The organism is Asticcacaulis benevestitus DSM 16100 = ATCC BAA-896 (assembly GCF_000376105.1).
Classification (GTDB): Bacteria; Pseudomonadota; Alphaproteobacteria; order Caulobacterales; family Caulobacteraceae; genus Asticcacaulis; species Asticcacaulis benevestitus.
This window is the reverse complement of the sequence record NZ_AQWM01000001.1, coordinates 343,275-458,617: the sequence shown is the minus strand read 5'-3', so window position 1 is coordinate 458,617 and position 115,343 is coordinate 343,275. Positions and strand designations below refer to the sequence as shown.

Below are 115,343 nucleotides of genomic sequence, written 5' to 3'. Positions count from 1 at the left end.
GCCCATGCCCATGCTCCCATTGCTTCTTGCCGTGGAAGGTCATGGCGATGAGACGCCAGCTATAGAAGGAGGTCAGCAGCGCGGCCGAAATGCCCATGATGAAGGCGAACATGCCTTGCGGCGTGTTGTGGCCCGCCCAGGCGGATTCGATGATGGCGTCCTTCGAGAAGAAGCCGGCAAAACCGATTTCGGTGAAAGGGATACCAAGGCCGGTGATGGCGATGGTGCCGATGGTCATGACGCCGTAGGTGATCGGCAGATACTTCCACAGACCGCCCATTTTGCGCATGTCCTGCTCATGGTGCATGCCGTGAATGACCGAACCGGCCCCCAGGAAAAGCAGCGCCTTGAAGAAGGCGTGTGTGAACAGGTGGAACATGGCGGCCTGATAGGCGCCCACGCCGGCGGCGAAGAACATGTAACCGAGTTGCGAACAGGTCGAATAGGCGATGACGCGCTTGATGTCGTTTTGCGTGAAGCCGATCGAGGCCGCGAAGATGGCGGTGATGGCGCCGATATAGGCGACGATCATCTTGGCCACAGGGGCGTATTCGAACAGCGGCGACAACAGACACACCATATAGACACCGGCGGTGACCATGGTGGCGGCGTGGATCAGGGCCGACACAGGCGTCGGGCCTTCCATAGCGTCGGGCAGCCAGGTGTGCAGGAAGAACTGCGCCGACTTACCCATGGCGCCGATGAACAGCAGGAAGGCGGCGAGATCGAGCGCCGAGAAGGTCTGACCGAGGAATTCCCAGGTCTGTCCCTGATGCGACGCAATCAGCGGGAAAAACTCATGGAAGTTGATCGTGCCGAACTGCCAGTAGACCGTCATGATACCGAGGGCAAAACCAAAGTCGCCGATGCGGTTGACGACGAAGGCCTTGATGGCGGCCGAAGACGCGCTGTCCTTGTGATACCAGAAGCCGATGAGCAGGTAGGACGCCAGCCCCACCCCTTCCCAGCCGAAGAACAACTGCATGAAGTCGGCGGCGGTCACCAGCATCAGCATGGCGAAGGTGAAAAGCGACAGATAGGCGAAGAAGCGCGGACGCGACGGGTCTTCGCTCATATAACCCCAGCTATAGAGGTGGACGAGCGACGACACCGAGGTCACCACGATCAGCATGGTGGCCGAGAGCGCATCAACGCGGATCGACCACGCGGAGTGGAAGGTATCGATATTGATGAACGGCAGGACGTTGACGGTAAAGTCCGCCATCCCGCCCCAGGTGTGCTGGATAAAGGTGTACCAGCCGAGCGCACAGGCCAGAAACAACAGGCCGGTGGTGATGGTTTGCGAGACGATATTGCCAAGGAAGCGTCCGAAAGCGCCGACAATCATGGCGCCTACGATCGGCGCGAACACGCAAAGGGTTACGATAGTGGCCATGCCACCCGACAGCGGACCGACAACGGCGTCGTGAGCGGCTGGTGCGAGGCTGTGGGAGATTTCGGCGGCGGCGTGAGCAGTTAGCACGATGCTTATCCTTTCATCATGCTGGCGTCATCGACGGCGATGTCGCCGCGATTACGGAAGAAGGTCACGAGGATGGCGAGGCCGACGGCGGCTTCAGCGGCCGCGACCGTCAGCACGAACATGGCCATGATCTGCCCCTGCACGTCGTGCAGGTAAGCTGAGAAGGCCACGAAATTGATATTGACCGCCAGCAGGATCAGTTCGATCGACATCAGGATGATGATGACGTTGCGGCGGTTGAGGAAGATTCCGAGCACACCGATGGTGAACAGGATGGCGGAAACCGTGAGATAGTGGACAAGATCTATAGTCATTCCGAAATACCTTCTCCGGTTTTGACAGGCACGATTTCGACCGCATCCTTGCGACGACGCGTGACCTGGCTATGGATGTCCTGACGCTTCACATTAGGACGTGTGCGCAGGGTAAGAACGATGGCGCCGATCATGGCCACCAGAAGCACGAAGCCGGCGGCTTCGAACAGATAGACATAGGTCGAATAGAGCGCGTGGCCGATCATCTTGATGTTCGACTCACTGGCCGAAGCGACCAGAGGCTGATTGCCGGCGGCGGCACCCTTTTCGGCAACGGCGATGCTGATCATGATCAGTTCAAACATCAGCACGGCGCCGACGACAATGCCGATCGGCAGATAGTTGGCGAAGCCCTGGCGGAGTTTGACGAAATCGACATCCAGCATCATGACGACGAACAGGAAGAGGACGGCCACGGCGCCGACATAAACGACAACCAGAAGCATGGCGAGGAACTCGGCGCCGAGAAGTACGAACAAACCTGCCGCCGAGAAGAAGGCGAGGATGAGGTACAGCACGCTGTGCACCGGGTTCTTGGCGGTGATGACCATAAGTCCGGAGACCAGGGTCACGGCCGCCATAAGATAAAAGGCGATGGCGATAAGGTTCATATCATTATGCTCTTTTCTGCCTGTTACCGGTAAGGCGCGTCAAGTTCGAGCGACTTGGCGATTTCGCGTTCCCAGCGATCGCCATTGGCCAGAAGTCGTTGCTTGTCATAGAGAAGTTCTTCACGGGTATCGGTCGCAAATTCAAAGTTTGGGCCCTCGACGATGGCGTCAACCGGGCAGGCTTCCTGACAGAGACCGCAATAGATGCACTTCACCATGTCGATGTCGTAGCGCGTGGTGCGGCGGCTGCCGTCGGCACGCGGTTCGGCCTCGATGGTGATGGCCTGCGCCGGGCATATGGCTTCGCACAGCTTGCAGGCGATGCAGCGCTCTTCGCCGTTTTCGTACCGGCGCAGGGCGTGCTCACCACGGAAGCGCGGGCTAAGCGGTCCCTTCTCAAAAGGATAGTTGATCGTGGCCTTGGGCTTCAGCATGTACTTGAGCGCCAGGAAGGTTGCCCCGACGAAATCAAGCAGCAGCGCGCCCTTGAGACCTGAGATAATGCGCGAAATCATAGGGCGCCTCCATAAACGCGGTAAGCGGCGACGATAAGAACGGCGAACAGCGACACCGGCAGGAAGACCTTCCAGCCCAGGCGCATCAACTGATCGTAGCGATAGCGCGGAACGATAGCCTTGGCGATGGCGAACATGATGAACCAGAACACCACCTTGGCGATGAAGGTAAACAGGCTGATCAGGACATACCAGATGCTGTCATGCGCCATCGGCAATGGGAACGGGAACTCCCACCCGCCGAAGAACAGGATCGAGATCATGGCACACATCAGCACGATGTTGGCGTATTCACCGATCATGAACAAAAGGTACGGCGTCGAGGAATATTCGACCTGATAGCCAGCGACCAGTTCGGATTCCGCGTCGGGCAGATCGAAAGGCGGGCGATTGGTTTCGGCCAAAGCCGAAATATAGAACATCACCATCATCGGGAACATGACGACCAGCAGGATGGGATGTCCGCCGCCGAAGACATTCCAGTTCCAGAAACCGCCGCCCTGCGCCGTGACGATATCGGACAGGTTCATCGACCCCGCCAGCAGAATGACCGTGACGATGATGAAGCCGATCGAGACTTCATAGGACACCATCTGAGCCGCCGAACGCAGACCGCCGAGGAAGGGATATTTCGAGTTGGATGCCCAGCCGCCCATGATGATGCCGTAGACACCGAGCGACGAAATGGCGAGCAGGTAGAGAATGCCGACATTGATATTTACGACGACCCAGCCCGGCGCGAACGGGATAACCGCCCAGGCCGTGAAGGCGATAACAAAAGTCAGAAGCGGCGCCAGCAGGAAGACGGCCTTATCGGCGCCCGCAGGAATAACCACTTCCTTGACGAAGAACTTGAGAAAGTCCGCGAAGGACTGCATCAGACCGAACGGCCCGACGACGTTGGGGCCCTTGCGCAACTGCACGCCGGCCCAGATCTTGCGGTCGCCCCACAGCAGGAAGGCCAGCGACACCATCACGCCCACGATGACGGCCAGCGCCTCACCGATCGTAATGAGTGCCCAGCCCCAGCCTGATGCCCAGAATGTATTCATCGTCAAACTTCCTTACTCAGCCGCCACGCTCAGCGGCGCCTTGCGGGCCGCAGAACATTCCGCCATTGCCGTTGAGGCGCGGGCGATGGGGTTGGTCAGATAAAAATCGGTAATGTGCGAAACGAAAAGCTTGTCCGTGACCTCACCCTTTGTGCCGATCGCTTTCACATCGAAAGCTTTCGCGGTTGGCTTCACATCGATACGGCCAAAGACCGGGTGATCGGTGATCAGCTTTTCGCGCAGCGCGTTCAGCGAGTCATACGGCAGGGTGTGGCCAACATAGCCCGAAAGTGCGCGGATAATGGCCCAGTCTTCCTTGGCCTCCCCCTTCGGGAAGACGCAACGTTCGGCGATCTGCACGCGACCTTCGAGGTTGGTATAGATGCCGGACTTTTCCGTATAGGCGGCGCCCGGCAGGATGACGTCGGCCGCAGCCGCACCGGCATCGCCATGCGAACCGATATAGACAACGAAGGTGTTGTCGAGGCCAGAGGTGTTGATTTCGTCAGCGCCCAGCAGAACCAGCAGTTCGACACCGCCCGTCAGCATGGCGGCGGCGTCCTTCGCCTCACCGACCGGCACGAAACCGAGATCGAGACCGGCGACACGCGATGCGGCGGTATGGACGATGTTGAAGCCGTTCCAGCCCTCTCTGACGACATCATAATCATCAGAGATCAGAGCGATTTCCTTGAGAACAGCCGCGCCGTCAGCCCCGGAAATGGCATTGCTGCCCACCAGGATCGCCGGCTTTTTGGCGTTTTTCAGAACGTCGCGGAACGCGTGCTTCTTGAGATCTTTCAGCGCCTTGGTGCCGACGCCGACATGGGCATAATCATACGTCAGGTCATTGGCCTCACCGATCACCGCCACCTGAACCGCGCCCTTGAGCCAGCTCTTGCGGATACGGGCATTGATCAAGGACGCTTCGTGACGCAGGTCGGTGCCAATCAGCAGGATGGCATCGGCCTCTTCCAGACCGGCAATGCCCGTGTTGAACAGCCAGGCTTCGCGCGGCGTCGATTGCGTGACGGGGCCAACCTTGGCGCCTTCCTGGCGACAATCAAGATTGGTGACGCCCATGCTGTAGAACAGGTCCTTGGTCGCCTTCATGGCCTCAGCATCGACCAGATCACCCGCGATGGCGCCGATCTTAGACGCATCGGTCGCTTTTATTTTGCCAGCGACCGTGCCCAAGGCCTCATCCCACGACACGGCGACCAGCTTGCCCGCCTTGCGGACATAGGGTTTATCGAGGCGCTGGCGTGAGAGACCATCAACCGCATAACGGCTCTTGTCGGTCAGCCACTCTTCGTTGATCTCTTCCTTGAGACGCGGCAAGGCGCGCAGCACGGCCGGACCTCGATTATCAATACGGATATGCGCGCCAACAGCGTCATGCACATCGATCGTTTCGGTCTTGGTCAGTTCCCACGGGCGATAGTTGAACGACCACGGACGGTGCGTGAGTGCGCCAACCGGGCACAGATCGTTGACATTGCCGGACAGTTCCGACGACACCGACTGTTCGAGATAGGAGGTGATTTCGGCGTTCTCGCCGCGCGAGATCATGCCCATTTCAGTGACGCCGGCCACTTCCGTGGTGAAACGGACGCAGCGCGTGCACTGGATGCAACGGGTCATGAAGGTCTTGATCGTTGGCCCGAGGTTCTTTTCCTCGACGGCGCGCTTGTTCTCGTCATAACGCGAGGCGCCCTTGCCGTAAGCGACCGACTGATCCTGCAGGTCGCACTCGCCGCCCTGGTCGCAGATCGGGCAATCCAGCGGGTGATTGATCAGCAGGAACTCCATCACGCCTTCGCGGGCCTTTTTGACCATCGGCGTGTTGGTGAAGATTTCCTGGCCCTCGGCAGCCGGCAGAGCGCACGAAGCTTGCGGCTTCGGCGGTCCGGGCTTTACCTCAACGAGGCACATACGGCAGTTGCCGGCGATCGACAGGCGCTCATGATAGCAGAAACGAGGGATTTCCTCGCCTGCCAACTCCGCCACCTGCAGCACGGTCATGCCGGGGTCGAACTCGACCTCCACACCATTGACTTTTGCCTTAGCCATGCTCTGTCACATCCTCAACAATAATAAATAAGCCACGACAATAATTCAAAATTCTGCACATCAGTTGATGTTTTAGAACCACGATTTATTACCCTGAACATAGTCCTCGTAGAAACTCTGATCGGTCTTGACCAAATAGATAATCGTCTCGATAAAGGCGATCATCCCGATAATCAGCGGCGGTATACACAGGAATATCCAGCCAATCGTGCCACACAAAAGCATGATGATGCCGGCCGTATTCTTGCCGAGATAAAACTTGTGAACGCCCCACATGCCGAGAAAAAAGGCCAGCAGTGCGGCGATATACTTGTTCTTCTCACCCATGGCCGTAGCGATGACGTAGACGCTGACCGCCGTATCACCCGCCACTTCGAAATCAATGGTCGAACCAGCCGGCACGTAAACGGTGTCTCCCATCAGATCGCTGACGCTAAAGGTATAGCGCTTGCCGTCATCACCACTGATGAGGCCGGTCGATCCGTTGAATGAGAGAACCTTGCCGCGCATGTGCCCCTACTCCGCCGCCACTGAGTGACCGGCAAAATTGCTCTTGCTCGAACGGTATAGCGTGATCCGGTCTTCAATTTCATGACGGAAGTGACGGATCAGACCCTGAATCGGCCAGGCCGCCGCGTCGCCAAGGGCGCAGATGGTGTGGCCCTCGACCTGAGTCGTCACTTCGAGCAGGGTGTCGATTTCCGCCGGATCGGCGTCGCCCTTCACCATGCGTTCCATGACACGCCACATCCAGCCGGTGCCTTCACGGCACGGCGTACATTGGCCGCAGCTCTCGTGCTTGTAGAAGTAGCTCAGCCGGGCAATGGCTCGGATCAGGTCGGTCGACTTGTCCATGACGATGACCGCCGCCGTCCCTAAGCCCGACTTGAGGTTACGAAGCGAGTCGAAGTCCATCGGCAGGTCTTCGCATTGCTCAGCCGTGATCATCGGCACCGAGGAACCGCCAGGGATGACGGCTTTCAGATTGCCCCAGCCGCCGCGAATGCCACCGCAGTGGGCTTCGATCAGTTGGCGGAACGGGATCGACATGGCCTCTTCGATGTTACACGGACGCTCGACGTGGCCCGAAATGCAGAACAGCTTGGTGCCGGCATTGTTGGGCGCGCCAAACGAGGTGAACCACTCGGCGCCACGGCGCAGGATAGTGCCGACAGCGGCGATCGATTCGACGTTATTGACGGTCGTCGGGCAGCCATAAAGACCAGAACCAGCCGGGAATGGCGGCTTCAGGCGCGGCTGGCCCTTCTTGCCTTCCAGCGATTCCAGCAACGCGGTTTCTTCGCCGCAGATATAGGCGCCGGCGCCATGGTGGATATAGACGTCAAAGTCCCAGCCATGGATGTTGTTCTTGCCGATCAGCTTGGCTTCATAAGCCTGCTTGACAGCGGCTTCCATGCGCTCACGCTCCTGCACGTACTCGCCGCGCAGATAGATGTAACAGGCGTGAGCCTGCATGGCGAAGGAAGCGATAAGGCAGCCTTCGATCAGCAATTGCGGATCGTGGCGCATGATTTCGCGGTCTTTACAGGTGCCGGGCTCGGATTCATCGGCATTGACCACGAGGTAATGCGGGCGATCCTTGACTTCCTTTGGCATGAAGGACCACTTCAGGCCGGTATTGAACCCTGCCCCGCCACGGCCGCGCATGCCGGAATTCTTCATGTTGGTGATGATCCAGTCGCGTCCGCACGACAGGATATCCTTGGTAGAATTCCATGCGCCGCGCTTCTTCGCACCCTCAAGGCCCCAATCCTGGAGACCATAGAGGTTGGTGAAGATACGGTCCTTATCCTGCAAGATACCAGTCTGGGCCATTACGCTTTTACCTCAGGGGCGGGAAAGTTGGGGATCTTGACCGGTTTGGCGGCCGAGCCGTCATAGAGCGCAGGATCGGTCAGCGACGTCACGCCACCGAGTGGCTCCGACGTATGGCGACCGTTGTAAGGGCCAGGCTTCGGTGACTTGCCAGCGGCAAAATCATCGATGATCTGGGCCAGATTTTCCGGCGTCAGGTCTTCGTAATAATAGTCGTTGATCTGGGCCATCGGCGCATTGGTGCAAGCACCAAGACACTCGACTTCCTGCCAGGTGAACTTGCCGTCAGCCGACAGCTTATCCTTTGCGCCGATTTTCGACTTACAGACGTGCATCAGGGCGTCAGAACCGCGCAACATGCAAGGCGTCGTGCCGCACACCTGGATCAAGGCCGCAGAGCCGACCGGCTCCAGCATGAACATGGTGTAGAAGGTGGCGACTTCAAAAACGCGAATCTGCGGCATGGCCAGCAGCTTGGCGATGGCCGTGATGGCAGGTTCGGAAACCCAGCCCTCCTGCTTCTGCACCAGCCACAGAATAGGGATCACCGCGCTCTGGCGGCGGCTTTCAGGATATTTGGCAATCCACCAGTTGGCCTTTTCCAGCGTTTCCGCGGAGAAGGTGAAACTGGCCGGTTGCTCCTTGGCGAGACGACGAACGGACATCAGGCCCCTCTACACATAATAACAGGCTGGGCTTTACACCCACAGCCAACGAAAGACAGTCGAAATATACGGCGCTTAACAGAAATCATCGTGTGGCCTCGTAACGGGCATTGCGCGCGACCCGCACGCGCTCCTGCGCAGCCGCCACGAAAGGCAGCCTGCGGGTGCCCAGCAGACCAACAAGCGCGACACCCAGCAGAACCATGCGGGCGGTCTCGTTCTCGAAATCAGGCCGAATCGTTGTCAGCACGCTGAAACCACCGACGCAGATCAGCATCGGCACCACAGGCAGGAAGAAATAGACCAGCATATCCGTGACATAGCCTTTGGAGCCGGCCGCATGATAGGGCCAGTTCGGGCGTGACAGATAAAGGCTAAGCCCCAGCATCGCGATCAGCAGGCCGCAAGCGATTAGGACACCGATCATCGATCGACCTCCCCGAACACGATATCGATCGAGCCCAGGATGGCCGACACGTCGGCCAGCAGGTGACCGCGGTTCATCCAATCCATGGCTTGCAGGTGCGCAAAGCCCGGCGCGCGGATTTTGCAGCGGTAAGGCTTATTGGTGCCGTCGGAGACCAGATAGACGCCGAACTCCCCCTTGGGAGCCTCGACGCAGGCATAGACCTCGCCTTCGGGCGTCTTGAAGCCTTCCGTGTAGAGCTTAAAGTGATGGATGAGCGCTTCCATCGAATTCTTCATTTCGGCGCGGCGCGGCGGCGTCACCTTGTGATCGGTCGAGAGGACCGGACCAGGCGTTACCTTAAGCTTATCAATACATTGCTGCATGATCTTCACCGATTCACGCATCTCTTCGACCCGGCACAGGTAACGATCCCAGCAGTCACCATTCTTACCAAGCGGAATGTCGAACTCCAGTTCAGCATAGCATTCATAGGGCTGCGACTTGCGCAGATCCCACTTCACGCCAGAGCCACGGATCATGACGCCGGTAAAGCCCCAGTCGAACGCCTGCTCCTTGGTGACCAGACCTATATCGACGTTGCGCTGCTTGAAGATACGGTTTTCGGTGATGAGCGACTCGATATCGTCAAGTGCCGGCAAATATTCCTTGCACCACAGAGCGATGTCTTCGATCAGTTCCAGCGGCAGGTCTTGGTGGACGCCACCGGGGCGGAAATAGTTGGCGTGGAGACGGGCGCCACAGGCGCGCTCATAAAACACCATCAGCTTTTCGCGCTGCTCGAAACCCCAGATCGGCGGCGTCAGGGCGCCCACGTCCATGGCCTGAGTCGTGGTATTCAGGATGTGCGACAGGATACGGCCGATTTCCGAGAACAGGACCCGGATCAATTGGGCGCGCTTGGGCACTTCAAGGCCGAGCAGCTTTTCGATGGCCAGCACAAAGGCGTGCTCCTGATTCATCGGCGCCACATAGTCGAGGCGGTCGAAGTAAGGCACGTTTTGCAGGTAGGTGCGCGATTCCATCAGCTTCTCGGTGCCACGGTGCAGCAGACCGATGTGCGGATCCACACGCTCCACCATTTCACCGTCGAGGTCGAGCACAAGGCGCAGAACGCCGTGGGCCGCCGGGTGCTGCGGGCCGAAATTGATCGTAAACTTGCGATCGTCATCGCCCTTTTCGACCGGAACAGGCGTCATACCATCTGCCATGAAATCAAACCCTTATCGATAACTCTTTACCCAGACCCAAAGGTCTAGACCTTTGCCTTCTCATCGCCCGGAAGCACGTATTGCGCGCCTTCCCATGGCGACAGGAAGTCGAACCTGCGGTATTCCTGTGTGAGCTTGACCGGCTCATAGACCACGCGCTTCTGCTCTTCATCATAACGCACCTCGACATGCCCGGTCATCGGGAAGTCCTTGCGCAGCGGATGGCCTTCGAAGCCATAGTCCGTCAGCAAACGACGCAGGTCGGGATGGTTGGAGAACAGCATGCCGTACATGTCGAAAGCTTCACGCTCGTACCAGTCGGCGTTCGGATAGACCGAACGAATCGACGGCACCGGCACGACCTCATCGGTCTGCACCTTGATGCGCAAACGAATATTCTGCGTCAGGCTCAGCAGGTGATAGACGACATCGAAACGACGCGCGCGTTTCGGATAATCAACGCCGCAGACATCGATCAACTGATGGAAGCGGTAAGGCTCGGCCCTCAGCTTCGCCATGACCTCAACAATACGCTCACGATCGACGGTTACGGTCAGCTCACCAAAGGCAAGCACCACTTCGTGAACGGCTTCCTTCAGATCGGCGTGAAGGCGCTCGGCGACGGCCTGTAATTTTTCAAGTGACATCAGCGTTCCCCTTAGCGACGGATGCTGCCGGTACGGCGAATCTTCTTCTGCAATTGCAGAAGGCCGTACAGGAGAGCCTCAGCGGAAGGCGGACAACCGGGGACATAAACATCCACCGGCACGATGCGGTCACAACCGCGCACGACACTGTAGCTATAGTGATAATAGCCGCCGCCATTGGCGCAGGACCCCATGGAGAGCACATAGCGCGGATCAGGCATCTGGTCGTAGACCTTGCGCAAGGCAGGTGCCATCTTGTTGGTCAGCGTGCCGGCGACGATCATCAGGTCAGACTGGCGCGGCGACGCGCGCGGCGCCATGCCAAAGCGCTCCATGTCATAACGCGGCATCGAGGCCTGCATCATTTCGACAGCGCAACAGGCGAGACCAAAGGTCATCCACATCAGCGAACCGGTGCGCGCCCAGGTGATGACGTCATCGGCGGAGGCGACAAGAAAGCCCTTTGTGTCAAGCTCGGCAGATACCTGCTCGAAGAACTTGTCGTGGACCGCGGGATCGTAACCTTCTACCGAAGAACGCCCGGCAGATCCGGCTGGCAGGATTATTCCCATTCCAGGGCTCCTTTTTTCCACACATAGATATAGCCGAGAAACAGTTCGACCAGGAAAGTAACCATCGACCAGAAAGCGACATGCATGCCGCCATTGGGCATATCGAACAGCGACACGGCCCACGGAAACAGGAAAGACGCTTCAAGATCGAAGATAATGAAGAGGATCGAGACGAGATAGAAGCGCACGTCGAATTTCTGGCGGGCGGAATCGAAGGCGTTGAAACCGCATTCATAGGCCGACAGCTTCTCACTGTCCGGCGCCTGCGGGGCTACGATCAATGCGCCAATCATAAAGACAAGGCCAAGAACCGTAGCGATGCCTATAAAGATGATGACGGGGAGATATTGCAGAAGGAATGCATTCATTAGGTCACCTCAACCCCTCAACTCACGGGAACAGACTCTATCACCCACCGCCCCGGGTAACCGTGGAGATGGACTCAATGTGTAGGCTATTAGACCAGTCTGTTCAAAGCTTCAAACCATTGCAGCGCAAAAAAACCTTCTTTCTCCCACTTTATTTCACTTTTTCGCCTAGGTTTTGAGATAATGCAAGTCACTCTCAATTAGAACCGTGTGCGCTCAACTTATCCAAAGATTTTGCCCCGCCAGCTGTCATTTTCTATTTTATGCGCTTGACACTTACCCGCCTGCCGAACTACTAAGCGCACCTTCCCTGAAGACAGCGGCAACGCAGACGGTTCTTGGGGAAAAGGGAATGCGGGTGTAGCTCAGTTGGTTAGAGTGTCGGCCTGTCACGCCGAAGGTCGCGGGTTCGAGTCCCGTCACTCGCGCCACCCTTGCTGAAGCAGCAACGGTGGCACCGCATTTCCCCATCTCATCTCCTTCATATGATTTAGCAGAGACCAAACACGCTTGTAGGGCGGCTCTATGCATCTCTACGCCCGAGATACGCAGACGGCGCTTCCCGTGTATAAGCCATTTTATTGGCTTGACACCCCTATTGCCCCGAACTACTAAGCGCACCTCTCCAATGACGAGCGGCAACGCTAACCGTCTGCGGATAAGGGAATGCGGGTGTAGCTCAGTTGGTTAGAGTGTCGGCCTGTCACGCCGAAGGTCGCGGGTTCGAGTCCCGTCACTCGCGCCACCCTTGCTGAATACAGCAACGGTGGCACCGCATTTCCCCCTCCGCCCGCATAGAGCTCTTCACCTGTCCGATCTCAAGTCTATCTGTAGGCTTTGATTCCTGTGCTCAGGGTTGAAACTCATGATGCCTGTGACGCTCTGCGGACATAATTAAGCCCTCTTTATTTTTGACTTTGTGGCACATTTTAGAGGCTAATTCCGTTCAAAGCCTTGCATGGCGCGCCAAAACGGCGTTTGCCATCTTTTACGCTGCTGAAATAAAGGTTAAAGGTGACCTCTCAGACTTCGCCGGCCGACATAATCGACACAGACCATGAGGGCCACAAGGCCTCACCTCCATCTCATCGTAATACAAAGCACCCCAGGGAAGCTTACCACATGCGCAAACACAAACTTCTGACCGCGACAGCCCTTAACCTCACCATGGGCCTGTTGGCCGTGGCCGGTATGAGCGGTCAGGCCCTGGCTGCCACCACGATTAATACGGCGACCATCGCGCCTGTCAAAACCTCGGTCGCGGGCGACCTGTCGGTTGATACAGCAGGCTCGATCACGGTGACCAGCGGGAACGCCATCACGGTTGATTCGAACAATTCGGTCACGCTCAAGGGCAAGATCGACATGCTGAAATCGGCCGCGGGCTCGACCGGCATCCTAATCGACGGCGGCCGCACCGGCAACCTGACGGTTTCAGCCAATATAACCGTCACCGACGATTACACGCGGGTTGATACAACGAAGGCTGCCGACGGCACCGCTGCGCCTGACGGTATTGTTGAAGCACCGTTCGCTGATTCGGTGACGCGCTACGGCATCCATTCAACCGGTACGACGCCGTTTATTGGTAATGTCATTGTCAACAGCGGCAACACCATCGCCGTAGATGGCAAAAATGCCTACGGCATTCGCTTTGAAAACAACATCCAGGGCAATTTCACCATGGATGGCACCATCACGATGAATGGTGACAACAATACCGCCGTCTCGCTTGAAAACGGCGCCACCGGCAATGTCTATCTCAGCGGAACGATCAACAGCTTTGGCAAGGATTCCAAGGGTGTCAATCTGGCCGGTGATTTCGGCGGCAGCGTCATTATTGACGGCGCCTATACCGGCACCGGTTACGCGACAACATCCGCCCTCTCCGCCGCCGGCCTGAAAACGGTTCTCGCGACACCGGAAGATCTTTACCAATCCGGCCCGCTGGTCGATATTTCTGGCAATCTGGCCAAGGGACTGCTGATCGGTTCAGCCGTGAAGCGCGATGAATCAACGAAAGTTCTTACAGATAATCCCGATCAGGATGGCGACGGCAATGCCGATTCGACTCAAACGACCGCAACATTGACCAATTATGGTTCTGCCCCCACCTTGCGCATCGCTTCTGGCGCGGCGGACATCACGCTTGGCGGCATTGTCTACGGTGCAACAGCGCTTAAGCCACCGGCCGTCAACTATGGCCTGCTTGTGCGCGGAACGATTAACGGCTCCGGTCTCTATCAGAAAGTCGATAATGTCGCCGTTCAATTGGGTGGACTCGGCCATGCCGTAACCATCGCCAATGGCATTGGTATCAACGGTATCGTATCCTCAACGGCCTACGGCGGCGATGCCACGGCGCTGTCTGTCCAGAGCGGCACGGCAACGCCGCTTCTCGATGTTCAGGGCACAATTCGTGGTACGGCGGCGTCTGCGACAACCGCCACCTCGACGACCACGAATGGCACCACGACCACGACCTATGCAACGGTTGGCAACACCACGGCCCGCGCCATCGATATTTGGTCGGACGCTAACCTGCCCAAGATCAATGTCGCTGTCGGTGGCGGCATCTATGCCGTCGCTACAGGCTCGACCGAACAGGCCGTGGCCATACGCGACCGGTCGAACAAGCTGACGAACATCACCAACAACAGCATCATCAGCGCCGCCATCACGGCCTCCGATGATAATGGCGACGGAAAGGCCGACGCCCTCATCAATAGCCCAATTGCCATCGACACCCGCGGCAATACGGCCGGACTAACCCTGACGCAAATCGACACCAACCCCACCGACAGCGACGCGGACAAGGCGATTGCCGCGCCCTATATCCGTGGCGACATCCTGCTCGGCTCGGGCAACGATTCGATTACGTCAAACGGCGGGCTGATTTCTGGCAATATTGACTTCGGTAACGGCGCCAATAGCTTTACGCTGTCAGGCGGCGCCGTTTATCTGGGCAAGGCGAGCAATGGCGCGACCGGGACGGTGGCGTTCGATCTGGCCAAGGGCACCGCTGGCTTCCTGGCCGGCACGTCGCTCAACCTGACCAGCTTCCACATCGGCGCGGAGAGCACGCTGTCGCTCTCGCTGGATACGACAAAGCCGACAACGCCGATTTTCACCAACACTGGCACGGCCGTATTCGATACCGGCGCAACGCTTAACGTAACCCTGAACAATCTGATCGTGACCCAGACGAAGTTCACGCTCATGACGGCGTCAAGCTTCTCATTGGGCAACGTGGTCACGACGGGGCTCGATGGTCACATCCCCTATCTTTACCACGCCGTCCTGACAACAAACGCCGGCAACACCGAGCTCTATGCCGACTTCCGACTGAAGAACAAGGAAGAGAGCAAGTTCTCCGACAACCAGTACTCGGCCCTGGCGCCGATCCTGTCTGTGGCCGCAAAAGATGCGGGCGCCACTAGCTCGCTGATGAGCCAGGTTACCAAGGCTGGCTTCGATCAGATATATAACCAGTATCTGCCTGACTATTCCGGCGAAAACCTGCTCAACCTGTCGCTTGGCGCCTCTTCGCTCAACCGGACTCTCGGGGCGCTCACCCTTGTGCCTGACAATAATGAAGGACAGTGGTGGCTGCAGGAGTATGGCTATCACACCAAAAGAGATTATGGGGATACGGCCGGCTTCAAGGCCACTGGCTTCAGCTTCGCCGGCGGTCGCGAACGCGAGGTCTACGGCAACCAGATGGTAGGCCTCTACATGTCTTACACCTCCGCCTCCCCGCTCGATACCTTTGCCATCGCCGCGGAAAAGACGGTCAATTCGGATGTCACGGTCGGTGGTTACTGGCGTTTGCGCACCGGCGCCCTCAAGTCATGGGCCCACGCCGGCGCGGGCTTTACGTCTTTTGAGACCACACGCAACATCCTGACCGATTCGGTCAACCATGTCGCTCACGCCAAATGGGACGGCTATTCCTACAGTGGCGGTCTTGGGGCTTCCTATGAGATCAAAGCTGGCCCCTTCAGCGTGACGCCGCAGGTTCTGGCCGATTATTACGCTCTCAGTGAAAAGAACCACAGTGAATCCGGTGGTGGCGATTACTTCGACCTTACGGTCGGCGAACGCAACAGCCACCTGCTCACCTCAACCGCCCTGCTGAACTTTAGCTACACCAAGCTCTTCGTGAAGCCTGAAATCTGGTTCGGTTATAAGCAGAACGTTTCGGCTGAACTGGCCGATACAGTCGCGGCCTTTACGCTTGCGGGCTCCACGCCCTTTACCCTTTCGGGCGGCGATATCGAGGGCGGCGGTCCTGTGGCAGGCTTCCGCATTTCGGCGGACAACCAGTACAGCTACTTCTCTCTGGAAGGCGAATACGAAAAGCAGGATACCTATTCCAACTACTCCATCGCCCTGCGGACACGCTTCCAGTTCTAGGAAACGTCACGACTTGCAAATTGAAAGCCGTCGTCTCATTATGGGACGGCGGCTTTTTCATGGGGGATATGATGCGCAACAGGGTTCGGCTGTGACTGAGCATCGGCTTGGCAGGTATTGCGCTCGTGGGCATTGCTGGCCTGTTTGCGCCCGTCCTGTGGCAAGGCGAAATGATCAATCCTTTCCGACCTCAAATTCTCGTGGCGACGCTTACGGCGCTGGCCGCATCCATTCTGCTGCGTGATAAGCTCCTCGTAAACCTGGCGATTGTTGTTATGACGCTGAACGCACTTCCAATGGGCGGACGCTTCATAACCATGCAGCGCCTTCCAGCGCCTGCTGGTGAGGCACATAATCGGATAAGCATCGTCTCAGCGAATGTGCTGTGCGATAATCGCGAGTTTGAGCGCGTTATGACCATGGTCCGACGAGAAAATCCGGACATTTTCGTCGCTGTGGAAACCTCTCCGCCATGGCTCGATGGTTTGAAACCCTTGAAACCACTCTATCCTTAACGCATGACACCGGATCTGGGCATCTTCGGATTGAGTGTGTATGCCAAAAGGCCTTTCACGGCGCATATCGAACATATTGGCCGGTCAGATATGCCTTTGGCAAAATTGCATTTTGATGACCTGATACTGTTCGTGGCGCATCCCATGCCACCAGCCACAAAAAGACTGACACAGGAGAATACTCACTATCTGGAAATCTTGGCCGAGCGCGTAAAAGCAACGTCCGGAAACGTCATCATCGCCGGTGACCTGAACACCACGCTATGGTCGCGCAATATGGCGCCGCTACTGGTCGAAAAAGTACAGTGGCCACATGGGTCCGGTCTAACGCATACCTGGCCGTCAGACGGGCTCTGGCTCGCCATACAGATTGATCACATCTTTGCCAAGAGTGCCGCGGCCGGGAGTTACAAGGTTCTGGAATCCGTGGGCTCTGATCATTATCCGGTGCGGGCGGATCTGAGCTTCTGACGAAAAAAGAATAATGGCCCGGAGCGGGTGCTCAGAGCCATTTAAAATCTGTGGTGGGCGATGACGGGTTCGAACCGCCGACCTACTCGGTGTAAACGAGCCGCTCTGCCAGCTGAGCTAATCGCCCCTTTCCACAGGGAGGCTCGGTTTGCCAATCTCGCTCACATAAGTCAAGAGGCGTTTCGTATCCAGTGATGAAACCGGTACGAAAACGCCTCTTGCAGAACATATAGCTCCGGGCTCGCCAGGCGAAACCGAAAACCTTAGCCGTTCAAGGCACCCTTGAGGCCTTCGCCGACGCGGAAGCGTGCGGTGACCGAGGCCGGGCGCTGCACGGTTTCGCCGGTGCGCGGGTTGCGGGCGGTGCCGGCTTCGCGCTTAACCGCGAGGAAGGTGCCGAAGCCCACGAGGCGTACATCATCACCCTTTTTCAGGGCGCCAACAACGCTATCGGTGAAAGCGTCGAGCGCCTTCTTGGCTTGATCTTTCGTCAGGCCAGCCTGATCGGCGATGGCGGCTACGAGTTCAGCTTTCGTCATTAATCTCTCTCCCTTACCCGTCTTGGGGTCAGTTGCTAAGCTTACCCTTAAGGACCTGGCTCTAAGCCGTGAGTCGTTAACGGGTGAAGCCGATAGAGACTACAATTTTCAGCGCCCGTCAAAGCAATAAATGCCGTTTATTGCACTGCAAACCGTGTTTTTTAAAGGGTTTGCGCGTTTTCACGTCCTTTTGACTGGTTATGTGACTCCTAAGGCATAAATTTCAGCGACAAAGACGTCACTTAAGCGCAAATCCCTTGTGGATAAGGGGAAGTGATTCTCTCGCTGCGAAACGTGCGAAGAACGTCGCAAAGACACAAAGCCCCGTCGGGCATACAGTCGCTATTGCCAAGTCAAGAGGACGTGGACGCGCACAAGCAAAAGGGGCCTGACGACATTGCCGCCAAACCCCACATTTTGATTAGCCGCTATAATCAGTGCGCCGTGGCCGCATCCGCATCATCAACCGGCGTCACCGCCGTGGCCACGATGACCGGCTCAATCCATTCTACCGGAACCAGCGGCTTGGTCAGGGCGTGCTTTAGCGCCTCTTCCACAAGTGACACAGGGATGATCTCAAGGCCGGATTTTACATTGGCCGGCAGATCGATCAGATCCTTCTCATTTTCCTTCGGTATTAGCACGGTCTTGATGCCAGAGCGCAGAGCCGCCAGCAGCTTTTCCTTGAGGCCACCGATCGGCAGGACACGGCCACGCAGGGTGATTTCCCCCGTCATGGCCAGATCCTTGCGGACCGGAATACCGGTCAGCACCGAGACCATGGCGACCGCCATGGCGACGCCGGCCGAAGGACCATCCTTAGGCGTGGCGCCTTCGGGCACGTGGACGTGGACGTCGGTCTTATCGAACACCGGCGGCAGGATGCCGAACTTCGGTCCCAGCGCCTTGACGTAGGAATTGGCCGCCGAAACGGACTCCTTCATAACGTCTTTCAAATTGCCAGTGACCTTCATCAGGCCCTTGCCCGGCATACGAATGGCTTCGATGGTGAGTATATCCCCGCCAAACTCTGTCCAGGCCAGACCTGTGACGATGCCGACCTGATCGACTTCATCCGTGGCGCCGTAGTGATACTTCTTCACGCCGGCATATTTGGCTAGACGCTCATCATCGATGGTGATCGACGGGACGTTTTCACGCGCCAGATCACGGATCGTCTTGCGCGCCAGATTGCCAAGTTCGCGTTCCAGCGAACGCACGCCCGCTTCGCGGGTATAATAGCGAATGAGATCGCGGATCGCCTCTTCTGGCACAACAAACTCTTCGCCGGACAGACCGTGTTCCTTCATCAGGTTCGGCAGGACGTGGCGCTTGGCGATCTCGACCTTTTCATCCTCGGTATAGCCGGGTATACGGATAATCTCCATGCGGTCGAGCAGCGGCTGCGACATGTTCAGGCTGTTGGCCGTGGTGACGAACATGATCTTCGACAGGTCGTAATCGACTTCGAGATAGTGATCGGCGAAGGTCGAGTTCTGCGCCGGATCGAGCACTTCAAGCAGGGCCGAAGCCGGATCGCCGCGCCAGTCATTGCCCATCTTGTCGATTTCATCGAGCAGGAAGAAAGCATTGGTCGTTTTGACCTTCTTCATGTTCTGGATGATCTTGCCCGGCATGGAGCCAATATAGGTGCGGCGGTGACCACGGATTTCCGATTCATCGCGCACGCCGCCCAGCGAAATGCGGACAAACTCACGATTGGTCGCCTTCGCGATCGACTTGCCGAGCGAGGTCTTGCCAACGCCGGGAGGGCCGACGAGACACAGGATAGGGCCCTTCAGCGTACCCATGCGGGCCTGGACAGCTAGATGCTCAAGGATGCGTTCCTTGACCTTTTCCAGACCGTAGTGATCGGCTTCCAGAATATCCTCGGCCTTCTTGAGGTCGATCGCCTTCGGCTTGGCGGCGCCCCAGGGTATGCTGAGCAGCCAGTCGAGATAGTTGCGCACAACCGTGCTTTCGGCCGACATGGGCGACATGTGGCGCAGCTTGTTGAGTTCGGCCATCGCCTTGGTGCGGGCTTCCTTCGAGAGCTTGGTGGCCTTGATCTTCTTTTCGAGATCAGCCAGTTCGTCCTTGCCTTCGTCCTGTTCGCCGAGTTCGCGCTGAATGGCCTTCATCTGCTCATTCAGATAATATTCGCGCTGGGTTTTCTCCATCTGGCGCTTGACGCGCGAGCGGATCTTCTTCTCGACCTGCAGGACAGAGATTTCGCCTTCCATCAGGGCGTAGATCTTCTCCAGGCGCTTGCTGACCGATAATTGCTCCAGCAAGGCCTGCTTGTCAGCGATCTTGACAACCAGGTGCGCGGCTATGGAATCGGCCAGCACGTCCGCGTCGGTGATCTCCGCGATGGCGTTGAGGCTTTCCGGCGGGATCTTCTTGTTGAGCTTGATATAGTTCTCGAACTGCTCGGCCACGGCGCGTTGCAGCGCTTCAGCGTCCGGACCTTCGGCCATCTGCGCATCAAGCGGATAGGCTTCTGCCTCATAATAGGTTTCGGTCGAGACGAAGCGCTTGATGCGCGCACGGCTCTTGCCTTCCACCAACACCTTGACGGTGCCGTCGGGCAGTTTCAGCAATTGCAGCACATTGGCCAGCACGCCGATTTCATAGATGGCGTCGGCTTCGGGATCATCATCGCCGGAATTCTTTTGAGTGGCGAGCAGAATTTGCTTGTCGCCCTTCATGACCTCATCGAGCGCCTGCACGGATTTCTCACGGCCAACGAACAACGGCACGACCATATGCGGAAAGACAACGATATCGCGCAGCGGCAGAACAGGAATGGTCAATACGTCTAACATGGGAACTCCTTCACAGACTCAGCCGCCGGTAGCTCTAAGTGTAAACCCTAGGCCCTCTCGCTCAACCGAGTCTTAAAATAAATCGCGCCGTTTGGGGGAATATACAGGGGATAAGTCCGCATCGTTCCATTTAAGCGCCTTGGACTGCATGTGGGATAGATTGAAAGAGTTTCAAGTTCTCAAGCAAAAACGCGGCCCTGTTTCCAGAGCCGCGCTTTACTTGCAATTAAAAATCAGGTCTTACGCCGCCCCGCCGCTACGCTTTTCAGCATAGATCAGCAGAGGCTGCGCGCGCTCTTCAATGACTTCGCCATTGATGACCACTTCCTCAACGCCCTGCATGGTCGGCAGTTCGTACATGGTCTCCAGCAGGATGCCTTCGAGGATCGACCGCAGGCCACGGGCGCCGGTCTTGCGCTGAATGGCGCGCTTGGCGACACCCATCAGGGCCTCGTCAGTGAAGTTGAGCGAGACGTTTTCCATCTCGAACAGGCGCTGATACTGCTTGATCAAGGCGTTCTTCGGCTCGGTCAGGATCTTGACCAGCGTCACTTCGTCGAGATCTTCCAGCGTCGCCAGAACCGGCAGACGGCCGATGAATTCCGGGATCAGGCCAAACTTCATCAGATCGTCCGGCTCGACATTGCGCAGGATTTCCCCGGTGCGGCGATCTTCCGGATCCTTAACCGTAGCGCCGAAACCAATCGACGTGCCCTTGCCACGGCCCGAAATGATCTTTTCCAGGCCGGCGAAGGCGCCGCCGCAGATGAACAGGATGTTGGTCGTATCCACCTGCAGGAACTCCTGCTGGGGATGCTTGCGGCCACCTTGCGGCGGCACGGAAGCGACCGTGCCTTCCATGATCTTCAGAAGCGCCTGCTGAACGCCTTCGCCCGACACGTCGCGGGTGATCGAAGGGTTATCGGACTTGCGGGAAATTTTGTCGACTTCGTCGATATAGACGATGCCGCGCTGGGCGCGTTCAACATTGTAATCAGCCGCTTGCAGCAGCTTCAGAATGATGTTCTCAACGTCTTCACCGACATAACCGGCTTCGGTCAGGGTGGTGGCGTCGGCCATGGTGAACGGTACATCGATGATGCGGGCAAGCGTCTGGGCCAGAAGGGTCTTGCCAGAGCCCGTCGGGCCGATCAGCATGATGTTCGACTTGGCCAGTTCGACGTCATTGCCTTTCTGGGCGTGGTTGAGGCGCTTGTAGTGGTTGTGGACGGCCACCGAGAGAACCTTCTTCGCCTGCCCCTGACCGATGACGTAATCATCGAGGACTTCGCGGATTTCCTTCGGGGTCGGCACGCCATCCTTGGACTTCACGAAGGCGATCTTGTGCTCTTCGCGGATGATGTCCATGCACAGCTCGACGCATTCATCGCAGATAAACACGGTCGGCCCGGCGATAAGTTTGCGCACCTCATGCTGGCTCTTTCCGCAGAAAGAACAATAGAGTGTGCTTTTGCTGTCGCCTGTCGCGGCTTTGGTCATATGCTTCTTCACCTCAAGTGGCGCAACGAACGACTCATATCATGTGAATCGCGCGTTCACCTTTACATGGCATCTTAGAACCTCAAGCCTTAACAAAGGCTAATTTTGGCACAGATACCCCCTATATAGGACCTATCCGGACGTATCTATGCACAGTTTAGACCACGTCTCAACCACGCAACGCCATCAACGGGTCGCTTAACTCTCTTTATATGGGATAAGAGACATAGATTGGAAGCCGCCCTTTTGCATTTGGGAATTTTTGCCGCATCATGATGAGAAAAAGCACCAAAACACCGGCCGATGCCAAGAAGGTCATCGCCTTCGATTTCGACGGCACCCTGACCTATACGGACAGCTTCATCGCCTTCCTCATGTCGAGCAAGGGTAACTTGCAAATCGCAAGCGCCCTCACCTTCCAACCCCGAATGTTGCTTGACTACCTTAAAACCAAGGATCGCGGCGCGCTGAAAGCCCGCTTACTTTACAAGCTGTTAGGCGATATTTCACAAGGCGATCTGGAAACCCTGGTCAAGGCCTTCGTCACCAAGACCGGCATGAGCCTGTTCCGGCCCGATGCGCTCAAGGCCTGGGAGCATCACGACCTGCCGGACCGCACGCGCGTCATCGTCACCGCCTCGCCCGACATCCTGGTGCGCCCTTTCGGCAAACTGATCGGCGCTGATCGCGTGATCGGTACGCGCCTCAAGTTTTCCGCCGCCGGAACATTATTACCCGAACTCGATGGCCTGAATTGCCGCGGCGAAGAAAAGATGTGCCGCCTACGCGCCACCTTCGGTGAGTCGTTCGATCTCGATTCGGCTTATGGCGACACCGCCGGCGATACCGAAATGCTGGCCGCCGCCACCCAAGGCCACTATCGCGTCTTCACGCAGAAGCCATAAAAAAGAGCGGCGCAGTCACCCGCGCCGCTCTGATTTTAATTGGGATTGAAAGCTTAGGAAGCTTCCTTGCCGCTCTCGGCATCGGAACGCTTTTCGTAAACGTGGTCGATCAGACCAAATTCTTTGGCTTCCGCCGCCGTCAGGTAACGGTCGCGGTCCAGGGTCTTTTCGATGGTTTCGTAGGTCTGACCGGTGTGCTTGACGTAGATTTCGTTGAGCAGCTTCTTGGTCTTGCGCATATCCTCAGCCTGGATCTCGATATCCGAGGCCATACCACGCGCGCCACCCGAGGGCTGGTGCACCATGATCTTGGAATTCGGCAGAGAGATACGCTGACCGGCCTCACCGGCTTGCAGGATAAGCGAACCAGCCGAAGCGGCCATGCCCATGCAAACGGTCGAAACGGGCGATTTGATGTATTGCATCGTATCGTAGATCGCCAGGGCGGAGGTCACCTGACCGCCGGGCGAATTGATGTACATCGAGATTTCCTTCTTCGGGTTTTCCGACTCAAGGAACAGAAGCTGGGCGCAAATCAGGCTGGCCATACCGTCTTCAAACGGACCGGTCAGGAAGATGATGCGTTCTTTCAGCATACGGGAGAAGATGTCGTATGAGCGTTCTCCGCGGCTGGATTGCTCCACAACCATGGGCACGAGGTTCATGGTCAGATGGTCTATAGGGTCGCGCATCACGAATCCTTATCTGGAAAAAATATCAAAGCCTGGCCGCAGATATAGGGCTAAATATCTTAACCGTAAGTGGATGCGTCCCAGCCTTGTCTTATGTATTCACCATTGTCATCAAAACAATAGCGGCAACGCGCTCAACTTGGCAAGTTACCCACAGGATTTCAAGTGGCGATTAGATTGCGCCGGATTAGCCCAAACTATTTAGAAACGTGCGGCGCCTTCGAATCACGGCCGGTTTCGTCAACGCCCTTGCCGTGGGTGTCGCCGCTGCCGGTCTGACCTTTCGGCAGACGCCCCTCCTGAACATTATTACCTTCGGACGAGTCTTCGCGTTGCGAAGGATGGGCCGTATCCGTCGGCGCACTGCGATGCGCCGACGGGTTCTTCCCGGAAACCTGCTTGGATGTCGACATGGTGAGTTCCTCTTTGCTTGTCAGGCAAGGAGGCACCGTCATCGTGTCAAAATGAAATACGGAATGCTATTTTGCCTGACCGGTACTGCAGTCGATCTTATTGCACATCTTCGTCTGCATCCGGTTCTGGATCTCTGGCATCAATTCCATCATGACTTGCGTCGTCTTCGGAATGAGTAAGGGAGTCTTTTTGGTGATCGACTGCCCGACCGGGCTTTCATAGAAAGCGACCATCTGGATCAGCTCATCCTCGGTAAAGGCGTCGGCATAGATCACAGAGAGTTTGTCGATATAGATAGGCGTAATTTCCGCCATCGTCTCGACAGCGGCATCCGTCGCCATCTTACTTTGTTCAGAGGTCAGGCCCGAGTTTGCGCGTTGTTGCTCGGCAAGCGCCGGCAGCATCGACTGCATCATGCTGCCGATCAGCTTATCCATCTCGATGGATTTGAAATAGCGCTTGATCAGCACAACCTTGCGGGCCGTCACCGCGTCTTCCACGGCGGGCGTGGCAGGATTTTGCGCCATGGCGGCGACAGGCATAACCGCCAGAAAAGACACGCTTGCCAGACAAATCACGAATTTACGCATTAGGTTTCCCCCTCTTGATGAACGCCACCTGTGGTAGCTCGATCCACTTAAGGTGGCAATAAAAAAAGAGGCCCCTTTCGGAGCCTCTTTCATGTAACTTTTGATTCGAAAGCTTACGCTTCTTCCTCTTCTTTAAGCAGGTCTTCCTTGCTGATCGGCTCTTCCTTCACGGTAGCGAGCGAGAAGATCAGATCGCAGACCTTTTCTTCGTAGATCGGCGCGCGGATCTGAGCGGCGGCGCCGGGGTTCTTCGTATAGAATTCAAAGACCTGACGCTCCTGGCCCGGATAGTTGCGGGCTTCCTGCATGATGGCCTGATTGACTTCCTGATCGGTGACCTGGACGTTCTGGCGGGTGCCGATTTCGGCGAGCACCAGACCGAGGCGCACGCGGCGCTCAGCGATCTTCATGTACTCGTCCTTCAGTTCGGCTTCCGACTTGCTGGCGTCTTCTTCGGCAAGCTGGCCATTGGCCTTGTCCTGCTCAACCTGTTGCCAGATGCCCTGGAACTCAGCTTCCAGCATACGCTTGGGCAGTTCGAAGCTGTGCTTCTCGTCAAGGATATCCAGAAGGGCGCGCTTCATCTTGAAACGCGAAGCCTGACCGAACTGCTGTTGCAGTTGCGTCTTCAGGATGTCCTTCAGGGCTTGCAGGCTTTCCAGACCAAGGCTCTTGGCGAGTTCGTCATCGGCTTCGCCTTCCTTCGGCGAAAGGATGTCCTGAACGGTCGTCTCGAAGGTCGCGGCCTTGCCTGCCAAGTTGGCGGCGCCGTAGTTTTCCGGGAAGGTGACGTTGAGCGTCTTCACTTCGCCCTTCTTGGCGCCGATCAGTTGTTCTTCAAAACCCGGGATAAACTGGCCCGAACCGATGATCAGCTCGGCGCCTTCGGCCGAACCACCTTCAAACAGTTCGTCGCCCAGCTTGCCAACGAAATCGATGATCAGCTTGTCGCCATCTTCCGCTTTCGGGGCGGCCTTGCCCTTGCCCGTCTTGGCTTCGAATTGCTTCGATTGCGCGGTGACGGTCTTGAGGGCTTCGTCGATATCGGCTTCGGTCGGCTCGTAGACCGGACGGGTCAGTTCGAGCGAGGCAGGCTCAACCGGCGTGAAGATCGGCATCATTTCGACAGCGATTTCATAGGCCAGGTCAGCCTTGCCTTCGATCACGCCTTCGATGTCGCCGATCGGCTTCAGTTCGGGCTGGCTGGCGGGACGGATGTTGGCATCCTTCATCGCCTGCTCGGTCGTGGCATTCAGCGTTTCCTGAATGATTTCGCCCATCAGTTCCTTGCCGTACAGCTTGCGAACGTGATTTTGCGGCACCTTGCCAGGGCGGAAGCCCTTGATGTTCATCTTGGGCGCGATTTCCGCGATCTTGGCGTCCAGTTTTTGGGTCAACTCGCCCTTGGCGATGGTGACTTCGAGGACGCGGCTCAGGCCTTCATTCAGTTTTTCAACGACTTGCATCGATCAGTTACCTTATGCCGATTGGTCCCTGACCTTGCGTCAGGCCCGCACGGGCGGTTAAAAATAGAAACAAGCGCCCCTGCGGAGGCACGGGCGCCAAAAGATGAGCCCTTATGGCATGATTGCGGGTCAGGTCAACGGTTATGTAAGGCGTTCAGGTGGGTTTGTCGGAAATTTCATGCTTGCAAGCCCATACTCACTGAGCCTCAGTGAATTTTTACAAGTTCGCGGATAGCTTGGCTGACTGACCTTCGGAGATCTGCACGTGCGTAACACCCTGATCCTGTTTTTCGCCCTAGCTTCCTGCAGTCTGGCCGGATGTGAGAAAGCAGCGCCCAAGCGCCAGGAAGGCATAGATCCGACCTTTGAAGGCTCGGACAACGAGAAGCGCACCATGGCGGTCGAAGCGGCCCTGATCGCCGCCAATCCCGGCCTCGCCGTGCGCAAGGATCGTGAACTAATCATCATGCACAAGGAAGAGGCGGTCACCAGCTACATCAACGATCCCAAGGGCTGCGAGCGCTATTTCCTGACTGGCGTGCTCAAGCTGCGCGGCAAGGATGGCGAGCTTTATCCGGTCGCCGGCGTGACCTGCCATTTCGCCAATGCCGAAAATACCTACCTCGTCTTACCCAACAGCGATAAATATCTGGTGCGCGAAGAGGCTTCGGTCTCGCCAGATGGCCGCATCCTTGCTTCCGGCTTTGACCGCGCCGACGAGACGCAAGGCTCGCTCGCCCTGGCCAACTGGCCCAAAATCCGGGACGTGGTGATCTTCCCAGCGCACTGCAAAGGCATGGCCTGGCAGGACGACACCCACTTTACCGCGACCTGCTGGCACAATGAAGGGCCTAACAGCTCAAACCCTTACGACAGCTTCGCCTATTATTTCACCGCGCGTATCGAAAAGGACGCCACGGGGAAATGGCAAATGCGGGCGACGCAATGGGTGGACCGCGATACCCTGGCGCCCAAGGCCGTCAACAAACCGAATTACCACTTCACGGCGGAGCCCCCGCCGGCACCACATTTCGAAAAAGAAAGCTAGAGCTTTACCGGCTCTTCCACGTCAAGCTGGCCTTCCCACTTGGCGATGACGGCCGATGCGACGCTGTTGCCAAGCACGTTGGTAGCCGAGCGTCCCATGTCGAGCAGGTGATCGACACCCAGCACAAGGGCGATCCATTCCGCCGGCAGGCCAAAATAGGCCAGGGTCGCCATGATAACGACCAGCGAGGCGCGCGGCACACCGGCGATGCCCTTGGAAGTGATCAAAAGAAGGAACAGCATCATGATGATCTGAGCGGTGGTGAACACCACGCCATAGGCCTGCGCGATAAACAAAGTTGCGAAGGTGCAGTAGATCATCGAACCATCGAGATTGAACGAATAGCCTAGCGGCAGCACGAACGACACGATCTTGCGCGAAATGCCGACGGTCGGCAGACCTGCCAGCAGCTTAGGGTAAGCCGCTTCCGAACTGGCGGTCGAGAAAGCCAGCAGGGTCGGCTCGCGGATAACGCCCAGCACCCGCAGCATACGGCCGCCGAGGAACAGGAAGCCCAGCACGATCAGCAGCGCCCACAGAACACCCATGGCGCCATAGAAGCCCGCCATGAATTTGGCGTAGGTGACCAGAATAGGCAGCCCCTGTTCGCTGACTGTCTTGGCCAGTGCACCGAAAATAGCGAACGGTGCAAATTTCATCACCACTTCGGTGACCTTGAGCATGATGGCCGAAGCCTCTTCCGCCAGTTCCATAACCCGCGGGGATTTCTTTTCCAGCATCGAGATCGCCGTACCGACGAAGACCGCGAAGACCACAATCTGCAGGATTTCGTTGTCGGCCATAGCCTTGATGATCGAGGACGGGATCAGGTGCTCAACGAATTTCTCCAGCGTGAAGCCTTCGGTCGACGGCACCTTAATCGCTTCGCCCACGACCTGAAGATTCATGCCGACGCCGGGCTTGAGCCATTCGACCATCATAATACCAATCCCGAGCGACACCAACGACATGAGCAGAAACCAGCCCAAAGACTTCAGACCGACGCGGCCGACCGAGGCGGCGTCTTCCATGTGGCCGATGCCGGCGATCAGTGTGAAAAGCACCAGAGGTGCAATGATCATCTTGATCAGGGTGATGAAAATCTTGGTCAACAAACCATAGATCATGGTCGCGGTCTTGAGGTTTTCCGGGCTCAGATATTCGTTGCTGGCCCAGCCCGCTGCGACGCCCGCAACCATGGCGAAGAGAATGAATAACGCAAACTTAGACTTCATGACGGCAGGCCCCATAGCAGATTCAGGCCGCGACTATTGAACGCCCGCCGTCAGATACGCAACACCTAAAGCGCGGCGACTTCAGCCAGGGCGCCATCAATCAACGCTTGTTTCTGGTCAGGACCGAGCAGCAGGCCATCGGCGCTACAAGAAAATCCATCACCGCATTGATGGCATTTCGCAACGCATGCTGACCTTGACTCTGAAATCGCTGCAAGCCGCTGGACGGCTGACACGAATCGTTTTCCGACGATCCCGCCGCGCGTCGACTATGAACGGATGTCGCTCGGCGAGAGTCTGTGCCCCGCCCTCATTGTTCGATTGGGTCATGCAAAACCAGGCCGCTATCGAAGCCACAGCGCCGCATATTCGATAAAATCATGAGAAATAGCTGGTGCGGATGAGAGGACTCGAACCTCCACGCCTTGCAGCGCTGGAACCTAAACCCAGTGCGTCTACCAGTTCCGCCACATCCGCATATCAGCTTCTATTGGTCAGGCACCTGAGGACGCAGGCCTGAGGGGGCGCTGTCTGAAGCAAAGATCGGGCGGCGTCAAGCACGGTGATGGCGGAAGGTGTGAAAAAGTCCGAGATCAGGGTCATACGATTGTCATGAACCGTACCTAATGCTGCACGGCAACAAGCATGCATATTTTTCGCGCACTTTCGCGCGATGGACGGCCATTTAATTGCAAATGTAACGGCATTTCGCGCTTTGAGATAGCTCTCCTGCCGAGTCGGGTAAATTTTCTCTTTATATGTGGCCAAATCGCGCTAAAACACATTTTCTTTTTGAATTTGCCGCAGCCAAGCGCTAAAGGCGCAATACCTGACGTTCACGCATCGTAATCAAATTTTACAGCCATGTGAGATCACGCGCTGGAAATGAGCTTGCATTCTTGCGCAATGCAAACAAGTTACGGGACTGAACGGTCTGCTAGTTTTATGGATAGCTCATGAAAAAGATAGAAGCCGTCATCAAGCCCTTTAAGCTCGACGAAGTGAAGGAAGCCCTTCAGGAAATCGGCGTACAAGGCATGACCGTCCTGGAAGCCAAGGGATATGGCCGCCAGAAAGGACATTCCGAACTCTACCGGGGTGCGGAATACGTTGTTGATTTTCTGCCGAAAATCAAAATTGAACTGGTTGTTGCTGATGACCTTGCACCGGCTGCCCTGGAAGCCATCCAGACGGCTGCCCGCACAGGCAAAATTGGCGATGGCAAGATTTTTGTGAGCGATGTCCTTGACGTCGTTCGCATCAGAACCGGGGAATCCGGACCGCAGGCGGTCTAATCGACCACCGGCGTTTCGCCTCTCCCATACTTTTTAATCTACAGGCTTAAATGGGGCGTCAAATATGACCGCAGCAGACATTCTCAAGCTCATCAAGGAAAAGGACGTCAAGTATGTTGACGTTCGCTTCTCCGACGTTAAGGGCAAACTCCAGCACGTGACCTTCGACATCGACTTGGTCGATGAAGAATTTCTCGATGACGGCACCATGTTCGATGGTTCGTCGATCGCCGGCTGGAAGGCCATCAACGAATCCGACATGAAGCTTCGCCCTGATCTGAAGACGGCCTATATCGACCCCTTCTATCAGCAAACCACGCTGTTCATGTTCTGCGATGTCGTGAACCCCGACACCAACGAGCCTTACAACCGCGACCCGCGTTCGATCGCCAAGAAGGCCCTCGCCTATACGCAATCGGCCGGTGTGGGCGATACGGTTTACTTCGGTCCCGAAGCTGAATTCTTCATGTTTGACGACGTGCGCTGGTCGATCTCGCCGGACAACACCGGCTACGCCTTCGACTCGGTCGAACTGCCGCACAACTCCGCCAAGGTTTACGCCGAAGGCAATATGGGCCACCGCCCTGGTCCTAAAGGCGGCTACTTCCCCGTCAACCCGATCGACTCGGCGCAAGACATCCGTGGCGAAATGCTCTCCGTCATGGGCGAACTGGGCATGGAACCCGAAAAGCACCACCACGAAGTGGCGCCGGCCCAACACGAACTGGGCCTGAAGTTCTCGGACATGCTGACCATGGCCGACCGCACGCAGCTCTACAAGTACGTCGTTCAGAACGTGGCTCACGCCTACGGCAAGACCGTGACCTTCATGGCGAAGCCGATGTTCGGCGACAACGGTTCGGGCATGCACGTTCACCAGTCGATCTGGAAGGACGGCAAGCCGCTCTTCGCCGGCGACAAGTACGCCGGTCTGTCGGACCTCTGCCTGTGGTACATTGGCGGTATTATCAAGCACGCCAAGGCCATCAACGCCTTCTCGAACTCGACGACCAACAGCTACAAGCGCTTGGTTCCGGGTTATGAAGCTCCGGTCAAGCTGGCCTATTCGGCCCGCAACCGCTCCGCTTCGATCCGTATTCCGTGGGTGTCGTCGCCGAAGGGCAAGCGCCTCGAAGCCCGCTTCCCCGATCCGATGGGTAACCCTTACCTGACCTTCACCGCCCTGCTGATGGCTGGTCTCGATGGTATCGAGAACCGTCTTGATCCGGGCGCACCCGCCGACAAGAACCTGTATGATCTGCCGCCCCAAGAGCAAAAGAACATCCCGGAAGTCTGCGGTTCGCTCCGTGAAGCTCTGGAAAACCTCGACAAGGATCGTGCCTTCCTCAAGAAGGGCGGCGTGATGGACGACGATTTCATCGACTCCTACATCGAACTGAAGATGGAAGAAGTGATGAACCTCGAACTGCGTCCTCACCCGATCGAATTCGAGATGTATTACAAGTGCTAATCTGAAACTCCTGTCGCACGACATCAGATTCTGTTATAGGCCGCCCTTGATGGGGCGGCCTATTTCGTTAGCGTGACATGGCGTTCATTCCGGACGGCAAATTTCATAATTTGTTTGATTTATTTTAATTTCAATTGATACAATTATAGTTTCAATCGCAATGAATTAAAAACGCGCCCATTTTCGGTTGTTTCCCGCCATTCCGACACATAAATGACGCAAACCGGCCAGCAAGCCCCGTTGACGCTTCGTTAACCTCACAATCCTCTTTGCGATGCCTTGAAGTCGCTGCACTGTGAGCATGTGCAATATCCGCTATCCAAGGGGGATACTTTGAAAACGTGGATCAAACTCTCGAGAGCCATCGCTGCGGCGGCAACTCTCATGCTGGTGGCACCCGCCGCCGGTCTCGCCCTGGCTCAGGACGCCGCTCCGGCGTCGGCTGAAGCTGTAACCTCGGCAGCCGCTTCTGTTGAAGAATCGGCCGCTGCACCCGTAGCAGCTGCGGAAGCGCCCGCCCCGACCCTCCTGGCCTCACAAAAGGTTCTGGCACTGGACGGCGCTGACACAACCTACCTTATCTTCTGTACCGCCATGGTGCTGATGATGACCCTGCCGGGTCTGGCGCTCTTCTACGGCGGTATGGTACGCCGTAAGAACGTCATCGCCACGGTTACACAATCCGTCGCCGTGACCTGCGTGGTCGCTATCGTCTGGTGGGTGGTCTCCTATTCGATGGCGTTCGGAACAGTTTCAACAGCTATGTTCGGCATTCCTGCCGAAACCTTGAACCTGTTCTTCGGCGGTTTCGACAACATCATGCTGAAAGCGGTCACACCGGAAACGGCCTATGCCGCGACGGCAAAGGTTCCGGAATTCACCTGGATTTCCTACCAGATGACCTTCGCCATCATCACGCCCGCCCTGATCACGGGTGCGTTTGCTGAGCGCGTGAAGTTCTCCGGCCTGCTGCTGTTCATGGTCCTGTGGAGCATCTTTGTCTACGCCCCGATCTGTCACATGGTCTGGGCTGGCGGCATCATGTCCCAGTGGGGCGTGCTCGATTTCGCCGGTGGCGCTGTCGTTCACTGTAACTCCGGTGTTGCCGGCCTCGTCGCCGCCATCTTCCTGGGGCGCCGCAAGGGCTACGGTACGGATTCCATGCCTGCCAACAACCCCATCTACATCATGATCGGCGCTTCGCTGCTGTTCGTGGGCTGGATCGGCTTCAACGCCGGTTCGGAATGGTCAGGCGACGCGATCGCTTCGGCCGCTCTGCTCAACACCATCCTGGCTACCTGCGTTGGTGGCGTGTCCTGGAAGATCGTTGAGTGGATCTTCCGCGGCAAGCCTTCGCTGATCGGTATTCTGTCGGGTATGGTTGCCGGCCTCGTCGTCATCACCCCGGCTTGCGGCTTCGTCAATCCGACGGGCGCTATGATCTGCGGTCTCTTCGCTGGCCCGGTCTGCTATCTGTCGGCGGTCTGGATCAAGAAGCTGCTCGGCTACGACGACTCCCTCGACGCTTTCGGCATCCATGGTGCCGGTGGCTTCCTCGGCGCCGTTCTGACCGGTTGGCTGGCTGACCCCAAGATCAACGCTCTGGGTGCAAACCACGACGTTCTGGTCCAACTGAAGGGCCTCGCCCTGACGATCGTCTGGTCGGCTGTTGGCACCTTCATCATCCTGGTCATCTGCAAATTCACGACGGGTCTCCGCGTGACGGCAGAGCAGGAAGAAGCCGGCCTCGACTCATCGCTTCATGACGAAGTGATGGATCACTAAAACTAAAAAACTTTAACAGTTGCACAAACAGAGACGGGACATCCTTAACGGATGTCCCGTTTTTGTTTAGGATTACGCCATGTTCCGAACACAGTCAGTGTATTTTTAGCACACAGTTGTGTTTTGCGGCCACACCCCTTGGAGGGATGTCATAAATATGTAATCTAACCCTGCGTCATAATAAATTTTTACCATAATTGGCGCGGGAAACGCTTCGGACGGGGTTTGGCACACAAACTCTATCTGAGGACACAATAATGAAAAAAATGCTCCTGGCCGCTACGGCCCTTATCGCCGCCACCGCTTTTGCCGGTTCGGCTTCCGCCACCACTGAATTCGCCGGCGGTACAATCAGCTACAACGTTTCCGCCACCAGCGATTACGTCTTCCGCGGCTTCACCCAAACCGACGGCGACCCGGCCATCCAAGGCGGCGTCGACTACAGCCACGGCATGTTCTACGTGGGCGGCTGGGCCTCGAACGTTGATTTCGCTGATTACGAACTCGACCTCTATGCCGGCGTCAAGCCGACCTATAAGGACTTCACGTTCGATCTCGGCGCCATCTACTACAATTACAATGACAAGGCCCTCGATTCGACTGAACTGAAGGCTGCCGTCAGCCACCCGCTCTACAAGGGTACTATCGGCGCTGCCTACTTCCACAATGTCGATTTCGATGACACCAACTATTACGAAATCAACGCCTCTTATCCTCTGACATCGAAGCTTAGCGTCTCGGGCGCACTGGGTGAACAAAAAGCGACGGGCTCCAAGTACACGACCGGCAATATCGGCCTGACCTATGCGATCACGCCAGTGTTTGCTATCGACGGTCGATTCTCCGACACCAATATTCCCGAAGCTTCCTCTGAAGCCGCTAAGTCGCGCTTCATCGTCAGTGTGAAGGCCGCTTTCTAAGCGAATCTTTCAACTGAACGGATATGGGCCGTGCGTTGTTTAACGCACGGCCCTACCTCTTTTCTGCATGCAATTAAGTTACACTGAGGACTACCTGATTTCTTTGAACTTTTTGATTGCATAAATATGACATCCGGCCTGAAATTTGATAAAAACACTTACGCTTAAAGTGCTTAGGCCTACGCACACGGTTGGCGCCGACGGTCTTTCGGCCTCGCAAATGACGTGGCAAATATACATCAAAGCGTTGCTAAGTGACATAGGGGACTTTGCTCACCCTAAAAACTTGCTACATTAACTCAGGTTTTACCGACACACTTCAAACACCACGCTGGCCGGACGTCGTTTCTCCGGCACAACAACTGAACTGGGATATAATCATGAAAAAGACTCTTCTTGTCGCCGCTGTCGCCATCAGCGCACTTTTCGCCGGCGGAGCTGCATCGGCTCAGGAAGCCGGCAAGCTCAGCTATAACCTGGCTGTCACGAGCAACTACGTTTGGCGCGGCGTCACTCAAACCGACGACAACGCAGCCTTGCAGGGCGGCGTTGATTACAAGAAGGGCACCTTCTATGCAGGCGTCTGGGGTTCGAACGTTGATTTTCCTTACGGCGACGGCAAGGCTTCGACTGAAGTTGACCTGTACATGGGCCTGACCCCTTCGGTCGGCGATTTCAATTTCGATTTCGGTGCTATCGCCTATACCTACCCAAGCTCGGGCGGTGACACGATCAGCGAACTGAAGGCGGCCGTCAGCCACTCGATGGGCAAGGGCGCTATCGGCGCTGCCATTTATCTCGACACCGAAACCCTCGAAGAGCCTTATTACGAAGTGAACGCTTCGTACCCGATTTCCGACAAGTGGTCGGTTTCGGGCGCCCTGGGTCAATACGAAGCCTACGGCTACACCACGAAGAACATCGGTGTTACCTACGCTATCAACAGCACGTTGGGTCTTGACCTGCGTTGGGCTGATGCGTCGAAGCAACCTTCGACCTTCGCCGCCACGCTTAAGGCCGCTTTCTAATTCTAAGCCTGACCAAGGGCAAAGAAATAGCTGGCCGCGAACCTTCGGGTTCGCGGCCTTTTTTTTTATTGTGGGTCGCCTCTTGCATCTTTATGAGGGAAGGCCGAATCACTACATGTTGACCTTATGACTTCCAGTACCCTGCCCTCTCTTTTTGGCGATGAGCCCGAAAAGCCTGCTGCTTCTGAAGCCGCATCGCCTCCTGCTGTGCCGGCTTCCGCGCCTGAAAAGGCCCTGAAAGCGCCCGAACCCGCCAGGCCACACGAGCCGTCTATCGTTGACGCCGGTTATGGCGCCTCCAGCATTGAGGTGCTGGAAGGTCTGGAGCCTGTGCGTAAACGCCCCGGTATGTACATCGGCGGCACCGATGAAAAAGCCCTGCACCATCTCTTCGCCGAGGTGCTCGACAATGCCATGGACGAAGCCGTGGCCGGTCATGCCAAGGCAATCTGGGTCGAGCTCGACAAGGACGGCTACCTGAGCGTACGCGACGATGGCCGCGGCATCCCGGTAGATCCCCACCCCAAATATCCCGGCAAATCGGCGCTCGAAGTCGTCATGACCATGCTGCATTCCGGAGGCAAGTTCTCCGGCAAGGCCTATGAAACCTCAGGCGGCCTCCATGGGGTCGGCATTTCGGTCGTCAATGCCCTGTCCGAAAAACTCGAAGTCACAGTATGGCGCGATGGTTTTGAATGGCGCCAGAGCTTTTCAAAAGGTCACAAGCTGACAGATGTAGAGCAGGTCGGCCCGTCAAAGAAAAAAGGCACGCTCGAACGCTTCCTGCCCGACCCAGAAATCTTCGGTGCCGAGGCCCGCTTCAAGCCCGCACGTCTTTACCGTATGGCCAAGGCGAAGGCGTACTTGTTCCGGGGCGTGCAGATCTTCTGGAAGTGCGCAGCAGAACTTATACAGGATCAAACCCCGGCCGAGGACAAGTTCTACTTCCCCAATGGCCTTGCCGATTACCTGGCTGAGCGCGTCAAGGATACCGAAACCCTGGGCGACATCTTCTCGGGTCGTGTGGAACGTAAAGGCGAGGCCGGCGCGGTCGAATGGGCCGTAGTGTGGTCGGGCGCCGGTTTTGGCGAGCATGATGGTTTTTGCCAGAGCTATTGTAATACCATCCCGACACCCGATGGCGGCACTCACGAAGCCGGCTTGCGTGCTGCCCTGACGAGATCGCTTAAAGGCTACGCCGAAATGACCGGCGACAAGCGCGGCGGCCTGATCACCGCCGAAGACGTCGCCGCCTATGCCGGCATTGTCATCTCGGTCTTCATTCGCAACCCGGAATTCCAGGGGCAGACCAAGGACCGCCTGTCATCAAGCGATGCGCAGAGACTGGTGGAGAAGGCGCTGGCCGATCCGTTCGATCACTGGCTGACCTCAGCCCCCAAGCAGGCCGACCGCATCCTCCAGTTCATCGTCGAACGCGCTGAGGAGCGTCTGAAACGCCGCAAGGACAAGGAAGTCCAACGCGCCTCCGCCACACGCAAGCTCCGTCTGCCGGGCAAACTGTCAGATTGCGCCCGTCAGGACGCCATAGGCACCGAACTGTTCATCGTCGAAGGCGATTCGGCCGGCGGTTCCGCCAAGCAGGGCCGCAACCGCAACACCCAAGCCATCCTGCCCTTGCGCGGCAAGATCCTTAACGTGGCCTCAGCGACTGGCGATAAAGCCCGCCAGAATGCCGAACTGTCCGATCTTGGCCTGGCTCTTGGCGTGCAACCTGGCGCCAAGTTCAAGGACACCGATCTGCGGTATGAGCGCATCATCATCATGACGGATGCTGACGTCGACGGTGCGCACATCGCTTCGCTGCTCATCACCTTCTTCTATCGCACCATGCCAGGTATTATCCGTAACGGTAATCTGTTCCTTGCCATGCCGCCGCTGTATCGTTTGAGCCATGGCGGCAAGACCTTCTATGCGCGTGATGATGCCCACCGTGCCGAGCTCATCGCCAAGGAATTCAAGGGTAAGAAGCCTGAAATCGGCCGTTTTAAGGGCCTCGGTGAAATGATGGCGTCCCAGCTCAAGGAAACCACCATGGACCCGAAGACGCGGACGCTGGCTCGCGTAACCCTGCCGCACGATGAAGAAGACGTGCAAGATCTGGTCGAGACTTTGATGGGGCGTAAGCCGGAACTGCGCTTCCGCTATATTCAGGACCACGCTGAATTCGTCACCGATGATCTCGATGTCTAGGCGCGCCTCAAGAAAAGCCTGTTAATTACTGGAAATTCTGTTATCAGACACGCACGCGCCGCAATCTGGCGCGTGTTCGTTTATGCGTCCCGTGGCTTCACGCCCGCCGGCATAAACGACGGCTGCCCATCCCCGGCGCTCAGATTGGCGCCCTTTTATTCCATTCCTCCCAAGAAGGCTTGTCAGGACGTGGAACGATTTGAAGAGTGTCATGACGAAATTTACCGATCTCGGTCTGAGCGAGCAAGTTCTCAGAGCTGTCGCTGAAACAGGCTACGATACCCCTACCCCCATCCAGGAACAGGCGATTCCTGTTGCCATGACCGGCTTGGACGTACTGGGCATTGCCCAAACCGGCACCGGCAAGACCGCCGCCTTCACCCTGCCGATGATTGAAAAATTGGCCGCCGGTCGTTCGCGTGCGCGGATGCCGCGCGCCATTGTGCTGGAGCCCACCCGCGAACTGGCCGATCAGGTCGCAGAAGCCTTTGAAAAATATGCCAAGTACCACAAACTAAACTGGGCCCTGCTCATCGGCGGCGTGTCCATGGCGGATCAGGTCGCCAAGCTGGATAAGGGCGTTGACGTGCTGATCGCCACGCCTGGCCGTCTACTTGATCTGTTCGAGCGTTCGAAGGTGATGCTGAACGGCGTGACCATGATGGTGGTTGATGAAGCCGACCGTATGCTCGACATGGGCTTCATCCCTGACATCGAACGCATCTTCAAGATGACGCCGCCGACGCGTCAGACCCTGTTTTTCTCGGCCACCATGCCGCCCGAAATTACTCGCCTGACCGAGGCCTTCCTGAAAAACCCTGTCCGCATCGAAGTATCGCGCCCGGCCACAACCGGCGAAAACATTACCCAGTATGTGCTGCGCGTGCCGCACAAGGATGTGCGCGCCAAACGGATCGCTCTGCGCACCCTGCTCAAGACCCTGGACATCAAGAACGGCATCGTATTCTGCAACCGCAAGACCGACGTCGATATTGTAGCAAAATCTCTGAGCGTCCACGGTTTTAATGCCGCGCCAATCCATGGTGACCTCGATCAGTCCCTGCGCATGAAGACACTCGACGCCTTCCGCAAGGGCGAACTGACTCTGCTGGTGGCTTCCGATGTCGCCGCCCGTGGTCTGGATATTCCGGCCGTTGGCCACGTTTTCAATTTCGATGCGCCTATCCATGCTGACGACTACGTGCACCGCATCGGCCGCACCGGTCGCGCTGGCCGCACCGGTGAAACCTATCTGCTTCTGTCGCCAAATGATGAGAAGAACTACGATAAGGTCGTCAAGCTCATCAAAAAAGAGCCGGCGACACTCGAACTTGAGGTCGATTATTCGCAACTGAGCGATGCGCCGCGCGAATCGTCGCGTCAACCTCGCCGCGAATCAGGCAAGTCCAGAGGCCGACCAGAGCGTGATCACAAGCCCGCGCCACGGGCGCGGGAACATTCCGCATCTGTGGAAGTTTTCAAGGAAGAAAAAAAGCCTGAGGTCGCAGAAATAATTGCTGAAAAAGTGATCGTCGAAGCGGTGATGGAAAAGCGTCCGCGCCGCGAAGAACGCAAGCCAAAAAACGCAGCAAAAACAAAGCAGCAGCCGCAGGAAGATACCCCCTTTGGTGAGCATGTGCCTGCCTTCATGATGCGCCCGACGCCCGTAAAGGTATAACGCGCTTATTTTTTTGAGATCGCGTTAACCGCCTGTCAGAGAAGTTCGTCTAACCTGTGCCCGCTACCCGAAGAATCAGGTAGCAAAAGACCGCCAGGGAAGGTCCCTGAAGAGGGGGCCAGAAAACGAATGAACAACGACATAGAGATCAGCGTAAGAAGTCCCGCCGCCTATGCCTTGGCCGGAGAAGCCTTGCGTTTGATGCAGGACCACGGTGTCTGGCCAACCCCGCTCAATTACGAGCTCTGGCTCTATGTCGCCGGCGATCCTGAATGTCCGCTTGCTCAGGAAATTCACCGCCTCGTCGCCGCCGGCGAAACCATCACCGAAGACGTGTCGGAAAGCCTGGCCAGCAAGTTCATCGCCCGTATGAAGCTGAACGATGAAGTGCGCGATGCCGGCCTGAAGCTGACCCGCGAACTGGCCTCGATCACCGAAGTTATCGTCGATGCCCAAAAGACGCAGAAAACCTATTCCGAAACGCTCGCAGGCGCCAAGAAGTCGATGAGCGATGTCGACACGCTCGCGCTCAAGGGCCTGATCGACAGCCTTACCGAAGCCACCAATACCGTTCTGGATCATCATACGGTTCTCGAAGGCCGCCTGACGGAATCTTCACGCGAAGTCAATCGTCTGCGCAAGCATCTCGATCAGGTGCGCATGGAAGCGATGACCGACGCCCTGACCAACCTGGCCAACCGTAAATCCTTCGATGAGGCACTCGATGCCCATTGTGAAGGCGACGATGTCACCAAGCCCCTGACCCTGGCGGTCATCGATATCGACCATTTCAAGCGTTTCAACGACACCTGGGGCCATCAGACCGGCGACCAAGTTCTGCGCTATGTGGCCTCTGTTCTGGCCCGTATCGGTCGTCCGCCGCGTCTGGCAGCCCGTTACGGCGGCGAGGAATTCGGCCTCCTGTTCCCCGGTGAAACCTGTGACAATGTCGAGCGCCTGCTCAACGAAGCGCGCACTGAAATCGCCTCACGCGTACTCAAGCGCCGCTCCACCAACGAAGATCTCGGCACCGTCACGATTTCGGCCGGCGTCGCGCAACGCGAATATGGCGAAGATTCCTTCGATCTGCTCGATCGTGCCGACAAGGCGCTGTACCTCTCCAAGAACAACGGCCGCAACAAGGTGACCGTGGCCGAAGATATCAACAAAACCGACTCAAACGCCGCCTGAGCCACATCCTGAATGGGATTGACAAAACGGCTTGAACAATGTTCAACTCGTTTTTGTTCATTTGGGGGATATCATATGCGCAGCTTCATGTTCGCCATCGCCTACTGGTTTTTGTCGATCTTCTACAGTCTGATGGCCTTGATCCTGACGCTCATTCCCGGCCGAAAGCCAGTGAAATGGATCATCCAGCGCTATACCCGTCGCATGATTCAGGCCATGCATATCTTCGCAGGCATCAAGCTTGAGCTCCGAGGCCGAGAAAACATCCCCGATGTGCCGGTTATATTCGCGTGCAAACACCATAGCTGGGGCGATGGTTTCTGCATCTATTCCCAGTTCGATGACCTCGCTTTCGTCACCGGCGACCACCTCGAAAAATACCCAATGATGAGCACCCTTCTCTCCAAGCTCGGGGCCATCGTGGTCAACAACTGCGGCGGCATCGAAGCGCGCAAGAACCTGGCCAGCCGCTCGGCCGATGCCGCCAAGGACGGCCGCAGTATTCTCATCTATCCCGAAGGTCACCTTAACTCGCCGGGTACCTATCGCCGTTACCGCTCGGGCGTCTGGCACATGGCCAACAATTTCAATATGCCCGTTGTGCCGGTGGCCACCAATCTGGGCCTGTTCTGGCAGGAAACGCGTTACAAAAAGAAGTCCGGCACCGCCGTTCTGGAGTTTATGGAACCGATTGCCCCTGGCATGTCCAAGGATGAATTCCTGAACACCCTGCGTGATCGTATTGAGCAGCGCTCGCAGGAACTGATCAGCGAAGCTACCGGCCAGCCTTTCCAGCCTTCCGTTCTGGTCAACGATTAGTCCCAAACGTCATTAACGAAAATTCAGCGATCCCGTGGCTAACTAACATAAAAAAACAGGGACGCGCAGGGATGATCGATCCATATTTCAAACTGACCGTGGACGAGCCACAAAAATTGGTCACGATGCGTTTTAAAGGGGCGCAAAGCAGCCAATATTATACCGAGCGCATCATCAATGCCTATGGCTTGATTGATCGCCCGTGGCTCTACCGTCGTCTTATGGATTATCGCAATTGTGAGACCAGCATGAGCTTTCCGGATGTAGAAAGAATGGCCGTATACTGGGCAGACCTCACACGCGGACAGAATAGCCTTCACTATGTGGCCATTCTTGCGACCGACGCCCTGACACGGGCGCGAACATCAACCTACAGCCATCTCTTTCCTAATCAGGACATCCACACCTTCACGGAGCTGCATGACGCCCTAGATTGGCTGCTGGCTATGCCTGTTAGTCAGGCTTCACAGGTATAATCGTTACGCTCTCGCCGCAGCCACACGCATCTGTTTCATTCGGATTCTTGAAAACGAACTTCGACGCCAGCTTGGTCGTCTCGTAATCGATGATGGTGCCGACGAGATAGAGCACTGCCTTGGGCTCGATCAGGATGGTCACCCCCTTGTCGGTCACCACCTCATCAATTGGTCCGATCTCCTCCGCGTAGGACAGCACATATTCCTGACCGGCACAGCCGCCCTGCTTCACACCGACGCGCAAGCCCGCATACGGTTTCTCAGCACGCGACATGATGGCCTTGACCTGCACAGCGGCGGCCTCCGTCAGACTGACCACGGCTGGGCGCGGACGACGGACACGCGGTGTGATGGTGGGTTGAATGTCCATGGTCAAAACATATTCAGTTGCAGCTTGGCCTCATCACTCATCTTGGACGATTCCCAAGGCGGCTCGAACACCAGATTAACATCGCAATCGCGCACCCCTTTAACGGTCAACACGGCCTCCTTGACCCAGCCGGGCATTTCACCCGCCACCGGGCAACCTGGCGCCGTCAGGGTCATATCGACCACCACGTCGCGGTCATCCGATACATCGACGCGGTAGATCAGCCCCAGCTCATAGATATCAACCGGAATCTCCGGATCGTAGACGGTCTTGAAGGCGGCGATCAGCTCGTCCGTCAGACGTGTCAGTTCCTCCTGCGCAAGCGCGGAAGGCTGATTGGCGCCCATATCATCCAGGCTAAACAACGACTCTTGAGTTTCAACGGTTTCGGTCATCAGGTTCACATTCTACGCAAAGAAGGCCAATACTATCCAAAAAAGGACTGCGCTTTGGAGACAGCCTCGGCCAGGATATCGATCTCAGCTTCCGTGTTATATAGGGCTATGGAGGCGCGAACGGTAGAGGTCACACCCAGGCGTGTCATCAAAGGTTCGGCACAATGCGTGCCGGCGCGGACGGCGACATTATACCGATCGAGGATCTGCGCCACATCGTGGGCATGCGCCTGACCCAGCGAAAAGGTCAGGATCGCGCCCTTCCCCTTGGCTTCGCCATGGATACGCAGCGAGTTGATTGAACTCAGACTATCATGGGCACGTTGATAGAGGGCGTGCTCATGCGCGTCGATCTCGGCGCGGTCGAACTGCGACAGCCAGTCGATCGCCGCCTTGAGGCCGATGACTTCGAGAATAGCCGGCGTGCCGGCTTCAAAGCGATGCGGCGGCTCATTCCAGGTGATCTTTTCCTTGGTGACGTGCGCGATCATCTCGCCGCCGCCCTGCCAGGGTGGCATGGCTTCCAGAAGTTCCTTTTTGCCGTAGAGCACGCCGAGCCCTGTGGGGCCATAGAGCTTGTGCGCCGAGAAGGCGTAAAAGTCGGCGTCGAGCGCCTTCACATCAACCGGCAAATGGACGACGCCCTGGCAGCCATCGACCATGACTTTCGCACCAAGGCTGTGTGCCTTGACGATGATCTCAGCCACCGGATTAATAGTGCCGAGCACATTCGACATATGGGTGACGCAGACCAGCTTGACCTTCGGCGTCAACAGTTGATCGAATGCCGCCATATCGAGCGTGCCATCATCGAGGATCGGCACATAGGTGAGCTTAAGCCCCTTGCGCTCAGCCAACATGTACCACGGCACAATATTGGCGTGGTGCTCCATCTCGGTCGTCAGGATTTCATCACCGGCCTGCAGGCTTTCGCCCCAGCTATAAGCGACCAGATTGATCGCCTCGGTCGCCGACTTGGTGAAGACGATCTCGTCGGTCTGGGCGCCGATAAAGCGCGCCACGGACTCACGGCCGGCCTCATAGGCGTCGGTCGTCTCATTGGCCAGCATATGCAGGCCACGGTGCACATTGGCATAGCTATGGCGCATGGCATGGCTCATAGCGTCGATGACGGCCGTGGGCTTTTGCGCGGAGGCGCCGCTATCGAGATAGACCAGAGGCTTGCCCTTGATCTCGCGCGACAGGATCGGAAAATCGGCGCGCGCCTTTTCAACGTCAAACGGCATAAAAATCCTCCGACACATTTTCGAGGAAATTCAATACGGTTTCGCGCAGCACATCATCCTCGATGGCATCAGCCACCGGCAGGACAAAGGCATGAGTCAGCATAGCGCGCGCCGCCTCTTCGGGGATGCCTCGGCTCATGGCGAAGAACATGGCGTCTTCGTCGAGCGCGCCAATCGTATTGCCGTGCGCGCACTGCACATCGTCAGCGTAGATCTCAAGTTCCGGCTTGGCACGGATATGGGCGCCATCATTGAGGATCAGGGCCTGGTGGCGCATCCGCGCATCCGTGCCATCCGCACCCTTTTCAACGATAATACGCCCCTGGAAGACGGCGGTGGCGCTATCCTTCACCAGGCCCTTGATCGTCTGATCGGTGACCCCATTGATCTCGCCATGCGACACACGCGTCGTCAGGTCGAAGTGGCGCTTGTCCTTGACCAGGTAGGCGCCATTCATCTCAACGATGGCGCCGTGGCCGGCATGACGGACGTGAGTTTCAAAACGCTGGAATTTCGCGCCAGTCGAAAAGACATATTGCTTGAAAACACTATCGGGCGCAGTCTCAACTGTTGACTGGCGCACCGAGACGGCTGTTTCCGGCTCATCCAGTATAACCACCCGGGTCAGCTTCGCGCCATCGCCCAGCTTAAAGCGCAGGTGGCTATGGACGGCGTAATCGAACGCACCGGTGTAATCTTCAAAAACCACCAACGCCTGACCGGCGGCCACATTGATCTCACCATGGCCCTGATAGCCGAGATAACCATCCTCGTCGCCGAAGTCGTTGCCGTCGATATAGAGCCGGCCATGCCCCTTTTGCATGGCGTGATCGGCGGCAGCTTGCAGGCCATCAAAACCCGCTTCATCGGCCGAAAAATAAACAAATCCGTCCGGCTCCGAATCCAGTTCAGACAGGGTACGCACCACCAGCGGCTTCTTCGGCGCCTCACGCAACACACGCGACAAGTCGGAATATTTCCATTCCTCGTCGCGGCGCGTCGGGTAGGACGACGGATCAAAGATGTCGAGCGCGGATAAGGTCACGCCGCTTCCCCCAGATACTGATCGTAGCCGTGGGCTTCCAGTTCGAGCGCCAGTTCAGGACCGCCCGAACGGACGATCCTGCCGGCGACCAGCACATGTACGCGGTCCGGTTTGATATGATCGAGCAATCGTTGATAGTGGGTGATGACCAGCATACCGCGATCGGGCGCGCGCAAGGCATTCACGCCGTCCGAGACCACCTTCAGCGCATCGATATCGAGGCCGGAATCGGTCTCGTCGAGGATCAGGAACTTCGGTTCCAGCAGCGCCATTTGCAGCACTTCCATGCGCTTCTTCTCACCGCCGGAAAAGCCGACATTGAGCGGACGCTTGAGCATGTCCATGTCAATCTTGAGCGTCTTGGCGAGTTCGCGCACACGCTTGAGGAAATCCGGCGCCGAGATCTCGTCCTCGCCGCGCAGCTTCTTTTGCGCGTTGAGCGCCGTGCGCAGGAAGGTCAGGGCCGGGACGCCGGGGATTTCAAGCGGATACTGGAACGACAGATAGAGACCCGCGGCGGCGCGCTCGTGCACGTCCTTCTCGAACAGGTCTTCGCCGTTGAAAGTGACGCTGCCGGATTTGATCTGGTAATTCGGGCGACCGGCCAGAGCGTAGCCAAGCGTCGATTTACCGGCACCATTGGGCCCCATAATGGCGTGTACTTCACCCGCCGGCACGTCCAGAGACAGGCCTTTCAGGATTTGCTTGGCGTCAACAGCGACGGATAAATCTTTGATTGAAAGCATAATATTTCTCACATCTGGCTCCAGCCAGTCATAGCGATGGCGAAAGAGCCAATTAATCCGAGAATTAGCGAACCTGAAAGCGCTGCTATTCCGTACAATGGCTTCTTTTTAAACGAAAAAAACACCAACCCAATCCAAGGAATAATAAGGCTGGCCAAGATAAAATTCGCCAGAGTGATTGCAAAATTATAATCTCGTCGCCCCAATCCATAACTGGAATAAAGCGTTGAAGCATAAATGTAAAAAGCAGAAACCAAGGCTATAGGAACGTAACTGAAAAGAACGACGTGTCGCTTCAAGATATAATCCATCACCCGACACTCCCCTCAAGGGAGATAGCCACCAACTTCTGTGCCTCAACGGCAAATTCCATCGGCAATTTCTGCAACACATCGCGCACGAAACCGTTGACCAGCAAGGCCACGGCTTCTTCCTGGGATAACCCGCGCTGCATGGCGTAGAACAGTTGATCCTCGCTCAGTCGCGTCGTCGTCGCCTCATGCTCGAACTGAGCCTTGGCGGTATCGGATTCGATATAGGGCACCGTGTGCGACGCGCAGGTCTTGCCGATCAGCAGGCTGTCGCACTGGGTAAAATTACGTGCGCCGGTCGCCTTGGCATGGGCCGAGACCAGACCGCGATAGGTGGCGCTGGAACGACCCGCTGAAATGCCCTTCGAGATAATGCGAGACTTCGTGTTCTTGCCAAGATGGATCATCTTGGTGCCGGTATCGGCCTGCTGCGCGCCATTGGTGACGGCGATCGAGTAGAACTCACCGACGCTGTCATCACCGCGCAGGATGCAGGATGGGTATTTCCAGGTTACCGCAGAACCGGTTTCAACCTGTGTCCACGATACTTTTGAGCGCGCGCCACGGCAATCGGCGCGCTTGGTGACGAAATTATAGATCCCGCCCTTGCCCTCGGCATCGCCGGGATACCAGTTCTGCACGGTCGAATATTTGATTTCGGCGTCATCAAGCGCCACCAGTTCGACCACGGCGGCGTGAAGCTGGTTTTCGTCGCGTTGCGGCGCCGTGCAGCCTTCGAGATAGGAAACGTAGGCGCCCTTGTCGGCGATAATCAGGGTGCGCTCGAACTGGCCGGTATTTTCGGCATTGATGCGGAAATAGGTCGAAAGCTCCATCGGACACCGCACGCCCGGCGGCACATAGACGAACGAGCCATCCGAGAAAACCGCCGCATTCAGCGCTGCGAAATAGTTGTCCGATACCGGCACGACGGAACCTAAATATTGACGCACCAGATCAGGGTATTCGCGCAAGGCTTCTGAAATTGCACAGAAAATGACGCCTGATTTTTTCAGCTCGTCCTTGAAGGTGGTAACGACCGAGACCGAGTCAAACACCGCATCCACCGCATAACGCGGCGCGCCCACAACGCCGGCCAGCACTTCCTGCTCACGCAGAGGAATGCCGAGCTTGGCATAGGTTTTCAGCAGTTCCGGATCGATCTCGTCGAGCGATTTCGGACCGTCCTTCTTCTTCGGCGCCGCATAATAATAGAGGTCCTGATAATCGACCTTCTGATAATCCACCTTGGCCCAATCCGGCTCTTCCATGGTCAGCCAGCGCTCATAAGCGGCCAGACGCATCTCAAGCATCCATTCGGGCTCATTCTTTTTGGCAGATATAAAGCGCACTACATCGGCGTTCAGGCCCTTGGGCGCGAACTCCATTTCGATATCGGTGACAAAGCCGTGCTCATAGGTTTCCAGCCCGGCGACCGTCTCGATGGTTTCCTTAACCGCAGCCATTACACCAATTCTTTCGCGTGACGCTTCAAATACACTTCATAACCTTTTGACCAGACATCATAAAAACGCTGCCAGTCTTCCGCTGTTGTTGTCCAGCCGCCCGATATCCGCAAAACTTTGTCGGCCAGATCAGGACGTCCCATGGCGGCAACAACGCGACTGGCCTTGACCTTCCCGGACGAACAGGCCGACCCCGAACTGACGCAAATGCCAGCCATATCCATGTGGATCAGTTGCAGATTTGAGGCCCAGTCCGCTTGTGCGATATAGAGGATGCCTGGCACACGCGCCGCCTCTTCACCCAGAATGGTAACACCCAGCGCTTTGAGAGCGGATTCCGTCGATTTTTGTGCGCTGCTTAGAGCGTCCGCCCCCCCATGGCAAGCCTTGAGTGCCGCCGCGAAGGCGGCGATTCCAGCGATATTCTCTGTGCCGGCGCGCAAGCCAAGTTCCTGACCACTGCCGGTGATCAAGGCTTTGGGCGTGTGATCGCGGTTATAGATCAGCGCGCCCGTGCCCTGCCCGCCACCAACCTTATGCGCGCTGAGCGAAAGGGAATCCGCACCGAGGGCAGCAAAATCAATATGGATCTTGCCGAGCGCCTGAACGGCATCGACATGAAGCCAGCCGCCTTTGGCATGCACTAACACCGCCGCCATCGCGACAGCGTTGATGACGCCGGTTTCGTTATTGGCCAGCATGAGGGCGACGAACGGACGCCCCGGCTTAGCCAGCCAGGCCTCCAATGCCACAAGATCGACGTCACCCGTTGCCTTAAGCGGCACGATGTTCGCGTCGGAAACCGCGCCATAGATGCTGTCATGTTCGCCAGCTGACATCAGCACATGATCGTAATTCTGCGCCTGATGCAGCGCCAAAGCATTGGCCTCGGTCCCGCCGGAGGTAAAGACGAGACCGCCGATACCGACAGCGCCCACCGCGCTTACGATATCGCTGCGCGCCTCTTCCAGGGTCAGTTTGGCCTTGCGCCCCAAACTATGCACCGAAGACGCGTTGCCCCCCAGATCCGCCGTACGCAAAAAGGCATCGCGCGCTTCAGGTCGAAGCGGCGAGGTCGCGGCATGATCGAGATACAAAATATCGGCCAAAGACCTAGGCCTCCATCATCACGGAGCGCGACGGCTCAGCGGCAGTGATTTGAACCTTCTTGCGTGTGCGCTTGCGCAACACATCTTCCAGCGACACCTGCGACAGGTAATCATGGATAGCGACGCCCAGGTCCTCCCAGAGATTGTGCGTCAGGCAACGCTGCCCGCCCGGCATACAGCCGATTTCGCGCACCGCCTGATCCTTCGACATGCTCGCATTGAGGCGCTTGTTAGCGCCAAGCTTGTTGGAGGTCATCTCACAACGCGTGGCCTTGATCGGCTCATCGACCGCCAGCACGATTTCAGACACGAACAGGCGTCCCGGTTCGCGTGCCAGGGTATAACCACCGCCTGGACCGCGTGCGCTTTTCACCAGGCCAGCCTTGCGCAGACGGGCAAAAAGCTGCTCCAGATAGGACAGGGAAATCTGCTGGCGCTCGGAAATTTCCGATAGCGAAATGGGACGATGGCCGCCACCGGCAGCCTTGTCATCCGCCTGGGCATTGAGCGCCAGATCGGTCATGGCCATGACCGCGTAACGTCCTTTGGTCGATAAGCGCATGTGGTTTCCTTGGTTTGCCTGCAGTTTAAAGGCAGAAGTGGTGCAAAAACCTGCGCAAAGACAAATCTTTGTGCTAAGAGGCGCAATTGCTGCCTTTGAAGGTGTGAGCCTGAATGTAATAATTCCGACTAACGCAGTCAAGTATTATGGCGGCTCGCATGACATATTTATGATTTTACAAGGTGATTGAATGCCCGAAGTCATTCTGGCCGGAGCTGCCGGACGCATCGAAGCCCGTTATAGCGCAGGCAAAACCGAGAATGCGCCGATCGCGTTGATTCTGCATCCGCACCCCAAGGCGGGCGGCCATATGAACAATCCGGTCACCGTCCAGTTGTTCCACCTGTTTATGACGCGCGGCTTCTCCGTCCTGCGCTTCAACTTCCGCGGCGTGCAAAAGAGCCAGGGCGAGTTCGATTCCGGCATCGGCGAACTGGCGGACGCCGCCACGGCGCTCGACTGGCTGCAGGCCAAGAACCCGACCGCTTCGCAATTCTGGGTCGCCGGCTATGATTTCGGCGCCTATATCGGCATGCAGTTGCTGATGCGCCGCCCTGAAACCGATGGATTTATCTCGGTATCGCCGCCAACCAATGCCTATGATTTCAGCTTCCTGGCGCCCTGCCCCGCTTCGGGCATGTTCCTGCACGGTGGTAATGATTCGATCGTGCCGACCGCCGAAGTCGATCGCGTCGTCACCAAGCTGCGTTCGCAAAAAGGCATTGTGATTGCTTCCGAAGTCGTGCCGGAAGCCAACCACTTCTGGAATGACCAGTTGAAGGAAGTCGAAACCCGCGTCGGCGACTATATCGACATGCGGATGGCCGAACGCGGCTAATATCCGGGGTCGGGCGTTCAGACGTCCGGCCTATGGACACCGCTTGCGAACACCGCCCTTGCCATCATCGATGGTCAGGGTCTGGTTGTCGGCACTCAGCACAAGGTGCAGGCGTCTTTGCCATTGCTCGCCTTCGCCGGAAAAATCGGCCTGTACCGTAACGTCGTCAGGCCTGGTAATCGTCACGGCACTGATACGTCCGGCGCTTTCCCAAAAGGTCAGTCCGGTCTGCGTGATGATCAGCCTCATCTCGCTGGTCGCTTTGCAGGCCTCAGGACTGGCGTCCCAACGGCCGATAAAAGGCTCGGGCAGACGTATGGACGTCGGCGCCAACGTGGACACCGAATCGGATGATGTGCTTTGAGAGGCCTCTGCCGTTGATGGCGGCGGTGCACAGGCAATCAGGCAAAGCGACAAGGTTATCATCAAGGGCAATTTCATGGCGCTCTCCTAGCTCGGCAGCGATTGCGGCCAATTTTTGGGATAACTGATCTTGCCGCCGGGCAATGGCATTTTGACGCCCGTTGTGCCGGGAAAGGAAATCGGCAGGCCTTTTAGCGATCTCACCGCCATATAGGCGAAACCTTCCGCTTCGAGCGCCCCGCCGCGCCAGCCCAGATCCTCGGCCAGCACCACCCTGGCCGGCGAAAGCGCTGCCGTGATCTGATTCACAAGATGAAGATTGTGACGCCCGCCACCCGCCAGGACGATTGTTTTAGGCTTGGCGTTGACCAGCTCAATACCCGCCAGCAGACTTTGCAGGGTGAAGGCGCTTAAGGTGGCGAGGCCGTCCTCAAAACTCAAACCCTCAATCGCTTGCAAATTGAAATCATAGCGATCGAGCGACTTCGGCGCCGCTGCCTTGAAGTAATCGTGCGCCATATAGGCGGCCACCTTATCGGCATGAACCTTGCCGGTGGCAGCGATTCGTCCTTCATGATCAAAGTCGCCGCGATCATGGCGACGCATCCATTGATCCATAAGGCCATTGGCTGGCCCCGTATCAAGCGCGGTCAGGCCACGCGCATCGATGGCGGTGATGTTGGCGACCCCGCCGAGGTTGACCACCAACAGCGGCAGTTCAAGGCCAGCGTTCTGCGCCAGGGCTCGATGATAAACCGGCATCAAGGGTGCTGCCTCGCCGCCGGCCTCGATATCAGCCTGGCGGAAATCACAAACCACCGGCACACCCGTTGCGTCGGCAAAGCTCCGACCATCGAAAAGCTGGACCGTCCGGCCTTTGAGTCCGTTTTTCGGACGCTCGTGCAGCACGGTCTGGCCATGTACCGCCAGAACATCGAAATCAGAGAATGCCAGCCCGTTGTGATCGAGAAATTCTCGGGCGGCATCAAGATGGCATGCCACTATTGCTTGGCGCGCGTCGCCAAAAATCGCCGGTTCCGCCGCTCCTCGCGGCCAGACCAGGGCGGCCTGGATAGTCGCCTCCAAAATTTTGCGCGTTTCTGCTGGCATCGGACTTTCCGACCACGGCCCAAACGTCACCTGGGTCTCGCCATCGGTATCGAGCACGGCCATATCGACGCCATCCAGCGAGGTTCCGGTCATAAAACCCAGCACTTTCATCATGGACGGCCTCTTATATCTTGACGTTTGGCTATATATCAGGCCACACAAGCGGCCCAACTCCTAGCCCCTATAGCTATCATGACCGAACACAGCTTCAAATCCGAATTTCTGCGCACCCTTCAGGAGCGCGGCTTTATCCATCAGTGCACCGACGCCGAAGCGCTCGACACCCTGGCGGCGGCCGGCCCGATCACGGCCTATATCGGATATGACGCCACGGCGTCTTCACTGCACGCCGGTCACCTCGTTCAGATCATGATGCTCTACTGGCTGCAAAAGACCGGCAACAAGCCGATAGTACTCATGGGCGGCGGCACCACCAAGGTCGGCGACCCGACCTTCAAGGACACGCAACGCCCGCTTCTGACCGATGAGCAAATCCAGTCCAACATGAATGGCATCAAGAATGTCTTCAACAACTTCCTGACCTTTGGCGACGGCAAGACCGATGCGGTCATGGTCAATAATGACGACTGGCTATCGGGTTTTGGCTATATCGAATTCCTGCGCAATTTCGGCACGCATTTCACCATCAACCGTATGTTGACCTTCGATTCGGTCAAGCTCCGCCTTGAACGTGAACAGCCGATGACCTTCCTTGAATTCAACTACATGCTCATGCAGGCGGTCGATTTCCGCGAACTCAACAGCAAGTATGACTGCGTGCTGCAAATGGGCGGTTCGGACCAATGGGGCAACATCATCAACGGTGTTGAACTGACGCGCCGCATCAATAGCAAGGCCGCCTTCGGACTGACCACGCCTTTGCTCACAACCGCTTCCGGTGCCAAGATGGGCAAGACGGTCGGCGGCGCGGTGTGGCTCAATGCCGATGCCCTGTCGCCTTACGATTACTGGCAATACTGGCGCAATGCCGAAGACGCCGATGTCGGCAAGTTCCTGCGCCTGTTCACCGATTTGCCGATGGACGAGATCGCGCGTCTGGAAAAGCTCGAAGGCGCCGAAATCAACGACGCCAAGAAGATCCTGGCCGATGCCGCCACCCGCATGGTGCATGGCGCAGACGCCGCCGCCACCGCGCGCGACACCGCCCAGAAGGCCTTCGAGCAGGGTATCCTGTCCGCCGACCTGCCTACGATCGAGATCGAAGCCTCGGCACTGGAAGAAGGCATCATGCTGGCGGCACTTGCTACCCGCATCGGCCTGACCGCCTCCAATGGCGAGGCCCGTCGTCTGGCGCAGGGCGGCGGATTGCGCGTTAACGACGTGGCGATCAATGACGGCAATCAGTTGGTGACCGGAGCCGATCTGAACGCTGATGGCGTGATCAAGCTGTCTCAGGGCAAGAAGAAGATCGTTCTCGTCAAGCCCGTCTAAGATCTACTTCTTCGGCTTCTTGTCGTTCTCTTCGCGCAGGTCTTCCAGCTTGTCTTCCAGCGTGGGCAGGTCCAGCGCCGGGAACGCGTCCTGACGGCCAGCTTCGAACCACACCTTCATAAAGCCCGGCAGAATAACCGACAGCGGATTGACCTTCGCTTCGGGGGCTTTTTGCGTGCCACGCAGGCTGTACTTTATACCGACCAGCCCCAGTCCGTTCGATTTCATATCGCCGAAGATGGCGTTGACGCTATAGGCCGGAATGATCGTGCCGCTCATATTAAGCGCTTTTGAATCGAGATCGGTGGTACCCCAGGCATTAATACCGAGCGCTTCGCCCTTGGCATAACCGTTTCGGATGAACAACACATTGTCCTTGTAGCGGATAGGAAAATCGAAGTCGCGGAACAGGATACCATCCCCCACCAGCGTGTCGTTCAGGCCCTGCAAGGAGGCAACCGTCAGCAATTGCGCCAGAACCGGTATCTGCTTGACGCGGATATCATGACCACGCAGGGACGCATCGACCTGCCCATTGGCATAGACACCGTCAAAAACCGCCACACCGCCCTTGACGTTGCGATTACCCGACCCGGTTTCGATGACATTGCCGAGATTGCCGGTCTTCAGAGTGAACAGGCTGTACGCGCTCTCATTGCTGACGGTGAGCGACAACGGGCTGCCATCCATGGTCAGGCCTGAACCTGTGCCGGCCAGACCATTAGCGCCATCCCAGGTCAGGTCGAGATTGACGTCGCCGAAAGCGCCGTCCCTGGCCATGCGTAATTGTGCCAGATCCACGACAAGATGGGTGGCGGGTACAGGCGACGCCTCACCGGCGATCATGTCCGCGGGCTTGGCAGGCACGATCTTGCTCACCGTGCGTTCGTGCGTGGCGTCCAGCCATGGCCGCAGATCAAGCTGCTGGCCGCTCACCGACATCACATTGGTGTTCTGGTCAGGCACAGCATAATATTTGAAGGCGACGTCGATAAAATCCTTCAAGTGGAGCTTTGAGAAATCGGCAAATTCCAGAACGCCACCTTTGGAGAACGAAGCGCGGCCATCGATCCCGACATGCTCGCCCTCACCATAGATACGTGACAGGTTGGTGCCGCCGCCCTCGCCCCGATCATCAAGGCTGACCGCGAACGCCGCCGCTTCACCGACAGGCTTGACCCAGTCCGTGGCGCGGACGCCTAGTTGCGCCTGGGTAGCATCAAGATTAAGCACGGCCGCCGGCTGTCCCGGTGTATCGTAGAGACTGAAGATCAGCCCCACCTTGCCGCTGATATGCACCGGATCCTGAGAGTAACCCAGCCCCGCAAGGACAGCGTCATTGGCTGTGCCGCGCACCTGTAATTCATAAGGAAAGCTGGTATTGGGCAGCATGATCGGCGGCGGGTTATTTTTGCCTTTCAGCGGCATGTCGAAATCAATCGTCTGATCAAGCAGCCGGACCTGCCCGGTCAGAAGCGTGTCAGTCTGTTGCCAGAATGCCGTGACATCGAGCGGCGACGGCGGTGTGAAAAATGCTTTCGGCAAACCCAGCGTGTACCAGTCATCCGGCATCACCTTCATGGAGAGGCGACGCTGGACCTCGTCACTGCCCGGAATTTCAGACCAGCCGAGCGTGGCGTTCATCTGGTCGAGCTTAAGCAGAGCTTCTTTCGATTGACCATCGAGCGAAATATTGACCGTCAGGTGGCGCGCTTCGCTGAACATCGGCAAGGCGCCGTAACCCAGGTCTTCCGCCTCTTCCGGGGTGATCACAGACTTGTAGACCAGCCGTGGGCGCGTGCCCTGAATATAAGCGATATCGCCCGACAGGCTTTCGGCTTCCAGTTCGCCACTCCAGATATCGCCGGAGCGCAAAAGGGACACACGGGTCGGCAGTTCGCGCTTGAGATGCTCGAAGATGGGCAGCCCTTGCGCTTCCATGCCTTCGCCCAGCGTCACGCCTTCGATCAGCATTTCCGAAGGACGCTCTTCCGCGCCTTCCGGATTGCCCTGCCAACTGACATCCCCCCGGAAGATATCGGAGTCGATCTTGCCTTGCCCCTTGCGGTTAGCGACGGTAAAGTTGCCCTTAATCGCCACGGGCACGCGAGGCGATCCACCAAACTGCGCGGCGTTGAAATGACCTTTGAAATCGATGAGCTGAGTCTTGGGCTCCATCTGCGTGCGATAGGTGACATCACCATAATAGGGGCCGAGGTTCGCGGGACCACTAACGGATAAGGTATTGGCCAGCAGGTCCCCCTCGACGACCAATGTGCCTTCGGTCATGTCCCAGCCGAGCGCTGCCTGCTTGAAGGCACCATTGGCAACATTGGCTTTGAAGGTCAGGCCGAAATTGTTATTGGTGATATGGCCGTAGATGGGGAAATAGATTTCAACATGGGCCTGGGCCGCGCCACTCAGGCGCTCACGCGTCAGGCCGTTTTTGCTTAGTTGGTGGCCCGTCACCGGATCAATGGCTTCGATAACGCTCGGCACGTCGGCCTCACTATCAATAGCAATGCGCATATCCGCCTGGCGGTCGCGAAAATCGGGCACGCTCAGCCTGCCCTTGGTAAGTCTGACATCGACCAGGCGACCGCTGTCTACGTCCATGAAGAAGCTGTTGCCGAACAATTGCCCGTGGCCTGACAGTTCGGTAGCATTTTTCAGACGATCTTCGAGATAGACTTCAAGATTCTGGAAATCGAAGTCGAGGCGCAAATTTTCATTTTCCAGATTATGGAAATCACCCGGCGCCGCCTTGAGCACAAAATCAGCATTGGCGAAATCCCCCCCCTTGATGCGCTCGATCAGCGTACCGCGCGTACCGGGGGACAGATCTTCCGGCCAGAAGGCGAACACCTCTTCCTTGGTAAAGCGCCCCTTGATCTGCGCCGTCAGATCTGCGCCCAGTTGGCCCTGATCGTCCGTATAGACCGTGCCCTGGCTTTGCAGCGGCGCACCATTCAAAAGACCCGTAACGCTTTCATAACGCAAGCGATTCTGCTTCGGAATATAGTAGCCTTTGATTTTCACCTTGGTCAGCGTCTGCATGGCGAAGTCATCGGCCAGGCGCCCGGTGACGCGAGGCCCGTTGAAATCAAAGGCCAGGGTCAGATCACGCTTGAGCTTTTTATCCTGTGGCTGGAAGACGACGCGCCCCTTGAGGTCCGTATCCAGCAGGGACGACTTGACGTGGAAGGTCTGGAACAAAGCCGTATGGTTGGCTGAAGTATAGTTGGCCCGGATGCGCGCTTCGGAAAAGGTCTGGTGGAAATCGCCGATATCCACCCGCCCCGCACCGGCGCTGATATCGAAAGCAGCCCCCTCAAAGCCATTTTTTTTGCTGTAATCAATACGTGCCACACCATCGACGGGCGCATTGACGCCCGCCAGGGCGCGGCTCAGGCCGATTGACGGGAAAACCCGGCTCGGTGTCAAATGGTGGAGATTGGCGGTGATCGTCGCCTTGTTCAGCCCCACCACGCCGGAGGCTTCCATTTTGAGAGTCGCAGGTGTCGCGGCATCCATGCCAAGCCCCTGAATCGCCAGATCGACGTGGCCATTCATCTTGCCGTGCAACTTCGAGAAATCGATGGTCGAGACATTGGCCGTCCAGTCGAGGGGCGCACCCTGCTGGATCATACGTATCTGGCCATTTCTAAGGCTGAGCTGGCGCGTGAAGCTGGCGGGGCTGCCTAATTTTTCCGGTCCGGTCAGGTCATAGAAAAACTTCGACAAGCCAGACGCATGCCCCGGCTTGCCCTGAGCCTCATAGCCCAGATCATAGCGACCTTCTTTCGAGATTGAAGCCGCAACAAAAAAATCCTCGGCGGTCAGACGCGCCGGCGCCAGGTGCGCCACAATGAGACTATCGGCCGCCAGAGCCGCTTCCAGCTTGCCGGCTCGGGCGATAATGCGGTTTTTGCGATCGGTAATGATCAGCTCTTCAATACGAAACCCGAGCGCGCGGGCATCACCAAACCACACCAGGTCCAGATGTTTGATGGTGGCATCCGTGCGCGGTAACTGCGTCTCCAAGCGCGAAATGATAATCGACTTGATGGCGTCGACGCGTATAGGCCCCTGCCCCAGCCGCACTCCCAGAATGACGACCATGAACACGACCCATCCGAACACGAAAAGGCGCAAACGCTTCCTTATGATGTCGAAATAATTCTTCACTTATGTCTGGACGGGTTCATCAATTAAGGCTGTAAAGCAGGGCGGGTGGAAATCTATAGACGGGTTGCGACAAAAGAGCGTTAACGCGCACCATCTTACCCCTGTCTTCATCTTTAAATACTGAGCAAGGCTATGTCATGGCGAAATCACCAAAAACTGTAACTTCTTTTACGCCCTATCCCGCGCCAGACTTTAACCTGGCCTCCAGCGATGGTGAAAATGTCAGCCTTTCAGGTCTAAAAGGTGACTGGACCGTGCTGTTCATCTACCCCACGGACAACACACCGACCTGTACGCAGGAGGCATGCGACTTTTCCGCCGCCCTGCCCGAATTTGAAACACTCGGAGTCAAATTGTTCGGCCTGTCAAAGGACAGTCTGAAGGACCACGCCAAGTTCATTACCAAGTACGGCCTGAAAATGCCGCTTCTGTCCGATCCGGAGACAACAACCATCGACGGATTTGGCGCCTGGGGCGAGAAAACGCTCTACGGACGCGTCTATATGGGCACGGATCGCTCGACCTTTATTATCGACCCTCAAGGTTTGATCAGGCAAGACTGGCACAAGGTCAAGATTAAAGGCCATATCGACGATGTTTTGGCGGCAACCAAGGCATTGATGTCAAAATAAGTCATATTAATGCCAGTTTAATAAACATTCCGTGACGCCACAGCCCTTGAGAACAAGGTCCCGGAAGCAAATGTGGCTACATATCCCAGGAGGCGAATTTTACGGCAGTGTCCAGCGGCATCAATCTTGAAACAGTTCTGACCAGAGCATTCATATTGGGACACAGGACATGAGCGATCAACCGAACACTCTGTTTATTATAAGTTTTGTGTCCATCGCCGCCGCCGTTAAGGGGCATCAGCGATATATACCTTGCGCAACTATCGCCACGAAGGCATAATTAACAGAAGGTTTAGGTGGCGGCGGTGATGAGTAAGACAAGCTTGGGACGCCTGGGCGGCTGGATGGAATCTATATTTCCGGAACGTCAGCTTTACATCCGTTCAGGCACGGAAACTCACGGTTATGTTTTAAGTCCGGGCAAACAACTTGTCCTGATGGTTTTGGTGTCGGCGTTGATCACCTGGCTAGCCATCTCCACCGGTTTCACCCTCTTTTTCGCTGCAAATCACGGTGCCGGCTCTGAGAACCAGATGCGCATGATGAAGGCACAGTCCGAGCGCTGGATCGCCGACCGTCAGGCCCGTCTCGACATGGCCACCAATCAGGCCACCGCCAATTCCGGTTCGCTGGAGCAACTGGCCAAGACTGTCGAAAACCGCCATCAGGGCCTGGTCACGCTTCTAAAAGACTTCAAGGGCGTGCCCGGCGCTATGGCTGCCCTTGCCCCGACACCTATCGATGACAGCCTTCCGCCTGTCGAGCGCATTTATTCGGTACGCGCCGAACAGGAACGCATGGTGGCCCAGGCCGAAGTCTTCGCCAAGACCCGCGCTGAAAAGCTGCGCCTTGCCTACCGACTGGCCGGCCTCAACCCGCAGGCCTTCGCGGGTAGCGGCACCGGCAGCCCGCTGACCAGTTCCAAAGACAACAAGGTGCTGGCAAGCTTCCTGGGCGTCGATGAAGACTTCGCTGAACGCATTCGCAACGCCGCGATGGATCTGAGCGATATGCGCGGCTTGCAAAATAACGCCGAGCGCATTCCTTTCGGTCGTCCGACCGTGGGCACACGTGAGACCAGCGGTTTTGGTGTACGCTTCGATCCGTTTAACCACCGTCCGAAGATGCACAGTGGCCAGGACTTTTCCGGCGCTTACCTGACGCCGATCTATTCCACCGCGCCGGGCATCATATCCTATGTCGGTGTTCGAACCGGCTACGGCAATGTTGTCGAAATTGACCACGGCAATGGCTTCAAGACCCGCTACGCCCATCTGGCATCCGCTGCCGTTCGATCCGGACAACGTGTCGCTGTCGATCAGCGCATCGCCTCCATGGGCAACACAGGCCGCTCGACCGGCACCCACCTTCATTACGAAGTCTGGCAAAACGGTCGTCCTCAAAACCCCGCACGTTTCTTAAAGGCTGGAGATTATGTTCAACAAAACTAGCAAACCGACCCCGCCCAAGCCGCAACCTGTTCCGGTACCGCCGCTTGAAACGCCCAATATCAACATGAACCGCACTAAACCGGCGTCACCGGTCGCCACTGGCGCCCGCCTGTCGAGCTTCGGCACCGGCCTGCTGATCGAAGGCAACATCACCGGCAACGGCGACCTGCATCTCGATGGCACCGTGCGCGGCGACGTCAAGGTTGGTCATCTGATCGTTGGCGAATCCGGCAATATCGAAGGCAAGGTCGAGGCCGAAACCATCGAAGTACGTGGCCGCGTCGTTGGCTCGATCACGGGCAAACAGATAAAGCTCCAAGCCACCGCCTATGTCGAGGGCGACATCACACACGATCAGCTGGCAATCGATGTCGGCGCCTTCTTCCAGGGCCGTTGCCTGCAAAGCCGCCGCCCTGAACCCGCACCGTCGGTTGCGGCATCGCCCATCGCAACGCCTGCCGCCGCGGATTTCGGCACCCCATCGCTGAACGCATACGATATGAATGCCCTGTCTGACCTGAAGTAGGAATAGACGCGCTTACCGAACACAGCCTTTGAAGGCCGGAGACGTCATTCACTGTCTCCGGCTTTTTTCTTTATATCCTTTGTGCTTTTATCCGCGTTTGTAGATTCTTTCCCGGCGGAAACAGATGACGGATAAACCTCGCAAGCGACCGCCTCTCACCCCCGCGGCATTCTGGTTCATTTTCAAGGAAACGATCCGCGAGTGGAATGACGACAAGGTGCCGCGCCTGGGCGCTGCCCTTGCTTTTTACAGTATGTTGTCGATCGGGCCGCTGCTGCTGATCGTCATCGCCATGGCCGGTCTGGCCTTCGGGCGCGATGCCACCAGCAGCTATATCTTCGATGAGATTCGTGGCCTGATTGGCGATCAGGGCGCAAGCGCCATTCAATCCATGCTGGTCAGCACAAGCAACCCCAAGGCCAGCTACATCGCCAGCGTCATCGGCATCGTGACGCTGATCATCTCGGCCACCAGCTTTTTCGCCCAGCTTCAGGATGCCCTTAACACCATCTGGAACGTTGAGGAACGCGAAAACGGCCATTGGACCTGGTTTATCAAGAAGCGCCTTCTGTCCTTCGCCATGATTATCGGCATAGGCTTTCTGTTGTTGATCGCTCTGATCATCTCGGCCGCGCTGTCGGCTATCAGCGCTTTTTTCGCGGGCCTTGTCCCGATCGCCCTCCTGCTCCACGGCCTCAACCTGTTGATCTCGTTCGCCGTCATTACCGTGCTGTTCGCGATGATCTTCAAGGTCTTGCCGGATGTGCATATCAAATGGCGAGACGTATGGATTGGGGCTGCCATCACCGCGCTGCTCTTCTCGGTCGGCAAGCTTTTGATCGGCATCTATCTGGGCCAGAGCGCCTTCAGTTCGGCCTACGGCGCGGCCGGTTCACTGATTGTGGTGCTGATCTGGATCTATTATTCGACACAGATTTTCTTTCTTGGCGCAGAATTTACCCAGGTCTATTCGCGTTACATGGGCGCGCAAATCATCATCAAGAAAGGTCGCCGCAAGGCGCCTGCACATCTGGCCGCAAACGTCAGCGCCGCCGCAGACAAGACCGATGTGGTCAATGTCGCCAAGACGCCTAACGGCGCGGAAACGGCAACGCCAGAGCTTTAGTTCAGCTCAAGGGCCGCATGGCTCCTCGCGTAAGCTCGGGCGCGCTTCGCGCTTGCCGAAGCTATAGAAACTTTGGAATCAAGCGTCGCGCGTAACGCCGACCCGCTGCGCCAGAGAAGCACCCATAAAGGCATCGAGATCACCATCGAGCACGCCCTGCGTATCCGAGGTTTCGACGTTGGTGCGCAGATCCTTGACCATCTGGTAGGGCTGCAACACGTAGGATCGGATCTGGTGCCCCCAGCCGATATCGGTCTTGGAATCTTCCAGTGCCTGTTGCGCCGCTTCACGTTTTTGCAGTTCCTGCTCGTAAAGACGGGCGCGCAACATCTTCCACGCTTCATCACGGTTGGCGTGTTGCGAACGACCGGCCTGACAGGCGACGGCGATCCCTGTCGGAATGTGCGTCAGGCGCACGGCCGAGTCGGTCTTGTTGATGTGCTGGCCACCGGAACCCGATGCGCGGTAGGTATCGGTGCGGACGTCGGCCGGATTGATGTCAATGACGATGGTATCGTCAACCACCGGATAGACCCAGACCGAAGCAAACGAGGTGTGGCGCTTGGCGTTGGAATCGAACGGCGAAATACGCACAAGCCGGTGGACGCCGGCTTCCGTCTTCAACCACCCATAAGCATTCTCGCCCTTGATCTGCAAGGTGATCGACTTGATGCCGGCCTGCTCGCCCTGCGTTTCTTCCTCGACCTCGATCGTCATGCCGTGCGCCGTGGCCCAGCGGCTGTACATGCGCAGCAGGATGCCGGCCCAGTCGTTGGATTCGGTGCCGCCGGCGCCGGAATTGATTTCGAGATAGGCGTCATTGCCGTCGGCTTCGCCGGACAGCAGGGCTTCGAGTTCGGCGCGCGCGGTGCGGGACTTGATGTCCTTAAGCAGGCTGCGCGCCTCCTCGATCAAGCTTTCATCGCCTTCCATATCGCCCAGTTCAGCGAATTCGATGGCGTCTTTCAGCTCTTTTTCAATCGACAAAACCGACTGGACCGAGGCCGCCAGCTTGTTGCGTTCGCGCATGAGGGTCTGCGCGGCTTCAGGCTTGTCCCACAGGGTCGGATCTTCCGACTTGGCATTTAATTCGTCGAGACGACGCAGCGCGACATCCCAGTCAAAGACGCCTCCTGAGCAGTCCGATGGACTGCTCGATCTCGGAAGCGGACGCTTCGATATCCAAACGCATAATTTGTTCCTGAATGATCAGATTTGTCGGGCGGGTTTACAGAGCGTCGCCTTAAAAGACAAGCCGTAAAGAACGCCTCTAGTAAAGCGGCGTGGCGTCCTCGGCCTGCCGCTTCTTCGGCGGCGGTGGCGGTTCCTCGGCCGGCACAACCGTTACAGGCCCACCGTTATCGCCATCATCCGTCCAGGTGTCGAGATAGGGCTTGGGACCGTCATCGCTCTCCGGCGCCGCATTATATTTAGGCTCCGTACCCGGCTTGAAAGCCTCTTCCATACCGCGCACCGACATATAGACCGCGTCTTTTGGCTTATTGAACTGGCGGATCGGCTTGCCCGCATTGGCATTCTTCATGAAGTCCATCCAGATCGGCAAGGCCGCGACAGCACCTGTCTCATGGTTGCCAAGCGAACTGTTGTCGTCGAAGCCAACAAAGACGCCGACCACCAGTTCCGCCGTATAGCCGACGAACCACGCGCTGCGATAGTCGTTGGTCGTGCCAGTCTTGCCGCCCATCGGGATGCCGAGCGAACGCGCCGCCGCACCCGTGCCGCGCTGGATCACGCCCTGCAACATCGAATTGACTTCGTAAGCCGTGATCGGATCGAGCACGACGTCCCCTTGCGGCTGGAGACGCGGACTCTCAAGTCCGTCGAAATCCGCTGTACAGGCTGAAGGACAGACGCGCTCATCGGCCTTATAGACCACCTTACCGTTACGATCCTGCACCTCGTCGATCAAATGCGGCTTCACCTTGCGACCCCCGTTGACGAAGATCGAGTAGGCATTGGTCAGGCGGTATGGATTGACTTCGCCAGCCCCCAAAACCATCGACATTTCGTTCGGCATCTTGTCGAGCACGCCGAAATTGACGATGCCCTGCGTCACCGGCTTGATGCCAACCTTTTGCGCTAGGCGCACGGTCATCAGGTTGCGCGACAGCTCAAGTCCGCGACGGATCGGCTGCATGCCCAGATAGTCGTGCTCATAGTTCTCGGGCGACCATTGCTTGCCATCCCCGCCCATCATGCTGATCGGACCGTCATCGACCAGGGAGGCAGGCGTGAAATCCTTAGAGAGAGCCACAGCATAGACGAACGGCTTGATCGAAGAGCCCGGCTGACGTTGCGCCATGGTGGCGCGATTGAACTTCGACAGCGAATAGGAATAACCGCCGACCATCGCCACGATGCGACCCGAATAGGGATCGACCGCGACCAGAGAACCATTGACCTTCGGAACCTGACGCAGGCGATAAACACCCTTGGTGTCTTCGGAGACATAAACCAGATCGCCGGCTTTCAGGCCGCGTGTCGCCTGCGCCCACGCCAAATCATCACCGCGGATAGAGCCATGGCCACCGTCAATGGCGCGCACGGCGCCGGAGCTTTTCTCGATCAGGCCAATCTGCCAGTTCGGACGCTCCGAAGGGGCGCGGCGTGATTCCGGCAGTTTGTCTTCCGCCGCCTCGGCCTCGCCTTCCCATGTGTCCGTGACCGGAATATTGGACCATGCGCCACGCCAACCATGGCGACGATCATAGGTTTCCAGCCCCGTCATCAGGGCTTCACGCGCCATAGTCTGCAACTTGGGATCAAGCGTCGTCTTGACGTAGTAACCGTCGGTATAGATGGCGTCGTTGAAAAGCCGCTTGGCGCGCAGTTCGACTTCACTGACGAAATAGTCGGCGTCCTGGTACTTGGCGCGACGCGGCTTGTCCTGGATGACAAGATCTTCCTTCATCGCCGCTTCAGCTTCGGCACGGCCGACCCAACCGGCCTTGAGCATTTCGCCGATCACCCAGTTGCGACGCGCGATCGCAGCGGCCTTGTGGGTCGAGGGACGATAGTTTTCCGGCCCCTTGGGCAAGGCGCCAAGAAACGCCAGTTCGCTTAAGGACAACTCATCCAGCGACTTGCCGAAATAGTTGAACGCGGCGGCACCAACGCCATAAGAGCGATAACCGAGGTAGATGTCATTGAGATACAGCTCAAGAATCTGCTCTTTCGGCAGAGAGTTTTCCAGCCGGCGCGCAAGAATGACTTCCTTGAGCTTGCGGCCGACCGTGCGCTCATTGTTCAGCAACAGGTTCTTGGCGACCTGCTGGGTGATGGTCGAGCCACCTTCAAAGCGTTTGCCACGCAAAAGGTTGAAGACGTTCTTAGCCATGGCGCGCGATACGCCGCTGACATCAACGCCATTGTGAGTGAAGAAATTGCGGTCTTCGGCGGCAAGGAAGGCCTGCGTCACGCGCGTCGGCATCCGGCTGTAAGGCACGTAGATACGGCGTTCCTGGCCATATTCACCGATCAGCGTGCCGTCCCAGGCAAAAACGCGTGCCGAGGTCACCGGGTGGAAGTCGGCCAGTTCGCTGCCATCGGGCATGTCATGGAAAAGCCAGGCGGCATAGACCGCGACCGCGAAGCCCGCAATGGCCACAGCCGTCATCACGGCGACACCAGCCATGGCAAACCAACGCTCAGACGACCTTAGCAAGCGACCTCCAACACAACAGATGTGCGTCCCGCATCCCCACATAGCCGCCCGACGGGCGGCTCAAGACACGTTTACCCTTACACTTAGCAAACCGCAGGCATTAGGCAAAGCCATTCGGATAAATTTCATCACCAGGAGCAAGCGACGACCAAAAGCTGCTCCCGGCGGATTTCAGAACAAAGAAAAGGCCCTGTCGAAAGCGACAGGGCCTTATATATTTCAGAGACTTAAGCTTGAAACTTAATTCAGGCCCGCAAAGGAGGCATACTGAACATTATTGGCGAAATACAGATCAATCGCCTTGGCCACCTGCCCCATCATGATGGCGCGATGGCGCGAATCATTGAGCATGGCCTCATCCTTCGCATTGTTCACAAAGCCCATTTCCAGCAGCACAGCCGGCACATCGGGCGCCAGCAGGACGAACAAACCGGCCTGGCGCAGATTGGTCTTCAGCAACGGCGTGCTTTCGCTGATATTGTCCATGACCAGTTGCGCAAAAGTGGCCGAACGGTTCTTGGTGGCGCGCTGTGTCAAATCGATCAGGATACGGTTGACCATGGCATCGGTCGAAGCGCCGTCGGCCAGGGACCAATCGCCCTTGACCAAAGCTTTTCGGGCGGCGCGTTCAGTGCCTGAATCCGACAGGGTGTAGATCGAGGCGCCACTAGTGTCGCCGTTGCCGCCAGCATCGGAATGCAGCGAAATGAACAGGTCGGCGTCAGCAGAGCGGGCGATGCGGACGCGGGCAGCGAGATCGACAAAGCTGTCGGTGTCGCGCGTCATGATCACCGTGTAGCGTCCAGTCCTGGTGAGCGCGTCGCGCAGCGCCTTGGCGGCGGCCAGATTAACGTCCTTTTCATAGGTATTGCCACCGAGCGCGCCGGGATCCTTGCCGCCGTGACCGGCATCGATGACGACGATCTTCTTGGTGCGCATCTTGGTAGCGGCCAGTTGCGTCTGGCTTTGCACAGTCGTAGGAATGACCGGCACGGGTGCGACCTTAGGCGTCGAGATGTCGGTATTTTGCGGCACCACATCGATCACATAACGATAGACGCTGATGCCATCGGCTGGCGGCAGAAGAAAACGGCGATAGATCTTGGCGCCGGATTTGAAGTTCAGCTTCAGGCGAGTGCTGCCAGCGACATTATCAATACGCCAGTCCTTGACCAGCCCCTGCCCCTGTCCGCTCATGGCATCGCCTAGGTCAATATCGGGCAGGGCGATAACCTGACGCGACGTTTCACCTTCGCGCGTCACGACCTGGCCAGCGACGCTCTTGCCGAGTTCGATGACGATACGTGTCTGCGAGGCGTCACCGCCCATGCGAACCTTGACGACATCGCCGCTTTGAGCCACATCCGCCATGGCAGGCTGAACAACAAGCGCGCCCGTGCATAGGACACCAGCCAGCGTCATCGCCTTAAGGGCTCTTTTCGCACCGGCGAAGATATTGTGTCGCTTCATAATCACTCTACGCACCACATTCTGTGTTTTTAACCCATAGGGTATTTGCTTATTCCCATCACAATGCCACAGGGATGTAGAAATACGATTAAAGGGTACGGTTACTGTTCTTTTTACATTTTTAGTTTCCAACTCATTAATGATGTGTCGGATTTAACGCGCTCAAAGAATTAGATTGACGTATTCCCCATTTTGCGGACATGTGACAAATGGGTATCGCCCTTTATGAGTCCGGTCAAAGCGCAGACTTTTCGCCGACTTATATGACGAACCCTTGTGATGACGGGAATGCGCTACCATCTCGCTCTCATGCCGGTCCTGCGGTTACCGCCGGATAGGCTGAAAGCGCCTTTCGCCCGGAACCAGCATCACGGCCTTATAGAATTGCGCGGCTTTTTACGCGCAGACACGAGTTTGGAACTATACTTTAAATGGGCTGCGCCTTGAGCCTCCGTAACGGATTTTCAGCGAAGACAGATGTCAGAGACGTCATCTTCGCCTGCGCGCGCCTGCACACCCCCTATCAGCGCCACGCCTTTTTCCCCGCAAAGCCGAGGCTTTCGCGGTTGGATGCGTCCGAGCGCTCCGGAGATACCTTTAATGTCAAAAACAATGTTAATCGACTCGACGCACACGGAAGAGACCCGTGTCGTCGTTATGAACGGCTCACGGGTTGAAGAGTTCGATTTCGAAAGCCACGCAAGAAAACAACTCCGCGGCAATATCTATCTCGCCAAGGTCACTCGCGTAGAACCCAGTCTGCAGGCAGCGTTCGTCGAATACGGCGGCAATCGTCATGGCTTTCTGGCCTTCAACGAAATCCATCCTGACTACTATCAGATCCCGGTCGCTGACCGCGAGAAACTGATTGCCGAGTTGCAACAGGCGGCCCACGCCAACAATCATGGTGATGACGAAGGCGACGACGAAGATCACGATGACGACAGCGACGATCTGCCCGATGAAGAGCGCCGCCTGCGCCAGCACCTGATCCGCCGCTACAAGATTCAGGAAGTCATCAAGCGGCGCCAGATCCTGCTTGTTCAGGTCGTCAAGGAAGAGCGTGGCAACAAGGGCGCTGCCCTCACCACCTATATGTCGCTGGCCGGCCGCTATTGCGTGCTGATGCCGAACACAGCGCGTGGTGGCGGCATTTCGCGCAAGATTACCAACAGCGCCGATCGCAAGCGCCTCAAGACTCTGGTGCAGAGCCTTGATGTGCCGCATGGTATGGGCCTGATTGTCCGCACGGCAGGCGCCAAGCGCACCAAGCTGGAAATCAAGCGCGACTATGATTACCTACTGCGGGTCTGGGAAACCATCCGCGAAACGACGCTGAAGTCCAACGCGCCCGCCCTGATCTATGAAGAAGAAGATCTCGTCAAGCGCGCCATCCGCGACTTGTTTGACAAGGATTTTGACGGCGTGCTGGTCGAGGGCGAGGACGGTTACCGCTCCGCCAAGGACTTCATGCGGATGATCATGCCCTCACAGGCCAAGAAAATCCAGCTCTACAAGGCCAACACGCCGCTGTTTGCGCGCTATGGCGTCGAAGACCTGATCTCGAAAATTTATTCGCCTGTCGTGCCGTTGAAATCGGGCGGCTATCTGGTCATCAACCAGACGGAAGCCCTCGTCGCTATCGACGTCAACTCCGGCAAGTCGACCAAGGAACGCAATATCGAGGCCACGGCCTTAAAGACCAATATGGAAGCCGCCGAAGAATCGGCGCGCCAGATGCGCCTGCGCGATCTCGCCGGCTTGGTCGTCATCGACTTCATCGACATGGATGAATCGAAGAACAACCGCTCGGTCGAAAAGAAGCTGAAGGACGCGCTCGCCGAAGACCGCGCCCGTATCCAGATGGGCAAGATTTCCGGCTTCGGCCTGATGGAAATCAGCCGCCAGCGCCGCCGCACCGGTTTCCTGGAAGGCACCACCATTGTCTGCCCGCACTGTGAAGGTCAGGGCCGGATCCGCTCCGTCGATTCCGCCGCCCTTTCGGCGATGCGCAAGATCGACATGGAAGCCATGCAAAATGGCGCCGGCGCCATCACGGTCAAGCTGCCGATGGATGTGGCGCTCTACATCCTCAACGAAAAGCAGGTTCACCTCGCCAAGCTGCGCCTCGAATGGGGCCTGAAGGTCAATGTCGAAATCGACACCGATCTTGGCCACACCGACGCGCAGATCGTCCGCACGGTCCATGCCGATGAGGTCGATTTCGTTGCTCCGGTCCGTCCCGAGCCCATCGCCTTCGACACCACGCCCGACGTGGCAGAAGACGAGGAGATCGATGACGAAATCATCGAGTCCGACGAAGATGAGGAAGATGATGGCGAAAAGCGGCCGGAACGTGGTGAGCGCGCCGAGCGCCCGGAACGCGAAGACCGCGAGGGCGGTCGTAACGGCAAACGTCGTCGTCGTCGCCGTGGCGGCCGTGATCGTGACAGTGATGAGCGTCCTGCTGTCGCCGCCAATACGGAAGCTTCCGAAAGTGAAGACGACGGTGAAGACGATGACAGCATCGGCGAAGATGGCTTCCGCAAGGGCCGCCGCCGTCGTGGCCGTCGGGGTGGCCGCCGTGCCGGCTTCGATAGCCGTCCGCGCGAAACCTATAGCTGGGTGCGTGCTCGCACGCCTTCGCTTGAGGCGCCGTATGTCTGGATCGACCCGTTTGAAGAGCAGCAAAGGCGCGAACAATCGGAGTCGTCCGAGCGTCCGCAACGCAACCCGGCGCCGGTAAATGCGGAATTGGCCCTCGGTGCTGAAAGCACGCAACCGATCTCACTCGTGCCGGAAGCGCTGCGCGACCAGCCAGCGCCCAAGCGCCAGCGTCCGCCGCGTCGTAGCCGCAGAGGCGGGTCTGTTGTTGAATCGTCGGTCGATGAGGCCGCCGCGGAAAACAACACCGCGCCTATGCCCTTGACCAAGGATGTCAATATCGACCCCGAGGCCGCGTTCGCCGCCTCCGAGCCGCCGCATCTGCCAGTCGAGGAGATAGCTCCGCCGGCACGTAAAACGCGCTCACGCAAAAAGGTGGTCGAGGCGGAAGCCGAAGCCCCGGCCGCTGTCGAGGCCCCTGTTGCCGAAGTGCCAGTTGGCGAAGTGGTCGCCGAGCCTGTCAAGGCGCCGGCCCGCGCCAGCCGCAGCCGCGCCAAGAAGGTTGTCGAGGCCGCTACTGTGGTGGAACCTGTCGTCGTTACCGAGACGATCGTCGCGGCAGCGCCCGAGCCTGTCGTCACCGAGCCGGCGGCAGTCGCACCGGTAATCGCGGCCGAGCCAGACCCGAACGAGATTTCGGCCCCACCTGAAAAGCCAAAGCGTGGCTGGTGGCGCCGCTAATCACTTAAAAGTATAAGCTATCTTATAGGCGGGCATTGATACACATCAGTGCCCGCCTTAGATTTGTCACGCTTCCTGCCTAGATTTCATGACAGGCGGAAACCAGCGGGGTTAGACCATGCAGGCTTATTTTGAGCTGACCAAAAGGATAGGGGGCGCCTCCATAAGGTGCCTGACCACCCTGCTGTCTGCGCTTATCGGCCTGTGCCTCTTCTCTCTGCCTGGCATCGCCCAGGCGCAAAGCGTTATCCGCGACACCGAGATCGAGTCTTTCCTGAAAAGCCAGACGCGGCCCGTGCTGAGCGCTGCCGGTCTCGACGCCGATCGCGTACATTACTTGCTGATCGCCAGTGACGATCTCAACGCCTTCGCCACCTTCGGTTTGCGCATCGGTCTCAACACCGGCCTGATCATGGAAGCCGATACGCCCAACCAGCTTTTCGGCGTTATCGCCCACGAAACCGGCCACTTAAGCGGCGGCCATATGATGCGCACCGATGAGATCGAACGCGCCGCCCGCATGCCCATGGCGGTCTCGCTTGGTCTTGGCGTCATCGCAGCCCTTGCCGGCGCACCCGATGCTGGCGCAAATCTGATGGTCAGTTCGAGCACCTTCGGCACGCTCGGCGCCCTGCATTACATCCAGACCGAGGAATCAGCCGCTGACGCCGCTGGCGTCAAGGCGCTGGAAAAGGCCGGCATGTCGTCGCGCGGCCTGGTCGATTTCTTCTACAAGTTCCGCAATGTCGAAACCTTCAGCAACGCCGATCGCTACGAATTTTTCCGCACCCACCCCCTGTCGCGTGAACGCATCCAGGCTCTGCGTGGCGTCGCCGAACGTCAGCCGCACTATGGCGTGGTCGATAGCCCTGAGACCCTGGCACAATTCGATATCGTCAAGGCCAAGCTGTCCGGCTTCCTCGACAGCCCCCTCAAGACCTTCCAGAAATATCCGGAAAACAACACCTCCTACCCGGCCCGCTATGCCCGTGTCATCGCTACCTACAAGATGGGCAACTGGGATCAGGCCATCGTGCTGCTCGATAAGATGCTGGAAGAGCAGCCTGACAATCCCTACCTGTGGGAACTGAAGGGCCAGATCTATTTCGAGACCGGCCGCGCCGCTTTGGCCAAGCCAGCGCATGAAAAATCGGTATCGCTGATGCCTCAGGCGCCGCTGTTGCAACTCAATCTGGGGCAGACCCTGATTGCCGTCGGCGGCAAGGACAGCCTGAATGAAGCCGTGGAGCATCTCCAGCAGTCAATCAAATACGAGGAAGACGACAGCTTCGCCTGGGAGCAACTGGCTCAGGCCTATGACGGGCTGAATCAGCCGGGTCTGGCACGCCTGTCCACCGCTGAAGCCCAGTTTTACCAAGGTGACTATATGGCGGCCCGCACCTCGGCGGTGTGGTCGCAAAAATATCTCGACGCCACCTCACCCGAATATCGCCGCGCCCGCGATATCGTTATGACCGCCTCTTCCGAAATGGGTATTGCGCCTGTGGAAAAAGAAACGACGCGCCGCCGTCGCAATTAGAAAGCTCTTAAGTGACCGATCCCGACACGCCTCAAGCCGCCCCGCCCATCCGCCCCTATCTTTGGAAGGATGTCTTTTCGCAGGCTAATATCACGACCGGCCTTGCCCTCTTCGCCGTTGTCCTGGCTGGCGCCCCTTATCTCGTACCGCAGGTACAGAGTTTCGTTGTCGAGCACGGCATGCTGAACCGTCCGGCCATGCTGGAAACCGCAAGCAACAAACTGTCAGCCCAGAGAGATGAAGAACGATCGCAGGCCCTGAAGGCCGGCATCAAGAGCCATCACGACTCGCTGTTCAACGACAAGGCCGACCCCATTCTTGGCAATCCGAACGCGCCTATCAAGATCGTCGAGTTCCTTGACTATTATTGCGGCTATTGCCGGGCTTCGACACCGGCGCTCAAGGACTTTTTAGGCGAAAATCCCGACGTCGCCATCATCGTCAAGGAATACCCGGTCATCGGCCAAAACTCCCGCCCCCTGGCGGCACGGGCCTTAGCGGCGGCCCGGCTGGGTCATTATGAGGCTGTGCATTACGCCTTCATGACCGAAGACATCAAATCAGAAGCCGATCTCGATGCCGCGCTCACCAAGGCCGGTGTTGATCCGAAGCAGATCCTAGCCCTCGCCGCCACTCCCGACATCCAGGCGCATATCGACAAGGTGGTGGCGCTCGGCGCTGACATCGGCGCCACCGGCACGCCGACCTTCGTCATCGGTGATCAGGCCATCGATGGCGCCAAGATCGATGCTCTGAAAAAAGCCGTAGAGGCCGCCAGAGCTGCGAATAAGTCCTAGATCAGACCACCTAACGGAGAGGACGGATCGGCGTAGAGCTTGCGCTGCATCCGTCCAGCCAGATAGGCATCACGACCGGCCATGACTGCATACTTCATGGCGCGCGCCATGCGGATCGGGTCTTTCGCCTCGGCAATAGCCGTATTCATCAGCACAGCGTCGCATCCCAGTTCCATGGCTTCTGCTGCTTCTGAAGCTGTGCCAACCCCGGCATCGACCAGCACCGGCACCTTGGCGTTCTCAATGATAATGCGCAGGGTGACAGGGTTCTGGATGCCCAGACCGGAACCGATCGGCGCAGCCAGCGGCATGATGGCGACGGCACCCGCCTCCTCCAGCTTGCGCGCATAGACCGGGTCGTCGCTGCAATAGACCATGACGTCGAAGCCATCCTTCACCAGCAGCTTGAGCGAGCGCAGCGTCTCTTCCATGTCCGGATAGAGTGTCTTGGGATCGGAGAGCACTTCGAGCTTGACCAGATTCCAGCCACCAGCCTCCCGCGCCAAACGCAGGGTACGCACCGCATCCTCACCGGTGAAGCAACCAGCCGTATTGGGCAGATAGGTGAACTCGTCCTGCTTAACGTAATCCATCAGCATGGGCTGATTTGGGTCGGTCAGGTTGACGCGACGCACGGCAACCGTCACGATCTCGGCACCGGAGGCCTTGGCGGCGGCGGCATTCTGGGCATAGTCTTTGTACTTGCCGGTACCGACAATCAGACGCGACGTAAAGGTGCGGCCCGCAACACTCCAGGTCTCTGGCAATGTTTCTGTTTTCAAAGCTTGGTCGTCCATTAGCCGCCTCCTACAAAATGTACAATTTCCACACGGTCGCCATCGGCGATCGCCGTGGACAGATAGGTCGAACGCGGTACGATTTCGAGATTCTTCTCGATGGCCACCTTGCGACCTTCTAGCCCGATTTCATCGATCAGAGCCGTGAGTGTGGTGGCCGTAACCTCCCTTTCCTCACCGTTCAACAGTATTTTCACCATTTTTACGCCATTTTTGCCAAGAAGGGCCTGTTGCAATGCGAGACTAGGCTTGTGAGCCTCTTCCCGACACGTTAGAAGAATTGCTTCGTTGCTTCTACGAAGGTTTCATGTCCAAGCCCATATATGTCCTCAACGGCCCAAACCTCAACCTCCTTGGGGTAAGAGAGCCGGAAATTTATGGCTACGACACCCTCGCCGATATTGAATCGCGTTGCGCCGCCTTGCTTGAAGGCACAGATCACAGTCTGGTGTTCCGGCAAAGCAATCACGAAGGTCAGTTGGTTGACTGGATTCAGGAGGCCCGCACCGAGGCCAGCGCGCTGATCATCAATCCCGCAGCCTACACCCACACCTCGGTGGCGCTCTATGACGCTTGCAAGGCGTTGAGTATCCCCATCATCGAATGCCACCTCTCCAACCCCCACGCCCGCGAAAGCTTCCGGCATCACTCATATGTGTCGCTGGCGGCGAAAGGGATTGTTGCAGGATTTGGTTCCATTGGTTATGAACTGGCCATTCGCGCCGTTTTGACCCTCGTTAAACAGTAGAGTCTTTATTTTTCAAGACTTTGTACAAGGCTATCACATGACGACTCCCAAAGCTCCCGCCGCCGATCCGATCGACCCCAAGCTGATCCGCAAGCTCGCCGACATCCTGAAGGAAACCGAGCTGACCGAGATCGAGGTCGAACAGGGCGATCTCAAGATCCGCGTGGCGCGCCAGCTTACGGCGGCACCGAGCGTTGCTTATGCGCAAAGCTATGCGCCGGCTCCCACGGAACCTGTTGCTGCGGCCGATGTCGCGCCCGCGCCCGCTGCAGCGGCCGCCGTCGCCAAGGACGCCATCAAATCGCCTATGGTCGGCACGGTCTATCTGCAGGCCCAACCCGGCACGCCTGCCTTCATCAAGGTAGGTGATAAGGTTAAGCAAGGCCAGACCCTGCTGATCATCGAAGCCATGAAGACGATGAACCCTATTCCATCGCCGCGTGAAGGCGTTGTGGCCCAGATTCTGGTCAGCGATTCCCAACCCGTCGAATTCGGCGAAGCGCTCGTCGTCTTCGAGTAAGACACATGACTCAAGATTCCCCAGTAAAAACCTTCGACAAGATTCTCATCGCCAATCGTGGTGAAATCGCCCTGCGGGTCATCCGCGCCGCCAAGGAAATGGGCATCGCCACCGTGGCCGTCCATTCCGAAGCCGACCGCACTGCCATGCACGTGCATCTGGCTGACGAGTCCGTCTGCATCGGGCCTGCATCGGCCTCCAAGTCGTATCTCAATATCCCGTCGATCATCGCCGCCGCCGAAATCACCGGTGCCCAGGCGATCCACCCGGGCTACGGCTTCCTATCGGAAAACGCCCGTTTCGCCGAGATCGTCGGCGCCCACGGCATGACCTTCATCGGTCCGAAGCCCGAACATATCCGCATGATGGGCGACAAGATCACCGCCAAGCAAGCCGCTAAGGACGCCGGCATCCCGGTTGTTCCAGGTTCCGATGGCGGCGTTTCGACCGTTGAGGAAGCCATGGAAGCCGCTGAAACGATCGGCTTCCCGCTGATCATCAAGGCCGCTGCCGGCGGTGGTGGACGTGGCATGAAGGTCGCCAAGGACCCGGAGTCTCTCGCCGAAGCCGTGCTCAGTGCCCAGACCGAAGCCGCCGCCGCCTTTGGTGACGGGACGGTCTATATGGAACGCTATCTCCAAAAGCCGCGCCACATCGAGATCCAGGTGATCGCCGACAGCCACGGTAATGTCGTCCACCTCGGCGAGCGCGACTGCTCCTTGCAGCGCCGCCACCAGAAGGTGCTCGAAGAAGCGCCTTCGCCGGCTATCGATGACGCCGCACGCGACAAGATCGGCATGATCGTCGTGAACGCCATCAAGAAGATCGGCTATCTCGGCGTCGGCACAATCGAGTTCCTGTTTGAGGACGGTGAGTTCTTCTTCATCGAGATGAACACCCGCCTTCAGGTCGAACATCCGGTGACCGAGTATGTCACCGATATCGATCTGGTGCGCGAACAAATCCGTATCGCCGAAGGCCTACCGCTGTCGTTCACCCAGGACGATATCAAGCTCAAGGGCCATGCGATCGAAGTCCGCATCAATGCTGAAAACGCCCGCACCTTCGTGCCCTCCCCCGGAACGGTCACTGATTTCCACGCGCCCGGCGGTCTCGGTGTGCGCCTGGATTCGGCGATCTATAACGGTTACGCCATCCCGCCCTATTACGACTCGCTGGTTGGCAAACTGATCGTGCACGGCCGCGACCGTCCGGAAGCCCTTGCCCGCCTCAAGCGTGCGCTCGGTGAAACGGTGGTGACGGGTATCGACACGACCATCCCGCTCTTCCTCGACCTGCTGCAGGAAAAGGACGTCCAGTCAGGTGACTACAACATCCACTGGCTGGAAAACTGGATCAAGGCGCAAGAAGCAGGGGCGTAACGTCCCTGCCCCACAACACGGCGGCGCAAGCCTTGGCTGACTTCACCCTTGATGACCTGATCGACTGTTATCGCACCGGCATCTTCCCGATGTCGGATGCGCGCGATGACGACTATCTGTTCCTCGTTGATCCGCCGATGCGGGGCGTCATGCCGCTCGATGGCTTTCACATACCGTCGCGACTTGCCCGCACGGTGCGCAAGGATGCCTATACCATCCGCATTGACACGGCCTTTAGCCAGATCATCGAACTTTGCGCCGAGGAAGCCATGAACCGCACCTCGACCTGGATCAGCTACTCGATTCAGGCCCTCTATCAGGCGCTGTTCGCGCGGGGTCTGGCGCACAGCGTCGAGGTGTGGTCCAAGGGCGATGACAGTCAACTGTTGGGCGGCCTGTACGGGGTCTCTATCGGCGGCGCCTTCTTTGGTGAAAGCATGGTGTCGCGCGAACGCGACGTCTCCAAGATCGCCCTTGTGCATCTGGTGGCACGCCTGAAAGCCGGCGGGTTCAGCCTGCTCGATTGCCAGTTCCAGACTGACCATTTGAGCCAGTTCGGCGTAATCGAACTGCCGAAGGCCGACTACCTGGTCAAGCTGGAGCAGGCTATCGACCTGAAAGGTGATTTTTATGATTTGCCGCGCACGGCTTCTGGGCGCGATGTCATGGATATCCTCACGTCTTAGCTCGTGGTGCTGACGAGGGGGTGCCGGCAACTGATCACCCAGGCATCATAGACCGGATGCTGGATAGGGTTGAGGCTCGGAGTCGAGGCAAACGTCCAGCCGCGGAAAACTTCCTTGGACTTGATCGCCGGTGACGTATTGGTGGCCGCCGTCGGATTTGTGCGCACGCGTACATAGGCCATGGCATCCGACATCGGCTCGTCTTCAGCCGTTGTCTCGCAGGCCTTGACCGTATAGATCAGGCCCTTGTAGCGGATAGGCTTGCCGATCGGCGCCTCAAAACGCACGCTTTCCGCCGTCACCTTATCGAGCGCCTCAATTATTGCCACGGCATAGCGGGCACGTTTTTGCGGCGCATAGGATGACGCGCTAGCCTCAGAAGACGATGCTGATTTCGAGGTTGCCTCGGCTTGCGCCACCTTGGCCGGCGTCTGTTGCGGCACAAACGGATGGAGTTCACTCACCGGCGTATCGGTTGGTGTTACCGGAGTGGGCGCAGGCTTGACCGCTTCGGCCGCCGGCTTGGCTTTTTTGTTTTCCGGCACATAGGGCTTATACTGCACGCCATCGACATAATAGGGCTGCGGATCGTAATCCGCGCTATCGACATAGTGCGGCGCATCACCACCATTGCCGCCACGATCGGGCGGTGGCACCTGGGCGGAGGCCGGAATAACCACGCACGCCGCCACAGCCGCAAGCATAGCCCATCCGGAAACGGTGACGCGCTTCATAAGGGGTCGCTCCGGTTAGGGTTTCCAGGCTTCGTAATCGCCGGTCGTCTTTTGGCGTTCGGCCTCTGCATTGAGCGAACCCGATGGGAACTGCGCATAGGGAGTGCCACTCATATTCGGCATGTGGGGCTTTTCCCAGGCCTTGCGACGCAGAGGCTCTTCCGAAGGCGGCGTGTCATAGGTGTAATGCATCCAGCCATGCCAATCGGGCGGAATCTTCGAGGCGTCGGCATAACCGTTGTACAGTACCCAGCGGCGCTTACGGCCCGTGTCGTAACTGTTCTTGGCGGTGCGACCTTCAAAATAGCGGTTGCCAAACTCGTCCGTGCCGACCTGGCGACCATGCTTGCCAATGGTAAAGAGCGTGCCGAGCGTGGCGCCATTCCACCAGGTAAAAGAAGGAGCGAGTAAATTAAGCAACCAGCGCATCGTCATATATCCTTACCAGAGACGCATCACACGCCCCGAAATTCAACTCCCGACTATAAAGAGCCCGCGTGCGCAGGTAAAGCCGGACTGGAAAATATTGTGCGCGGCAAAAAGCCACCACGACATCAACATATTGTGGATGAATATGCAAAGGGACACCAGATTTATTGATGTATGTAAAAATTAACGCTACATCTGGGGATAATGTCCGGTAGATTTAAGGATTACACATGCCCTATCTGTCATCCGCCTTGCGCGCGCTCGGCCGGGAGAACGATCTGGAACTGCGCGAGATCGAACGCTCCGTCGCTTTCAGCGAGGTTTTGTGCCCCCGTGACCTGACATCGGTCCAAGTCGAAGCGTGGCTGGACTGGGCTGATTCGCTGCCGAATGACCTGCCGGCGGGCGCCGCGTCGCTTGCCATCGATCCCCAAGCCAATGTTTTTGATGGCGCGATTGCCACCTTCGCGCATCGTCTGGCGCAATGGGGCCTGCGCCTCGGTCACTTTGCGGATGCTGCCATGGCCGCAAATTTCGCTGAAGCCATCGAAATGACCTTGCTGTCCGGACTGGCGGCACCGGCCCTTGGAATGGCGTCCGGCCATCGTGTGCACCCAACGGCCGGTGACGTACTGCCCCCTCTTGCTGACAGCGTGTCCTTGTTCCTCGACGATCCGGCAGGCCGGCAATCGCTCAATCAAGTGTTGATCGAAGCGCGCACCACGACTCTGGCATCAGCGGCCCAGACACGACTGGCACAGGCGCTCGATGACATCAGCCACGCCATCGATCGTTCCGAAGGCGACCAGCGCGCCAGCCTGAAACACAATCCTGCACTTGCACGCGCCGCCAGCAAGGCGCGTCGCTTTGGCGCCTCGGACACCTTGATCGCACGGCAGATCCAGATCAGTCAGGGCATGGTGCCTGCGGACTGGTCGCGAATGCCCTCGCCCTCGCCTGCCAAGCCGCGCCTTCGCGCCGTTATCGGTGAGCGCGACCTCTTAAGCGCCGGCGATCCATCATCGGTTCTAGCGGCGGAAACCGCGCTCGAAACAGGCGCCATGCATATTGTTTTTAATCCGCATGATGCCGAGGTGGTGGAAGCGCACAATTCTGCCGCCAGCGCCGCCATCAATATTGATAGGTTTTTCGATGATCTTGGCGACTTCGCCAGCGAAGCTTTTATCGAAACCATAGGTCTGTGGACACAAGCGCTCGATATAGAAGCCGCCATCGGGTTCTCGTCCACCCTGGAAGACAGCCAGCGCCGCCACGCGATACGCCCCTTGAGCCTGACTCTTGCCGGCCTTGGCGAAGCGATTATGGGTCAGGGTCTGAGCCTGAATGACAAGGCGGGTACAGGCCTCGCCACCCATATCTTCGCCCTGTTTGAAGCCGCCGCCGCCCATGCCTCGGCGACCCTGGCCGCGCATATCGGCGCCTATGGCGATTTTGCCAGTGACAAGGCCGAGCAAACCGACCGTCTTAGTCAGCGCCTGTATCAGATCACAGCGCTCAAAGGCCATGCCGGGCTCAAATCACACGCGCTTGACCTGATCCAGACCGCGCTCAAACTGGCCAAGAAAACCGGCCTGCGCAATGCTCAGGTCACCGGTCTGTTCGATGATGCCGAACTGGCCTTGCGCCTGGGCGTTAGCCTCGGCGATCGCGGCGTCACCGATCTGCTGACGGTCATGGAAACTGAAGACGGTATTTTCGTCCCCACGGTGAAAGCCTGCGTTATCAAGGGCCTGCAGGCCATATCTCAGACATGGGGGGATGTACGCGGCGTGCTTATGGGGCATCGCAGCCTGATCGATGCGCCGCATATCCACGTCAGCGCTTTGAAAACAAAGGGCCTGAGCGAGTTCGAGATCGACCGGCTGGAAGCGGCCCTGCTCACGTCTTCCAGCCTCGCCGAGGTGTTTTCAGTGCGTCATATCGATGCCGCCTTTATCCAGGACATTTGGGGCCTGAGCGAAAGCGATCTGTCAGATCCGTCACTTAACCTTCTGGACATCATGGGCTTTTCGCCAACAGAAGTGGTGATGGCCGAGGCCCATATTTTTGGCCACAAAGACCCCGAAGCCCTCAAACTGGTCAGTGACGCCACCTACCATCTGCTCGCACCCGTCGGTCGCAAGGCGCAAATCCAGTTGCGACAACAGATCGAAGCCTTGCTCGATGCGCCGGCCGTAGCCCCGTTTTCCTTGGCCTGGGATCAGGGTGTGCTAGACGTCATGAAACTCTATTCCCTCGCGGCCAGTTCCGGCCTGCGCGCCATTTCCGTGGTGCGCGCCGAGGCGCCACTGGATTTCGCGCTCGATATTCCCGATGTCGATGAAGCGCCAAAACGCACTTCCGAGCCCGCACCCACCAGGGAAACCGCTGCACGTATCATTGAAAAAATCGTAGAGCGCGAACGGACGCGCACCAAGCTGCCGGATCGCCGCAAGGGCTATATCCAGAAGGCGGGCGTGGGCGGCCACAAGGTCTACATCCATACCGGCGAGTATGAAAACGGTACACTTGGCGAAATTTTCATCGACATGCACAAGGAAGGCGCCGCCTTCCGCTCGCTGATGAACAATTTCGCCATCGCTATCTCGATCGGTCTGCAATACGGCGTGCCACTTGAAGAGTTTGTCGAGGCCTATGTTTTCACGCGTTTCGAGCCAGCGGGCCCCGTGACCGGCAATGATCGCGTCAAGTCGGCGACCTCGATCCTTGATTATATCTTCCGCGAACTGGCCATTTCGTATCTCGAACGCGATGATCTTTCCAACGCCGATCCTTCAGAACTGAATGCCGATGGTTTGGGCCAGGGCTATTTCCATGGCGATGCGCTGCCGGAGACCGACGATGCGCCCAGCAACGCCATGCCGGCGTCGCAACTGATTTCGAAGGGGTTCGCACGCGGTACAGCTACCGATAATCTGGTGGTGGTGCCTTTTGGTAATCGTAAAAAATCCGAACCTGATAAGGCCTTGGTAAGCCAGGATGATGTAGAGGATCGGTAATGTCGGTATTGGCCCGCCTCTTGCTGGTGTTCCTGCAAATCTTAGCGAAGGTGTCCTTTTATGAAACGTATAGCGCTTGTCTTTCTTGCCGCCTCTTTCCTGGCTGCACCGGCTATGGCTCAGAATGCCTCTCAGGTCAGTGCGGCACAAAATGGCGCCAATTGCCCGAAGTGCAATCTTTTCCAGGCCGATTTCAATAATCGCACCCTTAAGAACAAGAACTTCGCCGGTGCCCGTCTGCGTCAAGCCGATATGGGTCTGGGCATTTTCAATGGCACCAGCTTCGCTGGCGCTGATCTGCGTGACATTAATGGCTCCGCTGCCTTGTTTGGCCGTGCCAACTTCGCCGGTGCCAACCTGACCAACGCCAATTTCGTCGGCGCCTATCTCGAACACGCCAACCTCAAAGGTGCTATCCTCTCCGGCGTCAACTTCTCCGGTGCGGAAATGCGCACCGCGACCGGCCTGACGCAGCGCCAGATGGACCAGACCTGCGGCGACCGCGCCACGCAACTGCCTGCCGGTCTGCGCATTCCGGTTTGCACAGTGCAATAAGAGCTGCTGATTTCTGGGGTTTGGCGCCAATGGCCCCAAGTCTTATCTCTTTCAAAGAAAAAGCCTCGCCAGATCGGCGAGGCTTTTTCTTTGAATAAGGCAAGGTTTTTGGGACACGGCCCCCAAAACCCCAGAAATCAGGACACCTTGATCGGCATCTGCGTGCGGATATGCAGTTCTTTCAACTGCTTATCGAGCACATCCGAAGGCGCACTCATCATCACATCCTGCCCCTGTTGGTTCAGCGGGAAGGCGATGACCTCGCGGATGGCCTGCTGGCCAGCAAGCAGCATCACAATACGGTCGATACCTGGCGCAAGACCACCGTGCGGCGGTGCGCCGTATTTGAAGGCGTTGAGCATACCGCCAAATTGCGACTCAACGAACGCTTCGTCATAGCCAGCGATCTCGAAGGCCTTCAGCATGATATCCTGCTTGTGGTTCCGGATCGCACCAGAGCACAACTCATAACCGTTGCAGACGATGTCGTACTGGTAAGCCAGAATATCGAGCGGATCTTTCGTCTGCAGTGCTTCCATCTCACCTTGCGGCATCGAGAACGGATTGTGCGAGAAGTCGACCTTCTTTTCTTCATCATTGAATTCGAACATCGGAAAATCGACGATCCAGCAGAACTTGAACTGATCTTCATCGACCAATCCAAGATCGGTGCCGACCTTGGTGCGGGCAGAACCGGCGAACTTGTAGAACACCTTCGGATCACCGGCCACGAAGAAGGCGGAATCGCCCTGGCCAAGACCAAGCTGTGCCATAAGCGCGTTGGTAGCGTCCTGACCGAGGTTCTTGGCGATAGGACCACCCCAGGCGCCCTGATCCTCCGACCAAAAGATATAGCCAAGGCCGGGCTGACCTTCACCCTGCGCCCACGAGTTCATGCGATCGCAGAAGGCGCGCGATCCGCCCTTCGGCGCCGGAATACCCCAGACTGCATTGGCGGAATTTTCGAGGATACGCGCGAAGAGGCCGAAACCACCGCCACGGAACGTCTCGGAGACATCCTGCATCTCGATGGGATTGCGCAGGTCGGGCTTGTCCGAACCGTACTTGGCGATCGATTCACGGTAAGGGATGCGCACGAACGGATAGGACGAGACGCGCTTACCTTCGCCGAATTCCGTGAACAGACCGTGCATGAGAGGCTCAATCGCCGCGAACACATCTTCCTGCGTCACAAAGCTCATTTCAACGTCGAGCTGGTAGAATTCGAGCGAACGATCCGCGCGCAGGTCTTCGTCCCGGAAACACGGCGCGATCTGGAAATAGCGATCGAAACCCGAAACCATCAACAGTTGCTTGAACTGCTGCGGCGCCTGCGGCAACGCGTAGAACTTGCCGGCATGGAGACGCGACGGCACGAGGAAGTCGCGCGCGCCTTCCGGCGACGAGGCCGTCAGGATAGGCGTTTGGTATTCAAGGAAGCCCTGATCAACCATACGCTGGCGGATCGAGTGGATCACCCGCGAACGCAGCACGATGTTCTTGTGCAGGGTTTCACGGCGCAGATCGAGGAAGCGGTTCTTCAGGCGGATTTCTTCGGGATAGTCAGGCTCACCGAAGACCGGCAGCGGCAGTTCGGCGGCTTCCGACAGCACTTCGACCTCAGCGACATAGACCTCGACCTCGCCGGTTGGCAGGTTGGCGTTGATGGTGGCACCGTCACGCGCCACAACCTTGCCATCGACGCGGATGACGCTTTCGGCGCGCAGACGCTCGACCTTTGCGAAACCCGGCGACGACGGATCGAAGACCAGTTGTGTCAGGCCGTAATGGTCACGCAAGTCGATGAACAGCAGGCCGCCGTGGTCTCGCTTGCGATGAATCCAGCCCGAAAGGCGGGTTTGCGAACCGGCATCGGAGGCGCGCAGGGCACCGCAGGTATGGGAGCGATAGATATGCATGAAACAGCCAATAAGATAAGGAAATTTGTTGCGCCGTAAGGGACATGATGTGCCGGGCTTGTCAAGCATTTTGCCGCGAATCATGGCGTCGCGGCCTTGATTCTACTCACAATCTCCAGACAGCCATCCACGCTTTATCTGATGGTGGCGCATTGTTATTCCGGCGCGGGACTTCTACATTAGAGCCATGTCCTTGCAACTGCCCCTTGACCTGGAGACGCCGGATCGCTTCAGCCGCGACAACTTCATCGCCAATACGGCGCTGACGACCTCACTCGCCGTGCTCATGCATCCTGATCAATGGTTGAGTCCGCATCTGATCCTGATGGGGCCCAAAGGCAGCGGCAAAACCCATCTCGGCCATATCTTTGCCGACCATACAGGCGGCCGCTTCCTGAGCGCAATGCAAACGTATAGCCTAGATGAACTCGCCAGCACCGCCTACGTAGTCGATGATGCCGAAGACGCTTCCGAGGAGGCCTTGTTCCACCTGTGCAATCACGTTCAAAAATTCGGGCAGCAACTTGTTTTACTAACCGAAAACCAACCGATTGCCTGGAATGTCAAGCTACCCGACCTGAGTAGCCGGCTCAATGCCATGCGCATTCTGAGCCTGCCCGAACCCGACGAAGACCTCCTCATCGCCATCCTCAACAAGCTGTTCGCTCAGCGTGCGATCTCGCCCTCCCCCGACTTTATCGACTATATTGCCCGGCGCATGGACCGTTCGGTCGGGGCTGCACAAAAAATTGTCACAGAACTGGAGCATTATGCCAATGGACGTGCGTTCAACCGCGCCCTGGCCAAATCCTTCTTCGATCAGAATGGCGACTTTTTCGAACCGGAAACCGGTGCGCCCTGATGAAATCGCAGTAACCTCAACGGTTTTTTTGGGTAGTTTTTAAGGGTTGAGCGCTATAAATTGCAAAAATTGAGCAAAAGTGATTCCGATATGATTGATTCGAATATGGCTGTGCAAATGTCTTCCGATGCGTCATCAGCGCCAGAGGACAGCAGCCATGCCACGACGCCAGCTTTTGACTTCAGCAATGACGCGACACTCGATCCGTCGCTCTATATCAATCGTGAACTGAGCTGGCTGGCCTTCAATCAGCGCGTCATCGAAGAAGCGAAGAACCCACGCCATCCTCTGCTGGAACGCCTGCGCTTCCTGTCGATCTCCGCCAACAACCTCGATGAATTCTACATGGTGCGCGTGGCCGGTTTGCAAGGCCAGGTGCGTGAAGGTGTCCGCGTGCTCAGCGTCGACGGACACACGCCGCACGAGCAGTTGGAGATGGTCAATAGCGCAGCCGGCAACCTGATGAGCAAGCAGCAGGCAATCTGGTCGCATATCCGTAACCAGTTGCACGAGAATGGCCTTAACCTGCTGTCCACCAAGGACGTCAACAAGACCGATATGGCCTGGCTGGAAAAGCTATACGAAAGCCAGCTTTTCCCGGTTCTGACACCGATGGCGATCGACCCGGCTCACCCCTTCCCGTTTATTCCCAACCTGGGCTTCTCGATCGTCCTCAAGCTGGTGCGCCGCAAGGACAACAAAACCATGTATGCGCTTGTGCCGATCCCGACTGGCGTAAAGCGCTTCTGGGAAGTCGAATCGGCCGCGCGCAAGGCGGGTGACACACGCCGCAAGTTTATCTCGCTTGAGAATTTCGTCTCGCTGTTCCTGCACCAGCTTTTCCCCGGCTTCGATATCATTTCACGCGGTCTGTTCCGCATCCTGCGCGATTCCGATATCGAAATGGAAGAAGAAGCCGAAGATCTAGTGCGTGAGTTCGAGGCTCTCATTAAGCAGCGCCGTCTCGGCTCTGTCGTGCGCGTCGAGATCGACTCGACCATGCCGGATGACCTGCGCGCCTTTATCGTAGGCCACCTGCACGCCGCCGCCGAAGACGTCGTCAATATCACCGGCATTCTCGGAATGGCCGAGGTGTCGCAACTGATCCCGCGTGACCGCAACGACCTGAAATTCAAACCCTTCGAACCACGCTTCCCCGAGCGCATCCGCGATAACGGCGGCGATGTGTTCGGCGCCATCCGCGAGAAGGACATTCTGGTTCACCACCCCTTCGAGAGCTTCGATGCGGTGGTGCAATTCCTGAAGCAATCGGCGCGCGATCCCAACGTCATCGCCATCAAACAGACCCTTTACCGCACCTCGAAGGACAGCCCCATCGTCGCGGCGCTGATCGAAGCCGCCGAACAGGGCAAGAATGTCACCGCGCTTGTCGAAATCAAGGCGCGCTTCGACGAAGAAGCCAACCTGCGCTGGGCTCGTGCCATGGAACGCGCCGGCGTCCACGTCGTCTACGGTTTCGTCGAATACAAGACCCACGCCAAGCTGTCGGTCGTCGTGCGACGCGAAGGAGAGTCCTTGCGCACCTATTGCCACTTTGGCACCGGCAACTATCACCCGATCACCGCCAAGGTTTATACCGACCTGTCGCTCTTTACCGCCAATCCGGAACTGGGCCGCGACGCCATGCGCGTATTCAACTTCATCACAGGCTATGCCCGCCCAGATATGATGGAGAAGCTCTACTTCTCGCCCGTTACCTTAAAACCAGGCCTTATCCATCTGATTGATCAGGAAATTATCAACGCCAAGGCCGGCAAGCCAGCGCAGATCTGGGCCAAGCTCAATGCCCTGGTCGACCCGCCCATCATCAAGAAACTCTATCAGGCGTCTCAGGCAGGCGTTCAGATCGATCTCGTCATTCGCGGCATCTGCTGCCTGCGTCCGGGCCTGCCCGGCGTATCGGAAAACATCCGGGTCAAGTCGATCGTCGGTCGTTTCCTCGAACATTCGCGCATCGTCTGCTTCGCCAATGGCCATGCCCTGCCGTCAGATCAGGCGCGCGTCTTTATCTCCAGCGCCGACTGGATGAGCCGCAACCTTGATCGTCGCGTCGAAACCCTGATACCGATCGAAAATCCGACCGTCCACCGTCAGGTGCTCGATCAGATCATGGTGGCCAACCTCAATGACGAGGCCCAGACCTGGTATCTCAATAAAGACGGCAGCTATCATCGTATCGATGTCAGCCATCTTGAAGAGCCCTTCTCGGCCCACGATTACTTCATGACCAACCCGTCGCTTTCCGGCCGCGGTCGTGGTGTGAAGGATCTGCCGCAGGCATTCGATCACGTGGGCGCGCGCAAGTAAAACCGCTCACGAGGAAGTCAGCCAACAGACGCTTAAAAGACTGGCCAAACTCGGCCAAAAGCGTTAGCGAAGGTATCTCTCGGGCGTAGATTGCGGGAAGCTGATCATCTTGAATTATAATACCGCTGTCATCGATATCGGCTCGAATTCCGTCCGTCTGGTGATTTACCGCATCGAAGGCCGGTCCATCTGGCCGCTCTTCAATGAAAAAGTGCTGGCAGGCCTTGGCCGCGAGCTTAAGGTCACCGGCAGCCTTCACAAGGGCGGGATGCGTGAGAGCCTGATCGCGCTGCGGCGCTTCAAGGCGATTCTCGAAACCTACGATCTGAAGAATATTCATGTCGTTGCCACGGCTGCGATCCGTGACGCTGTGGATGGGCCGGATTTCGTCGATTCCATCCTCCAGCAGACCGGCTTCCGCGTCCGTGTTTTGAGCGGCGCCGAGGAAGCGCACTATTCTGCCATGGGCGTGAAATGCGGCCATCTCGATGCCCAGGGCGTCGTTGGCGATCTCGGTGGCTCCAGCCTCGAACTGGTCAATCTAAGCGATAATGACGAACAGGGGCGACGCGGCGTCACCCTTCCGCTTGGCCCCTTCGCACTCGGCGCGCCAAGGCCCGTTGAGCCGGATGTCACCTATAAAATCGTCCGTGACCGTCTGGAGCCCTTGGTCGGCCGTTTTTCCGGTGGTCAGTTCCACGCTGTCGGTGGTGCCTGGCGCAATCTGGCGCTTATATGGATGCAAAAGCAGAACTATCCGCTTCATGTCATTCAGCAATTTGAGCTGCCGGCCCGTGAGGCCTTATCCATCGCCCGCCTGATCGCCACGCAATCGCCTTCGTCACTTGAGCGCGTGCCCGGCGTTTCCAAGCGCCGTCTGGAAAACATCTCGTATGCTGCCCTCGTTTTGCAGGGCCTGATCGAGGTGCTCAAGTTCGACACGCTATGCTTTTCGGCCTTTGGCCTGCGCGAAGGCCTGCTTTTTGAAGCGCTGGATGACAAGCTGAAAATCGAAGATCCTCTGATCGCTGGCTGCGCTGCACTTGGCCACCGCTTGGGGATCAATGACGATCTGGGTGTCGCGTTGGCGGATTGGGCGAAGGAATTTTACGATAGCACCGATACCGTGCTGATCGAGCGCCCGGCAGAAAAGTTGATCCGCGCCGCCGCCAAGCTCTCCGATATCGGCGCCCGTTTACATCCGGACCATCGTGCCGATCTGGCCTGCGATCAGGTTTTGCGCGCACCTATTCCAGGCCAAAACCACCAAGAGCGCGTCTTTCTCGCCTGTACGATTTACACCCGTTACAGCGGCGATGCCTACACCAAAGAACCCGTGCTGATCAGCCGCATTCTAGGCGAGGAGATGCACCTACAGGCCACACAACTGGGCCTACTGCTGCGCCTTGGTTGCGACCTCTCGGCCAAGTCAGCCAAACTGTTGAGCTATGCCCATATCCGACAGCAGGATTTGCAACTGATCCTGAGCGCCAAATCGGGATGGGAAGACCTGTTGCTAGGCGAACAAACCCGCCGGCGCGCAAGATCGCTGTCTCAGGCAATGAAGCTCAATCTGAATATCATCACCTATTAAGCGGTGTCAGTCCAACTCGACGACTTCAACCTTGCTGCCATTTAGCACCAGGGCCAGTTCGCCGCGCTTGAGACGCAGGGCGTCTTCACCGAAAACTTTACGGCGCCAACCTTCGAGCGCGGTCACCTTGGCATTGTCATCGAGGGCGATCTTCTCCAGATCGGAAACCGTAGCGATCAATTTCGGCGCTACGCCTTCTTCTTCGCAGCGGATACGGAGCAGCACTTTCAGCAGTTCAACCACCGAAGGCGGCACCTGAACCGGCGGAGCTGATTTCTCGACCTTCGGCGCGAAGGATTCCGGATTTTTCAGCACATTGCGGATGATCTCAGCAAGATCGAGACCGAATTTCGAGGCGCCAAAACCTTTGGACGTCGATCGCAGATGATCGAACGCCGCGGGCTCAGTTGGAATCTGCGTGGCGATTTCATCAACGCCTTCATCCTTAAGGATACGACCGCGCGGCATGTCGCGTTCCTGCGCCATGCGTTCGCGCCACGCTGCCACCTGCGCGAAGACGGCCATATACTTGACTGAATTCTTGCGCGGCTTGAGGCGGCGCCAGGCCTCATCGGGATTGGTAGAATAGAGTGCCGGCTGAGACAACGCCTTCATCTCTTCCGAGACCCAATCAAGACGCCCTTGCTTATCGAGACGATCGCGCAATTTGGGGAACAGTTTGGCCAGATGGGTGACATCGCCCAGCGCATAGTGCAGTTGCTGCTCGCTCAGAGGGCGGCGCGACCAGTCGGTAAAACGTGACCCCTTGTCGATGTCGATCTTGAGCTTTTGGCGCACCAGCGAATCATAAGCCACCTGATCGCCATAACCGGCCGCCATAGCCGCCACCTGTGTATCGAAGACCGGCGCCGGCATACAGCCAAGATTGACGAAGATTTCCATATCTTGACGACAGGCATGAAACACCTTCAAGACCTTTTCATCGGCCAGAACATCGAGAAAAGGCTTTAAATCCAAGTCCTTCGCCAACGGATCGATAATCGCCGCGTGATTTTCGCTCGCCGCCTGGATCAGGCAGAGCTTAGGCCAGTAGGTCGTTTCACGCATGAATTCGGTGTCGACCGTAATAAAGGGCGCGGATTTTATCGCTTCACAGAAGGCGATCAGGTCATTGGTATTTGTAATTGGTGTCATTTTGTAGTTATAGCAAACCGAAACGGGTCTCATAGACCCAAAAGTGATCACAGGAATTATTTTTATGTCCGAACCCGGCTCAAAATCTGGCTTAACTTACGCCGCCTCCGGTGTCGATATCGATGCAGGCGAAGCGCTGGTCGATGCCATCAAGCCGCTGGCCAAATCCACCCGCCGCCCCGGTGCTGAAGCCAGTCTCGGTGGCTTTGGCGCTCTGTTCGATCTACGCGCCGCCGGCTATGATGATCCCCTAATCGTTACCACGACCGATGGCGTCGGCACCAAGCTCAAGATCGCCATCGAGACCCATCGCCACGATACGGTCGGCATCGATCTCGTCGCCATGTGTGTCAACGATCTTCTGGCGCAAGGCGCCGAGCCTTTGATGTTCCTCGATTATTACGCTACCTCCAAGCTCGACGTCGATACCGCCAAGCGCGTGGTCGCCGGCATCGCCGAAGGCTGCAAGCGCGCCGGCTGTGCGCTGGTCGGTGGCGAAACGGCTGAAATGCCCGGCATGTATGGCAATGACGATTATGATCTGGCCGGCTTCTCGGTCGGCGCCGTTGACCGCAACAAGGTGTTGCCGCGCATGGACGATATGCGCGAGGGTGACGTCATTATCGGCCTCGCCTCCTCTGGGCCACACTCCAACGGCTATTCGCTGATCCGCAAGGTGATCGAGCTTTCCGGTCTGTCCTGGGATTCGGATGCACCGTTCGCCAAGGGCATGTCGCTGGCTCAGGCCCTGCTGGAGCCGACCCGCATCTATATCAAGACGGTTCTGCCGCTGATGAAATCCGGCCTAATCAAGGGTGGCGCCCACATCACGGGTGGCGGCCTAATCGAAAATCCCGATCGCGCCGTGCCCGATCACCTGACCGCCACCTTCGATTTCGATGGCTGGGAATTCCCGCCGGTGTTCAAATGGCTGATGGAAAGCGGCAATATCGACAAGCACGAAATGCTGCGCACCTTTAACTGCGGCGTTGGCTTCGTGGTCTATGTCGCGCCGAACGATGCCGACGCGGTGCTGGCCGCCTTGCTCAATGCCGGCGAAGACGCCTTCATCTGCGGTCAACTGGCGACGAAGTAATGTCTAAGACCCGCGCTCAAGGAGCGAAGCGTTAGCGCATGAAAAAAACAAGAACGGCCATTTTTATCTCCGGCCGCGGATCTAACATGATGGCGCTGGTCGAAGCGGCCAAGGCGCCTGACTTTCCGGCGGAATTCGTGCTGGTCGTGTCCAACGATCCCAATGCCGCCGGTCTGGCGTGGGCGGCGGCGCAAGGCATCAAGACCTTCGCGCTTGATCACAAGCCCTTCGGCAAGGATCGTGAATCGCATGAGCGTCAGATTGATGCTGCGTTGCGCGCCGAAGGTGTCGAGTTCATTTGCCTTGCCGGTTATCTGCGTGTGCTGACTCACTGGCTGGTTCAGCAGTGGGAAGGCCGGATGATCAATATTCACCCGGCTTTGTTGCCCGACTTCAAGGGGCTGCATACTCACGAACGCGCATTGGAAGCCGGCGTACTGGAGCATGGTGCGACCGTACACTGGGTTTCCAGCGGCGTCGATGAAGGCGAGATCATTGCACAGGCGCGGGTGCCGGTTTTGAAAGACGATACCGCAGAAATGCTGGCCACGCGCGTGCTGGCAGAGGAACACCGGCTCTATGCCGAGGCTGTTCGTCACGTGCTCAAATCATAGTGGGGTTTGGGACCTGTGCCCCCAAGTCTTACTCTCTTCCAAAGAAAAAGCCCGGTCGATAGACCGGGCTTTTTCTTTGGATAGGGCAAGATTTGTGGGGTCTCAGACCCCACGCCCCAATACGCTTAGCCGACGATTTGGTCGTCCGAGAAGAACTGGGCTATTTCGATCGCGGCGTTCTCGTCTGAGTCCGAACCGTGGACCGAGTTTTCACCGATCGACAGGGCGAACAGCTTACGCAGGGTGCCTTCAGCGGCTTGCTCAGGGTTGGTGGCGCCCATGACTTCGCGGTACTTCGGCACGGCGTTGTCGGCTTCCAAAACCTGAACCACAACGGGCTCGGCGGTCATCTGGCCAACCAGTTCACCAAAGAAAGGACGTTCCTTGTGGACGCCATAAAATTCTTCGGCTTGAGCTTGCGTCAGCTTCACGCGGCGCTGAGCGACAATGCGCAGGCCAGCGGCTTCGATGACGGCGTTAATGGCGCCAGTCAGGTTGCGACGGGTCGCGTCAGGCTTGATAATCGAGAAGGTACGGGACATTGAAAATCCATTTTGTGTTGGTATTTAAAGTTGCCCCGTCTGCTCTTTAAAGAGCAGACGGTTCTTTGTGTGAAAACTCGTGTCAGAATTCAAAAGAGAGCAAAATAAGTGGGTGGGTACAATTATTCTTGCTTTGCGCTCTTTTGATTTCTGACACGGGGGCTTATAGCGACACCGAACGCATTCGCCAACCCGTAAATTCTAAAGTTTTTAAGTCAAATGTTGCAGATTACCAACCTGGTGTACGACGCCTACGGCCGCCGCTTTTTCGATGGCGCCACGCTGAGCCTGCCGCCAGGTACGAAGGCCGGTCTGGTCGGCCTGAACGGTGTCGGCAAATCGACCCTTTTCAAGCTCATTCTTGGCCGTGCTCAGCCCGGCGGCGGCGACATAACCACGCCCAAATCCTGGCGCATCGCCTCCGTCGATCAGGAAATCGCCGCCTCGCCAAAGCACCTGATAGATGAAGTGCTCGATCTCGATGTCCGCCGTCGTGACCTGCTGGCCGCGCTGGAGACCGCGGATCCGATGCACCAGGCGGAAATCCACCACGACCTCTACGCCATCGGCGCTGATCGCGCGCCGGCCAAGGCCGCGGAAATTCTGAGCGGTCTCGGCTTCTCCAATGCCGATCTGACGCGCCCGATCTCGGATTTCTCCGGTGGCTGGCGGATGCGCGCGGCGCTCGCCGGCGCCCTGCTCGCTGAACCCGACCTGTTGCTACTCGATGAGCCGACCAACTATCTCGATCTCGAAGGCGCGCTATGGCTGGAAGCACGCCTCAAGCGCTATCCCAATGCTGCCCTGATGATCTCGCACGACCGCGACCTGCTTAATGAATCGGTCGATGCCATTGTCCACGTCGTCGGCCAACGCCTCGACTATTACACCGGTGGCTACGACAACTTTGAGCGCATGCGCGCCGAAAAGGCCCGCCTGAACTCTGCCAATGCCGCCAAGCAGGAAGCTGAACGCGCTCACCTGCAGGCCTTCGTCGATCGCTTCCGCGCCAAGGCCTCCAAGGCGTCACAAGCGCAATCGCGCATGAAGAAGCTGGAAAAGCTTCCGCCAATCTCCGCCACCATCGAAGATCGCGTCGCGCCCTTCGTCATCCCCTCGCCGGAAAAGCAACTGGCGCCGCCGATCGTGCGTCTCGATGATGCCAGCGTCGGTTACGGTGACACTGTCATCCTGCGTCATATGAATGTGCGTCTCGATCCAGATGACCGTATCGGCGTGCTCGGCGTCAACGGCGCCGGTAAATCCACCTTTGCCAAGCTGCTGGCCGGCGCGCTGACGGAAAGCCACGGCACTCAATGGCGCGATCGTCGCATGACCGTGGCCTGGTTCCACCAGCACCAGATCGAAGCGATGGACCCGGAAGACACGCCGCTGGAAATGATCCGCCGCGCACGTCCCGATGAAACCGAGGCCAAGCGCCGTTCGCGCCTCGGCTCCTTCGGCATGGGCGCTCAAAAGGTCGAAACCAAGGTCAAAGACCTCTCCGGTGGTGAACGCGCCCGTCTGCTGCTCAACATGGTGTCGATGGACAGGCCGCACCTGCTGATCCTCGACGAACCGACCAACCACCTGGATATCGATAGTCGCCGCGCCCTGCTCGACGCCCTCAATGATTACGAAGGCGCCGTGCTGATGATCACCCACGACCGCTCGCTCATCGAACTGGTGGCCGACAAGCTATGGCTGGTCAACGACGGGACGGTGAAAACCTATACCGGCAGTATGGACGATTACGCCAAGCTCGTCATCGAGCGCGCCAAGACGGCGACCCGCGAGGAAGCCGCCGCGACCCAAGGCGACAAGAAGGGGCCGCAGGTCAATTCCAAGGAAGCCCGCAAGGCCGCCGCGGCCGCGCGCAACGCCATAGCCCCTTTGAAAAAGAAGGCTGATGATCTGGAGCGCCTTATCGAGACGACCAACAACCAGATCAAGCTGCTCGATCTGAAACTGGCCGATCCGGACCTTTACAAGGATCAGGCCAAGTCTATCAGCCTTGGCAAGGATAAGGCCAGGCTGGAAAGCGATGTCGTCAGGCTCGAAGGTGAATGGATGATCGCCGCCGAGACCTATGAAAACGCCAAGGCCGAGGCCGGCGTTTGACCTTATAAAAAAAAGCCGTCATGTTAGGTGGCGGCTTTTTTTGTTTAGCGCGGAAGGGTGAACCTGACCTTCAGGCCGCCGATGTCGGATGGCTCAAGCCATATCTGTCCGCCGTGCGCCAGGATGATTTTACGCGTTAAGGTCAAGCCCATGCCAACTCCCGGATAAACCTCGTCGGTATGCAGCTTGCGCAACGGCCGGAAGACATCATCATAAAAAAGCGGGTCGATACCTATGCCACTGTCTGAAACGCTGAATTCCCAGAAATCACTGGTCTTGTCGCAGCGAATACGGATATCGGGCGCTACGTCCGGCTTACGAAATTTCAGTGCATTATCGAGCAGACAGTAAAATACCGTCTGCATCTGTTGGGCATCAGCCGATACTTCAGGCATGCGCGGATAATTGAAATGGCCCTTGGTGGCGTCGAGTTGTGGTTGTAATTGCATGTAACAGCGCGCCACCACGATTTCGAGTTCGACCAGGGCACGGCTGCGCGGCACAGTATTGAGACGCGAAAAAGCCAGCAGGCCCTGGATCATGTCGAACAGCTTCTGACCGCTCTCCACAATCAGATCGAGATGAAGCTGGTCCTCCGCCTTTTCGGCCGCCGGCATATTTTCCTTTAACAGTTGGGAAAACGCCACCATGGAGCGCACCGGCCCGGCAAGGTCGTGCGAGACGATATAGGCGAAATCCTTGAATTCTTCGGAGGGGTCGGATTGAACGGGCATAGTGATGTGCTGGTGGTCCTGCAAAGCGTACTCTCCTCTATGCGTCTATATCGAGCGCAGGCACGGATGCCAGTAGGAAAAAGAACTGTTCGATAAGGGCTATGGCGTCACGGAATTTCGCCAGGTCGACGGGTTTGATCACGTAGGCGTTGGCGTGGAGTTGATAGCTTTTAAGTATATTGTGTACCGCACCGGAATTAGACATCACGATCACTGGAATGTGCTTAAAATGTGGGTGTGTCTTGATGTGATGCAACACATCGACACCGCTCATCTTGGGCAGTTGGAGATCGAGCATGATCAGATCGGGTAGAGGCTTTCCGAAATAGTCGCCTTCGCGGGCCAGTATGGACAAGGCCATTTCGCCGGTCGATGCGATGGTAAGCTGCGTTGCGACGCTGGAATCCTTGAAGGCATAGGAAGCCAGCAAGGCGTCACCGCGATTGTCATCCACAAGCAGAACTTCTGCCGGCCTGCCCTCCGCTATCAGTCTTTTTTCCATACGTTCACGCTTTTGGCACGTTCGGGAATATAAGGACAGCTTCCCTGACCCCAACAAGACAGGCCATTGATTCGTCCGACGAGCATAACTCAAGGTAGCATCAAGAATTTCAGTCGACTATCGCTAATAAATCCAGCTTACACTATCCACACTTAACAGATTGCACGATGCCGGTCTCAGTATCGAATATAATGGTCTGACGATCAGCGCGGAATTCCTGCGTTACAATACAGCTCGAACACACGACCCGACGCGCGCCGGGATTGAGCGGCACAGGTATATCGGTGCGCGGCTTTCCAATAAGATATTGCAGATCGCCGGCGCCACACTGGTCATCAGCCATCGGTTTGTAAGCGGCCGGCGGCGGAGCGGAAGGTTTTGTCGGGCGATAAACCGGGGTTTGCGTCACCGGCGGCGCCTGTCGAACCGGCACTTCCGATGTGGAAGAACACGAGGCCAGGGCTATGATCGATAAAGCGAAAACCAGATGCCGCTGATGTAATTTGCCAACACGCTTCGTCATTGCATCTTCTCCCATCGTCCTTGCGTATTTTGCTTCCAGTAGGCCAGATCAAGACCCTCCGATTTCATCCGCTTCCATTGCATACGCGCCCACGCCAGGTGGTCGTCGTCCGCGCCTTCAAACACAACAAGACAGCGCTCCATACCGCTAACATCCGGTAAATCGACTGGCGCCACCGAAACATAAACCTGCGGACTGTTGGCCATGGCGCCAGATGTGCCCAAGAGAACGGGCTGGCGGCTAGCCGATCCTTCACTTTCAAGCCCATGTGCGAGAAAGGACGCCGGATTGTACGTCCATAATTGGCCATTCAAGGCGTCAATCTTGTCATCCTCATGGCCATGCACGTAAGCGCGCCAGCCCTTCTGCACAACCTTTTCCAGCAGGTCCGGCAGGACCTGCGGAAGCGGTGTTTTTTCGAGATGATAAAACCAGATATCGGGCAAGATTTAGCCCTCGTAGAATTTGGCGACCAGCGCGTTCAGCGTGCGAACACCGAAGCCTGTAGCGCCTTCCGGCACAGTCGGGATACGCTGCTCGTTGGTCCAGGCCACAGGTGCGATATCCATATGCGCCCAAGGCGTGCCATTAACGAAGCGTTGCAGGAAGAGCGCGGCCGTGATCGAGCCGGCCGGCCGGCCACCGATATTGCGGATATCGGCAATCTTGGAATCGATCTGCTTCTCGTATTGCGCCGGCAAGGGCATGCGCCACGTATTTTCAAGCACGCTTTTCGACGCTTCACCAATTTTCTCAGCCAGTTCGTCGTTGTTACTGAAAACACCGGCATAATCCATGCCGAGCGCGATGATCATAGCGCCGGTCAAGGTGGCCAGATCAATCATGAACTGCGGCTTGAAGCGGTCCTGACAATACCACAGGGCGTCGGCCAGGACGAGACGCCCTTCGGCATCCGTGTTGATGACCTCGATCGTGGTGCCGGACATCGCCTTGACCACATCGCCGGGGCGCTGCGCATTGCCGTCGGGCATGTTTTCTACGAGACCAATAATGCCAATGGCATTGACCTTGGCCTTGCGACCGGCCAGAGCCACCATGGTGCCCACTACGGCGGCAGAGCCCCCCATGTCCCACTTCATGTCTTCCATGCCTTCGGCCGGTTTGATCGAGATCCCGCCGGTGTCGAAGGTCACACCCTTGCCGACAAAGGCGACCGGTTGGGCCTTCTGATCTAGGGCGCCAAGCCATTGCATGACCACAAGTTTCGATTCCTTGCGCGACCCCAAGCCTACGCCCAGCAGCGAATGCATGCCGAGCTTTTCCATCTCTGGCTCGCCCAGGATCTCGACCTTGAGGCCGATACTTTCGTAAGCCTTGACGCGGTCAGCGTAGGATTGCGGGTAGAGAATATTGGCTGGCTCAGACACCAGATCACGGGCAAACACAATACCTTCCCGAAGGGCACCGAGCGGCACATACGCCGTTTCCGCCGCCGCCACATCGTCACACACCACGTTGATGTTTTTCAGAGTCGGCGCCTTATCAAGCTTGGCCTGACCAAAATACTTGTCAAAACGGTAGGCAGCCAGATGCAACGCTAGCACGGCATGGGCTGCGAGTTCGGCGCTGTAGCCTGTCAGATCGAGGCTTAAGGCTTCAAAACCCGAGGCTTTCGTTACATGATAGAGGCTGGCGGCGATGGTTTCCATGGCCACTGTGTCAAGCGTCGTCAGGTCGCCTCCCCCCACAGCGACCACGGCGCCCCCTGAGCGGTTCAGTAGTTGCGCTTTACCGCGCGTAGCTTTGAAACCTACAGCCGACAACAAAGATTTGATCTCTTCGGCCACCGCCGAATCAAGAGCAGAAAATCCTTTGCTTTGCGTCTCGCCCTCTCCCAGAATGACAGCCAGACAGCTCTTATCGGTGGGCTTGGTAGCAAAGGTAATGATGGGCTGGCTCATGGCAATCTCCGAAGGTTGTGACCGTTTTGACGCGGCGCATCTTTACGGTCTATGCCCCTTTTCCCCCCGTGACAGAAGTGTTTTTTGCAACTTTTTTGTTACTCGCGACCGCCATCAGAGCGGTTATCGTGCCACGATCTGTACATAAGTGTTCAATTTTATAGCGCGGCTCCAACCTGTGGCTTGTAATTAACCCCGTAAGCGGTCACAAGGGGCATGAAATCCGGGTTTTGATGGATCTGCCTCAAGCATGCGCACACTCGACCGCTACATATTTCGCCAACTGATCGTGCCGATCGGCGGGGCAGTGGTGGCGCTAACGGCGATTGCCCTGCTGAGCCAGTCCCTGACCCAGTTTGACCTAGTCGTGGAGCGCGGCCAAAGCGCGTGGGTTTTCGCCAAGATCACCCTCCTGTCCATGCCACAACTCGCCGGGCTGATTTTCCCGATCGCGCTGTTCGTCGGCACGCTTGTGGCGCTGACCCGTATGCAGGGCGAGCATGAATTCACCGCGGCCTACGCCAGCGGCATGTCGCTGATGCGCGTCGCCTACCCCATCATACGCATTGGAATCTATTTCACCCTGATCAGTCTGGCGGCCAATCTTTACCTCCAGCCGTGGTCATCGCGCGCCATGCGGCACGAACTCTATGACGTCAAGAACGACCTGATCTCAAGCCTGGTGAAGGAGGGCGATTTTTCGACCTCTGACACCGGACTCACCATCTATGCGCAGCGCATCGACCAAAACGGGCTGCTGCGCCAGATCTTCATTCGCACCGCCGGCAAGGATGGCAAGGATCAAACCTACGCCGCCAAGGAAGGACGCATTAAGAAGGTTGATGGCAATTCCATCCTGGTCATGCGCCATGGCTCCAACCAGCAACTGGCGTCACCCGGCGTGCTCGATCACCTGACCTGGGACGAGTACAGCTTCGACATCACCTCCTATTTCGCCAATGACGACTTTCTGCAATACAAGGAAGGCGATCGCTATATGCATGAACTGATAGCGCCGGTCCGCTATGATTTCGAGAAAATGGCGCGGCCGAAATACTATGCCGAAGCCAATGCGCGCCTGGCCAACCCGCTCTACAATCTGGCCTTCGTGTTACTGGCCATTGTCAGCGTGCTTGGTGGCAAGTTCAGCCGTAACGGTTACGCCCAGCGCATTGCCCTCGCCGCCGCCGCCGCCGCCGCGACACGCATCTTTGGCGTCGTTGTGGAAACCGCCAGCGCGTCGGCCTATATCATCAACGTTCTGCAATATGTCGTGCCTCTGTTCCCGATCGTCTACTGCCTGAGCATGATACGCCGGCACGACGGCAGCAGCCTCCTTTCACGTTCCCGCGTCGCGAGCGACCGGAACGTGCTGAAGCCTTTGTGAGCGGGGCGGATAGATGAATATGCAACGCCGCCTGCCCTTCCTGGAGACTCTGGCCTATCTTAATCCGTGGCGTAAAAGCCGGCTGGAAACCTACATTCTTCAAACCTGCATTCAGGCATTTGCTTCAGCGCTGATGATCGTCTCCAGCCTGATTTTCCTCATTGAATATGTAAGTATTTCTAAAAACCTCGGCGCCAAGGCTGATGTTTCGGGCCTGTCTGTGATCGGACTGATGCTGGAAAAATCCCCCGGCTCAATCCTTGTTCTTTTGCCGTTTGCCTTCCTCTTCGGCTCACTGTTTGCCTTCGTCAATCTCAACCGCCGCAGCGAGCTGATAGCCATGCGCGCAGCCGGCGTATCGGCGTGGCGTTTCGTCACGCCCGCCGCCATTCTGGCCTTTGCTTTCGGGCTGATGACGATTGGTGTCTTCAACCCTGTGGCGTCGAGACTTAGCGACCATTATGACAAGGTCGTAGGCCAGATCAGTCATGACGCCGATGTTAAGGACATGGGCGCCATCTATCTGCGTCAAGGTGAAGGCAGCCAGCAGATCGTTATCCGCGCCGAAAGCCAGGATAAGGTTATAGGTCACCTCAAGGGCGTAACCTTCTGGGTCTATGATATCGACGCCAAGCAGGTGCCTGTTTTCCGCAAGCGTATCGATGCCCAGGAAGCCACCTTGCGTGCCGGTTTCTGGCAACTGAAAAACGCCCGTGAGGCCAGTGTCGAAGGCCCGGCGGTTCCTGCCTATGACGTACTGACCATTCCGTCGAATCTCGATCCGCAGAAGGCGTTCAAAAAATACGCCTCTACCCAGGCCGTGCCTTTCTGGCGCCTGCCGGGACTGATCAATCAGAACCGTATCTCCGGCTTTTCAACGGCGATGTATGAGCTTAAGCTTCATCAACTTCTATCCACACCGCTGATGTTCGCGGCCATGACAGCACTCGGCGCCGTATTCAGTCTGCGTTTGATGCGGCTTGGTGGCATGACGGGACTGGTGATTTCAGGCATAAGCCTTGGTTTTGTCATCTTTTTCGTCAATCAGTTGTTTTCCTCCATGGGCAAGGCGGGCGTTATCCCGATCTTCCTGGCTGGATGGTCACCGGCAGTTCTCGCCATGCTGGCCGCCATGACGCTGATCGTTTACACAGAAGACGGCTAAAAAAGCTAAGCTCGGGTGTGTTGGTGATTCTCACCACGGTTTAGTATGCTATACACACGGACTCACACCTTGCGACCACGCCCGTTTCGCGGCGCCTAACGTGACCATAACTGATGATTTGCTACGGGACTTAAGCTGTAAGGCATGATGAAGCGCTATTCACTGTATCTCGGAGCGGGTCTGGTGACCCTCATGACCATGGGCGTGGGTTGCGGCGCTCAGGCCATGGCGCAAGTGTCGGCGGCAGATACCGCAGATGGCAAGAGCATGACCGGCACGCAACTTGCTTTCGAACTGGCCATGGCCCAGGCGGGCGTCGTCACAGTTGACCCGAAAGCCAGCAAAGACGTCCGCACAGAAACCACGCCAGGTACAGACGGATTGGCTAAAGGCGTTTCGTTTATCGAAGCTGACCAGATAAAACGCATCGATGAAGAAGGCCTCACTGAGGCGTCCGGCAATGTGCAGATGCGCCTCAATGGCCGCACCATCCGCGCTGATACGGTGACATCAAATGCCAACACCGGCGTGACGATAGCCAAAGGGCACACCCAGACGATCAACGAAGACGGCAGCGTTCAGTTCGCCGACTCCATTACCTATGACGACAACATGGAGTCCGGTTACAGCGAGAACTTTGCGCTGATGGCCAAGAACAATACCAAGGTATTCGCCCGTCGCCTCGAACAGATTAATCCCGATGTTAATCGCCTGATCAATGTCATCTACACACCCTGTCAACTCTGCGTCGAGCGCGGCAAGACACAGTCTCCAACCTGGTCGATCGAAGCGGGTAAGATAACTCAGCGCAAAGACAAGAAAATGGTTTATTACAACAATGCTGTTGTGAAAATCCATGGCGTGCCTGTGCTCTATTCCCCCTACCTCTGGACACCTGACCCAGAGCTTGAACGCGCATCGGGCTTCCTGGAGCCGAAGATCAGTACCGATCGCAAGCGTGGCCTCTCGTATGAGCAGCCCTATTTGTGGTCAATTTCGCCCTATTCCTATCTCATTCTTAGCCCGCAGCTCAATGCCAGCGTCAACCCGCTGTTGAACCTGGAATACAAGCGCCAGTTTTATTCCGGCACATTCAGCGCACGTTTTGGTTTCACCAACGAAAGCTTCTTCGACAACAGCGGTGAGCGTCGCGGCCTCGCCGCCACGCGCGATTATCTTTTGGCGGATGGCGCCTTCAAGATCAATGAGGCCTGGCGCTGGAGCTTTACAGCTCAGCATGTCAAAGACCCCAGTGGTGATGCACGCGGTGACTATGTCAACTTCTTCGAGCGCTACAATATTGACGGTGCCTTCGAAAAAGTTGGCGATCTGACCGTCGATTCGCGTCAGTTGATCAACCAGTTCAACGTCACCCGTCAAACCTCGACGACGTATTTCGCAGCTACCCTGGTCAATTTCCAAAGCCTTCAAACGGCGGGCTGGCTGGATTACAACCCTTCGCTACCTTTCACTGGTCAATCACTCCACCAGCCTTACGCTTTAAGCTCGGATTTCTATCCAACCATTGCCCCACAGATTGAAGCCTACTGGTCGCCCAAAACCCGTTTACTGGGTGGCCAACTCACCCTGTCCGCCAATGCCATCGGCATATACCATAAGCGGCTATCGACGGACGTTTATGGTCTCAGAGCTATCGACATAGGAGCTCCGGAAGCCTCGGACGGCGTTACGGGTTACGACACATCCCGATTAAGCGCCGGCGCTTCGTGGTATGGCGATATGACCACGCGCGGTGGCCTGAAGTGGGGGCCGTTCTTTGACTTTAGACACGACTATTATAAGGTCACAAACCTTGATGCAAAGGGCCTCGAAGGTGAGGTCAATCGTGATCTGGCCACAGCCGGCTTCAATCTCAGCTACCCTTTGTTCAAAAAATTCAAAGGCTTTACAGCCATTATTGAACCTACCGCGCAATTTGCCGTTTCTCCGGATGCCAAAACCAATGCCTATCTTCCGACCGAAGACAGCCGTTCGTTTGAATTTGACGAAACGACGCTGTTCTCCGTCAACAAATCGCCAGGATTCGACATTTATGAATCCGGCGCCCGTCTCAACCTGGGTATCCGTTCGGAAGTGAATTTCGATTCAGGCTTTAAACTTGAGGGCCTTGTGGGTCGTGTTTTGCGCGATAAACCGGAAACACAGTTCCTGCAAACCGTAAGCATCGCATCAGGCCCTTATGCCGGCACCTATATTTATGATCCATCCGGCCTGGGCGGCAAAAATTCAGACTGGATTGTTGACGGCAGCTTCAATACCGGCAAGGGCATAAACGGCTACACGCGTCTGCGCCTTGATGGGGATTCCGGACGTTTGAGCCAGGGTGAATATGGCCTGTCGATGCGGCGCCCCAATACCGAGGCAACGCTGCGTTACATCGTCAACAATGTTCTGACGGCCGGCCAGATTACCAATTCGACCCTGACGCCGATCCCTGTGGTGAACGGTCAACTGCAACGTTTCGGCGATAACTATCGCAATGTTCAGCTTTACGCCCGTCACTTCATAACGACTCATTGGGGCGTCTCTGCGCGTCTTGATCGCGACATGGTACTTGACACCTGGCGCCGTTCGACGGTCAGCCTCATCTATCGTGACGATTGTAGCTGGTTTGAGTTGGTCTATCAGCGCAACGACACCCAACTCACCGCCATTAACGGCAAGGCTTCATCCTCGATATTCTTACGCCTTAACTTAACCACATTAGGAACATCACCTGTCAATTTTAAAGATGTTCGCTAAAATCAGGTCAAGCCTTCACACCATGCCCCCCTCCACTCCTCATTCTGCTGGCTTTATCATGTCCAAGCTTCTGAACTGTTCTTCCCTGGCCTTGGCCGCCGTTCTGGCCTTAAGCGCCGGTGTTGCCTCTGCTCAAGGCTTTGGCCAGACCACACCGGATACTGGCGACGCCGCCCTGGCCTCTCAACCGGCTTTGGCACCCGATACGCAGGCGCCACAACTGCCGCCGCTTGGCGAAGGCATCCTGACCTCTGTCAATAACGACATGGTCACGTCGTATGATCTGAAGCAGCGCATGTTGCTGCTGATCGTCACATCCGGCGTCCAGGTCACCCAGGAAAACTACGCTGCTTTCCAGCAACAGGCCATCAACAGCCTGATCGACGAGCGCCTGCAACAACAGGAAATGGACCACTGGAAGGTCAAGGTATCGGATGGCGAGGTCAATGATGAAATCGCCCGCATGGCCGCTCAGAGCAATCTGAAGCCGGATCAACTGCTGGCCGAACTCAAGCGCGTCGGCGTCGAACCCGCTACGCTGCGGGCGCAAATTGCCGCGGAATCGGGCTGGAATTCCCTCGTCGGCGGTCGCTACCATGCCAATGCCAGTGTTGGCACAGCACAGGTCGATTCCCTGATGGACAAGGTCATCGCGGATGGCCAGAAGCCTCAGTATCTGGTGGCTGAAATTTTTATCGATAACGCCTCGGCTGGCTCGCCGGCCAATGCGCAGCAAGGCGCCAAACAACTTTACGACCAGATCTCGCAAAAGGTCGCCCCTTTCCAGTCGGTCGCGCGTCAATTTTCCAGCGCCCCTTCAGCCGCCAATGGCGGTGACGCTGGCTGGCTGGTGTCGGGCAATATTGATCCTGCCGTCGAGGACGTGCTCAAAACCCTGGAGCCCGGTCAGATGAGCCCCCCCATCACCACCAAGGACGGCGTCTACATCTATCTGCTGCGGCAGAAAACCCAAGGCAATGCTGACATGGTGTTCCGCATTAAGCAAGCGGCCGTGCCCCTGCCAGCCAATGCCAGTGCCGCCGATATCAGCAGCGCCCAGGTGGCGCTCACCAGCTTCCGTTCACGCGTCAACAGCTGCGAAGCCGTCGATGAACAGTTGGGTAAGACCAGCGGCAGCGTTCAGGTAACCGATCTTGGCGACGCTCAACTCAGCACGCTTCTGGCAAATTACTCGGACGCCCTGCGTCCGCTCAAAGCCAATCAGACGACCGAGCCTATGCGCAACAGCCAGAACATGAACATTCTCTATGTTTGTGATCGCCAACTGGCCGGCGACAACGCCCTGACGCGCCAGCAGGTCGAGACCAATCTTGTCAATCAGCGCCTGTCGATGCTCGGCCGCCGTTATCTGCGCGAACTCAGAAGCACAGCAACGATTGAAAGCCACTAACCCCCCTTTGGTTATGAGCCTGGGCGATCCCTGCGGGGTCGGCCCTGAGCTTGCCGCGAAAGCCTGGACCAGTCTGAGAGATCAGACTGGTTTTGCCTTTTGCGTGATCGGCGACGCCGCACTGATGGAAGCTCAGGGTGTGCCGGTGGCGCGCGTAACCGATGTTGCCGAAACCACCGCTGTCTTCGGTACGGCCCTCCCGGTTCTTGATATCCCCCTGACAGCGCCTGCGGTCACCGGTGTGCCCGATAGTGTTCACGCGCCGCAGATCGTGGCATGGATCAGCAAGGGCGTTGAGCTGTGCCTTGAGGGTCGTGCCCACGCGCTGGTCACCTGCCCGATCGCCAAGTCTGTGCTCTATGCCACGGGCTTCAAATTCCCCGGCCATACCGAATATCTCGCTGACCTGTGCCGTGTGGGCGACGTCGTGCCGACGCCGGTGATGATGCTGACGGCGAAAGATTTGCGCGTCGTGCTGGCCACGATCCACACACCTCTGAGCGCTGTGCCTATGACCCTGTCGCGCGAGGGGTTAGTTAAACTCGCCAAAATCACGCAGAAGGCCCTGGTCCGCGATTTCGCTATCCCCACGCCACGTCTGGTTATGGCCGGCCTCAACCCTCACGCTGGCGAAGACGGCACCATTGGGCGCGAGGAAATCGACATTATAGCCCCTGCGGTTTTTGCCTTGCAGAACGCAAGCGTCAACATTAAAGGCCCCTACCCGGCAGATACACTGTTTCATGACGAAGCGCGCCTGACCTATGACGCAGCGCTTTGCATGTATCATGATCAGGGCCTTATCCCGCTGAAGACGCTCGATTTCTGGGGCGGCGTCAATATCACGCTGGGCCTTCCCATTGTTCGCACATCGCCGGATCACGGCACCGGATTCAACATCGCCGGCAAGGGTATCGCACGCGCTGATAGCCTGCTCGCCGCCATCCGAACTGCTGACGAGATCAGCCGTAATCGAGCCACATCATGACACTGCCCTCCTTACGCGAAAGCCTGGAAGCCCACGGCCTGATGGCCAAGAAGAGCTTCGGCCAGCACTTCCTGCTCGATCTCAACATCACGCGCAAGATCGTGCGCCTTGGCGGCCCGTTCGACGGCGATGTGGTGATAGAGGTCGGGCCCGGCCCTGGCGGCCTGACCCGCGCCTTGCTGGAAACCGAAGCCAGCAAGATCGTAGCCGTCGAGATGGACGGGCGCTTTATTGAACTGCTCGGTGAACTCAATAGCGTTTATGGTGAACGCTTCGAGGTCATCGAAGGCGACGCCATGAAGGTCAATGAGATGCAGGCCCTGGTCGATCGCAGCCTGCCCCCGCTCGCCCACATCGTTTCGAACCTGCCCTACAATGTCGGCACGCCGCTACTGATCAAATGGCTGACCGGCCCGTGGCAGCCGCTTTCCATGACCCTGATGTTCCAGTTGGAAGTGGCCTTGCGGGTCGTGGCGCCGGTGGGTGACAACGACTATGGCCGCCTGTCGGTCATCGCGCAGGTTCTGTGCGACTGTGAAAAACTGATGGATTTGCCGGCGCGGGCCTTTACGCCACCGCCCAAGGTCGACAGCGCCGTGGTCGCCTTGAAGCCCAAAGCCGAACGGCCTGAGAAGGCCATTATCAAGAATTTAGAAAAGGTCACCGCCGCCGCTTTTGGTCAGCGCCGTAAGATGCTGCGCGCATCTCTGAAACCGCTTGGTGGCGAGGCCTTGCTGGAAAAAGCCGGGATCACGCCGACCGAGCGCGCCGAGCAGGTGTCGCCGCAGGAGTTTTTACGTCTGGCGTCCCTTATTTAATGGGGTTTGGGGCCCGTGGTCCCAAGTCTTCTCTATTCAAAGAAAAACCCGGTCTTTTGGACTGGGTTTTTCTTTGAAGCCAGGCAAGGTTTGCCCCATTAGATAGTCTCAGACATCAATTCATCAACGAAAGGCGCAATCCACAAGCCACGCGAACGGCGCGCCACTTCAGCATGATAGATGTGGACAAGCTCGGCGTAAGAGCGGTCGAAATCGTCATTCAGGATGACATAGTCGTATTCCGCCCAATGCGAAATCTCGCCCTTGGCGCGCTGCAGGCGGCGTTCGATCACCGCCATCTCATCCTGTGCGCGGGCGATCAGGCGGCGCTTCAACTCCACCATCGACGGCGGCAGAATGAAGATCCGCACCACGTCCGATGGCGCCTTGGCCGAGATACGCTGCGCACCCTGCCAATCGATATCGAATAGGACGTTCTGGCCTTGCGACAGGGCGCGCTCAACCGGTTCACGCAAGGAACCGTAGCGATGATCATGCACAGCAGCGTGCTCCAGGAAGGCGTCCTCCTTCACCAGCTTATCCATGCGGGCATCGTCGATGAAGTGGTACTCACGCCCCTCCTGCTCGCCCGGACGCGGTTTGCGCGTCGTGACCGAGGTCGAGAGGTCGAGATCGGCGTGATCGGCCATCAGGCGGCGGCATAGCGATGTCTTGCCAGCCCCCGAAGGTGACGAGACGATAAGCATGAGACCACGCTTTATGCGTTGCGTGCCGGTCGTTTCGGTGTTTGGCATCGCCTACTCCACATTTTGCGTTTGTTCGCGGAACTGATCGATCACGGCTTTAAGCTCAAGGCCGGTCTGGGTCAATTCTATAAAGGCCGATTTCGAGCATAAGGTATTGGCTTCACGCATGAATTCCTGCGCGAGGAAGTCGAGCTTGCGACCCGGCGCCTGCTCGTCGTCGATCAGTTGATGCGCCTGCTCGACGTGCGATGTCAGGCGGTCAAGCTCCTCGCGGACATCGGCCTTGGTAGCCAGAAGCGCCGCTTCCTGCAATACACGCTCCTGAAAGTCCTGCTGCTCCGGCAACAACTCATTCAGACGGCGCGTAAAGCGCTCGCGAATAGCCTCAACCTGCTGATCGGCCAAAGACCGCGCGCGCTCGACACAGGCCGCCATAGTGATCAGATGCCCCCTGAGGATGCCTTCCAGCGCTCGTCCCTCGCTATCGCGCGCTTCACGCAGGCGATCGAACAACACGGCCATATCCGCGGCCAAGGCGGCTTCCGCGTCTGGCGAGAGCTCGGCGCGTTCATCGCCGGCGGTCTCAATAACACCACGCAGGGCCAACAGGCCATCGACGCTGGGCGTCACCGCCTCACCGGCGTCAATCAGGGCGCGGCTGGCCTGGAGGTAGACGTCGAGCACGTCTTTGTTGAGCGTCACGCCGGCCTTGACCGCAGCACTGCTCACCGAAACCGTCAGGTTCATCTGGCCGCGATGAAAGCGGCTCTTGGCAAGATCACGTCCTGCCTTTTCCACGGCCTCGAAACCTTGCGGAAAACGGTATTTGATATCGAGGCTGCGCCCGTTGACGCTGCGCATTTCCAGCGTCCAGGCGAGGGTGTCATGGCTGCCTTCAAAGCGGGCAAAGCCGGTCATACTGGCAAGACTCATCGCAAGCTCCCAAAAATCAGGCTAAAAATCAGCGTTTATGACTCAGGCGCACCGCGACAGGGGCAACCTCAAGCGTCTTGTCACTCGAAGGCGCCACCGAGGCCTCAGAAGACGCCGACGAACTGTAAACATTGACCTGCGCCTCCATGGCGCGCCATTTGGCGACATTGAGCAGGTGATCCTCGTAAGACGTCGCGAAAACGTGCCCGCCGGAGCCATCAGCCACAAAATACAGATCCTGCGTCTTGGCCGGATTAAGCGTTGCCTGAAGCGACGCCTTGCCCGGATTGGCGATCGGCGTCACCGGCAATTTGTCAATCAGATAGGTATTCCACGGCGTCGGGGTTTCGATCTCGCTCTTGAGCAGACCACGGCCAAGCGGTTCACCGTGCGAAATGCCGTAAATCACCGTCGGGTCGGAACCGAGCCGGATACCACTGCGCAAACGGTTGATAAACACGGCCGCCACACGCGGACGCTCGGAGGCCAGGCCCGTTTCACGCTCGACGATCGACGCCATGATCAGCGCGTCTTCCTTGCTGGCGAAAGGCAGGCCAGGCACGCGTTTCAACCACAGCGCATTGAGCGTATCACGGCCAGCTTCCAGCATACGATCCAGCACCGCCTGGCGCGTCTCGCCAGGCTGATAGAGATAGGTTTCCGGCAGGATGGAGCCTTCCGGCGGCACGTCGATATCACCCGTCAGAGCGTTTGTCGCCATCAGGATGCGGACGACCTGCGCCGAGGTCTTGCCTTCAGGAATGGTGACATAGGTCTGGACGACCCGGCCTTCCTCGATCTGTTTCAGGGCGTTGACCATTGAGATGCCGGCGGGAAAATCGTAAGTGCCGGCCTTCATGGCGCTCTGGCGGCCACGAAATTTCGCCACCAGTCTGAACATGACGGCGGAATGGATGACGCCTTTCTTTTCCAGTTCACGCCCCATGGCGGTGACGCTCATGCCCGGCGCGAAGGTTACCTGTGTGAGTACCTTGGGGCCGGGGCCGAACAACTGTGCGGAAATAAACAGGCCCGTCGCGAACAGCAACAGCATAAAACCGGCGGTCAGTCCCGCGAGCGGGGCCAATATTGACCTGCGCCCGGAAGAGTCTGACCCTTTGCCGATTAGTCTGATCATCCCTCGACCGCACCCATGATGAGCGCGGCATTCGTGCCGCCGAAGCCAAAGCTGTTGGACAGCACCGTCTTGATCTTCATCGGCTTGGCCTTGTTGGGCACGAGATCGATGGGGGTGTCCACGTCCGGATTGTCGAGATTGATGGTCGGCGGCGCGATCTGGTCACGAATGGCCAAGGCGCAGAAAATCGCTTCAACAGCGCCGGCGCCGCCCAGCAGGTGACCAATGGCCGACTTGGTGGAGGACACGGTGCCGGTGGCGGCACGCGCGCCAAGGAATTTTTCTATTGCCTTCAGCTCGATGCCATCCGCCATGGTTGAGGTACCGTGCGAATTGACATAGTCGATGGTGGTCGGGTCAATATTGCCGTTTTTCGCCGCCATCACCATGGCGCGATAACCGCCGTCGCCGGTCTCGGATGGCGCCGTGATGTGGTAAGCGTCTCCGGTCAGGCCGTAGCCCAGGATTTCGGCATAGATCTTGGCGCCGCGCGCCTTGGCGTGTTCGTACTCTTCCAGAACAACAATGCCGGCGCCCTCGCCCATAACGAAACCGTCACGGTCCTTGTCATAGGGCCGCGAGGCCTTTTCTGGCGCGTCGTTGAAGGAGGTGCATAGGGCACGGCAGGCGATGAAGCCTGCAATGCCCACCGGCACAATGGCCGATTCCGCGCCGCCGGCCACCATCACATCGGCATCGCCATATATGATCAGGCGGGCCGCATCGCCGATGGCATGGGCGCCTGTGGCGCACGCCGTGACGACGGAATGGTTCGGGCCTTTGAGGCCATGGCGGATGGAGACCTGGCCCGAGGCCAGATTGATCAGGGAGGATGGAATGAAGAAGGGCGAGATCCGCTTGGGGCCCTTTTCATGCAGTTCCAGCGCGGTCGAAGCGATGATGCCAAGACCACCGATGCCGGAGCCGATCATGGTGCCGGTGCGTTCCTGGTCCTCTTCGGTTTCGGGATGCCAGTTGGCGTCCTTAAGGGCTTCGTCAGCGGCGGCGATAGCATAGAGGATAAAATCGTCGACCTTGCGACGCTCTTTATTAGAGAGCACCAGCGAGGGATCGAAGGAGCCTTCGATATCTGGGCCGCCACCGCCACGTCCATCGACGCTCGGCACTTCACATGCAACCGTGCAGGCATAGTCCGTGGTATCGAAAGCGGTGATCGGACCGGCGCCGGACTTGCCCTCAAGCAGGCGTTTCCACGAGATTTCCACTCCGTTACCCAGAGGTGAAACCAGACCCAGACCGGTAATGACGACGCGGCGCACCATAGGCAATCTATCCTTCGTGATACTCTAAAAACAACTGAGCGCGGCCAAACCCCTAAACAAGGGGCCTGAAACCGCGCTCCAGCCAAGCTTTAACGCTTAGGACTTCAGCTTGCCATCGATGTAGGAGACTGCGTCGCCCACGGTCAGGATGTGCTCAGCCGAGTCGTCCGGGATTTCGATATCGAATTCTTCTTCGAAAGCCATGACCAGTTCCACGATGTCGAGGCTGTCGGCTTCCAGATCGTCGATAAAGCTCGCCTTTTCCGTGACCTTATCCGGATCAGCATCCAGATGGTCGATCACGATCTTACGAACACGTTCAAGAACTTCAGACATTTATTGTCCCTTCAGAAATATACAGCTTAAGACCCGAGACCATTGGGTCCAAGGGGAGGATAGAATCCAGACTTGTCTTGTAGGCACACATTTCATGCGATTCAAGACATTAAAGCGTTGCCTAGCACACTCTTAGCAAACACAAAAGCACCTAACCCTGTGGGTTAGCGGTTAGATCATCGCCATGCCGCCGTTGACGTGAAGCGTCTGACCCGTGACGTAACCCGCCTCGGCACTGGCCAGATAGACAGCGGCAGCAGCAATATCGCTGCCTTCACCAAGGGCTCCCGCCGGAATCTTGGCCAGGATCGCTGCGCGCTGGGCTTCGTTAAGCTCATCCGTCATGGGCGAGGCGATAAAGCCAGGCGCTATACAGTTGACCGTTATATTGCGACTGGCAACCTCTTGCGCAAGAGCCTTGGAAAAACCAATCATGCCAGCCTTGGAAGCGGCATAGTTGGTTTGGCCCGGATTGCCGGTGACACCGACGATCGAGGTGATGCCGATGATGCGGCCGTGGCGGCGCTTCATCATGCCCTTGGTGGCGGCACGCGCCAGACGGAAATAGGCTTCCAGATTGACCTTGATGACCGTTTCCCAGTCTTCATCCTTCATACGCAGGATCAGGCCGTCACGGGTGATGCCGGCATTGGCAATCAGGATATCAAGGCCGGAGCCTGCGACTGCCTCTGCCTTGGCCACAAGGCCATCAACCTGAGCGGCATCGGAAAGATTGGCAGCGACAATAAAAGCACTGTCAGGTCTTTTAGCGCCAAGCTCAGCCGCCAGTTCGGCTAGAACGCTTTCGCGTGTGCCGGACAGCACGACCTTGGCGCCCTGCGCGTGCAATGACCGCGCGATGGCGGCGCCGAGCCCCCCCGTGGCGCCTGTCACCAGGGCGGTTTTTCCGGTCAGATCGAACATGGACGAATCCTAAAAAGCTATATCTATTGGCCGCGCGGTTTAGGCGAAAGCGCCTGATGGATCAAGCAGAATGTCTTTTAGGCCTTGAGCGAAGCGGCAAAAGCGTCAAAATCGGCTGCACCATTCAGGGCTACCGAAACCGCCTCCGGCGCGATGCGCTTGGACATGCCTGTCAGCACCTTGCCAGCGCCCAGTTCGGCGAAAGTGGTCACGCCCCCCTCACCTGCCAGCCATTGCACCGACTCACGCCAGCGCACGCGCCCAGTGACCTGCTTCACCAAAAGATCGGCGATCTGTAATGTTGCGGTGACCGGCGCGGCGGTGACATTCGCCACCAAAATCGAGGCTGGCTGATGGATGGTCACCTTGGACAGCGCGTCGCGCATTTCTTCGGCGGCCGGTGCCATCAAAGGCGAATGGAAGGGCGCCGACACATTGAGCAACATGCCCTTGGCACCCAGTTCCTTGGCTTTTTCAACCGCCAGTTCTACCGCCTGCTTAACGCCGGAAATAACGATCTGACCGGCATTGTTATCATTGGCGATAACGACCACGCCCGCCGCAGAACCGGCTTCGCACGCGGCTTCGGCCAGCGCCAGGTCGGCCTTGCCGATCAGGGCCGCCATAGCGCCCACGCCCAACGGCGTGGCGCGTTGCATGGCCTGACCGCGCAGCCTTAGTAAACGCGCCGTATCCGCCAGCGAAAAGGTGCCCGCCGCGGCGTGGGCTGAATATTCGCCAAGGCTATGACCCGCGACATATTTCGCCGCCGTACAACTGATGTCGAAGTCTTTTTCCAGAACGCGCGATACCGCCACCGAAACGGCCATAATGGCCGGCTGAGCGTTTTCGGTCAGGGTCAACTGGTCTTCCGGACCATCACGCATGATGGCGAACAGCTTCTGGCCCAGCGCTTCATCGACCTCGTTGAACACATCACGCGCTGTGGCGAAGGTTTCAAAAAGTTCAGCGCCCATACCGACTGCCTGAGATCCCTGCCCCGGAAAAACAAATGCTAATGTCATGGAAATCTGGTCTTTCGTGTCATTAAATGCGCGCCTTCGTTAGGACAAAGCTGCAATGAGAGCAAGCGCCACGTTACAATCTTAAAGTAACAAATCATGCTTTTAAACTCTTGCGTGACGTCAGCCTTGCACATATTCTTATTCAAATAGAGAACAGGCGAAATAAGCCAATTCATGCCGGGGGGCAATCATGACGAGCACTACATTTTCACGCCGCAACCTGTTGACAGCACTCGGCACCGCCACCGCCACGCGGGTTATTCTCGGAGGCGGTTTTCCGGCCATAGCCTTGGCTGCTGAAGGCGATCCAATGCCCCCTCCGCTTAACATCTATGGCAAATTACCACTGGTCAGCAAGGTGGCACTCTCTCCTGATGGATCCCGTGTCGCTCTGGTCATGAACAAACCGCAAGGGCTTGTCATCTATGATGTTAATCTGCTGACTGGCAAAACAGCCGCCGCTACGATTGAGAGCGACAAGATACGCGATCTGATGTGGGCAGATAACGATCGCATGCTTGTCGTGACCTCCGTCACGCGGAAGGATGCAGGCAGAATTTTTGAAGAATGGTTCGGCCTTATGCTGGACGTTCACGCCAACAAGCGCATGCAGATGTATTCGTACGTCAGCGGCGTCAACTATGCCCAGGTTTTTGGCAGCTTTTACCGCGTCAAAATGGATGGAAAATATTTCATGACGGCGGCTGGATACAAGGCGCCAGATGCCATCAACATGTCGGGCTCACAAGGTAGCGCTGCGACATTTTCGGCCAGTCTCAACAAATGCCTGTTTGCTTTTGATCCCGGCAGTTCTCGGTCTCGCCGCCTGGATGAGGATTCAAAAGATATCGAGGACTGGGTTGTCGCCCCGGATGGAAAAGTCATCGCGCGTTCGGAATATGATGACGACACCCACCTCTGGACATTACGTTACAAGTCGGAAAAAGGCTGGAAGATCATATATGAGGTCAAGATGGATCTCGACACGCCGACTTTATGTGGCTTGGGTCGTGACGGACGCTCGGTCCTGCTTTATATGCGAAGCGGAGAGCTACAAAACAGCTATGTCGAGCTGAGTCCCGAAGGGGTTATCAGTACGCCACTGGATATCAACGGCAATGTCAACAGCCCGATATTCCATCCAACCACCTTTGCGCTGGCAGGCTTTACCAATACAGCCGGTATTGGCAATTACACTTTCTATGATCCGGTCATGGCACAGTTGCCTAAACTGGTCAAGAAAGCGGTCGGCGACATACGCGCCTATCTGATGAGTACATCAGAAGACCCGCTGCACGTGCTCATCTTTGTTGAAGGCGAAGGCAACTCCGGCACCTATTACGCCATCGATTTCCGCAAAGGTGGCTATAAGGAAATTGGCCAGGCCTACCCAGACCTGCCGCCGGAATGGGTTTCTGAGAAAAAACACTACAGTTACAAAGCCGCTGACGGCCTTGAAATACCATCGTGGCTTACCTTGCCTGTGGATCGTGATGCAAAAAACCTAGCGCTCGTGGTCCTGCCGCATGGCGGTCCAGAATCGAACGAAGATGGTTCATTTGACTTCCTGTCTCAGGCGCTGGCTTCCCGAGGCTACGCCGTGATGCAGCCGGATTATCGCGGCTCCAGCGGCTACGGACGGGATTACACGGCACATGGTTATGGTGAATATGGACGCAAGATGCAAACCGATCTGTCGGATGGCGTGCGTGACCTTGTTGCAAAAGGAATGGTCGATCCGGCAAAGGTCTCAATTTTCGGCGGTTCCTATGGAGGCTACGCAGCCTTGGCCGGCGTCACTCTTGATCTAGGCGTCTATAACTGCGCCGTTTCTTTAGCTGGCATATCTGATATCAAGGCCTTCATGAACTATTATCGTGAACGCAACGGCTTCGATGGCGATGGTTACGGCATGCGGTACTGGAACCGCTATCTTGGCGATGAAAGTGGCTGGAATAACATCTCGCCTATCAAACATGTTGACGCCATAGCCGTCCCGGTACTGCTGATCCACGGTAAGGATGATACAGTTGTCCCCTATGATCAAAGCTCCCGCATGTACGATGCCATGAAAAAAGCCGGAAAATCCGTCGATCTGATCCAGCTGAAGCAGGAAGATCACTGGATGTCGCGAGAGCCAACCCGCATTCAGGCCGTAGAAACCATGGTCGAGTTTATGCTGCAACATAATCCGCCATACTGATTGTAACTACTCTTGTGATGCGAACGTATAAAGCATAACGTCCACGCAACAGGAGATACGCTCATGAAAAAAATCGCTCTCGGCCTTGCCGCCCTTGGCCTTGTCCTCGCCTCCCCCGCCTTCGCCGCTCTCAAGGTGGGTGATAAGGCACCGGCGTTCCATCTGCCCGCCGCCACCGATGGCGTCGTCAGCACCTTCTCGATCAAGGACGCGCTTAAAAAAGGCCCGGTTGTCGTTTATTTCTACCCCAAGGCCTTTACCGGCGGCTGCTCGCTGGAAGCGCACCAGTTCTCCGAAGCCATTCCTGAATTCCAGGCGCATAATGTTTCGGTGATCGGCATTTCGACCGACGATATCACCACATTGCAAAAGTTTTCGAAGGAAAGCTGCCAGGGCAAGTTCCCCGTCGGCTCCGACACCAAGGCAAAGGTGACCAGCGCCTATGACGCCAAGATGGGCGCCATGAATATGTCGAACCGCATTTCCTACATTATCGGGACTGACGGCAAGGTTGCTTTCGTGCATGACGATGGCGACGCCGCGACGCATGTCAGCACGCTGTTGACGGCTGTTAAGGCGATGAAATAGAGCCGAAACGGCGCTTTTCCCAACCCCTATTGCCTTTTTTACAATCCTCGTTTATGAGAGCGCTCCCCCGAAGGGTGGTCAGCCAGCATTGTGCTGTGCCTGATCCATCAAAGCCTTGAGACTTCCGCTCAAAGCTGCGCCACCCTTCATTACCGGAAGAGGATATCAATGGCCTTTTACGAACACACCGTGCTCGCACGGCAAGATATTTCGCCTCAACAGGCGGAAGCTCTCAACGACATCATCAAGAACCTGATCGAAGAAGGTGGTGGACACATCGCCAAGATCGAATATTGGGGTCTGCGCAACCTGACCTACCGCGTCAAGAAGAACCGCAAGGCGCACTACTCCTTGCTGGCCATCGACGCACCGGCCCCGGCCGTCAAGGAAATGGAACGCCAGCTCTCGATCAACGAAGATGTCATCCGCTTCCTGACCGTCCGCGTCGAAGAGCTCGACCTCGAACTGTCCCCCGTCCTGTCGCGTCGTGACCGCCCTGAGCGTTCCGATCGTCCGGAACGTGGCGAACGCACGCCTGACTTCGCAGAATAAGGGAGCACCAGATGTCTGAAGAAGCAACCACCTCCACCGCCCCCGGCGCCCCCGTCGGCAACGGTCCCGCCCGTCGTCCTTTCTTCCGCCGCCGCAAGGTGTGCCCGTTCTCCGGTGCTGGTTCACCGAAGATCGACTATAAGGACGTCAAGCTCCTGCAACGTTACATCTCGGAACGCGGCAAGATCGTGCCTTCGCGCATCACGGCTGTCAGCCAAAAGAAGCAACGCGAACTGGCCAAGGCCATCAAGCGCGCCCGCTTCCTGGCCCTGCTGCCCTACGTTGTTAAGTAAGGAGCAGGAACCATGAAAGTAGTTTTGTTAGAACGAGTCGAAAATCTCGGCTCCATCGGTGACGTTGTTGGCGTGAAGGACGGCTTTGCCCGTAACTTCCTGCTGCCGCGCCACAAGGCCCTGCGCGCCACCTCTGCCAACCTGAAGGTCTTCGAGGCCCAGAAGGATCAGATCGTCGCCCGTAACGCCGCCAACAAGGCCGCCGCCGAAAAGGCCGGTTCTGAACTTGACGGCACGACCTATGTCATCATCCGCCAGGCGGGTGACTCAGGTCAGCTTTACGGCTCGGTCAATGCCCGTGACGTCGCTGATGCCGTTGCCGAAGCCGGTGCCAAGGTTGAACGCAATCAGATCGTTCTGAATACGCCAATCAAGACGCTCGGCCTGCACAACATCACCGTGCGCCTGCACGCAGAAGTCTCGCTGACCATCACGGTCAACGTGGCACGCTCGCAGGACGAAGCCGATCGTCAGGCTTCCGGCGAAAACATCATCGCTTCCCAATTCGAAGAAGATCGCGTTGCTGCTGAAGAAGCCGCTGCCGATATGCTCGAAGGCGGCGCTGGTGAAGCCATGCAGAACGCACCTTACGAAGCGTAAGGCGCTGAAACCAAACGTCGCAAGATGTTTGGTGCAGGCATACAAGATCAACCCTCGCTGGCTTGAGCCGCGAGGGTTTTTCTTTGCCTGGTAACAGGGCGATCACAGTCAGTTTATAGCTTGAATTCGATCAGCCTTGCTTTTACTTAGAAAAGAGGTATGTTCAGGTCATTCGAGATTCAAGTTTGACTTGCACGACCGCCTTTTTGGCATGCTCCCAAGACGCACTCTTTTCGGATTTAAAGTTCGCGTAATTCCATGCGTACTTCATGCACCCGAGGTGCGATTACTAAACGGAGGCCATCATGGCAACTGGTACGGTTAAGTGGTTCAACCCCACTAAAGGCTTTGGTTTCATTCAACCCGATACGGGCGGTGCGGACGTGTTCGTCCACATTTCGGCCG

At 57.3% G+C, this 115,343-nt stretch carries 104 protein-coding genes, 4 tRNA genes and 1 pseudogene (2 of these 109 cut by a window edge); 51 read left to right on the top strand and 58 right to left on the bottom strand.

Annotated features, from left to right (window positions below; all coding sequences use genetic code 11):
- From nuoL to B060_RS0102195, 14 genes are all read right to left on the bottom strand, one after another.
- Positions 1 to 1,396: the 5' portion of an NADH-quinone oxidoreductase subunit L gene (nuoL, locus tag B060_RS0102260; protein ID WP_026172524.1), read on the bottom strand. It extends 680 nt beyond the left edge of the window; the window shows 1,396 of its 2,076 coding nt (coding positions 1-1,396); it begins with the start codon at positions 1,394 to 1,396; its stop codon lies beyond the left edge, outside the window.
- A gap of 92 nt (positions 1,397 to 1,488) precedes the next feature.
- Positions 1,489 to 1,797, bottom strand: coding sequence for an NADH-quinone oxidoreductase subunit NuoK (gene nuoK, locus B060_RS0102255; RefSeq protein ID WP_018080125.1), 309 nt, complete (start codon positions 1,795 to 1,797; stop codon positions 1,489 to 1,491).
- Positions 1,794 to 2,408: an NADH-quinone oxidoreductase subunit J gene (locus B060_RS0102250; protein WP_018080124.1), complete on the bottom strand. Its 615-nt coding sequence runs from the start codon at positions 2,406 to 2,408 to the stop codon at positions 1,794 to 1,796. Before B060_RS0102250 ends, nuoK begins: the two co-directional genes overlap by 4 nt.
- A gap of 23 nt (positions 2,409 to 2,431) precedes the next feature.
- Entirely contained in the window at positions 2,432 to 2,923 is a 492-nt protein-coding gene (nuoI, locus tag B060_RS0102245) for an NADH-quinone oxidoreductase subunit NuoI (protein ID WP_018080123.1), read from the bottom strand.
- Positions 2,920 to 3,975 (bottom strand): NADH-quinone oxidoreductase subunit NuoH, encoded by a 1,056-nt coding sequence (nuoH, locus tag B060_RS0102240; protein ID WP_018080122.1) that lies wholly within the window; start codon positions 3,973 to 3,975, stop codon positions 2,920 to 2,922. The genes nuoI and nuoH overlap by 4 nt, the downstream gene beginning before the upstream one ends.
- Positions 3,976 to 3,987: 12 nt before the next feature.
- The gene (gene nuoG, locus B060_RS0102235; RefSeq protein ID WP_018080121.1) at positions 3,988 to 6,048 is read right to left on the bottom strand and encodes an NADH-quinone oxidoreductase subunit NuoG; all 2,061 of its coding nucleotides are present in this window, start codon (positions 6,046 to 6,048) and stop codon (positions 3,988 to 3,990) included.
- 72 nt (positions 6,049 to 6,120) lie between these two features.
- Complete coding sequence (locus tag B060_RS0102230; RefSeq protein ID WP_018080120.1) at positions 6,121 to 6,558, bottom strand: TM2 domain-containing protein; 438 nt, start codon at positions 6,556 to 6,558, stop codon at positions 6,121 to 6,123.
- A 6-nt stretch (positions 6,559 to 6,564) separates the two neighbouring features.
- On the bottom strand, positions 6,565 to 7,884 hold the full coding sequence (nuoF, locus tag B060_RS0102225; protein WP_018080119.1) for an NADH-quinone oxidoreductase subunit NuoF: 1,320 nt from the start codon (positions 7,882 to 7,884) through the stop codon (positions 6,565 to 6,567).
- Positions 7,884 to 8,549 (bottom strand): NADH-quinone oxidoreductase subunit NuoE, encoded by a 666-nt coding sequence (gene nuoE, locus B060_RS0102220; RefSeq protein WP_018080118.1) that lies wholly within the window; start codon positions 8,547 to 8,549, stop codon positions 7,884 to 7,886. Before nuoE ends, nuoF begins: the two co-directional genes overlap by 1 nt.
- Positions 8,550 to 8,634: 85 nt before the next feature.
- Positions 8,635 to 8,976, bottom strand: coding sequence for a hypothetical protein (locus B060_RS0102215; protein WP_018080117.1), 342 nt, complete (start codon positions 8,974 to 8,976; stop codon positions 8,635 to 8,637).
- On the bottom strand, positions 8,973 to 10,187 hold the full coding sequence (locus B060_RS0102210; RefSeq protein ID WP_018080116.1) for an NADH-quinone oxidoreductase subunit D: 1,215 nt from the start codon (positions 10,185 to 10,187) through the stop codon (positions 8,973 to 8,975). The genes B060_RS0102215 and B060_RS0102210 overlap by 4 nt, the downstream gene beginning before the upstream one ends.
- A gap of 44 nt (positions 10,188 to 10,231) precedes the next feature.
- A complete protein-coding gene (locus B060_RS0102205; RefSeq protein WP_018080115.1) occupies positions 10,232 to 10,834 on the bottom strand; it encodes an NADH-quinone oxidoreductase subunit C in 603 nt (200 codons plus the stop codon).
- A gap of 11 nt (positions 10,835 to 10,845) precedes the next feature.
- Complete coding sequence (locus B060_RS0102200; protein WP_018080114.1) at positions 10,846 to 11,406, bottom strand: NuoB/complex I 20 kDa subunit family protein; 561 nt, start codon at positions 11,404 to 11,406, stop codon at positions 10,846 to 10,848.
- Entirely contained in the window at positions 11,397 to 11,774 is a 378-nt protein-coding gene (locus tag B060_RS0102195; RefSeq protein WP_018080113.1) for an NADH-quinone oxidoreductase subunit A, read from the bottom strand. Before B060_RS0102195 ends, B060_RS0102200 begins: the two co-directional genes overlap by 10 nt.
- A 354-nt stretch (positions 11,775 to 12,128) precedes the next feature.
- Between B060_RS0102195 and B060_RS0102190 the strand changes: the two genes are divergently transcribed.
- The 5 genes from B060_RS0102190 (at position 12,129) to B060_RS0102170 (ending at position 17,176) form a co-directional block, all read left to right on the top strand.
- Positions 12,129 to 12,205, top strand: a tRNA-Asp gene (locus tag B060_RS0102190).
- A 237-nt stretch (positions 12,206 to 12,442) separates the two neighbouring features.
- Positions 12,443 to 12,519 (top strand) — tRNA-Asp (locus tag B060_RS0102185).
- A 377-nt stretch (positions 12,520 to 12,896) separates the two neighbouring features.
- Entirely contained in the window at positions 12,897 to 16,190 is a 3,294-nt protein-coding gene (locus tag B060_RS0102180; protein ID WP_018080112.1) for an autotransporter outer membrane beta-barrel domain-containing protein, read from the top strand.
- A gap of 107 nt (positions 16,191 to 16,297) precedes the next feature.
- A complete protein-coding gene (locus B060_RS0102175) occupies positions 16,298 to 16,705 on the top strand; it encodes an endonuclease/exonuclease/phosphatase family protein (RefSeq protein ID WP_018080111.1) in 408 nt (135 codons plus the stop codon).
- Positions 16,706 to 16,708: 3 nt separating this feature from the next.
- On the top strand, positions 16,709 to 17,176 hold the full coding sequence (locus B060_RS0102170) for an endonuclease/exonuclease/phosphatase family protein (RefSeq protein WP_018080110.1): 468 nt from the start codon (positions 16,709 to 16,711) through the stop codon (positions 17,174 to 17,176).
- 51 nt (positions 17,177 to 17,227) lie between these two features.
- Here B060_RS0102170 and B060_RS0102165 read toward each other — a convergent pair.
- From B060_RS0102165 to clpX, 4 genes are all read right to left on the bottom strand, one after another.
- Positions 17,228 to 17,303, bottom strand: a tRNA-Val gene (locus tag B060_RS0102165).
- A gap of 136 nt (positions 17,304 to 17,439) precedes the next feature.
- On the bottom strand, positions 17,440 to 17,715 hold the full coding sequence (locus tag B060_RS0102160) for an HU family DNA-binding protein (RefSeq protein ID WP_018080109.1): 276 nt from the start codon (positions 17,713 to 17,715) through the stop codon (positions 17,440 to 17,442).
- A gap of 434 nt (positions 17,716 to 18,149) precedes the next feature.
- Positions 18,150 to 20,543 carry an endopeptidase La gene (lon, locus tag B060_RS0102155; RefSeq protein ID WP_018080108.1) on the bottom strand — a complete coding sequence of 798 codons (2,394 nt, stop codon included), beginning with the start codon at positions 20,541 to 20,543 and terminating at the stop codon, positions 18,150 to 18,152.
- A 240-nt stretch (positions 20,544 to 20,783) separates the two neighbouring features.
- Positions 20,784 to 22,043 carry an ATP-dependent Clp protease ATP-binding subunit ClpX gene (clpX, locus tag B060_RS0102150; protein WP_018080107.1) on the bottom strand — a complete coding sequence of 420 codons (1,260 nt, stop codon included), beginning with the start codon at positions 22,041 to 22,043 and terminating at the stop codon, positions 20,784 to 20,786.
- Positions 22,044 to 22,315: 272 nt separating this feature from the next.
- Here clpX and B060_RS0102145 point away from each other — a divergent pair, with 272 nt between their 5' ends.
- Complete coding sequence (locus B060_RS0102145; RefSeq protein WP_018080106.1) at positions 22,316 to 22,948, top strand: HAD-IB family hydrolase; 633 nt, start codon at positions 22,316 to 22,318, stop codon at positions 22,946 to 22,948.
- A gap of 53 nt (positions 22,949 to 23,001) precedes the next feature.
- Here the strand turns inward: B060_RS0102145 and B060_RS0102140 are convergent, their stop codons facing one another.
- From B060_RS0102140 to tig, 4 genes are all read right to left on the bottom strand, one after another.
- Entirely contained in the window at positions 23,002 to 23,640 is a 639-nt protein-coding gene (locus B060_RS0102140) for an ATP-dependent Clp protease proteolytic subunit (RefSeq protein ID WP_018080105.1), read from the bottom strand.
- Positions 23,641 to 23,837: 197 nt separating this feature from the next.
- Positions 23,838 to 24,053 (bottom strand): hypothetical protein, encoded by a 216-nt coding sequence (locus B060_RS0102135; protein ID WP_155847539.1) that lies wholly within the window; start codon positions 24,051 to 24,053, stop codon positions 23,838 to 23,840.
- Between the two features lie 66 nt (positions 24,054 to 24,119).
- Complete coding sequence (locus B060_RS25935; protein ID WP_018080103.1) at positions 24,120 to 24,644, bottom strand: DUF2059 domain-containing protein; 525 nt, start codon at positions 24,642 to 24,644, stop codon at positions 24,120 to 24,122.
- Between the two features lie 113 nt (positions 24,645 to 24,757).
- Positions 24,758 to 26,110 (bottom strand): trigger factor, encoded by a 1,353-nt coding sequence (gene tig / locus B060_RS0102125; RefSeq protein WP_018080102.1) that lies wholly within the window; start codon positions 26,108 to 26,110, stop codon positions 24,758 to 24,760.
- Positions 26,111 to 26,375: 265 nt separating this feature from the next.
- On the opposite strand from tig, the gene B060_RS0102120 reads away from it, so the two are divergent.
- On the top strand, positions 26,376 to 27,158 hold the full coding sequence (locus tag B060_RS0102120) for a hypothetical protein (protein ID WP_018080101.1): 783 nt from the start codon (positions 26,376 to 26,378) through the stop codon (positions 27,156 to 27,158).
- On the opposite strand, the gene B060_RS0102115 is transcribed toward B060_RS0102120, so the two are convergent.
- Entirely contained in the window at positions 27,155 to 28,393 is a 1,239-nt protein-coding gene (locus B060_RS0102115; protein WP_018080100.1) for a dicarboxylate/amino acid:cation symporter, read from the bottom strand. The two genes, B060_RS0102120 and B060_RS0102115, sit on opposite strands and share 4 nt — an antisense overlap.
- A gap of 142 nt (positions 28,394 to 28,535) precedes the next feature.
- On the opposite strand from B060_RS0102115, the pseudogene B060_RS28385 reads away from it, so the two are divergent.
- A pseudogene (locus tag B060_RS28385) lies at positions 28,536 to 28,769 on the top strand (winged helix-turn-helix transcriptional regulator); the annotation flags it as partial.
- Positions 28,770 to 28,785: 16 nt separating this feature from the next.
- Here the strand turns inward: B060_RS28385 and B060_RS0102110 are convergent.
- A tRNA-Leu gene (locus B060_RS0102110) sits at positions 28,786 to 28,870 on the bottom strand.
- Between the two features lie 479 nt (positions 28,871 to 29,349).
- Between B060_RS0102110 and B060_RS0102105 the strand changes: the two genes are divergently transcribed.
- The 10 genes from B060_RS0102105 (at position 29,350) to B060_RS0102060 (ending at position 41,267) form a co-directional block, all read left to right on the top strand.
- The gene (locus tag B060_RS0102105; RefSeq protein WP_018080099.1) at positions 29,350 to 29,688 is read left to right on the top strand and encodes a P-II family nitrogen regulator; all 339 of its coding nucleotides are present in this window, start codon (positions 29,350 to 29,352) and stop codon (positions 29,686 to 29,688) included.
- A 64-nt stretch (positions 29,689 to 29,752) separates the two neighbouring features.
- On the top strand, positions 29,753 to 31,159 hold the full coding sequence (glnA, locus tag B060_RS0102100) for a type I glutamate--ammonia ligase (RefSeq protein ID WP_018080098.1): 1,407 nt from the start codon (positions 29,753 to 29,755) through the stop codon (positions 31,157 to 31,159).
- 384 nt (positions 31,160 to 31,543) lie between these two features.
- Entirely contained in the window at positions 31,544 to 32,944 is a 1,401-nt protein-coding gene (locus B060_RS0102095) for an ammonium transporter (RefSeq protein WP_018080097.1), read from the top strand.
- A 257-nt stretch (positions 32,945 to 33,201) separates the two neighbouring features.
- The gene (locus B060_RS0102090; RefSeq protein ID WP_018080096.1) at positions 33,202 to 33,864 is read left to right on the top strand and encodes a TorF family putative porin; all 663 of its coding nucleotides are present in this window, start codon (positions 33,202 to 33,204) and stop codon (positions 33,862 to 33,864) included.
- A 380-nt stretch (positions 33,865 to 34,244) separates the two neighbouring features.
- Positions 34,245 to 34,892 carry a TorF family putative porin gene (locus tag B060_RS0102085; RefSeq protein ID WP_018080095.1) on the top strand — a complete coding sequence of 216 codons (648 nt, stop codon included), beginning with the start codon at positions 34,245 to 34,247 and terminating at the stop codon, positions 34,890 to 34,892.
- A gap of 126 nt (positions 34,893 to 35,018) precedes the next feature.
- Positions 35,019 to 37,103 carry a DNA topoisomerase IV subunit B gene (gene parE / locus B060_RS0102080; RefSeq protein ID WP_018080094.1) on the top strand — a complete coding sequence of 695 codons (2,085 nt, stop codon included), beginning with the start codon at positions 35,019 to 35,021 and terminating at the stop codon, positions 37,101 to 37,103.
- Between the two features lie 211 nt (positions 37,104 to 37,314).
- On the top strand, positions 37,315 to 38,781 hold the full coding sequence (locus B060_RS0102075) for a DEAD/DEAH box helicase (RefSeq protein WP_018080093.1): 1,467 nt from the start codon (positions 37,315 to 37,317) through the stop codon (positions 38,779 to 38,781).
- Positions 38,782 to 38,910: 129 nt separating this feature from the next.
- Positions 38,911 to 39,972 carry a GGDEF domain-containing protein gene (locus B060_RS0102070; RefSeq protein ID WP_018080092.1) on the top strand — a complete coding sequence of 354 codons (1,062 nt, stop codon included), beginning with the start codon at positions 38,911 to 38,913 and terminating at the stop codon, positions 39,970 to 39,972.
- 75 nt (positions 39,973 to 40,047) lie between these two features.
- Positions 40,048 to 40,791, top strand: coding sequence for a lysophospholipid acyltransferase family protein (locus B060_RS0102065; protein ID WP_018080091.1), 744 nt, complete (start codon positions 40,048 to 40,050; stop codon positions 40,789 to 40,791).
- Positions 40,792 to 40,862: 71 nt separating this feature from the next.
- On the top strand, positions 40,863 to 41,267 hold the full coding sequence (locus tag B060_RS0102060; protein WP_018080090.1) for a hypothetical protein: 405 nt from the start codon (positions 40,863 to 40,865) through the stop codon (positions 41,265 to 41,267).
- Here the strand turns inward: B060_RS0102060 and B060_RS0102055 are convergent.
- From B060_RS0102055 to B060_RS0102015, 9 genes are read right to left on the bottom strand one after another with little or no spacing between them, the layout of a single operon-like run.
- Positions 41,245 to 41,637, bottom strand: coding sequence for a HesB/IscA family protein (locus tag B060_RS0102055; RefSeq protein ID WP_018080089.1), 393 nt, complete (start codon positions 41,635 to 41,637; stop codon positions 41,245 to 41,247). The two genes, B060_RS0102060 and B060_RS0102055, sit on opposite strands and share 23 nt — an antisense overlap.
- A 2-nt stretch (positions 41,638 to 41,639) precedes the next feature.
- Complete coding sequence (locus B060_RS0102050) at positions 41,640 to 42,032, bottom strand: SUF system Fe-S cluster assembly protein (RefSeq protein ID WP_018080088.1); 393 nt, start codon at positions 42,030 to 42,032, stop codon at positions 41,640 to 41,642.
- Positions 42,033 to 42,064: 32 nt separating this feature from the next.
- Positions 42,065 to 43,279: an aminotransferase class V-fold PLP-dependent enzyme gene (locus B060_RS0102045; RefSeq protein ID WP_018080087.1), complete on the bottom strand. Its 1,215-nt coding sequence runs from the start codon at positions 43,277 to 43,279 to the stop codon at positions 42,065 to 42,067.
- Positions 43,269 to 44,324, bottom strand: coding sequence for a Fe-S cluster assembly protein SufD (gene sufD / locus B060_RS0102040; RefSeq protein WP_018080086.1), 1,056 nt, complete (start codon positions 44,322 to 44,324; stop codon positions 43,269 to 43,271). Before sufD ends, B060_RS0102045 begins: the two co-directional genes overlap by 11 nt.
- Complete coding sequence (gene sufC, locus B060_RS0102035) at positions 44,321 to 45,070, bottom strand: Fe-S cluster assembly ATPase SufC (RefSeq protein WP_018080085.1); 750 nt, start codon at positions 45,068 to 45,070, stop codon at positions 44,321 to 44,323. The genes sufD and sufC overlap by 4 nt, the downstream gene beginning before the upstream one ends.
- Positions 45,071 to 45,078: 8 nt before the next feature.
- Positions 45,079 to 45,381, bottom strand: coding sequence for a hypothetical protein (locus tag B060_RS0102030; protein ID WP_018080084.1), 303 nt, complete (start codon positions 45,379 to 45,381; stop codon positions 45,079 to 45,081).
- On the bottom strand, positions 45,381 to 46,847 hold the full coding sequence (sufB, locus tag B060_RS0102025) for a Fe-S cluster assembly protein SufB (protein ID WP_018080083.1): 1,467 nt from the start codon (positions 46,845 to 46,847) through the stop codon (positions 45,381 to 45,383). Before sufB ends, B060_RS0102030 begins: the two co-directional genes overlap by 1 nt.
- Positions 46,847 to 47,956, bottom strand: coding sequence for a cysteine desulfurase family protein (locus B060_RS0102020; protein WP_018080082.1), 1,110 nt, complete (start codon positions 47,954 to 47,956; stop codon positions 46,847 to 46,849). The genes sufB and B060_RS0102020 overlap by 1 nt, the downstream gene beginning before the upstream one ends.
- A 4-nt stretch (positions 47,957 to 47,960) precedes the next feature.
- Positions 47,961 to 48,518, bottom strand: a complete 558-nt coding sequence (locus B060_RS0102015; RefSeq protein ID WP_018080081.1) for an Rrf2 family transcriptional regulator — start codon at positions 48,516 to 48,518, stop codon at positions 47,961 to 47,963.
- A 190-nt stretch (positions 48,519 to 48,708) separates the two neighbouring features.
- Between B060_RS0102015 and B060_RS0102005 the strand changes: the two genes are divergently transcribed.
- Positions 48,709 to 49,356 carry an alpha/beta hydrolase gene (locus B060_RS0102005; RefSeq protein ID WP_018080079.1) on the top strand — a complete coding sequence of 216 codons (648 nt, stop codon included), beginning with the start codon at positions 48,709 to 48,711 and terminating at the stop codon, positions 49,354 to 49,356.
- Between the two features lie 30 nt (positions 49,357 to 49,386).
- On the opposite strand, the gene B060_RS27065 is transcribed toward B060_RS0102005, so the two are convergent.
- Positions 49,387 to 49,797, bottom strand: a complete 411-nt coding sequence (locus B060_RS27065) for a hypothetical protein (RefSeq protein ID WP_155847540.1) — start codon at positions 49,795 to 49,797, stop codon at positions 49,387 to 49,389.
- Positions 49,798 to 49,806: 9 nt separating this feature from the next.
- Positions 49,807 to 50,940, bottom strand: a complete 1,134-nt coding sequence (locus B060_RS0101995; RefSeq protein WP_026172522.1) for an anhydro-N-acetylmuramic acid kinase — start codon at positions 50,938 to 50,940, stop codon at positions 49,807 to 49,809.
- An 81-nt stretch (positions 50,941 to 51,021) separates the two neighbouring features.
- On the opposite strand from B060_RS0101995, the gene tyrS reads away from it, so the two are divergent.
- A complete protein-coding gene (gene tyrS, locus B060_RS0101990; protein WP_018080075.1) occupies positions 51,022 to 52,281 on the top strand; it encodes a tyrosine--tRNA ligase in 1,260 nt (419 codons plus the stop codon).
- 3 nt (positions 52,282 to 52,284) lie between these two features.
- On the opposite strand, the gene B060_RS0101985 is transcribed toward tyrS, so the two are convergent.
- Positions 52,285 to 56,436 carry a YhdP family protein gene (locus B060_RS0101985; protein WP_155847541.1) on the bottom strand — a complete coding sequence of 1,384 codons (4,152 nt, stop codon included), beginning with the start codon at positions 56,434 to 56,436 and terminating at the stop codon, positions 52,285 to 52,287.
- Between the two features lie 170 nt (positions 56,437 to 56,606).
- On the opposite strand from B060_RS0101985, the gene B060_RS0101980 reads away from it, so the two are divergent.
- The 4 genes from B060_RS0101980 (at position 56,607) to B060_RS23725 (ending at position 60,204) form a co-directional block, all read left to right on the top strand.
- A complete protein-coding gene (locus B060_RS0101980; protein WP_018080073.1) occupies positions 56,607 to 57,101 on the top strand; it encodes a peroxiredoxin in 495 nt (164 codons plus the stop codon).
- A 308-nt stretch (positions 57,102 to 57,409) separates the two neighbouring features.
- Positions 57,410 to 58,552 (top strand): M23 family metallopeptidase, encoded by a 1,143-nt coding sequence (locus B060_RS0101975; protein ID WP_026172521.1) that lies wholly within the window; start codon positions 57,410 to 57,412, stop codon positions 58,550 to 58,552.
- Entirely contained in the window at positions 58,536 to 59,078 is a 543-nt protein-coding gene (locus B060_RS0101970) for a bactofilin family protein (protein WP_018080071.1), read from the top strand. Before B060_RS0101975 ends, B060_RS0101970 begins: the two co-directional genes overlap by 17 nt.
- A 124-nt stretch (positions 59,079 to 59,202) precedes the next feature.
- Positions 59,203 to 60,204: a YihY/virulence factor BrkB family protein gene (locus B060_RS23725; protein ID WP_018080070.1), complete on the top strand. Its 1,002-nt coding sequence runs from the start codon at positions 59,203 to 59,205 to the stop codon at positions 60,202 to 60,204.
- Between the two features lie 78 nt (positions 60,205 to 60,282).
- On the opposite strand, the gene prfB is transcribed toward B060_RS23725, so the two are convergent.
- The 3 genes from prfB to B060_RS0101950 form a co-directional block, all read right to left on the bottom strand.
- Positions 60,283 to 61,396, bottom strand: a protein-coding gene (gene prfB, locus B060_RS0101960; protein WP_155847542.1) for a peptide chain release factor 2 whose coding sequence is annotated in 2 segments (ribosomal slippage) — positions 60,283 to 61,326 and positions 61,328 to 61,396 — 1,113 coding nt in all. Because the reading frame shifts where the segments join, the coding sequence is not laid out codon by codon here.
- 78 nt (positions 61,397 to 61,474) lie between these two features.
- Positions 61,475 to 63,859 (bottom strand): penicillin-binding protein 1A, encoded by a 2,385-nt coding sequence (locus tag B060_RS0101955; protein WP_018080068.1) that lies wholly within the window; start codon positions 63,857 to 63,859, stop codon positions 61,475 to 61,477.
- Positions 63,860 to 64,129: 270 nt separating this feature from the next.
- Positions 64,130 to 65,359, bottom strand: coding sequence for an N-acetylmuramoyl-L-alanine amidase family protein (locus B060_RS0101950; protein ID WP_018080067.1), 1,230 nt, complete (start codon positions 65,357 to 65,359; stop codon positions 64,130 to 64,132).
- A 600-nt stretch (positions 65,360 to 65,959) separates the two neighbouring features.
- Here B060_RS0101950 and B060_RS0101945 point away from each other — a divergent pair.
- The 3 genes from B060_RS0101945 (at position 65,960) to B060_RS0101935 (ending at position 71,041) form a co-directional block, all read left to right on the top strand.
- On the top strand, positions 65,960 to 68,704 hold the full coding sequence (locus B060_RS0101945) for an Rne/Rng family ribonuclease (RefSeq protein ID WP_026172518.1): 2,745 nt from the start codon (positions 65,960 to 65,962) through the stop codon (positions 68,702 to 68,704).
- A gap of 118 nt (positions 68,705 to 68,822) precedes the next feature.
- Positions 68,823 to 70,244: a M48 family metalloprotease gene (locus B060_RS0101940; RefSeq protein ID WP_018080065.1), complete on the top strand. Its 1,422-nt coding sequence runs from the start codon at positions 68,823 to 68,825 to the stop codon at positions 70,242 to 70,244.
- 11 nt (positions 70,245 to 70,255) lie between these two features.
- Entirely contained in the window at positions 70,256 to 71,041 is a 786-nt protein-coding gene (locus tag B060_RS0101935; RefSeq protein ID WP_018080064.1) for a DsbA family protein, read from the top strand.
- Here the strand turns inward: B060_RS0101935 and B060_RS0101930 are convergent.
- Both B060_RS0101930 and thiS read right to left on the bottom strand, forming a co-directional pair.
- Complete coding sequence (locus tag B060_RS0101930; RefSeq protein ID WP_018080063.1) at positions 71,038 to 71,838, bottom strand: thiazole synthase; 801 nt, start codon at positions 71,836 to 71,838, stop codon at positions 71,038 to 71,040. The two genes, B060_RS0101935 and B060_RS0101930, sit on opposite strands and share 4 nt — an antisense overlap.
- Positions 71,838 to 72,035, bottom strand: coding sequence for a sulfur carrier protein ThiS (thiS, locus tag B060_RS0101925; protein WP_026172516.1), 198 nt, complete (start codon positions 72,033 to 72,035; stop codon positions 71,838 to 71,840). The genes B060_RS0101930 and thiS overlap by 1 nt, the downstream gene beginning before the upstream one ends.
- Before the next feature lie 110 nt (positions 72,036 to 72,145).
- Here thiS and aroQ point away from each other — a divergent pair, with 110 nt between their 5' ends.
- The 4 genes from aroQ to aat are packed head-to-tail and all read left to right on the top strand — an operon-like array spanning position 72,146 to position 75,174.
- On the top strand, positions 72,146 to 72,586 hold the full coding sequence (aroQ, locus tag B060_RS0101920; RefSeq protein WP_018080061.1) for a type II 3-dehydroquinate dehydratase: 441 nt from the start codon (positions 72,146 to 72,148) through the stop codon (positions 72,584 to 72,586).
- Positions 72,587 to 72,623: 37 nt separating this feature from the next.
- Positions 72,624 to 73,106 (top strand): acetyl-CoA carboxylase biotin carboxyl carrier protein, encoded by a 483-nt coding sequence (gene accB / locus B060_RS0101915; RefSeq protein WP_018080060.1) that lies wholly within the window; start codon positions 72,624 to 72,626, stop codon positions 73,104 to 73,106.
- Between the two features lie 5 nt (positions 73,107 to 73,111).
- On the top strand, positions 73,112 to 74,488 hold the full coding sequence (accC, locus tag B060_RS0101910; protein WP_018080059.1) for an acetyl-CoA carboxylase biotin carboxylase subunit: 1,377 nt from the start codon (positions 73,112 to 73,114) through the stop codon (positions 74,486 to 74,488).
- 32 nt (positions 74,489 to 74,520) lie between these two features.
- The gene (gene aat / locus B060_RS0101905) at positions 74,521 to 75,174 is read left to right on the top strand and encodes a leucyl/phenylalanyl-tRNA--protein transferase (protein ID WP_018080058.1); all 654 of its coding nucleotides are present in this window, start codon (positions 74,521 to 74,523) and stop codon (positions 75,172 to 75,174) included.
- Here aat and B060_RS0101900 read toward each other — a convergent pair.
- A complete protein-coding gene (locus B060_RS0101900; protein ID WP_236621539.1) occupies positions 75,171 to 75,908 on the bottom strand; it encodes a DUF2155 domain-containing protein in 738 nt (245 codons plus the stop codon). The genes aat and B060_RS0101900 overlap by 4 nt on opposite strands.
- Positions 75,909 to 75,923: 15 nt before the next feature.
- Positions 75,924 to 76,337 (bottom strand): NADH:ubiquinone oxidoreductase subunit NDUFA12, encoded by a 414-nt coding sequence (locus B060_RS0101895; RefSeq protein WP_018080056.1) that lies wholly within the window; start codon positions 76,335 to 76,337, stop codon positions 75,924 to 75,926.
- Between the two features lie 230 nt (positions 76,338 to 76,567).
- Here B060_RS0101895 and B060_RS0101890 point away from each other — a divergent pair, with 230 nt between their 5' ends.
- A complete protein-coding gene (locus B060_RS0101890; protein WP_018080055.1) occupies positions 76,568 to 79,357 on the top strand; it encodes a TSCPD domain-containing protein in 2,790 nt (929 codons plus the stop codon).
- Between the two features lie 60 nt (positions 79,358 to 79,417).
- Positions 79,418 to 79,912, top strand: coding sequence for a pentapeptide repeat-containing protein (locus B060_RS0101885; protein ID WP_018080054.1), 495 nt, complete (start codon positions 79,418 to 79,420; stop codon positions 79,910 to 79,912).
- 137 nt (positions 79,913 to 80,049) lie between these two features.
- Here the strand turns inward: B060_RS0101885 and aspS are convergent, their stop codons facing one another.
- Positions 80,050 to 81,831 carry an aspartate--tRNA ligase gene (aspS, locus tag B060_RS0101880; RefSeq protein WP_026172515.1) on the bottom strand — a complete coding sequence of 594 codons (1,782 nt, stop codon included), beginning with the start codon at positions 81,829 to 81,831 and terminating at the stop codon, positions 80,050 to 80,052.
- 187 nt (positions 81,832 to 82,018) lie between these two features.
- Between aspS and B060_RS0101875 the strand changes: the two genes are divergently transcribed.
- From B060_RS0101875 to B060_RS0101865, 3 genes are all read left to right on the top strand, one after another.
- Positions 82,019 to 82,693 carry a P-loop NTPase family protein gene (locus B060_RS0101875; protein ID WP_018080052.1) on the top strand — a complete coding sequence of 225 codons (675 nt, stop codon included), beginning with the start codon at positions 82,019 to 82,021 and terminating at the stop codon, positions 82,691 to 82,693.
- 117 nt (positions 82,694 to 82,810) lie between these two features.
- Positions 82,811 to 85,021 carry an RNA degradosome polyphosphate kinase gene (locus B060_RS0101870; protein ID WP_081606786.1) on the top strand — a complete coding sequence of 737 codons (2,211 nt, stop codon included), beginning with the start codon at positions 82,811 to 82,813 and terminating at the stop codon, positions 85,019 to 85,021.
- A 109-nt stretch (positions 85,022 to 85,130) separates the two neighbouring features.
- On the top strand, positions 85,131 to 86,615 hold the full coding sequence (locus B060_RS0101865; RefSeq protein WP_018080050.1) for a Ppx/GppA phosphatase family protein: 1,485 nt from the start codon (positions 85,131 to 85,133) through the stop codon (positions 86,613 to 86,615).
- Between the two features lie 6 nt (positions 86,616 to 86,621).
- On the opposite strand, the gene rnd is transcribed toward B060_RS0101865, so the two are convergent.
- Positions 86,622 to 87,770, bottom strand: a complete 1,149-nt coding sequence (gene rnd / locus B060_RS0101860; protein WP_018080049.1) for a ribonuclease D — start codon at positions 87,768 to 87,770, stop codon at positions 86,622 to 86,624.
- A gap of 64 nt (positions 87,771 to 87,834) precedes the next feature.
- On the opposite strand from rnd, the gene purM reads away from it, so the two are divergent.
- Both purM and purN read left to right on the top strand, forming a co-directional pair.
- Positions 87,835 to 88,866, top strand: coding sequence for a phosphoribosylformylglycinamidine cyclo-ligase (gene purM, locus B060_RS0101855; protein ID WP_018080048.1), 1,032 nt, complete (start codon positions 87,835 to 87,837; stop codon positions 88,864 to 88,866).
- Between the two features lie 38 nt (positions 88,867 to 88,904).
- Positions 88,905 to 89,480 (top strand): phosphoribosylglycinamide formyltransferase, encoded by a 576-nt coding sequence (gene purN / locus B060_RS0101850; protein ID WP_018080047.1) that lies wholly within the window; start codon positions 88,905 to 88,907, stop codon positions 89,478 to 89,480.
- A gap of 125 nt (positions 89,481 to 89,605) precedes the next feature.
- Here the strand turns inward: purN and ndk are convergent, their stop codons facing one another.
- Positions 89,606 to 90,022: a nucleoside-diphosphate kinase gene (ndk, locus tag B060_RS0101845; protein WP_018080046.1), complete on the bottom strand. Its 417-nt coding sequence runs from the start codon at positions 90,020 to 90,022 to the stop codon at positions 89,606 to 89,608.
- A gap of 219 nt (positions 90,023 to 90,241) precedes the next feature.
- On the opposite strand from ndk, the gene B060_RS0101840 reads away from it, so the two are divergent.
- Entirely contained in the window at positions 90,242 to 92,143 is a 1,902-nt protein-coding gene (locus B060_RS0101840; protein WP_018080045.1) for an ABC-F family ATP-binding cassette domain-containing protein, read from the top strand.
- 44 nt (positions 92,144 to 92,187) lie between these two features.
- Here B060_RS0101840 and B060_RS0101835 read toward each other — a convergent pair whose 3' ends face one another.
- The 5 genes from B060_RS0101835 to B060_RS0101815 form a co-directional block, all read right to left on the bottom strand.
- A complete protein-coding gene (locus B060_RS0101835; RefSeq protein ID WP_018080044.1) occupies positions 92,188 to 92,877 on the bottom strand; it encodes a sensor histidine kinase in 690 nt (229 codons plus the stop codon).
- Positions 92,878 to 92,914: 37 nt separating this feature from the next.
- Positions 92,915 to 93,379 carry a response regulator gene (locus B060_RS0101830; protein WP_018080043.1) on the bottom strand — a complete coding sequence of 155 codons (465 nt, stop codon included), beginning with the start codon at positions 93,377 to 93,379 and terminating at the stop codon, positions 92,915 to 92,917.
- Between the two features lie 142 nt (positions 93,380 to 93,521).
- Positions 93,522 to 93,902 carry a hypothetical protein gene (locus B060_RS27925; RefSeq protein ID WP_018080042.1) on the bottom strand — a complete coding sequence of 127 codons (381 nt, stop codon included), beginning with the start codon at positions 93,900 to 93,902 and terminating at the stop codon, positions 93,522 to 93,524.
- Positions 93,899 to 94,348, bottom strand: coding sequence for a DNA polymerase III subunit chi (locus B060_RS0101820; protein WP_018080041.1), 450 nt, complete (start codon positions 94,346 to 94,348; stop codon positions 93,899 to 93,901). Before B060_RS0101820 ends, B060_RS27925 begins: the two co-directional genes overlap by 4 nt.
- Before the next feature lie 3 nt (positions 94,349 to 94,351).
- Entirely contained in the window at positions 94,352 to 95,824 is a 1,473-nt protein-coding gene (locus B060_RS0101815) for a leucyl aminopeptidase (protein WP_018080040.1), read from the bottom strand.
- Positions 95,825 to 96,074: 250 nt separating this feature from the next.
- Here B060_RS0101815 and B060_RS0101810 point away from each other — a divergent pair, with 250 nt between their 5' ends.
- The 6 genes from B060_RS0101810 to rsmA all read left to right on the top strand — a co-directional run bounded on the left by B060_RS0101810 (position 96,075) and on the right by rsmA (position 104,356).
- Positions 96,075 to 97,211: an LptF/LptG family permease gene (locus B060_RS0101810; protein WP_018080039.1), complete on the top strand. Its 1,137-nt coding sequence runs from the start codon at positions 96,075 to 96,077 to the stop codon at positions 97,209 to 97,211.
- A 13-nt stretch (positions 97,212 to 97,224) separates the two neighbouring features.
- The gene (locus tag B060_RS0101805; RefSeq protein WP_018080038.1) at positions 97,225 to 98,376 is read left to right on the top strand and encodes an LptF/LptG family permease; all 1,152 of its coding nucleotides are present in this window, start codon (positions 97,225 to 97,227) and stop codon (positions 98,374 to 98,376) included.
- Positions 98,377 to 98,520: 144 nt separating this feature from the next.
- Positions 98,521 to 101,139, top strand: coding sequence for an LPS-assembly protein LptD (locus B060_RS0101800; RefSeq protein ID WP_018080037.1), 2,619 nt, complete (start codon positions 98,521 to 98,523; stop codon positions 101,137 to 101,139).
- Positions 101,140 to 101,197: 58 nt separating this feature from the next.
- Positions 101,198 to 102,550, top strand: a complete 1,353-nt coding sequence (locus B060_RS0101795) for a peptidylprolyl isomerase (protein ID WP_035422863.1) — start codon at positions 101,198 to 101,200, stop codon at positions 102,548 to 102,550.
- A gap of 13 nt (positions 102,551 to 102,563) precedes the next feature.
- Complete coding sequence (pdxA, locus tag B060_RS0101790) at positions 102,564 to 103,538, top strand: 4-hydroxythreonine-4-phosphate dehydrogenase PdxA (RefSeq protein WP_018080035.1); 975 nt, start codon at positions 102,564 to 102,566, stop codon at positions 103,536 to 103,538.
- The gene (gene rsmA / locus B060_RS0101785; protein WP_018080034.1) at positions 103,535 to 104,356 is read left to right on the top strand and encodes a 16S rRNA (adenine(1518)-N(6)/adenine(1519)-N(6))-dimethyltransferase RsmA; all 822 of its coding nucleotides are present in this window, start codon (positions 103,535 to 103,537) and stop codon (positions 104,354 to 104,356) included. The genes pdxA and rsmA overlap by 4 nt, the downstream gene beginning before the upstream one ends.
- Before the next feature lie 98 nt (positions 104,357 to 104,454).
- Here rsmA and gmk read toward each other — a convergent pair whose 3' ends face one another.
- The 7 genes from gmk to fabD form a co-directional block, all read right to left on the bottom strand.
- On the bottom strand, positions 104,455 to 105,111 hold the full coding sequence (gene gmk / locus B060_RS0101780) for a guanylate kinase (protein ID WP_018080033.1): 657 nt from the start codon (positions 105,109 to 105,111) through the stop codon (positions 104,455 to 104,457).
- A gap of 3 nt (positions 105,112 to 105,114) precedes the next feature.
- Positions 105,115 to 105,996, bottom strand: a complete 882-nt coding sequence (locus B060_RS0101775; protein WP_018080032.1) for a YicC/YloC family endoribonuclease — start codon at positions 105,994 to 105,996, stop codon at positions 105,115 to 105,117.
- 28 nt (positions 105,997 to 106,024) lie between these two features.
- Entirely contained in the window at positions 106,025 to 107,083 is a 1,059-nt protein-coding gene (gene mltG, locus B060_RS0101770) for an endolytic transglycosylase MltG (RefSeq protein WP_018080031.1), read from the bottom strand.
- A gap of 47 nt (positions 107,084 to 107,130) precedes the next feature.
- Positions 107,131 to 108,414: a beta-ketoacyl-ACP synthase II gene (gene fabF, locus B060_RS0101765; RefSeq protein WP_026172509.1), complete on the bottom strand. Its 1,284-nt coding sequence runs from the start codon at positions 108,412 to 108,414 to the stop codon at positions 107,131 to 107,133.
- A 99-nt stretch (positions 108,415 to 108,513) separates the two neighbouring features.
- Positions 108,514 to 108,753 carry an acyl carrier protein gene (locus tag B060_RS0101760; protein WP_018080029.1) on the bottom strand — a complete coding sequence of 80 codons (240 nt, stop codon included), beginning with the start codon at positions 108,751 to 108,753 and terminating at the stop codon, positions 108,514 to 108,516.
- A 171-nt stretch (positions 108,754 to 108,924) separates the two neighbouring features.
- Positions 108,925 to 109,677 (bottom strand): 3-oxoacyl-[acyl-carrier-protein] reductase, encoded by a 753-nt coding sequence (gene fabG / locus B060_RS0101755; protein ID WP_018080028.1) that lies wholly within the window; start codon positions 109,675 to 109,677, stop codon positions 108,925 to 108,927.
- A 77-nt stretch (positions 109,678 to 109,754) separates the two neighbouring features.
- Positions 109,755 to 110,702, bottom strand: a complete 948-nt coding sequence (gene fabD, locus B060_RS0101750; protein ID WP_026172508.1) for an ACP S-malonyltransferase — start codon at positions 110,700 to 110,702, stop codon at positions 109,755 to 109,757.
- 190 nt (positions 110,703 to 110,892) lie between these two features.
- On the opposite strand from fabD, the gene B060_RS23720 reads away from it, so the two are divergent.
- The 6 genes from B060_RS23720 to B060_RS0101720 form a co-directional block, all read left to right on the top strand.
- A complete protein-coding gene (locus tag B060_RS23720; protein ID WP_018080026.1) occupies positions 110,893 to 112,905 on the top strand; it encodes an alpha/beta hydrolase family protein in 2,013 nt (670 codons plus the stop codon).
- A gap of 63 nt (positions 112,906 to 112,968) precedes the next feature.
- On the top strand, positions 112,969 to 113,493 hold the full coding sequence (locus B060_RS0101740; protein ID WP_018080025.1) for a peroxiredoxin: 525 nt from the start codon (positions 112,969 to 112,971) through the stop codon (positions 113,491 to 113,493).
- 168 nt (positions 113,494 to 113,661) lie between these two features.
- Positions 113,662 to 114,045 (top strand): 30S ribosomal protein S6, encoded by a 384-nt coding sequence (gene rpsF / locus B060_RS0101735; protein ID WP_018080024.1) that lies wholly within the window; start codon positions 113,662 to 113,664, stop codon positions 114,043 to 114,045.
- Positions 114,046 to 114,056: 11 nt separating this feature from the next.
- The gene (gene rpsR / locus B060_RS0101730; RefSeq protein WP_018080023.1) at positions 114,057 to 114,338 is read left to right on the top strand and encodes a 30S ribosomal protein S18; all 282 of its coding nucleotides are present in this window, start codon (positions 114,057 to 114,059) and stop codon (positions 114,336 to 114,338) included.
- 12 nt (positions 114,339 to 114,350) lie between these two features.
- Positions 114,351 to 114,938, top strand: coding sequence for a 50S ribosomal protein L9 (gene rplI / locus B060_RS0101725; protein WP_018080022.1), 588 nt, complete (start codon positions 114,351 to 114,353; stop codon positions 114,936 to 114,938).
- A gap of 305 nt (positions 114,939 to 115,243) precedes the next feature.
- A protein-coding gene (locus tag B060_RS0101720) for a cold-shock protein (RefSeq protein ID WP_018080021.1) crosses the window boundary here: on the top strand, positions 115,244 to 115,343 show its 5' end (the start). 104 nt of this gene lie beyond the right edge of the window; 100 of the gene's 204 nt are visible here — the first part of the coding sequence; its start codon is at positions 115,244 to 115,246; its stop codon lies beyond the right edge, outside the window.

Excerpts from the sequence above, each read along its gene's own strand:
- nuoK (WP_018080125.1), bottom strand. The coding sequence starts at position 1,797 with ATGACTATAGATCTTGTCCACTATCTCACGGTTTCCGCCATCCTGTTC.
- B060_RS0102250 (WP_018080124.1), bottom strand. The coding sequence starts at position 2,408 with ATGAACCTTATCGCCATCGCCTTTTATCTTATGGCGGCCGTGACCCTG.
- nuoI (WP_018080123.1), bottom strand. The coding sequence starts at position 2,923 with ATGATTTCGCGCATTATCTCAGGTCTCAAGGGCGCGCTGCTGCTTGAT.
- nuoH (WP_018080122.1), bottom strand. The coding sequence starts at position 3,975 with ATGAATACATTCTGGGCATCAGGCTGGGGCTGGGCACTCATTACGATC.
- nuoG (WP_018080121.1), bottom strand. The coding sequence starts at position 6,048 with ATGGCTAAGGCAAAAGTCAATGGTGTGGAGGTCGAGTTCGACCCCGGC.
- B060_RS0102230 (WP_018080120.1), bottom strand. The coding sequence starts at position 6,558 with ATGCGCGGCAAGGTTCTCTCATTCAACGGATCGACCGGCCTCATCAGT.
- nuoF (WP_018080119.1), bottom strand. The coding sequence starts at position 7,884 with ATGGCCCAGACTGGTATCTTGCAGGATAAGGACCGTATCTTCACCAAC.
- nuoE (WP_018080118.1), bottom strand. The coding sequence starts at position 8,549 with ATGTCCGTTCGTCGTCTCGCCAAGGAGCAACCGGCCAGTTTCACCTTC.
- B060_RS0102215 (WP_018080117.1), bottom strand. The coding sequence starts at position 8,976 with ATGATCGGTGTCCTAATCGCTTGCGGCCTGCTGATCGCGATGCTGGGG.
- B060_RS0102210 (WP_018080116.1), bottom strand. The coding sequence starts at position 10,187 with ATGGCAGATGGTATGACGCCTGTTCCGGTCGAAAAGGGCGATGACGAT.
- B060_RS0102205 (WP_018080115.1), bottom strand. The coding sequence starts at position 10,834 with ATGTCACTTGAAAAATTACAGGCCGTCGCCGAGCGCCTTCACGCCGAT.
- B060_RS0102200 (WP_018080114.1), bottom strand. The coding sequence starts at position 11,406 with ATGGGAATAATCCTGCCAGCCGGATCTGCCGGGCGTTCTTCGGTAGAA.
- B060_RS0102195 (WP_018080113.1), bottom strand. The coding sequence starts at position 11,774 with ATGAATGCATTCCTTCTGCAATATCTCCCCGTCATCATCTTTATAGGC.
- B060_RS0102180 (WP_018080112.1), top strand. The coding sequence starts at position 12,897 with ATGCGCAAACACAAACTTCTGACCGCGACAGCCCTTAACCTCACCATG.
- B060_RS0102170 (WP_018080110.1), top strand. The coding sequence starts at position 16,709 with ATGACACCGGATCTGGGCATCTTCGGATTGAGTGTGTATGCCAAAAGG.
- B060_RS0102160 (WP_018080109.1), bottom strand. The coding sequence starts at position 17,715 with ATGACGAAAGCTGAACTCGTAGCCGCCATCGCCGATCAGGCTGGCCTG.
- lon (WP_018080108.1), bottom strand. The coding sequence starts at position 20,543 with ATGTTAGACGTATTGACCATTCCTGTTCTGCCGCTGCGCGATATCGTT.
- clpX (WP_018080107.1), bottom strand. The coding sequence starts at position 22,043 with ATGACCAAAGCCGCGACAGGCGACAGCAAAAGCACACTCTATTGTTCT.
- B060_RS0102145 (WP_018080106.1), top strand. The coding sequence starts at position 22,316 with ATGATGAGAAAAAGCACCAAAACACCGGCCGATGCCAAGAAGGTCATC.
- B060_RS0102140 (WP_018080105.1), bottom strand. The coding sequence starts at position 23,640 with ATGCGCGACCCTATAGACCATCTGACCATGAACCTCGTGCCCATGGTT.
- B060_RS0102135 (WP_155847539.1), bottom strand. The coding sequence starts at position 24,053 with ATGTCGACATCCAAGCAGGTTTCCGGGAAGAACCCGTCGGCGCATCGC.
- B060_RS25935 (WP_018080103.1), bottom strand. The coding sequence starts at position 24,644 with ATGCGTAAATTCGTGATTTGTCTGGCAAGCGTGTCTTTTCTGGCGGTT.
- tig (WP_018080102.1), bottom strand. The coding sequence starts at position 26,110 with ATGCAAGTCGTTGAAAAACTGAATGAAGGCCTGAGCCGCGTCCTCGAA.
- B060_RS0102115 (WP_018080100.1), bottom strand. The coding sequence starts at position 28,393 with ATGAAGTCTAAGTTTGCGTTATTCATTCTCTTCGCCATGGTTGCGGGC.
- B060_RS0102105 (WP_018080099.1), top strand. The coding sequence starts at position 29,350 with ATGAAAAAGATAGAAGCCGTCATCAAGCCCTTTAAGCTCGACGAAGTG.
- glnA (WP_018080098.1), top strand. The coding sequence starts at position 29,753 with ATGACCGCAGCAGACATTCTCAAGCTCATCAAGGAAAAGGACGTCAAG.
- B060_RS0102095 (WP_018080097.1), top strand. The coding sequence starts at position 31,544 with ATGCTGGTGGCACCCGCCGCCGGTCTCGCCCTGGCTCAGGACGCCGCT.
- B060_RS0102090 (WP_018080096.1), top strand. The coding sequence starts at position 33,202 with ATGAAAAAAATGCTCCTGGCCGCTACGGCCCTTATCGCCGCCACCGCT.
- B060_RS0102085 (WP_018080095.1), top strand. The coding sequence starts at position 34,245 with ATGAAAAAGACTCTTCTTGTCGCCGCTGTCGCCATCAGCGCACTTTTC.
- parE (WP_018080094.1), top strand. The coding sequence starts at position 35,019 with ATGACTTCCAGTACCCTGCCCTCTCTTTTTGGCGATGAGCCCGAAAAG.
- B060_RS0102075 (WP_018080093.1), top strand. The coding sequence starts at position 37,315 with ATGACGAAATTTACCGATCTCGGTCTGAGCGAGCAAGTTCTCAGAGCT.
- B060_RS0102070 (WP_018080092.1), top strand. The coding sequence starts at position 38,911 with ATGAACAACGACATAGAGATCAGCGTAAGAAGTCCCGCCGCCTATGCC.
- B060_RS0102065 (WP_018080091.1), top strand. The coding sequence starts at position 40,048 with ATGCGCAGCTTCATGTTCGCCATCGCCTACTGGTTTTTGTCGATCTTC.
- B060_RS0102060 (WP_018080090.1), top strand. The coding sequence starts at position 40,863 with ATGATCGATCCATATTTCAAACTGACCGTGGACGAGCCACAAAAATTG.
- B060_RS0102055 (WP_018080089.1), bottom strand. The coding sequence starts at position 41,637 with ATGGACATTCAACCCACCATCACACCGCGTGTCCGTCGTCCGCGCCCA.
- B060_RS0102050 (WP_018080088.1), bottom strand. The coding sequence starts at position 42,032 with ATGACCGAAACCGTTGAAACTCAAGAGTCGTTGTTTAGCCTGGATGAT.
- B060_RS0102045 (WP_018080087.1), bottom strand. The coding sequence starts at position 43,279 with ATGCCGTTTGACGTTGAAAAGGCGCGCGCCGATTTTCCGATCCTGTCG.
- sufC (WP_018080085.1), bottom strand. The coding sequence starts at position 45,070 with ATGCTTTCAATCAAAGATTTATCCGTCGCTGTTGACGCCAAGCAAATC.
- B060_RS0102030 (WP_018080084.1), bottom strand. The coding sequence starts at position 45,381 with ATGGATTATATCTTGAAGCGACACGTCGTTCTTTTCAGTTACGTTCCT.
- sufB (WP_018080083.1), bottom strand. The coding sequence starts at position 46,847 with ATGGCTGCGGTTAAGGAAACCATCGAGACGGTCGCCGGGCTGGAAACC.
- B060_RS0102015 (WP_018080081.1), bottom strand. The coding sequence starts at position 48,518 with ATGCGCTTATCGACCAAAGGACGTTACGCGGTCATGGCCATGACCGAT.
- B060_RS0102005 (WP_018080079.1), top strand. The coding sequence starts at position 48,709 with ATGCCCGAAGTCATTCTGGCCGGAGCTGCCGGACGCATCGAAGCCCGT.
- B060_RS27065 (WP_155847540.1), bottom strand. The coding sequence starts at position 49,797 with ATGAAATTGCCCTTGATGATAACCTTGTCGCTTTGCCTGATTGCCTGT.
- B060_RS0101995 (WP_026172522.1), bottom strand. The coding sequence starts at position 50,940 with ATGAAAGTGCTGGGTTTTATGACCGGAACCTCGCTGGATGGCGTCGAT.
- tyrS (WP_018080075.1), top strand. The coding sequence starts at position 51,022 with ATGACCGAACACAGCTTCAAATCCGAATTTCTGCGCACCCTTCAGGAG.
- B060_RS0101980 (WP_018080073.1), top strand. The coding sequence starts at position 56,607 with ATGGCGAAATCACCAAAAACTGTAACTTCTTTTACGCCCTATCCCGCG.
- B060_RS0101975 (WP_026172521.1), top strand. The coding sequence starts at position 57,410 with ATGAGTAAGACAAGCTTGGGACGCCTGGGCGGCTGGATGGAATCTATA.
- B060_RS0101970 (WP_018080071.1), top strand. The coding sequence starts at position 58,536 with ATGTTCAACAAAACTAGCAAACCGACCCCGCCCAAGCCGCAACCTGTT.
- B060_RS23725 (WP_018080070.1), top strand. The coding sequence starts at position 59,203 with ATGACGGATAAACCTCGCAAGCGACCGCCTCTCACCCCCGCGGCATTC.
- B060_RS0101955 (WP_018080068.1), bottom strand. The coding sequence starts at position 63,859 with ATGGCTGGTGTCGCCGTGATGACGGCTGTGGCCATTGCGGGCTTCGCG.
- B060_RS0101950 (WP_018080067.1), bottom strand. The coding sequence starts at position 65,359 with ATGAAGCGACACAATATCTTCGCCGGTGCGAAAAGAGCCCTTAAGGCG.
- B060_RS0101945 (WP_026172518.1), top strand. The coding sequence starts at position 65,960 with ATGTCAAAAACAATGTTAATCGACTCGACGCACACGGAAGAGACCCGT.
- B060_RS0101940 (WP_018080065.1), top strand. The coding sequence starts at position 68,823 with ATGCAGGCTTATTTTGAGCTGACCAAAAGGATAGGGGGCGCCTCCATA.
- B060_RS0101930 (WP_018080063.1), bottom strand. The coding sequence starts at position 71,838 with ATGGACGACCAAGCTTTGAAAACAGAAACATTGCCAGAGACCTGGAGT.
- aroQ (WP_018080061.1), top strand. The coding sequence starts at position 72,146 with ATGTCCAAGCCCATATATGTCCTCAACGGCCCAAACCTCAACCTCCTT.
- accB (WP_018080060.1), top strand. The coding sequence starts at position 72,624 with ATGACGACTCCCAAAGCTCCCGCCGCCGATCCGATCGACCCCAAGCTG.
- accC (WP_018080059.1), top strand. The coding sequence starts at position 73,112 with ATGACTCAAGATTCCCCAGTAAAAACCTTCGACAAGATTCTCATCGCC.
- B060_RS0101900 (WP_236621539.1), bottom strand. The coding sequence starts at position 75,908 with ATGAAGCGCGTCACCGTTTCCGGATGGGCTATGCTTGCGGCTGTGGCG.
- B060_RS0101895 (WP_018080056.1), bottom strand. The coding sequence starts at position 76,337 with ATGCGCTGGTTGCTTAATTTACTCGCTCCTTCTTTTACCTGGTGGAAT.
- B060_RS0101890 (WP_018080055.1), top strand. The coding sequence starts at position 76,568 with ATGCCCTATCTGTCATCCGCCTTGCGCGCGCTCGGCCGGGAGAACGAT.
- B060_RS0101885 (WP_018080054.1), top strand. The coding sequence starts at position 79,418 with ATGAAACGTATAGCGCTTGTCTTTCTTGCCGCCTCTTTCCTGGCTGCA.
- aspS (WP_026172515.1), bottom strand. The coding sequence starts at position 81,831 with ATGCATATCTATCGCTCCCATACCTGCGGTGCCCTGCGCGCCTCCGAT.
- B060_RS0101875 (WP_018080052.1), top strand. The coding sequence starts at position 82,019 with ATGTCCTTGCAACTGCCCCTTGACCTGGAGACGCCGGATCGCTTCAGC.
- B060_RS0101870 (WP_081606786.1), top strand. The coding sequence starts at position 82,811 with ATGTCTTCCGATGCGTCATCAGCGCCAGAGGACAGCAGCCATGCCACG.
- rnd (WP_018080049.1), bottom strand. The coding sequence starts at position 87,770 with ATGACACCAATTACAAATACCAATGACCTGATCGCCTTCTGTGAAGCG.
- purM (WP_018080048.1), top strand. The coding sequence starts at position 87,835 with ATGTCCGAACCCGGCTCAAAATCTGGCTTAACTTACGCCGCCTCCGGT.
- purN (WP_018080047.1), top strand. The coding sequence starts at position 88,905 with ATGAAAAAAACAAGAACGGCCATTTTTATCTCCGGCCGCGGATCTAAC.
- ndk (WP_018080046.1), bottom strand. The coding sequence starts at position 90,022 with ATGTCCCGTACCTTCTCGATTATCAAGCCTGACGCGACCCGTCGCAAC.
- B060_RS0101840 (WP_018080045.1), top strand. The coding sequence starts at position 90,242 with ATGTTGCAGATTACCAACCTGGTGTACGACGCCTACGGCCGCCGCTTT.
- B060_RS0101835 (WP_018080044.1), bottom strand. The coding sequence starts at position 92,877 with ATGCCCGTTCAATCCGACCCCTCCGAAGAATTCAAGGATTTCGCCTAT.
- B060_RS0101830 (WP_018080043.1), bottom strand. The coding sequence starts at position 93,379 with ATGGAAAAAAGACTGATAGCGGAGGGCAGGCCGGCAGAAGTTCTGCTT.
- B060_RS27925 (WP_018080042.1), bottom strand. The coding sequence starts at position 93,902 with ATGACGAAGCGTGTTGGCAAATTACATCAGCGGCATCTGGTTTTCGCT.
- B060_RS0101815 (WP_018080040.1), bottom strand. The coding sequence starts at position 95,824 with ATGAGCCAGCCCATCATTACCTTTGCTACCAAGCCCACCGATAAGAGC.
- B060_RS0101810 (WP_018080039.1), top strand. The coding sequence starts at position 96,075 with ATGCGCACACTCGACCGCTACATATTTCGCCAACTGATCGTGCCGATC.
- B060_RS0101805 (WP_018080038.1), top strand. The coding sequence starts at position 97,225 with ATGAATATGCAACGCCGCCTGCCCTTCCTGGAGACTCTGGCCTATCTT.
- B060_RS0101800 (WP_018080037.1), top strand. The coding sequence starts at position 98,521 with ATGATGAAGCGCTATTCACTGTATCTCGGAGCGGGTCTGGTGACCCTC.
- B060_RS0101795 (WP_035422863.1), top strand. The coding sequence starts at position 101,198 with ATGTCCAAGCTTCTGAACTGTTCTTCCCTGGCCTTGGCCGCCGTTCTG.
- pdxA (WP_018080035.1), top strand. The coding sequence starts at position 102,564 with ATGAGCCTGGGCGATCCCTGCGGGGTCGGCCCTGAGCTTGCCGCGAAA.
- rsmA (WP_018080034.1), top strand. The coding sequence starts at position 103,535 with ATGACACTGCCCTCCTTACGCGAAAGCCTGGAAGCCCACGGCCTGATG.
- gmk (WP_018080033.1), bottom strand. The coding sequence starts at position 105,111 with ATGCCAAACACCGAAACGACCGGCACGCAACGCATAAAGCGTGGTCTC.
- B060_RS0101775 (WP_018080032.1), bottom strand. The coding sequence starts at position 105,996 with ATGAGTCTTGCCAGTATGACCGGCTTTGCCCGCTTTGAAGGCAGCCAT.
- B060_RS0101760 (WP_018080029.1), bottom strand. The coding sequence starts at position 108,753 with ATGTCTGAAGTTCTTGAACGTGTTCGTAAGATCGTGATCGACCATCTG.
- fabG (WP_018080028.1), bottom strand. The coding sequence starts at position 109,677 with ATGTTCGATCTGACCGGAAAAACCGCCCTGGTGACAGGCGCCACGGGG.
- fabD (WP_026172508.1), bottom strand. The coding sequence starts at position 110,702 with ATGACATTAGCATTTGTTTTTCCGGGGCAGGGATCTCAGGCAGTCGGT.
- B060_RS23720 (WP_018080026.1), top strand. The coding sequence starts at position 110,893 with ATGACGAGCACTACATTTTCACGCCGCAACCTGTTGACAGCACTCGGC.
- B060_RS0101740 (WP_018080025.1), top strand. The coding sequence starts at position 112,969 with ATGAAAAAAATCGCTCTCGGCCTTGCCGCCCTTGGCCTTGTCCTCGCC.
- rpsF (WP_018080024.1), top strand. The coding sequence starts at position 113,662 with ATGGCCTTTTACGAACACACCGTGCTCGCACGGCAAGATATTTCGCCT.
- rpsR (WP_018080023.1), top strand. The coding sequence starts at position 114,057 with ATGTCTGAAGAAGCAACCACCTCCACCGCCCCCGGCGCCCCCGTCGGC.
- rplI (WP_018080022.1), top strand. The coding sequence starts at position 114,351 with ATGAAAGTAGTTTTGTTAGAACGAGTCGAAAATCTCGGCTCCATCGGT.